126 protein-coding genes, 2 pseudogenes and 4 riboswitches (2 of these 132 only partly in view) are annotated in these 112842 nt (G+C 45.3%); of the genes and pseudogenes, 83 read left to right on the forward strand and 45 right to left on the reverse strand.

Annotated features, from left to right (window positions below; translation table 11 throughout):
- Positions 1–264 carry the 5' end (the start) of an HAD family hydrolase gene (locus ACSW3C_RS13465; RefSeq protein WP_486563176.1) on the reverse strand. Its footprint begins 384 nt before the window's first position, so only the first 264 of its 648 coding nucleotides appear in the window; it begins with the start codon at positions 262–264; its stop codon lies beyond the left edge, outside the window.
- A gap of 311 nt (positions 265–575) precedes the next feature.
- Between ACSW3C_RS13465 and ACSW3C_RS13470 the strand changes: the two are divergent.
- The 5 genes and pseudogenes from ACSW3C_RS13470 to ACSW3C_RS13490 all read left to right on the forward strand — a co-directional run bounded on the left by ACSW3C_RS13470 (position 576) and on the right by ACSW3C_RS13490 (position 3902).
- A pseudogene (locus tag ACSW3C_RS13470) lies at positions 576–798 on the forward strand (hypothetical protein).
- A gap of 171 nt (positions 799–969) precedes the next feature.
- Positions 970–1743, forward strand: coding sequence for a Cof-type HAD-IIB family hydrolase (locus ACSW3C_RS13475; protein ID WP_486563178.1), 774 nt, complete (start codon positions 970–972; stop codon positions 1741–1743).
- A 16-nt stretch (positions 1744–1759) separates the two neighbouring features.
- Positions 1760–2233, forward strand: a complete 474-nt coding sequence (locus tag ACSW3C_RS13480; protein WP_486563180.1) for a DinB family protein — start codon at positions 1760–1762, stop codon at positions 2231–2233.
- 80 nt (positions 2234–2313) lie between these two features.
- A complete protein-coding gene (locus ACSW3C_RS13485) occupies positions 2314–2619 on the forward strand; it encodes an ArsR/SmtB family transcription factor (protein WP_486563182.1) in 306 nt (101 codons plus the stop codon).
- Positions 2613–3902, forward strand: coding sequence for an arsenic transporter (locus ACSW3C_RS13490; protein WP_486563184.1), 1290 nt, complete (start codon positions 2613–2615; stop codon positions 3900–3902). The genes ACSW3C_RS13485 and ACSW3C_RS13490 overlap by 7 nt, the downstream gene beginning before the upstream one ends.
- A gap of 49 nt (positions 3903–3951) precedes the next feature.
- Here the strand turns inward: ACSW3C_RS13490 and ACSW3C_RS13495 are convergent, their stop codons facing one another.
- Positions 3952–4278 carry a winged helix-turn-helix transcriptional regulator gene (locus ACSW3C_RS13495; RefSeq protein ID WP_486563185.1) on the reverse strand — a complete coding sequence of 109 codons (327 nt, stop codon included), beginning with the start codon at positions 4276–4278 and terminating at the stop codon, positions 3952–3954.
- Between the two features lie 37 nt (positions 4279–4315).
- The gene (locus tag ACSW3C_RS13500) at positions 4316–4789 is read right to left on the reverse strand and encodes an NUDIX domain-containing protein (RefSeq protein ID WP_486563187.1); all 474 of its coding nucleotides are present in this window, start codon (positions 4787–4789) and stop codon (positions 4316–4318) included.
- A 170-nt stretch (positions 4790–4959) separates the two neighbouring features.
- Between ACSW3C_RS13500 and ACSW3C_RS13505 the strand changes: the two genes are divergently transcribed.
- Positions 4960–5313, forward strand: a complete 354-nt coding sequence (locus tag ACSW3C_RS13505) for a VOC family protein (RefSeq protein ID WP_486563189.1) — start codon at positions 4960–4962, stop codon at positions 5311–5313.
- A 224-nt stretch (positions 5314–5537) separates the two neighbouring features.
- Here the strand turns inward: ACSW3C_RS13505 and ACSW3C_RS13510 are convergent, their stop codons facing one another.
- The gene (locus tag ACSW3C_RS13510; RefSeq protein WP_486563191.1) at positions 5538–5756 is read right to left on the reverse strand and encodes a hypothetical protein; all 219 of its coding nucleotides are present in this window, start codon (positions 5754–5756) and stop codon (positions 5538–5540) included.
- Between the two features lie 80 nt (positions 5757–5836).
- Positions 5837–6025, reverse strand: coding sequence for a hypothetical protein (locus tag ACSW3C_RS13515; protein ID WP_486563193.1), 189 nt, complete (start codon positions 6023–6025; stop codon positions 5837–5839).
- Positions 6026–6219: 194 nt separating this feature from the next.
- Between ACSW3C_RS13515 and ACSW3C_RS13520 the strand changes: the two genes are divergently transcribed.
- The 13 genes from ACSW3C_RS13520 to ACSW3C_RS13580 all read left to right on the forward strand — a co-directional run bounded on the left by ACSW3C_RS13520 (position 6220) and on the right by ACSW3C_RS13580 (position 20144).
- Complete coding sequence (locus ACSW3C_RS13520; protein WP_486563195.1) at positions 6220–6984, forward strand: ABC transporter ATP-binding protein; 765 nt, start codon at positions 6220–6222, stop codon at positions 6982–6984.
- The gene (locus tag ACSW3C_RS13525) at positions 6968–9436 is read left to right on the forward strand and encodes an FtsX-like permease family protein (RefSeq protein WP_486563196.1); all 2469 of its coding nucleotides are present in this window, start codon (positions 6968–6970) and stop codon (positions 9434–9436) included. Before ACSW3C_RS13520 ends, ACSW3C_RS13525 begins: the two co-directional genes overlap by 17 nt.
- Positions 9437–9565: 129 nt before the next feature.
- Positions 9566–10126 carry a YdhK family protein gene (locus tag ACSW3C_RS13530; protein ID WP_486563198.1) on the forward strand — a complete coding sequence of 187 codons (561 nt, stop codon included), beginning with the start codon at positions 9566–9568 and terminating at the stop codon, positions 10124–10126.
- 447 nt (positions 10127–10573) lie between these two features.
- On the forward strand, positions 10574–11989 hold the full coding sequence (locus tag ACSW3C_RS13535) for a DHA2 family efflux MFS transporter permease subunit (RefSeq protein WP_486563199.1): 1416 nt from the start codon (positions 10574–10576) through the stop codon (positions 11987–11989).
- 76 nt (positions 11990–12065) lie between these two features.
- On the forward strand, positions 12066–12920 hold the full coding sequence (locus ACSW3C_RS13540; protein ID WP_486563201.1) for a pentapeptide repeat-containing protein: 855 nt from the start codon (positions 12066–12068) through the stop codon (positions 12918–12920).
- A 124-nt stretch (positions 12921–13044) separates the two neighbouring features.
- Positions 13045–13605, forward strand: coding sequence for a GNAT family N-acetyltransferase (locus ACSW3C_RS13545; protein ID WP_486563202.1), 561 nt, complete (start codon positions 13045–13047; stop codon positions 13603–13605).
- A complete protein-coding gene (locus ACSW3C_RS13550) occupies positions 13602–14072 on the forward strand; it encodes a DinB family protein (RefSeq protein WP_486563204.1) in 471 nt (156 codons plus the stop codon). Before ACSW3C_RS13545 ends, ACSW3C_RS13550 begins: the two co-directional genes overlap by 4 nt.
- A 43-nt stretch (positions 14073–14115) precedes the next feature.
- Complete coding sequence (locus tag ACSW3C_RS13555) at positions 14116–15030, forward strand: M23 family metallopeptidase (RefSeq protein ID WP_486563206.1); 915 nt, start codon at positions 14116–14118, stop codon at positions 15028–15030.
- 404 nt (positions 15031–15434) lie between these two features.
- Entirely contained in the window at positions 15435–16973 is a 1539-nt protein-coding gene (locus tag ACSW3C_RS13560) for a DEAD/DEAH box helicase (protein ID WP_486563207.1), read from the forward strand.
- 14 nt (positions 16974–16987) lie between these two features.
- Complete coding sequence (locus tag ACSW3C_RS13565; protein WP_486563385.1) at positions 16988–17770, forward strand: YqhG family protein; 783 nt, start codon at positions 16988–16990, stop codon at positions 17768–17770.
- Entirely contained in the window at positions 17760–18074 is a 315-nt protein-coding gene (locus tag ACSW3C_RS13570) for a hypothetical protein (RefSeq protein WP_486563209.1), read from the forward strand. The genes ACSW3C_RS13565 and ACSW3C_RS13570 overlap by 11 nt, the downstream gene beginning before the upstream one ends.
- 359 nt (positions 18075–18433) lie before the next feature.
- Positions 18434–19465, forward strand: coding sequence for an ABC transporter permease (locus ACSW3C_RS13575; RefSeq protein ID WP_486563210.1), 1032 nt, complete (start codon positions 18434–18436; stop codon positions 19463–19465).
- Position 19466: 1 nt separating this feature from the next.
- Positions 19467–20144: an ABC transporter ATP-binding protein gene (locus tag ACSW3C_RS13580; RefSeq protein ID WP_486563212.1), complete on the forward strand. Its 678-nt coding sequence runs from the start codon at positions 19467–19469 to the stop codon at positions 20142–20144.
- Positions 20145–20202: 58 nt separating this feature from the next.
- Here ACSW3C_RS13580 and ACSW3C_RS13585 read toward each other — a convergent pair whose 3' ends face one another.
- Positions 20203–21780: an MFS transporter gene (locus ACSW3C_RS13585; protein ID WP_486563214.1), complete on the reverse strand. Its 1578-nt coding sequence runs from the start codon at positions 21778–21780 to the stop codon at positions 20203–20205.
- Between the two features lie 493 nt (positions 21781–22273).
- On the opposite strand from ACSW3C_RS13585, the gene ACSW3C_RS13590 reads away from it, so the two are divergent.
- Positions 22274–23248 (forward strand): quinone oxidoreductase family protein, encoded by a 975-nt coding sequence (locus tag ACSW3C_RS13590; RefSeq protein ID WP_486563216.1) that lies wholly within the window; start codon positions 22274–22276, stop codon positions 23246–23248.
- 47 nt (positions 23249–23295) lie between these two features.
- Positions 23296–23907, forward strand: coding sequence for a Type 1 glutamine amidotransferase-like domain-containing protein (locus ACSW3C_RS13595; RefSeq protein ID WP_486563218.1), 612 nt, complete (start codon positions 23296–23298; stop codon positions 23905–23907).
- Positions 23908–23970: 63 nt separating this feature from the next.
- Here the strand turns inward: ACSW3C_RS13595 and dapA are convergent, their stop codons facing one another.
- The 4 genes from dapA to ACSW3C_RS13615 form a co-directional block, all read right to left on the reverse strand.
- Positions 23971–24864 (reverse strand): 4-hydroxy-tetrahydrodipicolinate synthase, encoded by an 894-nt coding sequence (gene dapA / locus ACSW3C_RS13600; RefSeq protein ID WP_486563220.1) that lies wholly within the window; start codon positions 24862–24864, stop codon positions 23971–23973.
- 255 nt (positions 24865–25119) lie between these two features.
- Positions 25120–25297: riboswitch (Lysine riboswitch) on the reverse strand.
- A gap of 123 nt (positions 25298–25420) precedes the next feature.
- On the reverse strand, positions 25421–25891 hold the full coding sequence (gene yiaA / locus ACSW3C_RS13605; protein ID WP_486563221.1) for an inner membrane protein YiaA: 471 nt from the start codon (positions 25889–25891) through the stop codon (positions 25421–25423).
- A 155-nt stretch (positions 25892–26046) separates the two neighbouring features.
- Positions 26047–26196 (reverse strand): hypothetical protein, encoded by a 150-nt coding sequence (locus ACSW3C_RS13610; RefSeq protein WP_486563222.1) that lies wholly within the window; start codon positions 26194–26196, stop codon positions 26047–26049.
- A gap of 30 nt (positions 26197–26226) precedes the next feature.
- Positions 26227–26580, reverse strand: coding sequence for a winged helix-turn-helix transcriptional regulator (locus ACSW3C_RS13615; protein ID WP_486563224.1), 354 nt, complete (start codon positions 26578–26580; stop codon positions 26227–26229).
- Between the two features lie 126 nt (positions 26581–26706).
- Between ACSW3C_RS13615 and ACSW3C_RS13620 the strand changes: the two genes are divergently transcribed.
- Together ACSW3C_RS13620 and ACSW3C_RS13625 are read left to right on the forward strand one after the other, a co-directional pair.
- Positions 26707–27324 carry a nitroreductase family protein gene (locus ACSW3C_RS13620; RefSeq protein WP_486563225.1) on the forward strand — a complete coding sequence of 206 codons (618 nt, stop codon included), beginning with the start codon at positions 26707–26709 and terminating at the stop codon, positions 27322–27324.
- A gap of 121 nt (positions 27325–27445) precedes the next feature.
- A complete protein-coding gene (locus tag ACSW3C_RS13625; protein WP_486563227.1) occupies positions 27446–27739 on the forward strand; it encodes a hypothetical protein in 294 nt (97 codons plus the stop codon).
- 57 nt (positions 27740–27796) lie between these two features.
- On the opposite strand, the gene opuFB is transcribed toward ACSW3C_RS13625, so the two are convergent.
- Both opuFB and ACSW3C_RS13635 read right to left on the reverse strand, forming a co-directional pair.
- The gene (gene opuFB, locus ACSW3C_RS13630) at positions 27797–29314 is read right to left on the reverse strand and encodes an osmoprotectant update ABC transporter permease/substrate-binding subunit OpuFB (RefSeq protein WP_486563229.1); all 1518 of its coding nucleotides are present in this window, start codon (positions 29312–29314) and stop codon (positions 27797–27799) included.
- Positions 29307–30257, reverse strand: coding sequence for an ABC transporter ATP-binding protein (locus tag ACSW3C_RS13635; RefSeq protein ID WP_486563231.1), 951 nt, complete (start codon positions 30255–30257; stop codon positions 29307–29309). The genes opuFB and ACSW3C_RS13635 overlap by 8 nt, the downstream gene beginning before the upstream one ends.
- A 292-nt stretch (positions 30258–30549) precedes the next feature.
- On the opposite strand from ACSW3C_RS13635, the gene ACSW3C_RS13640 reads away from it, so the two are divergent.
- Positions 30550–30672, forward strand: a complete 123-nt coding sequence (locus ACSW3C_RS13640) for a hypothetical protein (RefSeq protein ID WP_486563387.1) — start codon at positions 30550–30552, stop codon at positions 30670–30672.
- A gap of 213 nt (positions 30673–30885) precedes the next feature.
- On the opposite strand, the gene ACSW3C_RS13645 is transcribed toward ACSW3C_RS13640, so the two are convergent.
- Entirely contained in the window at positions 30886–31128 is a 243-nt protein-coding gene (locus ACSW3C_RS13645) for a hypothetical protein (RefSeq protein WP_486563233.1), read from the reverse strand.
- A 187-nt stretch (positions 31129–31315) separates the two neighbouring features.
- Here ACSW3C_RS13645 and ACSW3C_RS13650 point away from each other — a divergent pair, with 187 nt between their 5' ends.
- Positions 31316–31807, forward strand: coding sequence for an antibiotic biosynthesis monooxygenase family protein (locus ACSW3C_RS13650; protein WP_486563235.1), 492 nt, complete (start codon positions 31316–31318; stop codon positions 31805–31807).
- A gap of 47 nt (positions 31808–31854) precedes the next feature.
- On the opposite strand, the gene ACSW3C_RS13655 is transcribed toward ACSW3C_RS13650, so the two are convergent.
- Positions 31855–32667 (reverse strand): MBL fold metallo-hydrolase, encoded by an 813-nt coding sequence (locus ACSW3C_RS13655; RefSeq protein ID WP_486563389.1) that lies wholly within the window; start codon positions 32665–32667, stop codon positions 31855–31857.
- Positions 32668–32837: 170 nt separating this feature from the next.
- Here ACSW3C_RS13655 and ACSW3C_RS13660 point away from each other — a divergent pair, with 170 nt between their 5' ends.
- The 7 genes from ACSW3C_RS13660 (at position 32838) to ACSW3C_RS13690 (ending at position 36061) form a co-directional block, all read left to right on the forward strand.
- Entirely contained in the window at positions 32838–33212 is a 375-nt protein-coding gene (locus ACSW3C_RS13660; protein WP_486563237.1) for a YhfM domain-containing protein, read from the forward strand.
- An 85-nt stretch (positions 33213–33297) separates the two neighbouring features.
- Positions 33298–33522 (forward strand): hypothetical protein, encoded by a 225-nt coding sequence (locus ACSW3C_RS13665; protein WP_486563239.1) that lies wholly within the window; start codon positions 33298–33300, stop codon positions 33520–33522.
- 83 nt (positions 33523–33605) lie between these two features.
- A complete protein-coding gene (locus tag ACSW3C_RS13670; protein ID WP_486563241.1) occupies positions 33606–33800 on the forward strand; it encodes a hypothetical protein in 195 nt (64 codons plus the stop codon).
- A gap of 39 nt (positions 33801–33839) precedes the next feature.
- The gene (nadX, locus tag ACSW3C_RS13675) at positions 33840–34622 is read left to right on the forward strand and encodes an aspartate dehydrogenase (protein WP_486563242.1); all 783 of its coding nucleotides are present in this window, start codon (positions 33840–33842) and stop codon (positions 34620–34622) included.
- An 18-nt stretch (positions 34623–34640) separates the two neighbouring features.
- Positions 34641–35147, forward strand: a complete 507-nt coding sequence (locus tag ACSW3C_RS13680) for a hypothetical protein (protein WP_486563244.1) — start codon at positions 34641–34643, stop codon at positions 35145–35147.
- A complete protein-coding gene (locus ACSW3C_RS13685) occupies positions 35140–35664 on the forward strand; it encodes a nucleoside deaminase (RefSeq protein WP_486563245.1) in 525 nt (174 codons plus the stop codon). The genes ACSW3C_RS13680 and ACSW3C_RS13685 overlap by 8 nt, the downstream gene beginning before the upstream one ends.
- 25 nt (positions 35665–35689) lie before the next feature.
- Positions 35690–36061, forward strand: a complete 372-nt coding sequence (locus tag ACSW3C_RS13690; RefSeq protein WP_486563247.1) for a nuclear transport factor 2 family protein — start codon at positions 35690–35692, stop codon at positions 36059–36061.
- 63 nt (positions 36062–36124) lie between these two features.
- Here ACSW3C_RS13690 and ACSW3C_RS13695 read toward each other — a convergent pair whose 3' ends face one another.
- Entirely contained in the window at positions 36125–36952 is an 828-nt protein-coding gene (locus tag ACSW3C_RS13695) for an STAS domain-containing protein (RefSeq protein WP_486563249.1), read from the reverse strand.
- Positions 36953–37298: 346 nt separating this feature from the next.
- Here ACSW3C_RS13695 and ACSW3C_RS13700 point away from each other — a divergent pair, with 346 nt between their 5' ends.
- From ACSW3C_RS13700 to ACSW3C_RS13720, 5 genes are all read left to right on the forward strand, one after another.
- The gene (locus tag ACSW3C_RS13700; protein WP_486563251.1) at positions 37299–37754 is read left to right on the forward strand and encodes a DIP1984 family protein; all 456 of its coding nucleotides are present in this window, start codon (positions 37299–37301) and stop codon (positions 37752–37754) included.
- Between the two features lie 363 nt (positions 37755–38117).
- On the forward strand, positions 38118–38939 hold the full coding sequence (locus ACSW3C_RS13705) for a VOC family protein (RefSeq protein ID WP_486563253.1): 822 nt from the start codon (positions 38118–38120) through the stop codon (positions 38937–38939).
- Positions 38857–39714 carry a helix-turn-helix domain-containing protein gene (locus ACSW3C_RS13710; protein WP_486563254.1) on the forward strand — a complete coding sequence of 286 codons (858 nt, stop codon included), beginning with the start codon at positions 38857–38859 and terminating at the stop codon, positions 39712–39714. The genes ACSW3C_RS13705 and ACSW3C_RS13710 overlap by 83 nt, the downstream gene beginning before the upstream one ends.
- Positions 39715–39718: 4 nt before the next feature.
- A complete protein-coding gene (locus tag ACSW3C_RS13715; RefSeq protein ID WP_486563255.1) occupies positions 39719–40564 on the forward strand; it encodes a class I SAM-dependent methyltransferase in 846 nt (281 codons plus the stop codon).
- Between the two features lie 71 nt (positions 40565–40635).
- Positions 40636–41265: a hypothetical protein gene (locus ACSW3C_RS13720; protein WP_486563257.1), complete on the forward strand. Its 630-nt coding sequence runs from the start codon at positions 40636–40638 to the stop codon at positions 41263–41265.
- Positions 41266–41649: 384 nt separating this feature from the next.
- Here the strand turns inward: ACSW3C_RS13720 and ACSW3C_RS13725 are convergent, their stop codons facing one another.
- On the reverse strand, positions 41650–42015 hold the full coding sequence (locus tag ACSW3C_RS13725) for a hypothetical protein (RefSeq protein ID WP_486563258.1): 366 nt from the start codon (positions 42013–42015) through the stop codon (positions 41650–41652).
- Positions 42016–42212: 197 nt separating this feature from the next.
- On the opposite strand from ACSW3C_RS13725, the gene ACSW3C_RS13730 reads away from it, so the two are divergent.
- The 5 genes from ACSW3C_RS13730 (at position 42213) to ACSW3C_RS13750 (ending at position 46614) form a co-directional block, all read left to right on the forward strand.
- On the forward strand, positions 42213–42857 hold the full coding sequence (locus tag ACSW3C_RS13730; protein WP_486563260.1) for a class I SAM-dependent DNA methyltransferase: 645 nt from the start codon (positions 42213–42215) through the stop codon (positions 42855–42857).
- Between the two features lie 2 nt (positions 42858–42859).
- Positions 42860–43333 carry an S-ribosylhomocysteine lyase gene (locus tag ACSW3C_RS13735; protein WP_486563262.1) on the forward strand — a complete coding sequence of 158 codons (474 nt, stop codon included), beginning with the start codon at positions 42860–42862 and terminating at the stop codon, positions 43331–43333.
- A gap of 12 nt (positions 43334–43345) precedes the next feature.
- Complete coding sequence (locus ACSW3C_RS13740; protein ID WP_486563264.1) at positions 43346–44275, forward strand: PLP-dependent cysteine synthase family protein; 930 nt, start codon at positions 43346–43348, stop codon at positions 44273–44275.
- The gene (locus tag ACSW3C_RS13745) at positions 44272–45414 is read left to right on the forward strand and encodes a bifunctional cystathionine gamma-lyase/homocysteine desulfhydrase (protein WP_486563266.1); all 1143 of its coding nucleotides are present in this window, start codon (positions 44272–44274) and stop codon (positions 45412–45414) included. The genes ACSW3C_RS13740 and ACSW3C_RS13745 overlap by 4 nt, the downstream gene beginning before the upstream one ends.
- 183 nt (positions 45415–45597) lie before the next feature.
- A complete protein-coding gene (locus ACSW3C_RS13750) occupies positions 45598–46614 on the forward strand; it encodes an LLM class flavin-dependent oxidoreductase (RefSeq protein WP_486563268.1) in 1017 nt (338 codons plus the stop codon).
- 76 nt (positions 46615–46690) lie between these two features.
- Here the strand turns inward: ACSW3C_RS13750 and ACSW3C_RS13755 are convergent, their stop codons facing one another.
- A complete protein-coding gene (locus ACSW3C_RS13755) occupies positions 46691–46909 on the reverse strand; it encodes a hypothetical protein (RefSeq protein WP_486563270.1) in 219 nt (72 codons plus the stop codon).
- 168 nt (positions 46910–47077) lie between these two features.
- Between ACSW3C_RS13755 and ACSW3C_RS13760 the strand changes: the two genes are divergently transcribed.
- From ACSW3C_RS13760 to ACSW3C_RS13770, 3 genes are read left to right on the forward strand one after another with little or no spacing between them, the layout of a single operon-like run.
- Entirely contained in the window at positions 47078–47827 is a 750-nt protein-coding gene (locus ACSW3C_RS13760) for a methionine ABC transporter ATP-binding protein (protein ID WP_486563271.1), read from the forward strand.
- Positions 47820–48482 (forward strand): methionine ABC transporter permease, encoded by a 663-nt coding sequence (locus ACSW3C_RS13765; RefSeq protein ID WP_486563273.1) that lies wholly within the window; start codon positions 47820–47822, stop codon positions 48480–48482. Before ACSW3C_RS13760 ends, ACSW3C_RS13765 begins: the two co-directional genes overlap by 8 nt.
- Positions 48483–48496: 14 nt before the next feature.
- Positions 48497–49333 carry a MetQ/NlpA family ABC transporter substrate-binding protein gene (locus ACSW3C_RS13770; protein WP_486563275.1) on the forward strand — a complete coding sequence of 279 codons (837 nt, stop codon included), beginning with the start codon at positions 48497–48499 and terminating at the stop codon, positions 49331–49333.
- A gap of 149 nt (positions 49334–49482) precedes the next feature.
- Here ACSW3C_RS13770 and ACSW3C_RS13775 read toward each other — a convergent pair whose 3' ends face one another.
- Positions 49483–49935: a hypothetical protein gene (locus ACSW3C_RS13775; protein ID WP_486563276.1), complete on the reverse strand. Its 453-nt coding sequence runs from the start codon at positions 49933–49935 to the stop codon at positions 49483–49485.
- Positions 49936–50423: 488 nt separating this feature from the next.
- On the opposite strand from ACSW3C_RS13775, the gene ACSW3C_RS13780 reads away from it, so the two are divergent.
- Entirely contained in the window at positions 50424–50933 is a 510-nt protein-coding gene (locus ACSW3C_RS13780) for a YcxB family protein (RefSeq protein ID WP_486563278.1), read from the forward strand.
- Here ACSW3C_RS13780 and ACSW3C_RS13785 read toward each other — a convergent pair.
- Both ACSW3C_RS13785 and ACSW3C_RS13790 read right to left on the reverse strand, forming a co-directional pair.
- Positions 50927–51265, reverse strand: a complete 339-nt coding sequence (locus tag ACSW3C_RS13785) for a hypothetical protein (RefSeq protein ID WP_486563279.1) — start codon at positions 51263–51265, stop codon at positions 50927–50929. The two genes, ACSW3C_RS13780 and ACSW3C_RS13785, sit on opposite strands and share 7 nt — an antisense overlap.
- Positions 51228–51401: a hypothetical protein gene (locus tag ACSW3C_RS13790; RefSeq protein WP_486563281.1), complete on the reverse strand. Its 174-nt coding sequence runs from the start codon at positions 51399–51401 to the stop codon at positions 51228–51230. Before ACSW3C_RS13790 ends, ACSW3C_RS13785 begins: the two co-directional genes overlap by 38 nt.
- A 168-nt stretch (positions 51402–51569) precedes the next feature.
- Between ACSW3C_RS13790 and ACSW3C_RS13795 the strand changes: the two genes are divergently transcribed.
- From ACSW3C_RS13795 to yfkAB, 6 genes are all read left to right on the forward strand, one after another.
- On the forward strand, positions 51570–52496 hold the full coding sequence (locus ACSW3C_RS13795; RefSeq protein ID WP_486563283.1) for a stalk domain-containing protein: 927 nt from the start codon (positions 51570–51572) through the stop codon (positions 52494–52496).
- Between the two features lie 173 nt (positions 52497–52669).
- Positions 52670–52936, forward strand: coding sequence for a hypothetical protein (locus ACSW3C_RS13800; RefSeq protein WP_486563285.1), 267 nt, complete (start codon positions 52670–52672; stop codon positions 52934–52936).
- 33 nt (positions 52937–52969) lie between these two features.
- Entirely contained in the window at positions 52970–53704 is a 735-nt protein-coding gene (gene yidC, locus ACSW3C_RS13805; RefSeq protein WP_486563286.1) for a membrane protein insertase YidC, read from the forward strand.
- A 121-nt stretch (positions 53705–53825) separates the two neighbouring features.
- Positions 53826–54362: an RNA polymerase sigma factor gene (locus ACSW3C_RS13810; RefSeq protein WP_486563288.1), complete on the forward strand. Its 537-nt coding sequence runs from the start codon at positions 53826–53828 to the stop codon at positions 54360–54362.
- Entirely contained in the window at positions 54346–55386 is a 1041-nt protein-coding gene (locus ACSW3C_RS13815; RefSeq protein WP_486563290.1) for a DUF4179 domain-containing protein, read from the forward strand. Before ACSW3C_RS13810 ends, ACSW3C_RS13815 begins: the two co-directional genes overlap by 17 nt.
- 115 nt (positions 55387–55501) lie before the next feature.
- Complete coding sequence (gene yfkAB, locus ACSW3C_RS13820) at positions 55502–56617, forward strand: radical SAM/CxCxxxxC motif protein YfkAB (protein WP_486563391.1); 1116 nt, start codon at positions 55502–55504, stop codon at positions 56615–56617.
- A gap of 314 nt (positions 56618–56931) precedes the next feature.
- On the opposite strand, the gene ACSW3C_RS13825 is transcribed toward yfkAB, so the two are convergent.
- The 3 genes from ACSW3C_RS13825 to ACSW3C_RS13835 form a co-directional block, all read right to left on the reverse strand.
- Entirely contained in the window at positions 56932–57831 is a 900-nt protein-coding gene (locus ACSW3C_RS13825; RefSeq protein ID WP_486563291.1) for a hypothetical protein, read from the reverse strand.
- A 120-nt stretch (positions 57832–57951) separates the two neighbouring features.
- Positions 57952–58506 carry an ATP-binding protein gene (locus tag ACSW3C_RS13830; RefSeq protein WP_486563393.1) on the reverse strand — a complete coding sequence of 185 codons (555 nt, stop codon included), beginning with the start codon at positions 58504–58506 and terminating at the stop codon, positions 57952–57954.
- 30 nt (positions 58507–58536) lie between these two features.
- Positions 58537–58905, reverse strand: a complete 369-nt coding sequence (locus ACSW3C_RS13835) for a DUF2500 domain-containing protein (RefSeq protein ID WP_486563293.1) — start codon at positions 58903–58905, stop codon at positions 58537–58539.
- Between the two features lie 151 nt (positions 58906–59056).
- Between ACSW3C_RS13835 and ACSW3C_RS13840 the strand changes: the two genes are divergently transcribed.
- Positions 59057–60649 (forward strand): M2 family metallopeptidase, encoded by a 1593-nt coding sequence (locus ACSW3C_RS13840; RefSeq protein WP_486563294.1) that lies wholly within the window; start codon positions 59057–59059, stop codon positions 60647–60649.
- 75 nt (positions 60650–60724) lie between these two features.
- Positions 60725–61189, forward strand: a complete 465-nt coding sequence (locus ACSW3C_RS13845; RefSeq protein WP_486563296.1) for a hypothetical protein — start codon at positions 60725–60727, stop codon at positions 61187–61189.
- A gap of 435 nt (positions 61190–61624) precedes the next feature.
- Here ACSW3C_RS13845 and ACSW3C_RS13850 read toward each other — a convergent pair whose 3' ends face one another.
- The gene (locus ACSW3C_RS13850; protein ID WP_486563298.1) at positions 61625–62797 is read right to left on the reverse strand and encodes a DUF418 domain-containing protein; all 1173 of its coding nucleotides are present in this window, start codon (positions 62795–62797) and stop codon (positions 61625–61627) included.
- A gap of 100 nt (positions 62798–62897) precedes the next feature.
- Here ACSW3C_RS13850 and ACSW3C_RS13855 point away from each other — a divergent pair, with 100 nt between their 5' ends.
- The 13 genes from ACSW3C_RS13855 to ACSW3C_RS13915 all read left to right on the forward strand — a co-directional run bounded on the left by ACSW3C_RS13855 (position 62898) and on the right by ACSW3C_RS13915 (position 74129).
- Entirely contained in the window at positions 62898–63635 is a 738-nt protein-coding gene (locus ACSW3C_RS13855; RefSeq protein ID WP_486563300.1) for a response regulator transcription factor, read from the forward strand.
- The gene (locus tag ACSW3C_RS13860) at positions 63626–65044 is read left to right on the forward strand and encodes a HAMP domain-containing sensor histidine kinase (RefSeq protein WP_486563301.1); all 1419 of its coding nucleotides are present in this window, start codon (positions 63626–63628) and stop codon (positions 65042–65044) included. The genes ACSW3C_RS13855 and ACSW3C_RS13860 overlap by 10 nt, the downstream gene beginning before the upstream one ends.
- A gap of 141 nt (positions 65045–65185) precedes the next feature.
- Positions 65186–65509, forward strand: coding sequence for a PadR family transcriptional regulator (locus ACSW3C_RS13865; protein ID WP_486563303.1), 324 nt, complete (start codon positions 65186–65188; stop codon positions 65507–65509).
- Positions 65464–66369, forward strand: coding sequence for a permease prefix domain 1-containing protein (locus ACSW3C_RS13870; RefSeq protein WP_486563304.1), 906 nt, complete (start codon positions 65464–65466; stop codon positions 66367–66369). Before ACSW3C_RS13865 ends, ACSW3C_RS13870 begins: the two co-directional genes overlap by 46 nt.
- A gap of 16 nt (positions 66370–66385) precedes the next feature.
- Positions 66386–67402 (forward strand): YncE family protein, encoded by a 1017-nt coding sequence (locus ACSW3C_RS13875; protein WP_486563306.1) that lies wholly within the window; start codon positions 66386–66388, stop codon positions 67400–67402.
- Between the two features lie 194 nt (positions 67403–67596).
- Positions 67597–68991 (forward strand): MATE family efflux transporter, encoded by a 1395-nt coding sequence (locus ACSW3C_RS13880; RefSeq protein WP_486563308.1) that lies wholly within the window; start codon positions 67597–67599, stop codon positions 68989–68991.
- Positions 68992–69176: 185 nt separating this feature from the next.
- On the forward strand, positions 69177–69716 hold the full coding sequence (locus ACSW3C_RS13885) for a GNAT family N-acetyltransferase (protein ID WP_486563310.1): 540 nt from the start codon (positions 69177–69179) through the stop codon (positions 69714–69716).
- A 37-nt stretch (positions 69717–69753) separates the two neighbouring features.
- A complete protein-coding gene (locus tag ACSW3C_RS13890; protein WP_486563311.1) occupies positions 69754–70179 on the forward strand; it encodes a hypothetical protein in 426 nt (141 codons plus the stop codon).
- Between the two features lie 20 nt (positions 70180–70199).
- Positions 70200–70742: a DUF1572 family protein gene (locus ACSW3C_RS13895; RefSeq protein WP_486563312.1), complete on the forward strand. Its 543-nt coding sequence runs from the start codon at positions 70200–70202 to the stop codon at positions 70740–70742.
- A gap of 16 nt (positions 70743–70758) precedes the next feature.
- On the forward strand, positions 70759–71439 hold the full coding sequence (locus ACSW3C_RS13900; protein ID WP_486563314.1) for a DNA alkylation repair protein: 681 nt from the start codon (positions 70759–70761) through the stop codon (positions 71437–71439).
- Positions 71440–71451: 12 nt separating this feature from the next.
- The gene (locus ACSW3C_RS13905) at positions 71452–71892 is read left to right on the forward strand and encodes an SRPBCC family protein (protein ID WP_486563315.1); all 441 of its coding nucleotides are present in this window, start codon (positions 71452–71454) and stop codon (positions 71890–71892) included.
- Between the two features lie 19 nt (positions 71893–71911).
- Complete coding sequence (locus tag ACSW3C_RS13910; protein ID WP_486563317.1) at positions 71912–72715, forward strand: serine hydrolase; 804 nt, start codon at positions 71912–71914, stop codon at positions 72713–72715.
- 13 nt (positions 72716–72728) lie between these two features.
- Positions 72729–74129 carry a serine hydrolase domain-containing protein gene (locus ACSW3C_RS13915; protein WP_486563318.1) on the forward strand — a complete coding sequence of 467 codons (1401 nt, stop codon included), beginning with the start codon at positions 72729–72731 and terminating at the stop codon, positions 74127–74129.
- Positions 74130–74192: 63 nt separating this feature from the next.
- On the opposite strand, the gene guaD is transcribed toward ACSW3C_RS13915, so the two are convergent.
- The 4 genes from guaD to ACSW3C_RS13935 form a co-directional block, all read right to left on the reverse strand.
- Positions 74193–75560: a guanine deaminase gene (guaD, locus tag ACSW3C_RS13920; protein ID WP_486563320.1), complete on the reverse strand. Its 1368-nt coding sequence runs from the start codon at positions 75558–75560 to the stop codon at positions 74193–74195.
- 413 nt (positions 75561–75973) lie between these two features.
- Positions 75974–76132 (reverse strand): hypothetical protein, encoded by a 159-nt coding sequence (locus tag ACSW3C_RS13925; RefSeq protein WP_486563322.1) that lies wholly within the window; start codon positions 76130–76132, stop codon positions 75974–75976.
- Positions 76133–76236: 104 nt separating this feature from the next.
- Positions 76237–77478: a dicarboxylate/amino acid:cation symporter gene (locus ACSW3C_RS13930; protein WP_486563324.1), complete on the reverse strand. Its 1242-nt coding sequence runs from the start codon at positions 77476–77478 to the stop codon at positions 76237–76239.
- 156 nt (positions 77479–77634) lie between these two features.
- Positions 77635–77904, reverse strand: coding sequence for a hypothetical protein (locus ACSW3C_RS13935; protein ID WP_486563326.1), 270 nt, complete (start codon positions 77902–77904; stop codon positions 77635–77637).
- A gap of 228 nt (positions 77905–78132) precedes the next feature.
- On the opposite strand from ACSW3C_RS13935, the gene ACSW3C_RS13940 reads away from it, so the two are divergent.
- The 3 genes from ACSW3C_RS13940 to norA all read left to right on the forward strand — a co-directional run bounded on the left by ACSW3C_RS13940 (position 78133) and on the right by norA (position 80071).
- Positions 78133–78243, forward strand: a complete 111-nt coding sequence (locus ACSW3C_RS13940; protein WP_184212006.1) for a YjcZ family sporulation protein — start codon at positions 78133–78135, stop codon at positions 78241–78243.
- Positions 78244–78526: 283 nt separating this feature from the next.
- The gene (locus tag ACSW3C_RS13945) at positions 78527–78652 is read left to right on the forward strand and encodes a YjcZ family sporulation protein (protein WP_486563327.1); all 126 of its coding nucleotides are present in this window, start codon (positions 78527–78529) and stop codon (positions 78650–78652) included.
- Between the two features lie 258 nt (positions 78653–78910).
- Complete coding sequence (norA, locus tag ACSW3C_RS13950) at positions 78911–80071, forward strand: multidrug efflux MFS transporter NorA (RefSeq protein WP_486563329.1); 1161 nt, start codon at positions 78911–78913, stop codon at positions 80069–80071.
- Positions 80072–80098: 27 nt separating this feature from the next.
- On the opposite strand, the gene ACSW3C_RS13955 is transcribed toward norA, so the two are convergent.
- Together ACSW3C_RS13955 and ACSW3C_RS13960 are read right to left on the reverse strand one after the other, a co-directional pair.
- Positions 80099–81292 (reverse strand): MFS transporter, encoded by a 1194-nt coding sequence (locus tag ACSW3C_RS13955; protein ID WP_486563331.1) that lies wholly within the window; start codon positions 81290–81292, stop codon positions 80099–80101.
- 40 nt (positions 81293–81332) lie between these two features.
- Positions 81333–81432: riboswitch (purine riboswitch) on the reverse strand.
- 89 nt (positions 81433–81521) lie between these two features.
- Entirely contained in the window at positions 81522–82403 is an 882-nt protein-coding gene (locus ACSW3C_RS13960) for a LysR family transcriptional regulator (RefSeq protein WP_486563332.1), read from the reverse strand.
- A 303-nt stretch (positions 82404–82706) separates the two neighbouring features.
- Here ACSW3C_RS13960 and sda point away from each other — a divergent pair, with 303 nt between their 5' ends.
- Entirely contained in the window at positions 82707–82874 is a 168-nt protein-coding gene (gene sda / locus ACSW3C_RS13965) for a sporulation histidine kinase inhibitor Sda (protein WP_238083432.1), read from the forward strand.
- A 33-nt stretch (positions 82875–82907) separates the two neighbouring features.
- On the opposite strand, the gene ACSW3C_RS13970 is transcribed toward sda, so the two are convergent.
- A complete protein-coding gene (locus ACSW3C_RS13970) occupies positions 82908–84179 on the reverse strand; it encodes an Nramp family divalent metal transporter (protein WP_486563333.1) in 1272 nt (423 codons plus the stop codon).
- Positions 84180–84979: 800 nt separating this feature from the next.
- Here ACSW3C_RS13970 and ACSW3C_RS13975 point away from each other — a divergent pair.
- Positions 84980–87166, forward strand: coding sequence for an S-layer homology domain-containing protein (locus tag ACSW3C_RS13975; RefSeq protein ID WP_486563334.1), 2187 nt, complete (start codon positions 84980–84982; stop codon positions 87164–87166).
- 110 nt (positions 87167–87276) lie between these two features.
- On the opposite strand, the gene ACSW3C_RS13980 is transcribed toward ACSW3C_RS13975, so the two are convergent.
- On the reverse strand, positions 87277–89301 hold the full coding sequence (locus tag ACSW3C_RS13980; RefSeq protein ID WP_486563335.1) for a penicillin-binding transpeptidase domain-containing protein: 2025 nt from the start codon (positions 89299–89301) through the stop codon (positions 87277–87279).
- Between the two features lie 123 nt (positions 89302–89424).
- Between ACSW3C_RS13980 and ACSW3C_RS13985 the strand changes: the two genes are divergently transcribed.
- Together ACSW3C_RS13985 and ACSW3C_RS13990 are read left to right on the forward strand one after the other, a co-directional pair.
- On the forward strand, positions 89425–89958 hold the full coding sequence (locus ACSW3C_RS13985) for a hypothetical protein (RefSeq protein WP_486563337.1): 534 nt from the start codon (positions 89425–89427) through the stop codon (positions 89956–89958).
- Between the two features lie 66 nt (positions 89959–90024).
- On the forward strand, positions 90025–91581 hold the full coding sequence (locus tag ACSW3C_RS13990) for an ABC-F family ATP-binding cassette domain-containing protein (protein ID WP_486563338.1): 1557 nt from the start codon (positions 90025–90027) through the stop codon (positions 91579–91581).
- Positions 91582–91786: 205 nt separating this feature from the next.
- On the opposite strand, the gene ACSW3C_RS13995 is transcribed toward ACSW3C_RS13990, so the two are convergent.
- The gene (locus ACSW3C_RS13995) at positions 91787–92086 is read right to left on the reverse strand and encodes a hypothetical protein (protein WP_486563340.1); all 300 of its coding nucleotides are present in this window, start codon (positions 92084–92086) and stop codon (positions 91787–91789) included.
- Positions 92087–92201: 115 nt separating this feature from the next.
- The gene (locus tag ACSW3C_RS14000; protein ID WP_486563395.1) at positions 92202–92996 is read right to left on the reverse strand and encodes a squalene/phytoene synthase family protein; all 795 of its coding nucleotides are present in this window, start codon (positions 92994–92996) and stop codon (positions 92202–92204) included.
- A 761-nt stretch (positions 92997–93757) separates the two neighbouring features.
- Between ACSW3C_RS14000 and ACSW3C_RS14005 the strand changes: the two genes are divergently transcribed.
- Positions 93758–93901, forward strand: a complete 144-nt coding sequence (locus ACSW3C_RS14005; RefSeq protein ID WP_486563342.1) for a hypothetical protein — start codon at positions 93758–93760, stop codon at positions 93899–93901.
- Positions 93902–93947: 46 nt separating this feature from the next.
- Here the strand turns inward: ACSW3C_RS14005 and ACSW3C_RS14010 are convergent, their stop codons facing one another.
- The 9 genes from ACSW3C_RS14010 to ACSW3C_RS14050 form a co-directional block, all read right to left on the reverse strand.
- Complete coding sequence (locus tag ACSW3C_RS14010) at positions 93948–94121, reverse strand: hypothetical protein (RefSeq protein WP_486563343.1); 174 nt, start codon at positions 94119–94121, stop codon at positions 93948–93950.
- Between the two features lie 206 nt (positions 94122–94327).
- Positions 94328–94624 carry a KGG domain-containing protein gene (locus ACSW3C_RS14015; RefSeq protein WP_486563345.1) on the reverse strand — a complete coding sequence of 99 codons (297 nt, stop codon included), beginning with the start codon at positions 94622–94624 and terminating at the stop codon, positions 94328–94330.
- A 400-nt stretch (positions 94625–95024) separates the two neighbouring features.
- Positions 95025–95942 carry an oligopeptide ABC transporter permease gene (gene opp4C, locus ACSW3C_RS14020; RefSeq protein WP_486563346.1) on the reverse strand — a complete coding sequence of 306 codons (918 nt, stop codon included), beginning with the start codon at positions 95940–95942 and terminating at the stop codon, positions 95025–95027.
- Between the two features lie 11 nt (positions 95943–95953).
- A complete protein-coding gene (locus tag ACSW3C_RS14025) occupies positions 95954–96919 on the reverse strand; it encodes an ABC transporter permease (RefSeq protein WP_486563347.1) in 966 nt (321 codons plus the stop codon).
- Positions 96920–96986: 67 nt separating this feature from the next.
- Complete coding sequence (locus ACSW3C_RS14030) at positions 96987–98813, reverse strand: peptide-binding protein (protein WP_486563348.1); 1827 nt, start codon at positions 98811–98813, stop codon at positions 96987–96989.
- Between the two features lie 136 nt (positions 98814–98949).
- Positions 98950–99987 (reverse strand): ABC transporter ATP-binding protein, encoded by a 1038-nt coding sequence (locus tag ACSW3C_RS14035; RefSeq protein ID WP_486563350.1) that lies wholly within the window; start codon positions 99985–99987, stop codon positions 98950–98952.
- Positions 99984–100970 (reverse strand): ABC transporter ATP-binding protein, encoded by a 987-nt coding sequence (locus tag ACSW3C_RS14040; RefSeq protein ID WP_486563351.1) that lies wholly within the window; start codon positions 100968–100970, stop codon positions 99984–99986. Before ACSW3C_RS14040 ends, ACSW3C_RS14035 begins: the two co-directional genes overlap by 4 nt.
- A 330-nt stretch (positions 100971–101300) precedes the next feature.
- Entirely contained in the window at positions 101301–102050 is a 750-nt protein-coding gene (locus tag ACSW3C_RS14045) for a cyclase family protein (protein ID WP_486563353.1), read from the reverse strand.
- A 67-nt stretch (positions 102051–102117) separates the two neighbouring features.
- Positions 102118–103251: a methionine biosynthesis PLP-dependent protein gene (locus tag ACSW3C_RS14050; RefSeq protein WP_486563354.1), complete on the reverse strand. Its 1134-nt coding sequence runs from the start codon at positions 103249–103251 to the stop codon at positions 102118–102120.
- Positions 103252–103332: 81 nt separating this feature from the next.
- A riboswitch (SAM riboswitch) is annotated at positions 103333–103439 on the reverse strand.
- A gap of 158 nt (positions 103440–103597) precedes the next feature.
- Between ACSW3C_RS14050 and ACSW3C_RS14055 the strand changes: the two genes are divergently transcribed.
- The 4 genes from ACSW3C_RS14055 to ACSW3C_RS14070 all read left to right on the forward strand — a co-directional run bounded on the left by ACSW3C_RS14055 (position 103598) and on the right by ACSW3C_RS14070 (position 106563).
- Complete coding sequence (locus ACSW3C_RS14055) at positions 103598–103942, forward strand: DMT family transporter (RefSeq protein WP_486563355.1); 345 nt, start codon at positions 103598–103600, stop codon at positions 103940–103942.
- A complete protein-coding gene (locus tag ACSW3C_RS14060) occupies positions 103942–104256 on the forward strand; it encodes a DMT family transporter (RefSeq protein ID WP_486563356.1) in 315 nt (104 codons plus the stop codon). Before ACSW3C_RS14055 ends, ACSW3C_RS14060 begins: the two co-directional genes overlap by 1 nt.
- Before the next feature lie 89 nt (positions 104257–104345).
- Positions 104346–104461, forward strand: a riboswitch (TPP riboswitch).
- A 136-nt stretch (positions 104462–104597) separates the two neighbouring features.
- Positions 104598–106373 carry a phosphomethylpyrimidine synthase ThiC gene (thiC, locus tag ACSW3C_RS14065; protein WP_486563358.1) on the forward strand — a complete coding sequence of 592 codons (1776 nt, stop codon included), beginning with the start codon at positions 104598–104600 and terminating at the stop codon, positions 106371–106373.
- A gap of 19 nt (positions 106374–106392) precedes the next feature.
- On the forward strand, positions 106393–106563 hold the full coding sequence (locus tag ACSW3C_RS14070) for a hypothetical protein (RefSeq protein WP_486563360.1): 171 nt from the start codon (positions 106393–106395) through the stop codon (positions 106561–106563).
- Between the two features lie 71 nt (positions 106564–106634).
- Here the strand turns inward: ACSW3C_RS14070 and ACSW3C_RS14075 are convergent, their stop codons facing one another.
- A complete protein-coding gene (locus ACSW3C_RS14075) occupies positions 106635–107387 on the reverse strand; it encodes an ABC transporter permease (RefSeq protein ID WP_486563362.1) in 753 nt (250 codons plus the stop codon).
- Positions 107384–108007 (reverse strand): annotated as a pseudogene (locus ACSW3C_RS14080) (ABC transporter ATP-binding protein); the annotation flags it as partial. The pseudogene ACSW3C_RS14080 and the gene ACSW3C_RS14075, both read right to left, overlap by 4 nt.
- 307 nt (positions 108008–108314) lie before the next feature.
- Between ACSW3C_RS14080 and ACSW3C_RS14085 the strand changes: the two are divergent.
- From ACSW3C_RS14085 to ACSW3C_RS14100, 4 genes are all read left to right on the forward strand, one after another.
- Entirely contained in the window at positions 108315–109784 is a 1470-nt protein-coding gene (locus tag ACSW3C_RS14085; protein WP_486563364.1) for a nicotinate phosphoribosyltransferase, read from the forward strand.
- A gap of 12 nt (positions 109785–109796) precedes the next feature.
- A complete protein-coding gene (gene nadE, locus ACSW3C_RS14090; protein ID WP_486563366.1) occupies positions 109797–110621 on the forward strand; it encodes an ammonia-dependent NAD(+) synthetase in 825 nt (274 codons plus the stop codon).
- A 508-nt stretch (positions 110622–111129) separates the two neighbouring features.
- Positions 111130–112080, forward strand: coding sequence for an AAA family ATPase (locus tag ACSW3C_RS14095; protein WP_486563368.1), 951 nt, complete (start codon positions 111130–111132; stop codon positions 112078–112080).
- On the forward strand, positions 112077–112842 hold the 5' portion of the coding sequence (locus ACSW3C_RS14100) for a DUF58 domain-containing protein (RefSeq protein WP_486563370.1). The gene runs 443 nt beyond the window's last position; 766 of the gene's 1209 nt are visible here — the first part of the coding sequence; it begins with the start codon at positions 112077–112079; its stop codon lies beyond the right edge, outside the window. Before ACSW3C_RS14095 ends, ACSW3C_RS14100 begins: the two co-directional genes overlap by 4 nt.

A 112842-nucleotide genomic window follows, 5' to 3' on the forward strand; every position in this document is an offset into this window, starting at 1 on the left:
TCCACATTCAATATTCTCAATTAATCTCTTCAGGAAATAAGAGTCCGCCAACTCCTTCATCTCCTCAGAATGATTCGGCAACAAAGTCGCCCACACTTCAGGCAAAGGCACTCCCATAATATTGCGGTATGTATCAATTGGCGTCTCGCCTTCCCAAGCACCCAACGAGCGCAAATGCGCGAACGTATCATCGAGCGACAGTTCTAGAATCAAATCTGTTTGAAACAGAGTGCCGTCCATATCGAAAATCGCAGCTTGTTCCATGTTTCTCACTCCTTTTTCCTTAGAGCCAGTGTAGCATAAATAGTAAAGAAAGGATTTTGATTGGTCGGTGGCGAACAAACGGATTGAAAGGATAATCAAATTGGTGTGGGAATTTGAATATACTTTTTTAAAGTAAAGGGCGGCAATTTGAATTATCGTCTGTTAGCGAATACTAAGTAGAATTTTGCTTAGTGTAGGAGCACGTAGCGTTTTTCTTTCCGTACAAAAAGCGGAAAGAGCAGGGGAGATTTAGTAGGAAGCATTAATAGTCGAATGGAGAATAGGAGTGTGGAATGTAAGGAGTGGGCTTCTTGAATACTATTGATAAAAGAAATCGGTTAGGTGAAGAACCTTTCAATTACCGCGTGTCCAAAGATAATACGGTCTTTTTACGGCAGGCAGGTGAAAATCTTAAAAGGAAAAGAAGCAGAGAAGTTTCTAAAGAGAATTCATGCAGCTGAAGATACAACGGAAGAACAATTAATAATGGCAAAGATAACTGGGAATTTCAAAAGGGGTAATGAAAGAAGCTGAGAAGCTAGAATAACAATACTTAGTAACGAATTTTTTTCTAAAATGCTGTCCGAAGAAAATAGTCGTCGGACAGCACTTTTACATCTCCCATTGGAGAAGGATATTCTTCATATTCTAAAAAGAGATAAGTTATTTATGGTGAAAAATTGATTACTAAAAGGGGGATATAAATTGGCTTATAAAATCATCTTCTTTGATGTGGATGGCACATTGGTCGACTATCAAACGGGGAAAGTGTCTGCAGCTACTCAAAGGGCGATCCGCCAATTAAAGAAAAATAATTATATGGTGGTCGCTGCGACTGGACGGCCGTTATCCATGTGTCTTGACCTTGAGTCGCTTGGGATTGATGCATTCATTACAGCGAACGGAGCTTATGTGAAGTATAAAGATGAAGTGATATTCAAGTCAGTATTGAGTCAGGAAACCGTGACGAGTATCCACCAATTTGCGGAACGTAGCGGACATTCGCTTACTTATTTTACAGAGACATTGACGATGAATGGCATCCGAAATGAAGATACACTTACTGCTTTACGAGAGACATTGTCATTGGACGCATTTCCTGAGCAGGATGATCAGGCTATACATAAAGAAATCTATTTGATGTGCTTATATGGAAACCAGGATACGATACAGCTTTACGAAAAAGAATTTCCCGGTTTGCGTTTTCAACAATGGCATCCCCAGATCGCAAATGTGTTGCAGAACGAAGTTTCGAAGTCTATTGCAGCCCAGCATGTTTTGGAGTATTTTCATTTGCAGCCGTCCGAAGCCATTGCGTTTGGGGATGGTGAAAATGATATTGATTTATTCCATTTGGTTGGTTTAGGTGTAGCGATGGGCAATGGACATGACAATCTAAAGCGAATTGCAGATTTTGTTACAAAAAATTGTGCAGATGAAGGAATTGAATACGCGCTAAAGACATTGAAACTTATCTAGTAAATGGGGGAAGGACATGCTTGAGAAGCTATTTCGATATAATTGGCAAGTGCGTGAGGAATGGATACAGTGGTGTGAAGAAATTCCCTACGATGAACTAATTCAAAAGAGAATCGGCGGGATGGGGAGTTTTCTGCATACACTTTATCATGTTATTGATTGTGAGCAGCTCTGGATTAATCAAATGTGGAATCAACCAGTCATGCATACAGATCTCAAGGCTATCACTCAATTGGATGAAGTTAAATCGTACGATATGCTGACCCGGCAAAGGACGAAACTCTTTTTGCTTGAACTGAGGAGGGCTCGAGGAAATAACAGGATACTCGAAATTCAAAAAAGAAATGGAGACATTGTTTCGTTTTCCTTTGAGAAGGTGTTGTCACACATCGTCACGCATGAAGTCCATCATATTGGGCAACTGTCTATTTGGGCCCGTCAGATTGGACTTGCGCCGGTCAACTCGGATCTATTGATTCGCGACTTCTGACGTTGTACCTTCGAATGACTATTTACAACAGATGAGCTTGCCTGTATCCTATATAAGTGATTGCTTATATAGGGGGAATTATGGATATTCATGTAATTGAAAAGCAGCTAAAAGCCTTGGCGGATATCAATCGTTTAACCTTGCTGGCATGTATGAAAAACGGAGAAGTATGCGTATGTCAGTTTGTTGATGTTTTGCCAATTTCGCAACCTGCTGTAAGCCAGCATTTACGCAAGTTGAGAGAGGCGGGCATTATTACCGAGCGTAAATCTGGTAATTGGAAGTATGTCCGATTGGCAGAAGGGCTATCACCTATTGTAGAGGCTGTTATTGATGGGATCAATGCAATTCCCGTATGCCAAGACGGGGGTGATATGCGATGCTGATAATAGCCAGTCTTATTTTCATTGCAACATTAGTTTTTGTCATTTGGCAGCCGAAAGGATTAAATATCGGATGGTCTGCTTGTATAGGAGCTTTGCTTGCGTTACTTGTGGGTGTTGTGAATGCCGGGGATGTAGTGGAAGTGGTGCGAATCACTTGGAATGCAACCCTCAGCTTTATTGCCATCATTATCATTTCACTTATTTTGGATGAAATCGGTCTGTTTGAATGGGCGGCGCTTCATATGGCGCGAATCGCAAGAGGACACGGCGTTCGGATGTTCGTCTATGTGAGCCTGCTTGGAGCAGTGGTTTCGGCTTTATTTGCAAATGATGGAGCAGCTCTCATTTTAACTCCGATTGTTCTGGCGATGGTGCGGAATTTAAACTTCGAAGAAAAAATGATTTTCCCATTTATAATGGCGAGTGGTTTTATTGCCGATACGACAAGCCTGCCATTCATCGTGAGCAATCTCGTGAATATTGTATCTGTTGATTTTTTTGGTATTGGCTTTGTTGAATATGCAATACATATGGTCATTCCAAATCTATTCTCATTGCTGGCAACGATTATCGTGCTTCTTCTTTATTTTAGAAAATCCATTCCGCGTACGTATCAGCTAGACAAATTGAAAGAGCCGGAACAGGCGATTAAAGACTTGCGCTTATTCCGTCTTTCATGGGGTGTGCTCGCCGTCTTGGTAATTGGCTATTTTTCTAGCGAATGGACTGGGATTCCGGTGTCGTTCATTGTGGGGAGCATTGCACTGCTGTTTTTAGTTCTGGCGCGCAAGAGTGCCGCCGTGAATACGGCTAAAATCATAAAAGGGGCACCTTGGAATATCGTTTTCTTCTCCGTCGGGATGTATGTTGTGGTGTACGGGCTGGGGAATGCAGGGCTGACAAACGCTCTCGCCGCTGTGATAGAAGCCGCGGCGAATCAAGGACTGTTTGTCGGTACTGTAGCGATGGGGTTCCTTGCTGCATTCTTGTCTTCTGTCATGAATAATTTGCCGACGGTCATGGTGAATGCCCTTGCTATTGCGGAAACGGATACTACTGGGATATTAAGGGAAGCTCTGATTTATGCGAATGTGATTGGTTCTGATCTAGGGCCGAAAATAACGCCAATCGGTTCGCTGGCTACACTTGTCTGGCTGCATGTTCTGAGCCGAAAAGGGATTAAAATATCATGGGGAACTTATTTCAAGACAGGGATTGTTTTGACGCTTCCTATCCTATTCATTACGCTAGTTGGGCTGTATTTGACATTATTAATCAAATAAAGAATCCATGAAAAAGCTGTCCGGCCAAAAGTCGCCGGACAGCCTATTATCATTTTAATTTTCCTTTTCGAATGGCGTGTGCCGTACCCCATTCATGCATGGTATTCAGTACGGTCTGCAGGCTTTTTCCGTATTCTGAGATTGAATACTCCACACGGGGCGGCACTTCAGGATAGACGATGCGGTCGACGATGTCTTCCTCTTCTAATTCCCGCAGCTGCTTTGTCAGCATCTTTTGCGTGATGCCTGGCATGAGACGTTTCAATTCACTGAACCGCAATGTACCTTCGTTGAAAAGGTTTAATAAGATGATCGGCTTCCATTTCCCGACTAAGATTCCGAGTGCTTCTTCGACCTTACATTGTTCTGCTTCCATATTAATCGACTCCATTATTTATTTTACTTACACCAAATTATGTTCGTCTAATCCGGACGCTTCCTTCTTTGTTGTTCTCTTCGTCCCATTCCACCTGTATTTCAAATGTTCCTTCCTCGAAAAACAAGGGAAATCTTCTTTTGACGGACTGCTGCATCGGGAGGTGGATGGCTTCCTCTTTGTGTATCCACATCGGTTTCCCTTCACGTGTCTCTTCTGATAGGGTTCCCGTAAAGGAGTCCGTCCAATAATTGAAAATCATATATCTGTCTTTTTTGACTGGGTTAACGTATTCATATAAACCTTTGTAAATCAAGTGGCTGACATCCAAACCCGTTTCTTCCTTCACTTCACGAATTGCCGCATCTGTAAAGGATTCAGGGAAATCGACCTTCCCCCCAGGCGGAATAAATCCGTTGAAATGATCATGCTGTCGGTCCAGCAAGAGAACGTAATCACCTTTCTGCACCATGCAAAGTGTCCAGAATTTTATATTGATTGGTTCATTCATTATTTGATCACCCCAATTACTCTCCTGTTACTTTCTATTTTAGCGCAAGGAAGACCTGATGAACATGGTGTTGCTTTTTTCAATACCATCTTTCTGCTATTTATTGTATAATTTATTTGCAATATTCAGCCCTTAGGTGGGTATTCAATGTAGGGGAAGAGGGAAAAGTTATGGGAAAAGTTGTAGGGTTTGAGTTGAACAGCCAACATCCGGAGAAGGCTATCGAGTTTTACGGTGAAGTGTTTGGTTGGAGCATAGCACCGCCGAATTGGGAGTATTGGCCGGTGACAGCTTCGGATAATACAGGCGGTATCGATGGGGGCATTTGCAAGGGGCCGAGTGATTATCCACATGGCGTCCGCATCCAAGTCGAAGTGGACTCGATTGATAAAACAATCGGGAAGGCGACAGACATGGGCGCGCTCGTTTTGCGGGAGAAGATGGAGTTTGACGATTTCTACTTGGCATATCTTGTGGATCCGACTGGTCTTGGAATTGGTCTGATTGAAAATAAAAAGAAATGAATGCTAGTTGGCCAGACGCATGGTTCGAGGGGAGAACTGTGCGACTGGCTTTTATTATGGGGATAGCTCAAGTGCCGGGGGGTTCCATGTTGTTGGACCAAATGCTTTTACCCTTGAGTATTTGAACAGGTGCAAAGAAAATCAGCTTCAGCCACGGTGAAAGGAAGATTACAAACCATTTTCGTACATGAAAAGAGGTTAGCATAACTGGGCAGAGGGCAAAGTCATTCGAAGTTATCCACTTGGTCAATCTTTTTTTTGATTTGCTTCTTCACAATGAGGTAAATCCCGTTTATTAATAATACAATCAGCGAACCCGTCCATATGCCTAACGCATAATAGAGATCTAATCCAAACAAATAGCCAACGAGTGGGGCAATGATTGCCATGGCAAGTACAGAAATAACACCTCTTGTGTTCCTGCTGTAATTTTTGAACGCCATGCACTCTCCTCCTTTATGTGTAAACTCTAAAACATCACTAATTAAGAAGCAACCATAATTATCCAAATATTACTTCTGAATCAAGTCCGCTTCAAGTAAAAGGCAACATAATCTGACATGACGCTTGCAATCCAAATCTTTTCATATGCGGCTGCTTCCTTCTCCAAGTTCTGCGTATTCGTTCCATTTCGAGAGAACACAAAAGAATCCATTTCCTCAAAGCTGCAATCTATGGCATGCGCCGTTACCCATTCTTCAATCAGTCGCAACCCCGTCTGATTAGCTTCATAGTAGATTAGGAGAGAGAGGATGAAGAGATTGAAAGAATCTACAAAAGCAGATCCGATCAGACAAATGACAAAAATGTAAGTTGCCGCAGGTCTTTTGTTCGCTACTTCGATGGATGGCCCTGTGCTTCCACCGTATGCTTGGAGTATCAGATAAAGAAAGCGGGAGGATTCACATGGATGTCTTGTCAGTAGAAAAGCTGTCTAAAACCTATGAAGTTGCAGGAGGCTCTGTACAAGCGCTGAAAAGCATTTCATTCACATTAAAGAAAGGCGAGCTGATAGCCGTCATGGGCACGAGTGGTTCAGGAAAGAGCACGCTGCTTAATATACTTGGTGCATTGGACGAACCGACCTCGGGGAATATCGTCATCAACGGCCAATCGGCGAAACAAATGTTTCGGGAGCCGAATGCGACAGATTTCCGCCGAGACCATATTGGTTTTATCTTTCAATCCTTTCATTTGCTTAAAGATTTGACGGTGGAAGAGAATATTGGGCTGCCCCTTTTGATAAAAAATGAGACGAAGGAGCAAATTCGGCAAAAGACTAGCGCTATGGTAGAGCTGATGGGGCTTCGGGAGTGGCGGCACCACCGTCCGGTTCAGCTTTCGGGAGGCCAGCAGCAACGTGTGGCAATTGGCCGGGCTTTAATTACAGAACCCCCGATCGTACTTGCAGATGAGTTAACGGGCAATTTGGATACCAATACATCGAATGATATTTTGCGGGTGCTGACAGAGTTGAAGGTAAAGCTGAACCAAAGCATGCTCGTCGTGACACATGATCCGAATGTTGCAACGTATGCGGATCGTGTACTGTTTTTCCATGATGGTGAAATGGTTGATACGTATACGTGCAAAGGCAATGGAGATATGGAAGAAATCATGCGCATCTTCCAGGTGATTTTGGAGGGACGTACACATGAAGTCGTTAAATGAACTCGCTTTCCGATTTTTCCGTGCCAATCCGTTTATTGTCTTCACCTCGCTTGTCAGCATTGCCATCGCTGTATCCTTAATTGTCACCTTGTCCGTCTTTTCGTCCAATGCGAAGCAATCGGTGCAGGATGAAATGAAGGCATTGTTTGGGGAACAGGATTTAGCGATCGTCTATGACAGCGAAGGTCCGGACTATGATGAACAGGCATTATTCGACCTTGCGGCTGCGCATCCGGGCACGGAAGAAATTTCAAAAGTGTTTGTGACAAGAGCATTTGTCGAGCCTTTAGGTGGAAGTGTATATACCGTAGGAATGGGAAACGATGATCTTGCGAGAAGCCGGTACAATACAACAGTTGATTTGGACGAAACATCCGTCGCCATGTCGGAGCAGTTGGCCCACTCTTTGGAGCTGGCTGTCGGGGATGACGTGGAAATCGAAAACGGCCGGTTCAAGCTGGTCGAAATAATTGGCAATATTGAAGGGGCGGGCATTGTTCCGGATATGCTTATCTTTTCACTAGAGACAGCCCAATCGTTTCCGAGCAACGACTATGAGCTGACGACAACTGCCCTGATGATCAAGGCTGTTCCCGGGACGGATGTCGTGTCGATGGCAATAGATTTGCAAAAGTTTGATGACAGACTGCGGATTGATGTCATGGAGCAAGAAGACTTCGTTAAACAGAATATGGAATCCTTGACGGTGTTCATTGGTGTCATGGCGGTTTTAATATTGCTGGTGACGTCGATGATGGTCATATCCAATTTCGACTTGCTGCTATATAAAAACCGGAATCAGTTTGCCATCATGCGTGCAATGGGAGCACGGACAAAACAAATTGCCAAAATCGTTTTCATTCAAAGTACGTTAATAAATGTCACGGGTACAGTACTAGGGCTGCTGTTGGCGGCTGGCGGCAATCAATTGATCCAACCAACCTTCGGGCGATTATTTTCCATAGAGACGGAGGCAGCGACATTTAGCTGGACCGTTGCGACTATAGTGGCAGTCTTGTGTGCAATTGTCATTCAAGTTTTTCTAGCCATACCAGCCTATAAGGCATCGAAAGCATTGCCGATTCAATTGTTCGAGGAGAATGAAAAAATCGATTTTGTCAACTCCTCGCGCCGGCGGAATTGGGGCTTACTGTTAGCGACGGTGTCCTTACTTGCAATCCTAATCGGCTATGGCAGTCCGGACGATGGAGGAGGAGGCAAAGCGCTAGCATTCTTAGGGGGCGGGCTGTCATGTATCATTGCGTTATTTTTGCTAATGCCGCTGTTCATGGCCCATGTACTGCGAGCGATGCTGCCAGCTGTACAGAGAGTGTTCGGGAAAGAGGCGGCGGTTGCAGTTCAAATGATGTTGCCGCAAATACGAAAAAACACACTTGTCATCCTATCGATCAGCCTCGTCATGACGATTACAGTGTTCGGGTCGGTTTTATTGAACACCATTCAACAGAATGGACTAACGTATATCCACAAGCAATTTCCGACTTCAATTGTTTTGAAGAGCAGGTTATGGGATTCCGAGATCCCAACATTGGAACTGCAGAAGGAAGTGGAGGAACAGTTTCCGGGGAATACAGTATATACAGTCAGTAATGCGGCTCCAGGTGAAATTCAACTGGCAGGAAAACAGCAGGAGTTCAGCTACGTCATGACAGATTTGTCCACACCAGGTCTGTTGGAGGGACATGTAAAAGACCCGACAAAGGAAATGGTCGTCTCTGAAGAATTTGCTAAGAAGCATGAGCTTCAGGTAGGTGACACCTATCAGATCGGTGTTTTTTCCAACTCATCGTTGCAAGTAGAGTGGATAGACCAGATGGTCATTGGCGCCATTTCTCCCTCCATGTTTGATGTAGATGCCATGATGGATTGGAAAGCGACCCCTTTTCTGAATGAATACACGACGTTTCATGCCCTCTATTTGGATGCGGCCAATGAGGAGGAAACGATGAAGGCATTAGAACCGTTGAAACAGCGATACCCGGAACTTCAATTGTTTGGCCATCAAAAATCCGTAGATGAGGCAAATGCCATGTTCCTGCAGCGCTGGTCGATTTTCCTGATGGTGCTCGTTGCGCTTGTATTATCCGTCATGACGGGCGTGTGCAATACACTGATCAATGCGGTTTATGCGAAACGGAAGGAGTTTGCAGTTCTAAGGACAATAGGTGTGCGTCCGAGAGGCATTGGAAAAGTTATTTTGACACAGGTCTCTTTATATGTCATCATCGGGCTTTGCTTTGGCGCGGTCTGCGGGTTTTTATTATCGTGGATCATCCTGCTTATCGATTCCGGCAAACTGCACGTCAACGCATCACTGTTATGGGCGGTCGCAGCGGCCATGCTTACCATCAGCGTAGCGCTGTTTGTGCCCATCGGCCATAAGCTTGGGGCAAGAAAAATTAGTGTGGAAGTGCTGCAAGATAATAAATGATAATGAAAGCTGCCAACAAGGGGAAACTCTTCGCGGCAGCTTTTTTATTCGTAAGTTTACGTTATAAAAGAGGAAGGAGCGGGAAACGATGAGGGTAGGAAAAAATCATATGGAAAGGAGAAATAGTTTATGAAAAAACTAATTTTTGCTATGTCCGCTGCCGTGTTGGTGCTGGGCGGCTGTGGCAATAAAGAAAAAACCAATAACGAAGACACTACCAAAGTCGAGACAAACCAGGAATCTTCCCATCACGAGATGGAGCATACAGGTTCAGGCGATGTGCCGGACACACTCGAAGTTGCTGCAAACCCTACATATCCTGTCGGCAGCGAAGCCATCGTTCAAGCTGCCCATATGGAAGGAATGAAAGGTGCCGTTGCCAAAATCTCCGGTGCTTATGAAACGACTGCCTATGAGGTGACATACACGCCAGTCGGAGGTGGCGCAGAAGTCCCGCACCATAAATGGGTCATCCAAGAGGAAATCAAAGACGCGGGGAAAGAACCCTTGGCCGACGGAACCAAAATAACAATTGAAGCGGATCATATGAAAGGCATGAAAGGAGCAGAAGGCGTCGTCGATGCTTCCGAAAAGACAACGGTCTACATGATCGATTACACGCCGACGACCGGAGGAGAACCTGTGAAAAATCATAAATGGGTGACGGAAGAAGAGCTCACGGCAAAGTGAGACACTTTGTTGGGGTGACTGGCTAAGTGGCTGCGTCAAGTTAACTGGCTGGCGAGTGGAATTAGACAGCACATAAAAGGGTTGGAAATCAGTCGATTTCCAACCCTTTTCATTAACACCAAATTAGTATGAATCAGTCTCTCTTCTTTTTTCTTCCGCCTCATGTCTTTCATCCTTCATCTGGAGAACCTCCTCTTATAATTTTCCCCTTTAGGGGATGTATTCTCTTTCTCTTGTTAATGGGAAGATTAGCCTTTCATTTAGCCACCCGAAAAGATGCGTCTGAATAGGATGAATGTGTCGAAATTGTGAACGCCGTTCTTGTGTAATGTAAAAAAACACTTACACGGAGGAAGCCGTTTTTGTTATAGTTCAAAACGAACCGGCTAGCATCATGGAGGTATGCTCTGGGATTTGGACAATAAGTCGTTGTGAAACCAGGACGCAATGACGACAGAGTTAAAGGAGAAGTGGGTTGTGAATAAACAATATAAAACAGGTCCTATTATGGCTGCCCTGCTGATAGCGGGATTCGTCGGGCTCTTCAGCGAAACAGCGTTAAATATCGCCTTAAATGAATTAAAAGGAATTTTCAATGTCGATGCCACAACCATTCAATGGCTTGCGACAGGTTACTTTCTAACACTTGGCATCTTAGTGCCCGTGTCAGGAATCTTAATGCAGAAGTTCACCACGCGCCAAATGTTTTTGGCCTCAATATTATTATCTATTATCGGAACGATGGTGGGGGCTCTCGCTCCGGCATTTGGAGTTTTGCTTGCAGCACGAATCATACAGGCTGTCGGGCTTGCGATCATGCTGCCGCTTACGCAAAATGTTATTTTCACCATCTATCCACCGGATAAACGGGGCGGTGCCATGGGGATGATGGGCTTGGTTATTTTAGCGGGTCCTGCCTTTGGACCGACATTGGCCGGAATGATTTTAGATGCAATCTCATGGCATTGGATTTTTTGGCTGACATTACCGTTTTTATTTCTCTCCCTTGTCTTGGGAATCGTCTTCATTCCCAATGTTAATGAGTTGCGAAAGGTATCTATTGATTTGCTGTCAGTGATCTTATCAACACTCGGTTTTGGCGGCGTTGTCTATGGTGTCAGTACCGGCGGCAGCTTAGGATGGACCCATATAATAGTTCTCGGCTCTATTGGAATCGGGTTGATTTCTCTCATTCTATTTTCGCTCCGGCAATTGAAGATGCAGGAACCTATGTTGAATTTGCAAGCGTTCAAGCATCCTCTATTCACATTAGGCCTCGTCATGAATGTCATTACATTTTTCAATATGCTGTCATTGCTTGTCGTTTTGCCGATGTACATGCAGATGGCTTTGCTGATTTCAGCGTTCGTATCAGGTCTGGTTCTACTTCCGGGGAGTTTGCTCAATTGTGTTCTCGCGCCAATTGTCGGGCGATTATTTGATAAATATGGTCCGAGAGCTCTCATCACACCGGGAACGATACTCGTTGTTATCGCCTATATTCTTTACATGTCGCTTGGCTCGAATACTGCACTATGGCCTGTCATCTTAGCCCATATCATCATGATGGTGGGAATCGGCATGGTGATTCCCTCTGTGCAGACAAATACACTCAATGCCTTGCCGCGCAAATTGTACCCTGACGGTATTGCGATTTCGCAAACTTCACAACAGGTTGCGGGTGCGCTCGGAATCGGTATTATGATTTCCTTGTTCACTGCGCGGCAGAACCAGCTGCTTGAAACGGTGCAGGATGTTTCGTCCGCCGCTGCCTCTGCAGCTTCAGTTGTGTTTATAGTTGGTTTGCTGTTTGCAGTCATGAATGTAATTCTGTCCTTATTCATGAAGCGTCCTGCATCTTGAGAACAAAATAACTAATACAATCTCATTGGCTTTATAGTGTAATATAGAGATTACCTTACTGAAGGAAGTGTAAGTTATGTCTCAGCACGAAATTTTATCGGAACATCGTTCGAGAGAGTTGCGGAGCGACTGCGCCAATTGCTTCGCTTTATGTTGTGTGGCCCTGCCTTTCGCAGCATCCGCTGATTTCGCTTTTCATAAAGACGGGGGGACGCCATGCCCGAACCTTCAACCTGATTTCCGATGCAGCATTCATACGGAACTTCGTGAAAAAGGATGTAATGGCTGTGTAGCTTATGAGTGCTTTGGTGCTGGCCAAAAAGTATCTCAAACCATTTTTAAAGGGGAAGATTGGAAAACAGCGCCAGAAACTGCTTCATCAATGTATGCGGTTTTCCCAATCGTGCAGCAGCTCCATGAAATGCTCTATTATTTGGCAGATGCGCTATCGCGGGATGTCCTGCGTGATCTTCATGCAGATCTGCAGGCCGTTTATCAAGAAACGGAACAGCTTACCGAACTGCCCGCCGACCAAATCATACGGTTGGACGTGCCGATCCATCGAGCCAAAGTGAACGAGCTTCTTTTGATGGCAAGTGAGCGAATCCGATCGAATGCAGCTGCATTGAGAGATCCAAAGCGGCAACCAAAGAAAAAGCCAGGTGCAGGTGCTGACTTGATCGGTGCTAGTTTTAAGAATACTGATCTGCGTGGAATGAACTTTCGAGGTGCCCTTCTTCTCGGCGCTGACTTGCGACAAGCCGATTTGCGCGAGGCCGATATGATCGGTGCTGACCTTCGAGCCGCGAATCTATGCGGAGCCGACCTTCGCGGCAGTCTCTTCCTGACGCAAGCGCAATTAAACGCCGCTACGGGCGATGCGAACACTCAAATTCCTAATCACTTAACCTATCCGGTTCACTGGATGTAAAGACAAAACCAATCTCAATCAAGAGGTTGGTTTTTTGTTTCGCGATATTTTGAAACATATAATCGATCGGACCGTAGATATCTTTGTAGGATTATTTTGAAATCAAATAAAGGGGGCAGCTGTAATGGAATCTCCGTCCATGGCAACAGATCGTCTGGATCTTGTTCAAATTGAAATGAAACATGCTGAAGCGCTATTTAACAATTTTTCGAATCCCAAAGTTGTGGCTTACTATGGGATGGAGCCGATGACCGATCTTTCGCAAGCCGAGAGATTAGTTAGCCAGTTTGAGGATATGCAACGGGGGAAGAGAGGACTTCGATGGGGAATCATAACCCGAAAAGAGAACCGCTTCGTCGGTACTATCGGGTTAAATCAATTATCGAAAGGAATGAGACGGGCAGAAATCGGATTTGAGATCGATCCTGATTTTTGGCGCACAGGCATCACATCTGAGGCGCTGCAAGCCGTTTTACGTTATGCCTTTGAAGAACTGAACTTGCATCGGATGGGGGCAGTGACTTTCCTGGACAATGTCGCTTCGATCGGTCTTCTGAAAAAACATGGATTTCAAGAAGAAGGGATCCTGCGCGGTTATCTATTCCAAAACGGACAATCCCATGATGCCCGTGTGTTTTCACTTTTGGATTCAGAGCACCGTTCATCCAAGGAGAGTGCCGTTTGAAAACCTTCTTTCATTACAATTGGCAAGTGAGACAGGAATGGTATCGGTGGTGTGAGGAAGTGGAAGAAGAGGAGCTTCTTCGACAAAGAACAGGGGGCGTCGAAAGCATCTTGCAGACTTTATTCCATATTATTGATGTGGAATGGAGTTGGATACGTAGAATGCAAGGGAAGCCCGATCCTGTGGAAAACTTCGAGGACTTTTCTAGTTTGCACTTAATTCGCGAACTGGATGCGCAGTATCACGCGGAAGTCGCGGCATTCGTCGAAGCCTGGGAAGATCAAATGGAGAAAAACGTCTTGGTAGAAACATTGCCGGATGGACGGGTGAGCCAGGATACTTGGGGTGAGATCATGAGACATCTCATCGCACACGAAATCCATCATATCGGGCAGCTGTCAGTATGGTCCCGAGAAGTGGGGAAGAAGCCGATTTCTGCGAATCTTATCGGGAGAGGGCTTTTTTAATTGCCCGTTAGAGGTACGGAAAACCTTATAAATGGGGAAAGGAATGGATGGGATGTTGTTTACGGCTTTGCCGATCTTCATGATGATCATCTTGCCTGGAGCATTCATTTTTGTTTTATGGAGGGCGGCTTTCAAAAGCAAGCTGGAGTGGGCGATGGATGCGGGTTCAACAATCTTGTTGATTGCCTGGCTCTTTCAGTCTGCTAACTGGAGCTGGATTGGAGTTTGGGTTCGCTATGTATGGATTGTCCTACTGGCAGTCGCCTTGATTATGTCGTGGAGAAAAATACTGCGGCTTCCTATGAAGGTCGGGTACACAGGTTCACAGAAATTTTCGCTCGCAGTCCATGGATTTCTAATACTTGTATTTGGTTATTACAATGTCATGACCATTACGAGCTATGCAACAAAAGAAGAGGGGATCGACTTGGCGTTTCCTATGCAAGAGGGTGCCTATTATGTAGGGCACGGAGGGAACCATGTCATGATGAATTACCATCATGAGTACCCGCCTCAAAAGTATGCGCTGGATATTTTGGGGCTAAATGGTCTGGGGACACGTGCGAATGGCTTTTTACCTGAAGAGCTTGATAAATATGCAATCTATGGAGATAGCTTGGTAAGCCCATGCGATGGGACTGTGGTGAAGTCCGAAAATGAACTGGTGGATATGACACCACCCGAGATGAACTCGGATCATCCAGAAGGAAATCATGTGTTATTAATCTGCGATCAACACCCGGCTACAGTGCTCCTGGCCCATATGCAGCAAGGCAGTGTCGCAGTAGCAGAAGGGGATATTGTGAAGACGGGACAATATCTCGGAAAGGTCGGCAATTCCGGCAATACGTCGGAACCGCATTTGCATATTCACGCGGAGATGGCCGGAGAAGGGGTGCCCATTCGATTTGACGGGCGTTTTTTAGTAAGGAATCATGTAATCAAACCGGGGAAATGACGCCACCTTAGGGAAACTTCTGATGACAAGGAGTTTCCTTTATTGGCGTTCATCCCGGGTTAATGGCGTTCGTCTGGATTTAATGGCTTTCATCCAGAGTTAATGGCGTTCGTCCCGAGATATTGGCGTTCAGTCCGGGTTAATGGCGTTCACCTCGAGTTATTGGCGTTCATCCGGAGTTAATGGCGTTCAACTGGAGTTAATGGCGTTCATCCGGAAGTATTGGCGCTCAGCTCGATAATCTGGCGTTCGCCCAAATGTACCGTTACTCATCCATATCTACCAACGTTCACCCCAATTAATCCTCACACTTATTCGCCTTCTCTTCAAATCCATGACCCACCACTATACATAGTAATTTCTTAATTGGATAGCCTAACGGAAAGAAAAAGTTGGGTGAGGGGATGTATATGCGAATCGAGAAATCGTCTGATTGGATGGAAGGCTTGCAGAAACGGTTGGAAGGCGAGCAGGAGTGGGACAATTGGACGTTGTATCAAATGAGCTACGACGTGGAGAAGCGGAAGTTGATTCCGACTTTTTATGGTCTTCAGTCCCCGAAATTTTTGCCCGCTCTTAAGCCGTATCCTCATCAGTTGGAGGCGGCGGAGACGGTCATTGAACGGATGAACGGCAAGGCGATTTTGGCGGATGAGGTCGGTCTTGGTAAAACGATTGAGGCAGGGCTTATTTTGAAGGAGTACCTCATCCGTGGGCTTGTGAAAAAAGCGCTGATTCTGACGCCGGCTTCTTTGTCGACTCAATGGATTGAAGAGTTAAATCAAAAATTTCACATCCCCGCTGTTCCTTTCAATAAGAAGTACGACTTGAATTTATGCAATATCGTCGTGGCGAGCCTCGACATGGCGAAACGAAGTCCCCACAAGGAAAACATCTACAATCAGAATTATGATTTGGTCATCGTGGATGAAGCTCATAAATTAAAGAATCATAAAACGAAGAACTATGAGTTTGTCCAAAGCCTGAAAAAGAAATTTTGCCTGTTGCTGACGGCGACTCCCATACAAAACGATGTCTTTGAATTATTCCATCTCATCTCACTTCTTAAACCCGGTCACCTCGGAAATTTTGAGACGTTCCAGCAAGTGTTTTCCGCGAGCAAGCACAACGTGGAAGAAGATGAGTTTTTAAAGGAATTGATTAACCAAGTGATGGTGAGGAATTCCAGGCAGCATATTGGCCTTGACTGGACAAGCCGTCGGGTGCAGATTATCCCGATTGAATTCAGCGAGAAGGAAAAAGAAGTGTATGATCTCATCGCAAATTCAGCGGAGCATTTAAAGGCGTTTTCAGATGCATTCACAGTGATGACATTGAAAAGGGAGTTTTGCAGCAGCAAAGAGGCCGCTTGGCTGACGCTTGAGAAGCTCGTTGAAAAATGCAACGGTGCGGAAGAGCGGGCGTATATCAATGAATTGCTGATGAAGTTGCAGGCGCTCGAGATCAATACGAAAGCCGAGAAGGCGTATGAAATTATTAAGCAGGCGAATGACAAAGTCATTATCTTCACCGAATATCGGGCAAGCCAAACGTATTTGCAGGCGTACCTGTTCTCTAAAGGAATTACGAGCGTTCCGTTTAACGGCAAATTCAATAAAAGCAAACGGGAATGGATGAAGCAACTATTTAAAGAGAAAGCGCAAGTGTTGATTGCTACAGAGTCGGGCAGCGAAGGGATCAACCTGCAATTTTGCCATCATGTCATTAATTATGATCTGCCTTGGAACCCGATGAAGGTGGAGCAGCGGATCGGGCGTGTCCACCGGCTTGGGCAAGAGCATGATGTCCATATTTATAATTTGGCCATTAAACATACAATTGAGGATTATATGTTGGAATTGCTGAATACGAAAATAGGGGTTTTCGAAAAAGTGGTGGGTGAGCTGGACGATATCCTTTCAGAATATAGATTGTCAATCTAAGGGAGGTGATTAGTCTGTATCCAAAGCAGATCCAACAATATTTGAGGACGTTTTTCATGGAGACGAATTGCCCCATTGTACAGGAAAGCGAGCATCACCTATCAGTCCAACTAACAATCGAGATGGATAAACGGATCATGAACCGGCCCTTTTACTGGAGCTATGTGGAAAGTACGGGTGGCGAACCGAATCCAGCGCAGCTGACATTGATTACCGACAAAAACCGTATGGGTTTGAACATACCGGGGGAAGTCGTGCATTATGGTTCCCCCCGATTAAATCAGCTCTTTCAAGTGGCGAAGGAGAGAGGGGCTTTTGTCCAATTATTTGAGACCGTGGACAATCAAACCGGAGTACAAACAGTGCTGACCCCATGGCTCGGCGTAAACTATAAAATAACGTATAGCAGCGACCGGACGAAAGAAATGCTGTATTCGCTTGGGATGAATTTAATGACAGGCGCCATTATGGACGGATTCCACGAAACGGTCAGCGAGTTGAAGCTGGAAGCGGCCATTCCTCCAAACACTTTCTATTTGCCTTATATTATTAAACCGATGCGCGCAATCGAGCGGCTAGAAACATTGATCGATGAGTTAATTGCGCAGGACGACCACACATGGGCCGACGAAGCGATGGCAAGACAGAAAAGAGATTTGCAAGTGCTGGAGTACTTTTATAAAGACACAGAGGAACGTCCTGAAAGCTATGAAATGGAAAAGAAGGCGATTAAAGAGCAATATGAAACGAAGATTAAGGTGGAAATCATTAATGGGGGCTTGTTTTATGTCCGTTGATAGGATGATCCGCCGCCTACCCATCGTCATGCTCATACTATTCTTTTCATTGTTCTTCCAAGAGAATACCATTCAAGCTAAGCTAACTGAAAGGCCGCCATACGAACGAATCTTTCAGGAGATTGGATACAAACAATTGGATGTGGCACTCAGTGAAGCGGAAAAGCATTTTGAACATAAAATCACCTTGCCTCTTCGGGTGCCTCCTGTTGCATTTACACATCAGTTCGCTAGATTTTCTAACTTGAACGATTCCTTTGAACTTAAAATGATCAGTGATCAATATTCCGAGAACCATTATTAAATTGTCATCCGGCCACTTGCAGAAAAGCTCATTTTCAAAGACGAGAGCATTACAGGTACGTATCAACTGCTTGATCAAAGCGAGGCGCACTACATTAAACTGGAAGGCTTCGATTTATTGGTCTTTGAAAAGGATGTTTGGCAGTACAAGCTAATGGTAGATAAGCGGATATCAGATATTGTGACCCCTCAAGTTCTTGTAGAGATTGCCAATTCAATTGGGTATCCATTTGAGCAATAGTGAGCAACGGCCTGCGCCTGCAGGCTTTTTTAAATACTTGATTTTGTAATCAACTGTTCATCTTCCGTTTATATTGTCGCCGTAATATAAAGGCATGAACAATAACGGAGGCGATTTCAGTGAAGATAGCATGGAAAGAAATGCGGAAGAACAAAACAAAGTTTTTGATTCTCGGCTCGATTATATTTCTCGTCAGCTTTTTGACGTTTATTATTTCAGGATTGGCGAACGGTTTGTCGCAAGATAATGCGGCGTTAATCAAGGATTTACCGGAAGGCCAGTTTTATTTGAATGAAAACGCAAAGCAAACCTACAATCTGTCCAAAATAGATACGGGCTTGCAAGAGAAAATAGTGAAAGAACATCCAAAAGCAACTGCCTTTTCAGTGCAAATGGGATTTGTTAACGACTCGGAGGACAAGCAGCATAGTGTCGCGTTTGTCACCTCAACGGAATCCGATGTATTTGAAAATGTAAAAGAAGGCGAAATTCTCTTGGACAGCTCTCTCAAAGAAGATGGCATCCAAGTTGGCGATGTGTTGACCAACAACCAGTTCAGCGGTGAGTTCGTCGTCAAAGGCTTTGTCGACAAGAAGAAATACAGCCACGCGCCGGTTGCCTACATTAACATAACGAACTATCAAGAGATGTACCGTGTTATGGAAATGCAAACGATTTTCATTCCCGGAAAAGATGCACCGGCTTACAATGGCCTTGAGTCATTCAGCAATAAAACATTCTTGAATGCCATTCCAAGCTATAGTGCCGAACAAATGTCATTGAACATGATCATTTGGTTTTTAGTTGTCATTAGCGGCATGTTGTTCGCGATTTTCTTCTATATGATGAACGTGCAGAAAATCGGATTGTATGGCATTTTGAAAGCGATCGGGATGAAGACGATTGCGCTGTTTAAAATGATCTGGTTCCAAATGATTGCGATTACGCTTGTCGCATTGGCACTCAGCATTGGTTTAAGCCAATTGTTTAATTTCGTAGCACCAGAAGGAATGCCGTTCCATTTGACACTCGACACTGTCTTGATGCTATCGGCAGTTTTCCTTGTTGTCGGTTTTGTCGGTGCGACCATTTCCGGATTCCAAATTAAGAAAATCGAACCGCTTCAAGCGATTCAGCAAGGAGAGATGTAAGATGGCGACGTTTCTAATAGAAGATGTTACGAAGACCTTCACGAATGGCGAAGTGGAAGAGCAGATTTTGAAAGGCGTCGATCTTACCTTGAAGGAAGGGGAGATGACGGCGCTCATCGGACCATCCGGCTCAGGAAAGTCAACAATCCTGACCATTGCGGCCGGCCTGCAGCGGGCAACTGATGGAGAAATCCTTTTCGAAGGGAAAGATATGACGAAGATGTCGCAAGAGGAAATCCGCCAAGTGCGGGCGTCGGAATTCGGTTTTGTCTTTCAATCATCCCATCTCGTTCCGTTTTTGACAGTGGAAGAGCAGCTGTTGTTAATGCTAGATGTAGCAGAATCAAAGCTCAACAAGAAAGAGCAGGAAAAAGAAGTCGACAATATCTTAAAGCTCGTTGAAATGGATCACCGGAAAGACGCTTATCCGGCTTCTCTATCTGGTGGGGAGCGGCAACGAATAGCGATTGCACGGGCGATTATCCATCGTCCGAAAATCCTGTTCGCCGATGAGCCGACAGCAAGCCTTGATACGAAACGTTCCAAGGATGTCATGGAGTTGCTGCGTCAGCTGACCAAAACTCTGAAGCTGACCACGCTGATGGTCACACACGACGAAGAGATGCTACCGTATGTTGATCGAATCATCACCATGCGGGATGGCTATATTGTGGAATAAAAGATCATAAGAAAAGGGAACAGCGCGATAATGCTGTTCCCTTTTTTTATGAATTGCGTTACTCGGCAGGATGCTCTTTAGCGTCTCTGGCGAACTTTTTGCTGAAAACTAAAGCAATAATAATCATGAAGAGAGCGGCGCCTGCGGACGTTAAGTAGATTGGCTCGTATGCTGAATGGACTGCGCTTTGGAATGCTTCATTCAAAGCATCTCGTACGTCCGCCACCGGTATCTTTTCAATGTTCTCCTGGATATTGGCATACCCGCCGCCACTGACAGACTCCAATGCTCCGCTTGGCATGGCAGACGGATCAATTCCGTGTGCTTTTAATTTTTCAGGAATAAGCGTGCCCAATTGACTGAAGCCCTGCTGGATGAAAGCCGCAAAAATGGTAGGCGAGATCGTCAAACCGATTTGCCGGGCGACTGACAGCGTGCCGATTGCAGAGCCTTTTTGGGTGCCGGCTGCGTTCGAGGTCAGCACTGTCAAAGGAGCGCCAAGAACAAAACCGAATCCGATTCCTGCGATTACGGAAAAGAGAATAAACGTCAGTTTTGAATCTACAAAAAGACCGAGTCCCCCGAAACCAATCACCGAAATGATGCCCGAGAGGATAAGTGTCTTTACAGGACCTTGTTTATCAACAAAGAACCCGCCGCCTGCAGCCCCAATACCTGATGCTAAAGCAAGTGGTGTCATCCAATACCCTGACTTGGAAGCTGGAATGCCGAGAATCTGCTCCGCATACGAAGGGATGAAGATGACTGCTCCAATGAACAGCCCGGACAGTGCCCCCATTACCATCGTCATGGAATACGTTGGTTTACGCAATAAATGATACGGTAAAATCGGATCGACATGCTTCGCTTCATTCCGCTTTTCCACAAAGATCAGCAAGGCAAAAAGGACAACACCAAGCAGCAATAAACCGAGTGTACTCCAGCCGAGAAGACTGTTTAGCAAGCCTCCTTCACCCAAATTGTTGACTGCAAACATGACACTTAAGATGGAGAAAGATAATAGAGAGATGCCAAGAAAATCGATTTTTGACAGTACAGACGTTTTTGTTTCTTGTAAGGAAAGCCAGCCGAAGATGACTAACAGAATACCAATGGGAACATTGATTAGGAAGAGCCAATGCCAATTACCCGTCAAATCGATCAGAAAGCTGCCGATATTCGGACCAACAACAGAAGCAATCCCGTTCATCGCACCAAGCAATCCTAGCTTGCTGCCTTGTTTCTCTTTTGCAAATGTACTGAGGACATGGGAGCTGGCGATAATGAATATCCCGCCGCCACCGAGCGCCTGGAATAAACGAGCCGCCAAGAACAGAGTGAAATTGGGACTCAGTGCAACACCGAGTGAACCGATCGTGAAAATGGCGACCTCAATGAGGAACAATTTCTTCCGGCCATAGCGGTCTGCCAGCTTACCGACAATTGGTGTGGCGACAGCCAGGCCAAGCGTGTACAGTGTGATTCCCCAGGCACCCGACGTCGCTGATACATCGAACGAAGAGTTGATTGTTGTCAAAGCGGCACTAATAATCCCGTTATCCAGCGCCGCCATGAATACGCCGATCAATAGTATCGTGAAGCCTAATGTAGTCGTCTTGTTTTCCTTTATTGCCATCGATCACACCTCCATAAATAATGATTGATTATTATAATAATCGAAAATGAACAGAAGGCGAACTTTATGTTACAAGTGGGGCTGCATTAATTGTTTCTCTTCTATTAATGAATTATGCCCGAAAATATCCATCCTTGATTCTAAATTGCTAAGAATCCTTTATGCTTCGTCTATTAGACTTGTTTGGTTACTCACATAGCACAAAGCCCAATTGGTGAGGATTGCTCTCACATTTAGGGTTGCTAATTAAGGAGGATTATTGAACCGCATTCTTAGTATTGAGTCAATTTTTTATGCATCAAGCTGGATCATTTATCATTGTTCGGATTGGAATTGAAGACTTGTTGAAAGCAACACCGTTAAGGAGCCATTGCACTTTTCCTTTGATTTTGAATCGTATTTAATGAACTTGATTCGAAAAACTTATGCAAGTGCATAGGAATTTGAAAATTTATGAAAACTATTTTTCATGCTACATTGAGTATGGGAGGGGATGAATGTGAAAGCGATAATTCAAAAAGAATTCGGTGGACCCGATGTTCTTATGTTAGAGGAAATGGAACGTCCGAAAATTGGTGCAGGAGAATGTTTACTAAAAGTTGCATTTACAAGTGTGAATTATGCTGACATAAAAACTCGCAGAGGCAAAAAAGGAAAAGGACAATTTCCACTAATACTGGGATTGGACGCAGCTGGGGTCATTGAAGAGGCTCATCCTCATTCAGGTTTCTCAAAAGGGGATCGCGTCGTTGCGTTCCCTAAATATGGATCGTATGCAGAATACGTGATTGCGGATGAAAGGTTAGTCTTTAAAATTCCCGAAAGTCTTTCATTTGAACAGGCGGCTGCTTTGCCGACTATATCGTTTTTAGCATTTATCCTATTACATGAGATCGGGCAAATTAATAAAAAGGATACAATTGTTATACATAGTGCTGCTGGCGGTGTTGGCTCCATGCTTGTACAGCTAGCGAAATTATATGGAACGCAGACAATTATTTGTACGGTAGGCCATATGGAAAAAGCAAAGTATGTAAAGAGCTTAGGGGCGGATATTGTATGCACCTATGATTCGTTTGTTGAAGAAGCCTTGTATCATACGGATGGTCAAGGAGCAAATGTTATCTTTGACTCTGTAGCCGGTGAGGTAACAGGGAAGAGCCTAGAATGCTTAGCATTGTACGGTACACTTGTGCAATTTGGAAATAGCAGTGGTCTGCCAGGAACCTTTACTACAAATGATGTCCATAGTAGCTGCAGAAGTATTAAGGGTTTTAGTTTAGGTACTACGAGAAAGCATGACCCCGCTCGATTGGCATCTATTGCTGAAGAAGTAATTGAGTTAATTACTTTACATCAGGTTGCTCTTCCTATCGCTCAAATTTTTACATTACAAGATGCCTCAGAGGCTCATCGATTAATGGAAAGCCGTAAATATGAAGGAAAGATTCTTTTGAGAGTGGAGTGAAAGCATGTATTAAATATGACGAATGAAAGAGGGAGAGGAGAGTATGAATGAAAAGACAGATACTAGCCATTTCAGGCGGGGGATTTTCAGAAAACACCCCATTTATTGATGAGTACCTGTTGAAAATCTGCCGGAAACAAGGGCCAATTAAAATCGCATTTATTGGAACGGCAAGCAACGACGCACCGGGATATATCGACAAGTTTTATGAAGCCTTCCGAGAGGAGGAGCCAAGCCATTTAACAAGTAAAGACTTTCTGGCGCCCGCTATTCAAAAGGTCGTGAATGCGTTGGACATCGTGTATGTGGGTGGGGGCAACACCCAATCTATGCTTGAAATCTGGCGCCGGACCGGTTTTGATGAGGTTCTGAAAAATGCATATCAAAATGGAGTGATTCTAGCTGGGATAAGTGCCGGTGCGATGTGCTGGTTTGAGACGTGCTTTAGTGAAAGCAAGGAAGGATATGAGGAGTTTCAAGGGCTTGGGATGTTGAAGGGAAGTCTGTGTCCTCATTATAATGAAGAGTCTCGGCGTCTTGCATTCGATGCCTGGGCACCCAGTAGAAAAGGCAGCCCCATCTATGCATTAACAGACAACGAAAACTTGCACTTTCAAAATGAGATTCTGCTTGCGAAGATCACAACGCCATGCAACTAATCCATGATAAGAAATGCCAGGCTCCACTATCGTGTGAACCTGGCGTGTTACTTTGCTAGTTGATCAATTCCTTGAAAAAGCTAATTCCTCATAGAGCGTTAAAGATTGGTATAAGCTGCGCAGCTGATCGCTATTGAGCGGAATCATCGGCAAACGGACGCCGCCAACTGGTATGCCTTTTAGGTTGAGTGCCGCTTTGACAGCAGATGGATTTGGCGCTGCGAATAGGGCTCGCATGATAGGCAGCAGTCTGCGATGTTCCCGGGCAGCTTGTTCAAAATCACCCCGTTGAAAATACGCGATCATCGTTTGCATGTCGTTTCCGACTACGTGAGATGCGACTGAAACGACGCCTGCGCCGCCGATTGATAATACAGGAAGTGTCAGCCCGTCGTCGCCACTATATAATGCAAAGCTCTTTGGCGTGCGATCAATAATTTCGGCCATAGTGTCCAAATCACCGCTCGCCTCTTTGATTGCCACGATGTTGCGGATCTTCGAGAGGCGTATGACGGTTTCAACGGACATATTGACAACACTGCGTCCCGGAATATTGTATAACATGATCGGCAGAGTCGTGACCTCTGCAATGGCCTTAAAGTGCTGATAGAGCCCTTCTTGACAAGGTTTGTTATAGTACGGAGTCACGAGCATAATGCCGTCGACACCCGCATTTTCCGCGAGCAGGGTCAGTTCCATGGACTCTTTCGTATTATTGGTGCCAGTTCCTGCAATGACCGGCACCCTGCCATTTACAACGTTTACGGTAAACTTGAATAACTTGGCTTTTTCTTTGTTCGTCAAGGTCGGGGATTCTCCTGTTGTTCCCGAGACAACCAATGCTTCGGTGCCATTGGAAATCAAATAATTAATCAGGTTCTGTGTTGCCTGGAAATCAATTTCACCCTGTTCATCAAAAGGAGTCACCATAGCTGTTACAATTCGTCCGAAATTCATTGTTCTCCACATCCTATCATTTTTTTATAAAAAATAGAGGGAGAAGGGCAAGTGATCAATCACGCCTCGGAATAATTGGCCGGGATTTAGTCGAGCTGTTATGTGCAACTCTCAAAATGGCTGACCTCCGCCGAAGGCTTAACTTGGAGAAGCAGGAGCATGACCTCCGTGCATCTAAACGATCCAAGTGAATTGAACGCAAAAAAGCAACAACGAGGGCTCGTTGTTGCAGTTGAAATAATAAATTATTTCATTGCATAAGATAGCCCTCCATATAGTTTCCTATATGACAATTCTGTGCTTATTCAACGCAGAACCAGCTTCGAGATAATGAGTTTCTCTCCACTTCGGCAAATTCCCCTTTCCACAGTCTTCATCGGATCTCATTATCCTCTGACTGTGTACTGATGGTCTTTGCGCCTCTATCCTTACTTCAAAACTTGCGAAATAAGTGAATGTTAAATTACTACGACTTTACCCCTTTTCAGAAGCAAATGCAAGCAAAAACTTAAAAAGTTTTAAAAATTCGATTGGAAAGTACCTTTACAGAAAAATATTAATCTGCTTCTCTCGCCTTTTGTGTATCACGGACGTTTTTCTGCACCGTAATTGCCGCGAAAATACTTAACACAAACGCCATCGCATAAAACCCTTTTTCACTCAAGACGATACTGCCGGCATTATACAGGCCAATCGCCATTAGAGCGATCGCAACGATCAGCGCAAACCAGCTGATGCCATAATAAATATTTGTCACCGGGACGTCTTCCTCTTTATCTCTGACCGCTTTTTGCAAGGAAACGGAAGCATAAAGACCGAAAATGAGAACGGCAAAGTAGTAACCTTTTTCATTTAATTCCATGCCCGCATTAAACAAGCCGATTAAGTAGGATGACACTCCGATCAGCAACGCTGCAATGGATGCCCCTTTAAAAGCAACTGTCGGTTCTCCGTCTTTTCTTTCCACTTTTATTTTTGGTATCTGGGGTTTTTCTTTATCTATTATATATTCCTTTTCCTGGGTCATTGAATCATCTCCCTCCTCTTTCCTTCATCATAGCTAAAAGATTACGAGGCGACAATTGATATTTGAAATATTGTTTCTCTTCGCAAATTAATTACAAACAAAAGAACGCTAGCCAGTTGGGAAGCGTTCTGTAATGTTCAGCTATTTATAGAAAATTAAAAAGCCACAACGACAAGGGCGAGGAGAAAACTAATGACGGCAATTATGGCCCAATCGAGTTTCCGAGTTAGACCGAAGAGGATTGTGATAATGGAACAGATGATAAAGTTGACGACGAAAAGTATGCCGAACGTTATAAAAATCATAGGAACACCCCCTTAGACCTATCCCTATTTCTACTTCCTGTTCACAAACTCTTCCTTCTTCTCGACCCAGCCTAATATCGCTTTGAAGACATCCTTGAATTCATGACCAGGCGGGGTTAATTCGTATTCGACCTTTCTCGGTGCTTCCGCTATGATGCGCTTCACCAGCAATCCTTCTTCTTCCAGATCTTTGAGTCGTTCAGACAGCAGCCTATCTGAGATTCCGTCGATTGCATTCAGCAATTCATGATACCGTTTAGGTCCGTCGAACAAATTAAAGATAATGATGCCCGTCCATCTCTTCCCGATGAACTCTATGGCGTTTCGGTATTTCTGGCAAGTGGACTCTGTGCCGGTTTCTATCGTTTTAAGATCTTTTTCCATATTTCCAACCCCGTTTTTTACTTTTTCTTATCATATCACATTGCAAAACACTTGACGTCTTGAACTTACTAAAAGTATGCTAGTTTTGTGCTTACTAAAGATTAGTTCTAAACAGGAGGAATTGGAATGTCTGAACATCTATCCAAATTGATTCGGGAACGCCGATCGGTCCGAAAATATGATTCGAGTGCCAAGGTTGAAAAAGAAGAACTGCTTGAGATGCTGGAAGAAGCGACACTTGCGCCTTCCACAAGCAATTTGCAGCCTTGGGAATTCCTTGTCTTCCTAGATGCGGCAGAAAGAAAAGACTTGCGGGCGATCGCATATGATCAGGAACAAATCGAAACAGCTTCTGCTGTCATCGCGGTACTAGGCGACAAAGAGTTTTACAAAAACGTAGGCCCGGTCTATGACAGTATGTCGGAAGCAGGCTATATTGATGATGCAAGCAAGGAAGTGCTTGTCAGCAATACAAACAAGACATATCCGTACGCGCCGGAAGAAGCACGTAAAAACATGGCGACATTTGATGCGGGACTTGCTGCGATGCAGTTCATGCTCATTGCAAAAAATCGCGGGTATGCGACTGGGCCGATGGGCGGCTTCGACAAAGCGAAGTTCTCTGAACGCTTCCAAGTAGATGAGCGGTATTTCCCGATCGTCCTCATTACAATAGGTAAGGAAAATGCCCCAGCGTATCAAACTACCCGGCTACCGATTGAAAATAAGGTGAAATTTATCTAATTGCTAATGCAAAATAATGTATTCAAAGGCCGGGTTCATATGGACCCGCCTTTTTTGTTGTGTAATGAATCTTATATCCGGTTTAAACGTATGAGGGGTAGTAGAGAAGAAGGAGTGATTGGTGTTCTTTAATAAACTCAAAAACCCGTATAGCGGGCAACCAGCTGAAATAACGGGGGAGCTGGAGGAATTGTATGCTGTCATTCTTTATTTCACCCCGACGGCCGTCTATGTGTATGAAGATAAAACAGATTCACATGTCATCCACGATGGCGGCCATATTGAATTATGGGACGACTATGACACGGTTTGGTCCGGAACGTATATCGTGACATACGTGCATAAGCTCCAAGAAGCGCTCGATCGATACAAGGTGGATGAGCTGGGGCTTCTCGTCGTGCCGCTTGAGTCCTAGCCCTCTCTGGAGAAAGAAATGGCCGAGATCGGGAATCATTGATCTCGGCCATCTTGTTTATTTCAATAAACCCGCATTCTTTAAAAATTCACGTGCCACGTCTACCGGGCTTTCTCCTTCCGCGTTCACTCGATAGTTCATGTCGCGCATTTCATCGTCGGTCACTTTGCCGGCGAGTTGGTTGAGCACATCTTCGAGTTCCGGATACTGTTCCAAGGTCTCCTCCCGCAAGAGAGGCGCTCCTTGATATGGCGGGAACAGCTCTTTGTCGTCTTCCAGGACAGTCAGTTTATATTGCTGTAGCTCGCTGTCTGTTGAATAGGCGTCCATCAGGTTAATATCACCGGTTTTTATTGCCTGGTAGCGGAGTTTCGGCTCCATCGTTTGGACCGATGGGAAGTCGAGTCCATATAGGTTTTTAATGCCTTTGTAGCCGTCTTCGCGATCTTTGAACTCAAGGGTGAATCCGGCTTTGACAGCACTTTCGACAGCAGCGAGGTCCGAGATGGTTTTTACGCCATATTGTTGTTCAAAGGCTTCGGAAACTGCAAGTGTGTAAGTATTGTTGTATGCCATTGGAGGCAGTAGGGCGAGGTCAAATTGCTCCGCCAAGCCCTCCCTTGCCTGCTCATAGACTTCGTTTCGGTCGTTGCTGACAGCCTCTTCTTTCAGAAACTCGGATAAAGCGGTCCCTGTGAATTCAGGGTACATATCGATGCTCCCAGATTGCAGAGCTTGGAAAACAAATGATGTCTTGCCGAGACCCGGCTTCAGTTCAACGGACAAATCTGTTTCTTCTTCAATTAAGAGCTTATACATATTAATAAGAATTTCTGGCTCTGCTCCTAGCTTGGCTCCGATTACAAGCTGTTTGTCTTCACGCAGCGAGAGGAACGGTAGAACGATGACGAGAAGCGCAATAACCAAGCATGCGGTTAAAGCGATTGTGGCTCGCTTAAAGGATAATCCTTCAAATTTCCGCAACAAGAAATCAAATCCAAGTGCAAGCAGAGCAGCCGGAATGGCGCCAAGCACGATGAGATAAGGATCGTTACGATCGATTCCCAGCAGGATCAGATCCCCAAGTCCACCGGCCCCGATGAGTGCTGCGAGTGTCGCGGTCCCGATGATAAGTACCATGGAGGTGCGGATACCTGCCATAATAACGGGCATGGCAAGTGGGAGCTCGACTTTCGCCAGCCGTTTCCACCGATTCATCCCCATCGCAGTCGCCGCTTCTTTCAAGGATGGATCCACTTCATTAATGCCTGTATACGTATTCCGTAAAATCGGGAGCAGTGCATAGGCGACAAGTGCGATAATCGCAGGCACTTTGCCGATTCCGAACAACGGAATGAGCAGTCCGAGAAGGGCAAGCGAAGGGATGGTCTGCAATACGGCACTCGCTCCTATGATTGTTTCAGCTACCCGTTTCCGGTTCGTTAAATAAATGCCGATCGGAATGGAAATGAGTACTGCGAGAAAGAGGGAAATCAGCGAGATTTGGATATGCGTCAACAGCGCACTGGCCAATTCAGCCTTCCTGTCTTGAAAGACATTCAAAAAATTATTCATTCGCTAGACGTCCCTCCCTTGCATCATCGGCCAAATAAGCAATTACAGTTTCCCTTGATATCATACCAACCACTTCGCCTTCTTGTTGAACCGCTACCTGTTCTGAATCAACGAGGGAATGCAAGAGTTCCGCCCAGCCGTCGTCGATTGAGATGGTTGGGAAGTGATCGGATCCTTCTGCAATGGGCCGTAAATGGTCTGCTATCTTAAAAGGTTCCGGTATGCCGCTTGTAATAAATTCATGAACGAAAGCTGTCGCAGGCTGGGATGTCACTTCTTGAGGGGTGCCAATCTGTTCTATCTTTCCATCCTTCATGATACAAAGCCGGTCTGCCAGCTTTAAAGCTTCCTGGATATCATGAGTGACAAAGACGATCGTCTTTTGGATCGTCTTCTGCAGATGCATCAAATCATCCTGCAATTTCGCGCGGCTAATTGGATCAAGGGCGCTGAACGGTTCGTCCATCAGGATAATGTCGGGATCAGCCGCCAATGCGCGGACCACGCCAATTCGCTGCTGTTGCCCGCCGGATAGTTCACTCGGCTTCCTATGCCGGTATCTATCTGCATCCAGACCTACCATGTCGAGCAATTCGGTAACACGGGCATGAATACGCTCCTTTTTCCATTTCTTCAGCTCAGGGACAATCGCAATATTCTCCTCAATCGTCATATGGGGGAACAAGGCAATCTGCTGCAGGACGTACCCAATACGCCAGCGCAGTTCGTGAATCGGGTACTCGCTGACTTTCTTGCCGTCGATCCAGATCGTACCCTCCGTGAGGGGGATGAGGCGATTAATCATTTTTAACGTCGTCGTCTTCCCGCAGCCGCTCGGACCAATCAACACAAGAAACTCGCCACGTTTGATTTCCAAATTGATAGAATCTACAACAACAGCTTGCTCATTATACGACTTCGACACATTGTCAAAACGAATCATCGGTTCACTCCTTTCCTTTTTCCTATCATGCCACAAGTTACTAGCATAAGGAAATGATATCCAATTTAGTTAGGGGATTTAACAGAGTTGTAGAGTTAATATGTATGAGCACAGTAGGAAAGTCATGAGTTTTTCTGCTGAAGTGCGGACATCCCCTGTGAAAGCGGGATAATGGATAACCCTAACTAAGTGACTGATACCCTTTCAAAGTGACAGGTAAACTCTCTGAATAATAGAGATATAGTCGGAGGTGATCGATAATCGTGGGAAAGTGAACGATAACTCTTCCGAAATGATCGATAAACTTTATGAAGTGGCCGATAACGCTTCTGAACTGGCCGATAACGTTTCTGAACTGGCCGATAACGTTTCTGAACTGACCGATAAAATTTGGCGCAGGAGACACCGGATTTGACGCGATGGACCGCTTATTTGACGCGGGGACGAAACGAACGCCAATAACTCCGGCTGAACGCCAATAAATCGAAACGAACGCCAATAACTCCGGCTGAACGCCAATAAATCGAAACGAACGCCAATAACTCCGGCTGAACGCCAATAAATCAAAATGAACGCCAATAACTCCGGCTGAACGCCAATAAATCGAAACGAACGCCAATAACTCCGGCTAAACGCCAATAAATCGAAACGAACGCCAATAACTCCGGCTGAACGCCAATAACTCGAAACGAACGCCAATAACTCCGGCTGAACGCCAATAACTCGAAACGAACGCCAATAACTCCGGCTGAACGCCAATAAATTGAAACAAACGCCAATAACTCCGGCTGAACGCCAGTAAATCGAAACGAACGTCAATAACTGCGGCTGAACGCCAGTAAATCGAAACAAACGCCAATATATCCAGCATAACCTCTGCACACCTGAGCATAACCATAGAATCGGGGTTGATCAATAACCATGGCAAGTGACCGATAACGCACCGGAATGGACCGATAAAATCCGAGTGGGCATAATAGATAACGATCGCCCGGCGAAGTGCTACAATTAAGGCAAAGGCAACATATGCAGAAGATGATAGAGAGGAGTTTGCCAGAATGAAAGTGTATAAGTGGCTCGTCGGTGAGCAGGAAGCACAGGATTTGAAAGAACAATTTGTGGACAGTGCGATCATTCATTTGAAAAATGAGGAAGAGCATTTGCTGTTGCTGGAGGCAGAGACTGCGCCGGTAGAATGGACAGAGTCTTACGAGGTTCTGGATCGGACTGGTGAACTGGGGCCGGGCCGTTTTGCGGTGCTGAATAATATCCCGGTTAGCGAGGATGGAAGAGAGCTGTTTGAGCAGCGTTTTCGGAATCGGGCCGGCCTGATTGAACAGGAGCCGGGATTTGTCGCCATTCGTGTTCTCCGCCCGCTGGATTCAGATACGTATGTCATTCTGACCATGTGGGAAAACGAGGAATCGTTTACTGGCTGGCAGCAATCGCAGGCTTACACGAAAGCTCATGCCAAACGGGGTACGAGCGAGGGCATCGACAAACGGCCGAATATTTTCCCGCGCCCTTCATTTGTGACAACTTATCAGTGAAAGGCAGCACCACGTCAAAACATCCAGAAGCGGGCACTCCATAAAAATTACGGAGTGCCCGCTTCTTTAATAATCGAATTAATCATATGAATGGAATCCCATTCGCCGGACGAAAAGCGGCTGATGGGATATTTTTTTGGAAACAGCCTTGCTTGAATCTCTTTCGCAGGGCAACCTTTCGTATAGAGCTCAAGGGTTTGCGCCCGCAGTTCATAGAGATACTCCAGCTTGCTTTGGAACGCTTTGCGTCCCTCTTTGACATAGCCTGCGTGGCAGCAGAACAGTTCATCGAATTCCAAGGCTAATACTACTTCAATGGATGAGATAATGTCCGGAATGCTCTCTTCGCGCATGATCAGTTTGGTCTTAGGATGAACGAATAAATCACCCGAGAAGAGTTGACCGGTATCGTTATTCAGGAATGCCAAATGGTCATTTGAGTGGCCGGGTGTCGGAATCGCACGCCAAGAGCAATTCCGTGATGTAAAGGATTCTCCCATCGGCTGTGCTGAAAAAGGACGTCTCTTCCCCCAGAACCATTTCCGATAGAGCGGATACTTTGCTTTTTCAGCACATTCATCAATGGACATCTCATGGATATAGATAGGCAGCCCGTACTCATTTTGCAGGAATCTCGCGCCTCCTGTATGATCTTCGTGTGCATGAGTGATGAAAATCTGCTCAACATCCGCAGCTGCAAAGAAAGGCTTGAACTCCTCCAGTAAAGATTGGGCTCCCGTATCAATTAAAACTCCATCCGTTTCAAAGCAGTGCACATTAAGCTGCACCCCTTGCCAGGAAAGGATGCCATTTATGTACCGTACGCCGCTTGATTCTCCCAGAATGCATCTCTTCTTCATAAACAATAGTTGCACCCCCGATTTATTCCTTCTTGTAAGTAGCTTACCATAAAATGAATGACTATTCAGTGGGTTTAGATAATAAATATATGATTAGCAAAATAGCTGTGACGAAAATAATTGAGAACCGTCTGATTCAATAAGTAAACAACATGAATAGGAGTGGTGAAATGAGATGGTATGTTGCTGGCATGGTCTCACTGTTACTGCCCGTCCTTGGCTGTTGTTCCGCGACGAAAGAAAAAGCCCCGTCCCTTGTCTTGCAGGAAAGTGAGAGCATGTACAGTGAATCTTCCTTGCAATCAATCTCAGAAGCAGAAGTCAGACAGCAACTGAAGCATGCGGTAGAACGGGCAGAAAGGCTTCCTGGAATTGCGGACATGATGAATCCGAATTACCAATTTGACCTGGATGGCGACATGTACTTTCTTTGGATCTCAGAAGAGTCGGGAGCGGTCATGAACACCTTAGATACGCATACCGTTTATACCTTGAAGCTGGAAGATGCAAAAGAGGTGTATCACTTGCTGAAATCGGGGAATTAATCCAGCAGAATAGGAGTAGTTTTGAAACTCCTGAAGTTCAGTGACGTATAGATAGATAAGGACACTGGAAGAAAAGGGGAATGTCATGTTTACGTTTATTATCACATTTATCTTACTCAACCCAATTTATCTCTTTCTCATACTTCAGCTGAAATATCCGGAAGACACAACATTATGGGGCGAACGCTGGATGTATAACGAAGATCCCGAGTTATCCGACGAGGGGATAAAGTATATAAAAATTAGATCCATCATTGGCATCATAATCTTGACGCTGTTTTATCTCATCTGGTTTTTAAAGGAGTTATAGAAGCTGGATACAGGAAGGGTTCTAGATGTGGTACGATAAATGAAACGGCCAAATGGGACATTTTAGCAATCAGGGGGTGTTGAATGATGGGGGTAGAGTATTGGATTTGGGTCTTTCTTACACTGCTTGTCGTTATGGCAGTTAATTTCACCATTTATAAAGTACTCAATAGGAATGTGGAAAATTCAACTGTATTCAAAATCTCTGCGGCCTTCACTTTCGTCTTGTTCGTCGGCTTTGTCTGCTATAGGATGTGGAGTACTTATCCGTGGCAGTAGGCCAAGGCAGGGATCATCCATCATGATAGGAGGGACGGCATGAAGATCGGCATTATCGGAACAGGCAATATTGCGACGTATTTACTTGAGATATTCAACGAAGAAAAGCAAGTGGAAGGAAAGGTCGTTTCGCTGTTTGGCAGAAATAGCGAAGCTGGAGATCGACTGGAAGAACAATATGGTGTTGCTTTCTATACGGACTTCCAGGCGTTTCTTCAATCATCGATTGACATAGTTGTGGAAGCGGCAACAGTGGAGGCTGCTGTTCAGTATATGAAACAGATTGTAGAAAATAAAAAGGACCTGATCGTCAGCAGTATTGGTGCCTTAAAAGACGACGCATTCTTACGAGAAATACGAGTTCTTGCAGAAAGGAATGGAGTAACAATCTATCTCCCTTCCGGAGCCATTGGAGGACTGGATCTTTTACAATCGGCAAATGCCATAGGCGGGCTGCACGATGTCCGGATTACTACGAAAAAATCACCTCGTTCGTTAGGGATGGAATCCATCAAAGAAGCCGCAGTAATATTCGATGGTTCTGCGAGAGAGGCAATCGATAGGTTTCCGAAAAATGTGAATGTCGCCTTATTGTTATCTTTGGCCGGACTGGGTTCAGAGAAAACGAAGGTGCGTGTCATCGCCGATCCTGGCATTGATCGAAACACGCACTGTATCGAAGCTGCCGGAGACTTTGGAGAGATGCGCATGGAAATTGAAAATAGACCGATGCCGTCAAATCCGAAAACAAGTTATCTCGCCGCTTTGAGCATCATTTCGACACTTAAGAACAAAGGGAATGCGGTTAGGATCGGAAGCTAAACAGAGGATGTGATGCACATGAAAAAGATCTACCTGGCTCTCAGTTGTGTGCTTGTTCTGGCAGCCGGCTTGTTTTGGCTCATAAATCAATTAACCCCGCGCCCAGGCAGTGTGTCAGGGAATGGAAATGTTGCCCTCTTGGTTATGATGCCGTTGCCGCTTCTTTTTATCTTAGCTTTCGTTCTCTGGTACCTTATCTTTAAAAAGATACAGCCAAGCCTTTCAATTGCAGCAGGAATGTTGCTAGTGCTGGTAGCCGGGATAGCGGCCGGAATCTATTTTCAGCAGCTGTGGCTTGAGGAGTATCGCCATTATTTATTTCAAGTGAACAAGGAAATGCATGGACGGGAAGACTGGGATTACATCCGTTCCATCACTAGTTCGCTTGCTTCTCCACATGTCAACAGCCAGTACTTCAATGGCTTCACGTATTTATTGTTTTTTGCTGCCACCATCTTTGCTGGATTGCTCACCTATGTGGTTCGGGGCGTAACTGATTCTAGGAGGGGAAAGTACATTGAGTAGTAAACAAGATCGGAAATACTTGGAGCTGGCACTGGAGCAGGCTGAACTGGCATTACAAAAAAATACATATCCGGTCGGCGCTGTTCTCGTGGACGAGCAGTTCAACTTGATTGCCATTGGAAGAAATCGTGTCCATTCCGCCCAAGATACTACCGCGCACGCGGAAATTGATGCAATTCGAAATGCCGGTGAAGCTATTTTTGACGCCAAAATTCGGCAGAAGACATTTACGCTATACAGCACATTGGAGCCTTGCCCGATGTGCACTGGAGGAATTCTATTCTCCAAAATCAAGCGGGTTGTATGGCTGTTGAATGACGAAATGGGCTTTGGAGGATTGCGCAAAATGAAAGAAGCGGGCATTTTTCAGGAGAAGATGGACCGCATGGAATTGATTGAAGAGCCTGAGGCGGACTTGAAAGACAAGCAGCGAAAGCTCATGCACGCGTGGGAGGATAATCCAAACCATGTGGCCCATTTAAGAGAAGCTGCTAAAAGTAAAGCAGAAACAGTTTAAGATTGATCATGAGAGGAGTCATCTGATGGAGCTGAATAAAGACAAGGCAGTGGCGTTTCTTCAACATATCGTTGCTGGACAGATTGACAAAGCATTTGAAACTTATGTGAGCCCTGATTTAATTCACCATAATCCGTATTTCCCCGGAGATGCGGAAGCATTGCGGACCGCGATGAAACAGAATGGGGACAGGAGCCCGGAAAAAATCATCACGGTGAAGCAGACCATGGAGGAAGACGGAAGAGTGATGGTCTATTCGCATATACAACAAAATGCTGGCGATATCGGGGCGGCAGTTGTGCATCTGTTCCGCTTTCACGAAGGAAAGATTGTGGAGATGTGGGATGTGGGACAACCGCTGAACGCCGGCTCGCCCAATGAGAATGGAATGTTTTAGCACTAATCATTTTGACAATAAATAAAAAAGTCCTCGGCAAAATTAAATTGCCAAGGACTTTTTTTATTGCAAGACAGAGGACTGCAAGGCACGCTGCAATGTTGAACAAATGGAGATGTTATCGAATGACAGGCCGAGCTGCGTTGCGGTTTGCGCAATTTCCGGACGAATGCCGCAAAGGGTTGTCTGAATGCCAAGCAGCCGCAGGGATTCGTGTAACTGGAATAGTTGCTGAGCAACCATTGTATCAACAACGAGAACGCCTGATAGGTCGATGAATAGGCGATCCAGCCCTTTGCCAGCACTTTGTTCCAATGCTTCATCCAGAATATATTTAGCACGGACCGTATCAATATCGCCGATGAGTGGCAGTAGGCCGGTCGTAGGTGTCAGTGAGATGACGGGCACGCTGAGCTCATTGATCAGTTCCCGGTGGCTGTGAAGACGCTCCATAGAGTATCTGTCGTACTCTTCCAAGAACCAGATGGTCACACGATCCATCGTATCGATAATGACGTGGCTCCACTTATTCAATTCTTCATCTGTACCATTCTGTTCGGTAACGAAACGTTGAACGAGCTCCAAGTAATGATTTCGGACACGATAAAACTCCTTCATAATGGAGTTGATCGGCGTCACTTGATGGCTTTCATCTTTGGCGACTGCCAAAATCCACTCTTCCAAGTTTTTCAGGAATTCTTCTTCATCCTCTTTTAATACTCGGAAGAACTTCAGATGAAACAACTTATTTTGCTCTTTCAAAATACGTATTTCTTCTTGATTTGTAGAGGCATAGACGCCAGTTGTTTTATCTGCCTCTTCATACCATCTCTCTGTCAACTCTGTTGCTCTACTGATTAAAAATTCGTATAGTTCCTCACATCTCGTCACTGCTTTGCCTCCCCTGGTTGGATTACGTATTCGAGCTCTAAACCTTTCTATTACTTTAATATAAATGGATGGCTATTGCTAATAATTTACGGTTCGGGATGTTATGGAGAAAAAAGAAGCCCATGATTAAGCAGGTAAGTGGGCTTGGTCATAGGCTTCTGGTTATGATCGGGTTTGCTGCAGCCCTAAGGACATCCGCTTTCGTTTCTAGCAGTATTGGAAGGGGATAATCAATGTACTGTAGATTTCTTCAAAAAAATAAAGGATTTAGAAGGCAGATGAAGAAATTAATTAGTAGAGCAGAAGAGTAGATACTAGATCATGAAGACAAAAGAGGTGAAGTTTCGTGAAACTTGCGGAAGCATTAATAACACGGGCAGACTATCAAAGAAGAATTGAGCAATTGAAAATGCGGATCGAAAATAACGTGAAAGTGCAAGAAGGAGAACAGCCCGCAGAGGATCCGAATATGTTATTGACGGAGTTGGATGACATTATGAAAGAGCTTACGTCTCTCATTCAACGGATCAATCGGACGAATTGCTCTATACATTTCGATGATGACCGGACCCTTGCGGATGCTCTTGCAGAGCGCGATCAGCTGTGGGAAAAACGGTTAATACTTGGGAAAATTGCCGAGCAGGCTTCGGTTCGGGCAGACCGCTACAGTCGTGCAGAAATCAAAATGATCAGCGCTGTAGATGTGGCGGCTATGCAAAAGAAGATAGACCGGCTTTCCAAGGAATTCCGTGAATTGGATACGAAAATCCAAGGATTGAACTGGTCAGTGGATTTATTATAAAAGACAGTCGGTAGCTGCCAAATCGCAAAGGTGAGTGCAAACCCGCCAACTGGGCAAGTTGGAATGACGGTAGGCAGATGGGGCTATGCCACTCGGTTCGAGTCCGATACGAACAATTGACGCCCAGTACCGTAACATGCGTACAAGTAGATTGTCATTGTAACGACCATGCGCTAATTTGCGACGGCAGTGAGGGTGGGAACGGGGACTTCATTACAAGCATGCATCTACAGAAGTGTAGGTGCTTTTTGTGTTGGGGAAAATAAAATAAAAAATGAGTAATTTGAAAAAATACTTTGACCTTCAACCAAGTGTAACCTTTACAATGAACAATAAGTAAGGTGACAAAAGGGAGGAAACGAAATGGCATTTCGGTGGGATGGCGGTTTTATTATGGTGGCATGGGACAAATTTGACGAAGGGGTAGAGTGGTACACGACACATCTCGGATGGACGTGTTTGGATAAAATTATTACGCCGGTCGGGAAAAAGGCGTTCTTAAAAATGCCCCGATTGGGAGTCGTAACGTTAAAATCATTCGAGTCGGAACTCGATCATTTTCAGTTGAGGGAGAAGTTTGAGGGCGAAACTCGCCTCTGCTTTGAAATGATTGATTTGGAAGATACGCTCGCTTATTTTAAGAAGGAAGAAATTCACTATACCGAAATGGCCCCATTGCCGACGGGACATCGGCGTTTTGACATCCAAGCATTCGACGATGCAAGACTGACTGTTGTCCATAATTCAAAGCAGGACGGTCAATTTGACAATGTTCGCGTGACCGGTTTTAGTGATATCGTGTGTATGAGTATTGGTGTTTCTAATATTGGGCAGTCCATTGATTGGTATGAGAAGCATTTGGGATTCATCTTAGAAGATCACAAGGATCAGTATACTTTTATGAAGATCGAGGACGCGTATGATTGGAATGAATTAAAGCAAGTAATATACGATGCGATTTTATTCGAACAAATTGATAGGGTCCATGCCCAAAAAGGTTATCCATCAGTACGCAATTATTTCGATGTGCGTCCGGATGTTTTTTATGAGACGTATGAAAAGCTTTCAGAGGAAGGGATCCAGCTAACCGAAATTGCAGGTAATGCAAATACGGGGTGGGCCGGCTTCCACTTCCACGACCCGGATGGCAATCAAATCAATGTCTGGTCTTATCCATTACGGTGATGATGACATGACAATGACCATCAACGAATTTTCTGCTAAGACAGGATTGCCCGCCAGCACATTGAGATTCTACGATCAAAAGGATCTCCTGAAGCCAGCCCACCGATCCGATAGCGGGTATCGGCTCTATGACGAAAAGCAGCTTTCCTCTGCCATGATGATCCATTCGTTGCGTCACGCAGATGTTGCCATTGAGGAAATTAAACAATTCCTCGTTTCTACAGAAGAACAGAAACATCATTTCATTACGAAATGGCAAAAGGAGGTGGAATCTAAGCTCTCCTCCATCCAAGTTGCGAAACAATACCTTGGCGGGATTCGACCTGCTGAAAACCATGTCCATTTAGTAAAATGGAACGAGCCCCGGATGTTCATCTGGTTTACACATACAGTGGAGCGGAAAATTCATCCTTTTCACGCCGTGATGGAATCGGATTTGGAGGAGATAAAGAAATGGGGGGTGCGCATCGCCCCTGGCCTTTACATAAAAACATTGGATTCGGTCGGCGATATGATGACGGGAGAGGTTGGTTTCCTTTTGGAGGCGAACTGCAAAACTCCGCAGTCGATGGGAGACGATGTGTATGTGGAACACTTCCCTCCTCAACTCTTCGCCACTATGGAAGGTGATGTAACGGACCCGTTTCTCTGTTTCTCTTTTATTCAAATGTTGCAGAAATTCGGGTTCCAAACGAAAGGTCAAAAATTGGAGCGGTTCGCTTCTTTAACGGATACAACGTTTACGTATTTGATTCCGTTAGTCGAAGGGAGATGATTGGATGCAAGAGACGGTAAAGAACATTGTGGAATGTATGGCGGTACTTCCTGGAGGAGAACATGTGCAACGCATCCAAACGGAACATCGACTGAAGCTGATCGATTTCTGGGGAATCAGCAACGGCAGCAAGGTGCTAGAAATTGGATGCGGCCAAGGGGATACGACCGCTGCATTAGCGTACACGGTTGGAAAACAGGGGAGTGTCGTTGGACTCGATATTGCGTCCCCCTCGTATGGAAGTCCGGTGACTCTTGGAGAAGCGGCTGACCGATTAATGCAATCTGAGCTCGGGAGCCAAATGGAAATTCGTTTTGAATGCGATGTATTATCGGAGCACGTTGATTTTCCGCCTGGGTCGTTTGATTTTATCGTATTCTCCCATTGCTCATGGTATTTGAATTCGTTTGAAACACTGGAGGCCCTATTTGCTAAAATGAAGAAATGGGGAGGTAAACTTTGTTTTGCAGAATGGGATACGCGTATCCAAACGATTGAGCAATATCCTCATTTTTTGGCTGTATTGATCCAATCACATTATGAGTGTTGCAAAACGAATAGTTTAGCCAATGTCCGGACGCTGTTCACTCCGATGGACGTAGAGCGGATTGCAAAAAATACAGGCTGGTCCATTCAACGAGAGGGCACCATCTTGTCCCCTGAACTGCAAGATGGGGAATGGGAGATTGAGATGACTTTATCTGAATATAAAGAACTGCAGAATCTCACAGAAGTGCCGGATAAAGTGAAGAGCTTAATCCATTCAGAAATTCAATTGTTAGAAGAAGCCAGGAAACATCAAACCATCAAACCGCTTTCCACATATGTGTTCCTGGCAGAACAAGAATAGTAAGCCATCCATAATTATTCCATTTGCCAGTCTAGCATGCTAAACTGGTCATACGACAAGGGGGATATGGTATGACTACAACGCAAACGATGTCAATTCATCGGGCATTATCCGAACTGAAAACATTAAATGACCGAATTCCAAAAGCAATCCATGAAGCGGATTTCATTGCAACAGACCGAAAATCAGCACAGAAAATAAATGGCCTTACGATTGAAGACTATGAAAAGACAATCCAAGCTGGTTTTGACAAGGCAGTATCCCTGCTCGAACGCCGCAACCGATTAAAGGATGCGATTGTCCAGTCTAACGCAGTAACAGAAGTCGTGGTCGCTGGGGAAAAAATGACGGTTGCGAAAGCGATTGAGCGCAAATCTTCGATTGCCTATGAAGAGAAATTGCTTTCGACTATGATTGCAAAGCGCCGAATGGCCATCAATAAACTATCCACGGAAAACGAGTCACTCCCAAGCCGATTGGAAGACTATTTGATTGCCATTTTAGGCAATAAAGAACACGCGAAAAAAGAAGAGGTCGAACTGCATACAAAGTCATTCATGGAACGTAATGAATACGTCCTGATCGACCCGTTGCATTTGGATAAGAGGATTGAAGAGTGGGAAGAGCGGGTCTCGAGCTTTAAAGCCGAAGTCGATGCCGTCTTATCTGAGTCTAACGCCATCACGACTATTACCATATAATGCTCAATAATGCATGAGTAATCGAAAACGATATCCACAAGACCCTTCTTTTACCGGCTTTTCTTTGGGTTAAATAGAAAACCGGCCTCAACTAATCAAATGACTTTTACTGAGCAGAAAAAAAGCTCAAAACTCAGCGTTCAAAGCTGTAAAACTTAGGTCTTAAAGTTCTTAATCGATTAAAGTTGAACGCTTAACAATCAAGGCTCTTTCAAACCTTGGAGAACCAGTTACGGGATTCTTGTGTTGGCCCATCGTTCTCTGCCAAGCTGATTATTTCGTGCATTATCTGTATCCAGCCCATCCCCGGAGCATGCTCTGGTGGATGGGTTTTTTGTTGGTTTATTGAGTGAGTGCTCGGGGATTTGGTAACCGCTCGATTAACTATGCTAACCGCTCGTATATCCAGGTAACCTCTCGTATCTTTCTTCGAACCACTCGTATCCGCCGACAACCGCTCGTATAATTCGTGGACCGCTCGTATATGCGCCGGCAACCGTTTCGGGAATTTTGTAACCGCTCGATTAAATAGGGGAACCGCTCGTATATCCAGATAACCTCTCGTATATCCCTTCGAACCACTCGTATCCGCTGACAAGCGCTCGTATAATTTGTGGACCGCTCGTATATGCGAGTTAACCTCTCGTATGTTGCTGTGAACCGCTCGTATCGCCTGTCCCGGATCTCGAATAGCTGCCCCGGCTTGAGAGTAACTCTTGTTTTATCAATCAGAAGTCGTGTCAGTGTCAAAAGTACTCGAGTTCTCTCACAAGCACGCCTCAAACTGATGCATTTTGAAATCACTGCGTCAGCCACACATAGCAATCAAACCTCTCAATCTCAGGTTCCTACACCAATATAGGCGAAAAACCTACTTGCTATTTCAAAATACATTTGGTAGTCTTAAAATTAATTCCGAGTAAGTTGATAAGAAAAGGGTGTTTTTAATGGGGATTGAGTTTAATGAGTTGTTCGATCAATGGGCGGAGTCGTATGACAGCACGGTGGCTGGTTTTGATTTGGAGTATAAAGATGTTTTTGCGAAGTATGAGGAGATTTTGGAGAACGTGGCACAGCGGAGTGAGGGCTTTGTTGTGGAATTTGGGGTGGGGACAGGGAATTTGACGGAGAAGCTATTGACTCAAGGCTTGGAAGTGTATGGGGTGGAGCCTTCCAAAGGGATGAGAGAACAAGTTCTTCAGAAACTCCCGGATCTGGATGTAGTCGATGGTCACTTTTTAGAGTTTCCGGAGCCTGCCGTTCAGGTCGGCACGATGGTCAGCACGTATGCTTTTCATCATTTGACGGACGAAGAGAAAGCGACGGCGCTGGTCAATTTCCATCGCCTTTTAGGACCGAATGGGCGAATCATTTTTGCCGATACCGTTTTTGTGACGGAGCTGGCGAAGGAGCAGAAGATTGAAGAATCGGAGCAAAAAGGGTATTTCCGTCTGGCGAGAGATTTACGGACAGAATATTATTCCACCATTACGCGCTTGATGGAGATGTTTCATGCAGCAGGGTTTGACGTAAAGTTTGAGCAGCAAAATGATTTCGTTTGGCTAATGGACGCTACAAAAAAGGAGAGATGAACATGTCAGCTACGGAAAAGAAGATGAACGTGGAAAGTTTCAATCTGGATCACACGAAGGTGAAAGCGCCGTATGTGCGGTTGGCTGGGGTGAAGGAAGGAATCAATGGAGACGTAATTCGTAAGTACGACATTCGCTTTACACAACCGAACAAGGAGCATTTGGAAATGCCGGCGATTCATTCCCTTGAGCATATGATGGCGGAGTTCAGCAGGAATCACTCCGATCGGATCGTTGATATCAGTCCGATGGGATGCCAGACAGGTTATTATATGGCGCTCATTAATCATGATGATTATGATGAGGTGCTTACGATACTGGAGAAGACGTTGCGAGATGTGTTAGAAGCAGACGAAGTGCCAGCTTGCAATGAAGTTCAATGCGGTTGGGCGGCTAGCCATAGTCTGGAAGGCGCGAAGGAAGCGGCAAAAGGCATGCTTGAAAAACGGAGCGAGTGGACGCAAGTATTTGAATAAAAGAGGGACAGCATGAATTACGTAAATAACATAAAAGACTTGATTGGAAATACGCCATTGTTCGAGTTGAGATCCTTCCCCCTACCGCATGGTGTCAGGTTATTTGCCAAGCTGGAATACTTTAATCCGGGCGGCAGTGTGAAGGACCGGCTCGGCTACTATTTGATCGAGCGTGCGTTGCTGGAGGGGAAGCTGACAAAGGGCGGAACGATTATTGAACCGACTGCCGGCAATACGGGAATCGGGCTCGCCCTTGCGGCAATCCACCATGGGATCCAAACTATTTTTGTCACGCCGGAAAAGTTCAGTGTGGAAAAACAGTCCTTGATGAGAGCGCTTGGCGCAAAAGTTGTTAATACACCAACAGAACTCGGAATGGCAGGCGCCATTCAAGAGACAAAACGGCTTCTTGGAGAGTTGCCGGGTGCCTACAATCCAGGACAATTTCAGAACGCGGCCAACCCGGATACGTATTATCATACGCTAGGACCTGAGCTATGGGAGGCTCTGGAAGGGGACATCGGTGTTTTTGTCGCTGGCGCCGGTTCGGGCGGCACGTTTACCGGAACAGCCCGCTATTTGAAGGAGAAGAACCCGTGTATCCGTTGTGCTGTCGTGGAGCCTGAGGGCTCGATACTAAATGGCGGGGAACCGGGAAGTCATCGAACGGAAGGAATTGGAATGGAATTTATCCCTTCCTTCATCGAACAAAGCTTGTTTGACGGGATCCATACGATTTCAGATGAAGAGGCATTTCATTTCTTGCGGGAAGCGGCACGAAGAGAAGGGCTGTTGATTGGCAGTTCCTCCGGGGCTGCACTGGCAGCGGCATTGAAAGAAGCGGAGCAGGCGCCGCCATGGACGAATATCATTACCATCTTTCCTGACAGCAGTGAACGATATATGAGCAGCGGAATCTATGATGAGGTGAAGGAGCAATGAAGAAGAAAACTAAATTGATTCACGGAGGCATCAGCCGGGATCCGTATACAGGTGCAGTCTCGATACCGGTTTATCACGCAAGTACGTACCAGCAGGACGGGGTCGGGAATTTCAAATATGAGTATGCCAGAACCGGCAATCCGACGCGGGAAGCGCTGGAAACATTAATTGCGGATTTGGAAGGCGGTGCGAGAGGGTTCGCCTTCGGTTCGGGAATGGCAGCGATTGCTGCAGTCGTTCAGTTGTTTTCTGCGGGCGATCATCTCCTGTTGACGGATGATGTCTATGGCGGAACATACCGCATCATGACGAAAGTGTTTCAACGTTTCGGAATTGACGTGACGTTTGTGGATACGACCGATCTGGAAACTGTTACGAAATCCATTCGGCCGGAAACCAAGGCCATTTTTGTAGAAACACCGACGAATCCTCTTTTGAAAGTGACAGACGTCAAGGCGATAGGAGAGATAGCCAAAGAGCATGGCTTGCGGTTTATTGTGGATAACACCTTCAGCACTCCGTATTGGCAAAATCCGATTGCCCTTGGTGCGGATCTTGTGTTGCACAGTGCAACGAAATACTTGGGCGGCCATAGTGATGTCGTTGCAGGATTGGTCGTGGCGGCCAATGATGCATTAGGGGATGAATTGCATTTTATTCAAAACTCGACCGGAGGAATTTTGGGCCCGCAGGATAGCTGGCTGTTGATCCGCGGCATCAAAACGCTCGGTGTCCGGATGGAGGAAGTGGAAGCGAATACGAAAGCGATCGTCTCCATGCTGCAGAAGGAGAAGTCGGTCGGGAAGATCTATTATCCGGGGCTTGAGGACCATCCTGGCCATGCGATCCATCAATCGCAGGCGGGCGGATTTGGAGGGATGGTCTCCTTCACAGTCGAAAATGGAGAGAAAGCCAAGGCCATTGTTAAATCGGCTCGCTACTTTACGCTGGCAGAGAGTCTCGGCGCGGTAGAAAGCTTAATTTCTATCCCATCCTTGATGACGCATGCCTCCATCCCGAGGGAGAGACGACTCGCACTCGGCATTGAAGACGGGCTCATCCGTATTTCGGTTGGCCTGGAGGATGCGGAGGATTTGGTGGAGGATTTGAAGGCAGCCATACGTGGAGTGGAAAAATGATAAGGAAACGGGCTCGCAACTTTACTAGGTTGCGGGCTTTTCCATGGATGTGTATTTAAGGGACAAGGTGGAGAATCCTAAGAATGGAAGTCTCGTTTTTAAAGGGCTATGATGGAGACAAACTGAATACTGTTCCTCTTTTGTGAAGAGAGACTACATAAAAATAGTTGGGAGTGTGTTCACATGATCCAGTCAAACGCAAAAAAGTTCAATGGCATCCCATTTTCCATTCTCGATCTGGCGATGATTAATGAAGGAAGTGACGCTGCCCAGTCGTTTAGAAATACGGTCGACCTTGCGCAACATGCAGATCGCTGGGGATTTAATCGATACTGGCTGGCGGAGCATCATAATATGCAAGGCGTCGCAAGTTCAGCGACGTCCATCATTATCGGACATGTGGCAGGGGCAACGAAGACCATACGTGTCGGTTCTGGGGGCGTCATGCTACCGAACCATGCGCCACTCGTCATTGCGGAACAATTTGGAACGCTTGAAGCCATGTATCCTGGACGCATCGATCTCGGGCTGGGCCGGGCGCCAGGCAGTGACCAGGCGACGGCGTACGCTCTTCGCAGGACACTGCATAGCAGCGGAGAGGATTTTCCCGAACAACTTGCTGAGCTACGGGGCTATTTCGAGTACAACCCGACGGCGCGCGTACGTGCAGTACCGGGTGAGGGCCAAGACATTCCGATTTGGCTACTAGGCTCGAGCGGATTCAGCGCACAGCTGGCGGCTGAATTAGGTCTGCCGTTCTCTTTTGCGAGCCATTTTGCACCTGCTTATCTCATGCAGGCGCTGCAGCTTTATCATCAACGGTTCAAGCCGTCGAAGGATCTTTCAGAACCGTACGTCATGCTTGGCGTCAATGTCATTGCTGCGGATACAGATGAAAAAGCGCACTATCTGGCGACATCTTATATGCAACAGTTTTTGAATATCCGCCGAGGTGTCACAGGCAAATTCAAGCCGCCTCACGAAAATCCGGATGCTGTCTTCGACGAATATGAAAAGGCAGCCATTGAAGAGTTATTGGAGTGGCCATCGACTATCGTCGGCAGTGCTGACACAGTCAGACGGAAACTTGAGACATTTCTGCAGGCGACCAAAACGAATGAGCTCATTATCAGTTCGGGAATCTATCACCATGCGGATCGCTTGAGATCGTATGAGATCCTTGCCGAAATGATGTCGTAAGGAATATCAAAAGCATGCCAGATTACTTTTCAGTTCAGGCATGCTTTTGTTTCGTGCTAATAAATTCAGTTGAACATTATCGTTTTCGTTTCTTTGGATCCAGTGCATCTGCCTTCTTGGCTACAATCTTCTCAAATTCCACGTACACAAAATACTTGTTGTCCTCCATAGCCTCAACACTGACGACTTTACCTTTCCTTCCTTTGATGCGGATCTCCTCATCAACAGCAGGCAAGTTCCGTAATGCTTGATTGAGTACGTATGTTTTATTTTCATAGAAATGAACTGCAAACATGGTCTTGTCCCCTTTTCGTATAGAATTCATTTCATTCTATGACGGCTGGGGAAATATAGAACGGTGTGCACGGCCATTTCTGCAAGATGTGCTAATGACACCTTCGACAGTTTAAGCTATAATAGGAACGTTCCAATCACCCTTTAGACGATGAAAGGGGATTTTTTTATGATTTCTTTACATAATGTAAGTAAAAATTTTGCTGGGTTTCAAGCTGTGCGAGGAGCTGATCTAACGATTTCGCAAGGCGAGATTCATGGGATCATTGGTGCGAGCGGGGCTGGGAAATCGACCTTGCTTCGGTTAATGAATTTGTTGGAGATCCCTGATACCGGTGAGGTAGTTGTGAATGGACAGCCGCTTACCAGTTTGAAGGGAAAGAAACTCCGTCAGGCACGCATGTCCATCGGAATGATTTTTCAGCAGTTCCATTTAGTTTTAAACAAGACGGTCTTTGAGAATGTCGACGTTTCATTGAAGCTAGGTGGCATGCCAAAAGCCCAGCGGCAAGAACGCGTGATGGAGTGCTTGCAATTTGTTGGACTCGACCAGTTGAAGGATAAGTATCCTGCTCAGCTGAGCGGCGGTCAGAAACAGCGAGTCGCTATTGCTCGAGCTTTGGCAAATAAACCGCAAGTCTTGTTATGCGATGAGCCGACGTCTTCACTCGATCCGGACACGACCAATGGAATTCTTGGCATATTAGAAGGTATTAATAAAAACTTCGGCGTCACCATTGTGCTGGTCAGCCACGAAATGGATGTCATTAAAAGTATTTGCCAACGGGTCACTGTTATGGCGGATGGGGGCATTTTTGATACGGTTTCCATCGAGCCGAAAGGGATCAGCACGGTTCCAAGCAATCCGCGAAACTTCATCGAACAGCTGATAAAAGGCGGTGAAGCAGACGATGCCTGAGATTCTTCTTCAATATCAGGATGAGATTTGGCGTTCCATCGGAGAAACAATGGTGATGGTGGGTGTGTCGATTGCCGCTGCTGTACTCGTTGGGCTTCCGGTAGGCACGCTGCTGTACCTATGCAGGAAAGGGCAAATTTACGAGAATCCCGTTGTCTTTTCCGCTCTGAATTTGGTTGTAAATATTATTCGTTCATTCCCGTTTTTATTATTAGTCGTCTTTTTAATACCCTTCACAAGATTGGTTATTGGAACGGCAATTGGAACCGCGGCTGCCACTGTGCCATTATCGATCATCGCTATTGCGCATTACTCCAGATTAGTCGAACAGTCTTTATTGGATGTGCCGAGAGGAGTTGTGGAAGCGGCCATTTCGATGGGCGCCTCGGGGAAGGATATCATTTTTAAATTTTTGTACGTGGAAGCAAGATCCGGTTTAGTTCTAGGATTGACAACGTCCATCATCAGTTTCATTTCGTATTCGACAATCATGGGTGTCGTAGGAGGCGGCGGAATAGGTGACTTCGCCATCCGGTACGGCTATCAGCAATTCAAGACGGACTTAATGATGTATATGATTCTCATCATGATCATTCTGGTTCAGCTCATTCAATTTACAGGCACGACAATTGCTCGGAAAATCGATAAAAGATAACAGGAGGCAACAACATGAAAAAACTACTTATGCTGATGGCGGTACTCCTAGTCATCGTAGCGGGTTGCAGTAAAGATAAAGGCACAGACAACGGGAAAGAGAAAGCTGTAGATGGACAGGAAACGGACAAGCCCGTGACATTGAAAGTCGCTTCCTTGATTCCGCCAATGACGGAAATCTTGGATTTGGTAAAACCTGAACTGGCGAAAGAGGGCATTGAGCTTGAAGTAGTTGTATTAAGTGACAATGTTCAGCCGAACAGTGCGCTCGTTGCAAAAGAAGTGGACGCAAACTTCTTCCAACACGTGCCGTACATGGAAGAGTTCAACCGAAATAATGACGCCAGCCTGGTGCCGATCCAGCCGATCTATTTTGCAAATTATGGCGTTTACTCAAAGGATTTTGCTTCAATTGATGAACTGCCGGAGGGAGCAGTCATCGCCATAGCGAATGATGTGTCCAACATTGACCGTTCGCTATCTCTATTGTCGCAGCATAACGTCATTTCATTGAAAGAAAAAACAGGCAGCTATTATACACAAGCGGACATTGTAGAAAATCCAAAGAACTTTAAGTTTGAAGAAGTGGATTTGCTCATGCTCGCACGGATGTATGACGATGCAGACGCTGTCATCATGACACCGGCATACGCAGCACCACTCGGCTTAACGCCAAAAAGCGATGCATTGCTAACAGAAGGCGTGGAAAATGACTTTGCTATTACCCTTGTGGCACGCGAAGACAACAAAGACTGGGAGCCGATTCAAAAGCTCGCCAAGGCCATGACAAGCGACGAAGTGCGCGAGTTCTTGGAAGAGAATTACGACGAAACAGCGATTCCAGCATTTTAATGACGTTAATTAAACCTTGAGAGGACGATTGTCTTCTCAAGGTTTTTGTGTGGAGCGAATGATGTTGTTGAATTGCTTGTAATGTGTTTGAAGAGTGCCCGTTAGGCGTGTAGGGCTTTGGGAATTAATTAAGAAAGATAAAGTATGTTTTAACCATTTAGCAGACGCTGAATTGAATTATCTATTGTAGGGATGATGGTTGTGTACTGTAGAAAAACTAATATAGCCATAACAACGTATAGCGAGGCTATGGTGATAACGGCTTTCTTCATCTTTAGGTTGTTAAAATTAATTAGCGCTATCAATGTTGTTGCTGTAAATAAGACACCAACATACCAAAGTGTTTTAAGGTAAGTAATATTGGATTCTAAAGAAGCTATTTTCAACTCACTAAGCACACTGTCATCTATTGCAACTCGTTTACTGTCAGTACCTTTTGCAATCACTACCTCGCCATTTTGTTTCTCAAGGGAATAACCGCCAGGGTATATTGCGAAAAAGTGAGTAAGTAAAAAGATGGATACCACGGCCACCAACGTACATACGACTATCCAGCGTCCTTTCCTGTTCGCGTGCTGGGTATTCATTATTGTTTCTACCATAACCATTCCTTTCATCGTTCATTTTGAAAATATACATATATAACCATTATATTGCAGGCAATTGGAAAGTTCAAAGGGTTATTAAAATATTTAGTTTTTTTTCATTCCGAAATAATAGAGTGAACATACCTATCATGCGTTCAGCCTGCTATCGAAGGAGTGCTGCTCGTAAAAGTTGCCCCGAGTGCTCGAATATCAGGAAGAGTGCTCATAAAAGCTTCTGGAGTACTTTATTACCAGGAAGAGTGCTCGAAAAAACTGCGGAGTCCTCGAATATCAGGAAGAGTACTCATAATAGCCACTAGAGTGATCGATTAACATGGAAAAATGCTCATATAAGTTTCTAAATTTCTCGACCTGCAAATCAAAGTAAGTAACTACCCACCATGTAAATTAGTTGCATTTGAAAAGGACCAATTGACATGGGGTTGACTAGTACGGTAGCCTAAATGACAGTACATAGAGAGTTTTGGAGCAGGGGGATGGATATGGAGATTCAATATGAGTTGACGGAAGAGGATGTGGTGGCGTTTAACGTGTACCATGTGAAGAACTCGAATTTGGGACGCAAATCGTTGCGCTGGCAGCGGGTGGTTTCACCGTTGTTGTTCTTGTTGTTCGCTTTCTTTTTGTCGATGACGACGGAACTAGAGACAGGGCCACTTTTTGTTGTGTTCGGGTTGACGGCCATTCTGTGGGCCATTTATTATCCGAAGTATTTCTATTGGCATGTCACGCGGCAAGTGCGGAAGGCGCTGAAGGAAGGGAAGAATGATGGGCTTGTCGGCTCCCATATGCTGAAAATCAATAAGCAAGGGCTGACCGACATCTCTTCTAATGGGGAGTCTAAAATGACCCGAGAAGCAGTGAAACAGTTCAAAGAGGATATCGGCCATTTCTATTTATATAATAGTGCAGTCAGTGCGGTTATTATCCCAAAGCGGGATGTAGATGCGGAAGTCTTCCGGAGTTTTGTAAATAAATGGCTTGGTCACTGATCAGGCTTCATCTGCCGGATGCCTGCTTTCATGAAGACAATGGCACTTGTGATATTCAATAACAAAGCCATGGCGAGAAATGCCCATTTTACAGCGGTAGGCAGCTCGACGGACAAAGAGAGTACGAGCAGCAAGCAGCCAATCGCGAGCATAAGTATGTAGATAGACGCTTTTTTAAACAAGAGAAGCACACCTTTCAAACAATCTGTTTTCATTGTAGCATGAAAGATGGAAAACATGCCGGTCACTTTGGCCGGCATGTTTTTTATCGATGCGTTGAATTGATTTGTTTGCTCAATCCCGCTTCTTCCTTGTTTTGCGATTCGTTTCATTGAAATCGGTACCAAATTCCGCAGTACGGTTTTCGTTGCGATCATTGGTGTTGCTGTTCGTATTTTGTGCTTCTTTGTATACGTCGAAGCTGTTATGGGTGCGCTCGTTCATCGTCTTCTTATTGTTTTTACTCACAGTCCGTCACCTCCTCACTCTACTATGGATAGCAGTGAGAGATCTATACGTTCGAGGCACCAGATTTTCGGGTATAAAAAAAATGAACTCGTAATCTCAAAAACTTGTAACCTTTTTTCAATCGATTCGACTACTTCTGTGAAGGTATACATAAAGGAGATGAAATTCATGAAAATGAAAAAAGCAGTACCATTCGCCATGTCGGCCCTATTGATCAGCGGGGCTGCCATACCAACTGCAGTATTTGCAGAAGAAGGGACGCAAACAGAAAACGTGCAAGTACAACCGGATTTCGTGAAATTCACAGGCACGATTGAAAAAGTAGAGAAGCGTGAGAACTCGACACATTATTTTGTGAAAGAGGGCGAGCAGGAAGGCTACCTCGTTGTTACGAAGGACACGCTGGTATACGATAATACAGGCAAGAAAGCGGAACTGAAAAAAGGCGATAAAGTGACGGGTTATACAGCTGCTGATAAGCCGATGATTATGATTTATCCTCCGCAATACAGCCCAGAAGTGGTTATCGTGGAAACGGAAGAAATGGGCTCCGTGGCAGTTGGGAAATTTGATGACGATCTATTGAATAAATCTCTCTCGCTCAAACTGAATGTGAGCGACAAGACAGAGCTTTCGAGCGTATCAGGAGAGAAAGTGACAGCCGACGATCTTCAAGGAAAAGATCTTGTGGTCTTCTATACGATAACGACTCGCAGCATCCCAGCTCAAACAACTCCTGAAAAAATTGTGGTCTTGGATAAAGCAGAATCAGACGATGCAGAAACGCCTGGGGAGGATACAGTCACAAACCCGGCGGTTGATAAAATCGTGGAGGCCGATCACTATGATGTCAATGGCGTGAAAATGGTGCCACTTCGACTGATTGCCGAAGAACTCGGGTATAAAGTGACATCGACTGGCAAAGGCGCCATCGTGTCGAAAGGTGCTCTTTCATTTACCATCACTCGTGGGGAAAAGGCGTATGGTTATAATAAATCCCTTCGTTATTTCGAAGCAGCTCCTGACCTTCTCGAGCCTTCGAAAACGTATGTGCCAGCTTCATTAATTGATGAATTAATGGAAGCAGGATCGTAAAAAACTTCTATAAGTCAACCAACTATAGATGAATAACGTCCATTATCATATAAGAGCCAGTCTTCCTTCAGTATGGGGAGACTGGCTCTTTGTCATGTTAAATGCCAGGGGAATGAAACTATTTGGCTATAGAACCGTAGAATAGGCAGGTTAAATGAAATTAGGTGAATTCCATGAATAAATTTCTACTTGAACTGCTTTCTACCGAGTGGATCCTGCCGCTAGTCGTCGCTTGGATCCTCGTATTGAGCTGGCAAGTGATCGAACATAAATCCTTCACCTTTATGGCGCATCTTCACGTCGGGATCGATTTGCCGACGGAGGCAGCCGTTGCTGTTCTTGACAGTATGCCTCCGATATCCGATCATATCCAGTTGCGCAAGACGGTTTGCCGGTTAGAGCGTCCAGAAGACACGGAAGAGCATCATCTCTCTATGTAGAATTCAAATTCTATTATAGAGAGGACTTATACATTGAAAAAATTCATAAACGTTTTTATTATCATCTTCAGTATCCTGCTTCTAGGCGGCTGTTCGGCCGCTGGTGAGCAGAGTGGTTTCTTTTACGACATCTTCGTGCATCCCATGACATGGAGTATCCATGAACTCGGTTCCCTTTTAGGGGGCAGCTATGGGATGGCGATCGTAGTAATAACAGTTCTGATTCGTTTGTTACTCATGCCACTCATGATGAAGTCATACAGAAATCAACGGACGATGAAGAGCCGGATGAAACGAGTGCAGCCCGAGCTGGACGCCTTAAAAGCGAAGGCGAAAACCGCGAAAACACCGGAAGAACAAAAAAAGATCCAAATGGAAATGATGGAGATTTATAAACAGCATAAACTTTTCAACATCGGCTGCTTGCCAACATTGCTACAAATGCCCATTTTAATGGGCTTGTATTTCGCCATCCGGACTTCGCCGGATACGGCAAATGAAATGTTCCTTTGGTTTAATCTAGGTACGTCAGATCTGATCGTTACTATACTGGCAGGGGTGGTTTACTTTCTTCAAGCCCGTGCTACAACTGCTGATTTGTCAGGACCGCAAAAACAGCAGATGCAGATGATGGCCTATCTTTCTCCCTTACTGATTGTGTTCTTTTCATTTTCTGCGCCAGCAGTTTTCCCGTTATATTGGGCGGTCGGAGGTTTGTATTTAATTGTGCAGACATGGCTGGCACGGAAGTTGTACAGAGAGGAATAAATGTTAGAAAGCGCTTGGCGATTCAAAAAGCCTGGCGTTTTCTTTTTGGGGTGAATGCAACCATTTGGGCTGGTCGTTTATCTAATGTATTGAAACCGAAAGAAAGGGGGGCCATGCAACTATGGAGCCGATTGCCAAATGGGTCAAGAAAGCGAAGAAAGGGGATGGCGACGCATTTATCCTCTTAGTGAAGCAGTATGAAGACATACTATTCCGTGCGGCCACTCGAATGCTTCGAGATGAGCAAGATGTGGCGGACGTGTTGCAGGACACGATCATGACAGCGTATGAGAAGCTTCACACGCTGAAGAAGAATGAGTATTTCAATACATGGATTTATAAAATACTCCTGAATCAATGCAATCGCCTGCTGGCGAAACGAAATAAGGTGGTTTCAATTGAGGGACACACCTTGCAAGGGCAAGAAGATGGGAACTTCCGGGCTATTGAACTGGATGAGGCGCTGGATAGTCTTGCGGCTGATACAAAAACTGTCTTCATCTTATACTATATCGTCGGAATGAACAGCCGGGAAATCAGTGAGTTTTTGAATGAACCGGAAGGCACAATTAAATCAAGGCTTTCCAGAGGGAGAAACGAGTTGCGGACAACTTACTTTCAAAACGAAGGGGTGCTGGTGAATGAAAAAGGATCATGAAAAAGAATTGGAACAGGTAATGAATGAAAAGGTAGAAATGCCTGCTCATGTGAGGGCATCACTGGATCAAACGTATAAGTTGATTCAGCAGAGATCCAAAAAGAAAAGAAAGCGGATGGTCTGGACAAGGTCGGCGGTGGCAGCCTGTGCTTTGTTGATGACTGGAGTACTTTTGTCGAATGAACAGGTACGTGCGAATATTGATGGGTTTTTCAATTTTGGCGATCGTGGGGTGGAACAAGTAGTCTCTCAAGGTCTTGCACAAAGTGGAGAAAGTGTGGCGACCGATCAAGGGATTACAGTCAAACTAGAAAAAAGCTTCTCAGATCCATCGAAAATCGGATTAAGTTTTTCATTGGAATTTGAAGACGCTTCCTTGTTAAAAGATGACGTTTCCCTCGTGACGATGGATTATCGAGTGAAAAATGGCGACGGTGAGTACCTGGTTGAGTTTATTCCCGATACGAAACCGTTAAAAGGAAAGGTGTTTTACACATCTGGCTTGGATGATCGGAATACAAAGCTAAACAAAAAAGAGGGGACGGTCCAGTATCATGTCGTAATTGACTCTAATCAAGCGGCATTCCCAGACTTGCAAGATGCGGTTGTCGAAGTAGAAAGCATTAATATTTTTTCGGAGTTTTCGGAGAGTGGTTTGCTTCAAAAAATTGACGGAAAGTGGGACTTGCCAATACCTAACCATGGCACTGATATAAGAACACTTGAATACGTACAGGTAGATGGAAAATCGAAACTACATGTTCTGTCTGCCCAAGCGAATTTATCTTCCTTGAATGTGAAATTTTCAATCGATCAGGAATTTGAGGATGAGACTCCATTTACGTGGTCAATGAAGCTTGTGGATGAAAAGGGAAATGGATATTATCCTGGTGGCTTCTCGATGGAAACGAAGGATGGCCAAACTATCATTTCTACTAACTTCCCGGTAACTGCAAATGATAGTTATGATCAGGTGACCTTGGTAGTGGAAGGGATTGCAGAAGTGGCGCTTAAGAAAAAGTAACTCGGGATGCTTCCGTTAATAGGTATCTTTCAAACGGTCACTAGCCAAAAGCTTCAGTCAATTGACAGCCGGTGTATAATGAATCAGAAACTATATTGAAAGAGATGAAGAGTTGATGATGACACCGAAGACAGATCCATGGGAAGCTTATATGGATATGGATCAATACGGGAAACTGACCTTATCAAGTATCGAGTTTACAACGACGTATTTATGCAATATGCGTTGCGAACATTGTGCGGTTGGGGAGATGCTTGCACTCAAGGATCCCGATGCATTGCCGATCGAGTTGTTAATTTCGCGTTTGGATGAAATTCCACATCTGCGTACGATCAGTATTACAGGCGGAGAGCCGATGTTTTCAAAGAAATCGGTCGATCAATATGTGCGTCCTTTACTCAAATATGCCCATGAGCGCGGCGTCAAGACGCAAATGAACTCCAACTTGACGATGCCGCTTGATCGGTATATGGAGATTGTTCCCTATTTGGACGTCTTGCATATTTCGCATAACTGGGGAACAGTTGACGAGTTTATTGAAGGTGGATTTGCCAATATGGAACGGAAGCCGCCGATTGAAAAGCGGGCGGAACAATTCCAGCGAATGATTGACAATAGCCGTGCCTTAGCGGAAGCGGGTGTTTTCGTCTCGGCCGAAACCATGTTGAATAAAAGAACGGCTCCTTATTTAGAAAAAATTCACCGCCAAGTGGTGGAAGAGATGAAATGCAGCCGCCACGAAATCCACCCGATGTACCCGGTTGATTTTGCGTCACAGCTTGAAGTGTTGCCGCTAGATGAAATTCGGACTGCCATCCACCGGCTGCTCGATGTTCGAGACGAATCGATCTGGATGCTGTTCGGAACGCTGCCGTTCTATCCATGCAGTGGCGTGCAGGAAGATCTGGAGTTGCTGGAGCGGCTATATGCCGCCAAAAATGTTTCAGTCCGAAACGATCCAGACGGCCGTTCTCGCTTAAACGTCAATATTTTCACGGGGAATGTAATTGTCACGGACTTTGGTGATGTAAAGCCGCTTGGAAACGTCCAAAACGATGCTCTACCCGGCCTCCTGGACAAATGGCTGGACAGCACGCTCGCCCGAACGGTCAGTTGCCACTGCCCTGCAGTTCGTTGCCTCGGACCGAACTTGCTTGTGAAACATGCGTATTATCCGGAAGAAGATTTCACTAAAAAAGAAGCGCGTCTCGCTGTAGAGGCGACAAGATAAGAAACCGCTTGGCTCATGGGAGGCCAAGCGGTTTTTTTGATGGTTTGAGGCTGCTGAGGGAGAGTCGGTGGTAAAGGGTTGAGAGACGGTGGTAAAGGCTGCGTAGTCGGTGGTAAACGGTTGAGAGACGGTGGTAAACGGTTGAGAGACGGTGGTAAACGGTTGAGAGACGGTGGTAAAGGTTGCAGAGTCGGTGGTAAACGCTGTAGAGTCGGTGGTAACGTGTAGAGACTTTGAAAATTTAATTGGTCTGCAACTACTATGCCACCAACTAACATTTGAAATAAAAAAGTACAGGGGATTCCCCTGCACCTTTACATCTTCCGATACACTTGTGGTGTAAATTGATCCCATGACTGCTCTAATTCAGACCATTCGACAATTTTCCATGGATTGAAAAAGATTTGCCCGCTTTTATTAAAGAATAAATCATCCTCTATGCAATAAGCAGCATGCTGAATAATATTATCGTCGTTCACCCAGGCGACCACATCTCCACTTTGGAAGCTGTCATCGGTCCTCTTAAAAGAAGCCATCTTGAGTTTTTCAGCGAAGGTTTGATCATGCACCCACTCGTGGATGATCCATTCTTCTACTTCAGGTTTAGTGCTAATTGCGAATAAAGTGGCTGCTAGACAATTTGCGCCTGACTCTGAAGCAAATGTATTAGCGTAAGGTGCCAAGTGAACAGGCAGGGAGCTAGGTATTGACTTTGCTTCCCACGCATCGTATTGCTGGGCGATCATGCAAAGTAATTGCTCTTTCGCTTCATACGGAAGAGATTCCCAGAGCGCTCGCTGCATAATTCCGTATTGCACACCATCCCATTCGACCACGTATTCTTGTGGGAAATCGCCCAAACTTGAAAATAACGCAAGCGGGCCGGCCAACCCTCTCCCTAATTCTACTTGTCGCTTAAACAGAAATTCCCTTTTACTCGCGTCCAGTGCTATGATCCACTGTGGAGGGGCTACAACCACAAACGCAGCATCCTTCGAAATGGTCCAATACGTGTAGCTGTTCACCATTTGGATTCTGGAGTATGTGGAATGGTTGAAGAATTCAATCCTCGGAAAGACGAGAGTGCCCATAAGATCGTCTTCAAGAGCAGGGATGTCCTCTTCGCGAATAAAGAACAGGTCCTTTTCTGGAACGTATGTATCCATCCACGTATGCAGCTGTTCGGGAGTTGGACGTATTGCGATATCTATCATTCTGGAATTCCCCCTAAAATTTCCTAGTCCAATTAATTTAGTCTATTAATAGCATGAAAGTTCTAATTCCGTCAATGGGTTCCCGATTTGTCACGGACTATTCTTGATCATCCATAGTTTTTATCTCACAAGCCCCAGTATTTCTCGGATGACAACTTCCACATCCTTTTCATCCTGAATGATAAACAAACGTTCCGCTTCATCCTCCCTTGGCGCCGTAATATCTTCAAGTCGGGAATCCGCCTGTTGCCGGGCAAGTACCTCATCGAATGTCGAAGCACTTCGGAAAATCTCTGTACCGCGTGTTGTCCTCTTCACCCGTTCCTCCAAGACGGCATCCGCAATATCAAAGTTTACGATAATTGTGTGGAAACCTTTATTTCGAAAATAGGACAACAGCTCCTCACGGCCTTTGCGGCTTCGATTGGAATTGCAAATGATCATATGCAAATTCGTCTCGTGAACGGCATAATCGACAATGGTATGCGTGAGCGTATATTTCAATGTATTTGGTCCTGATGACGGCATCAGTTTGCCGTAATGCTTGTTAATAAAAGCAGCATGGTTGTCCTGGTCGATGACGAGAGAATTAGACAAGTTTTGCTCTAATTCTCTTGCGAAAGTTGTCTTGCCGCTATGGGTTTTACCTACTGTTAAGATGGCATATCGTTTCATCGTGTCGTTCCCCTTCATTCCCGAATCGCCTCAATCCAGTTTCCGTTCAAACCCCAAATAACGGGTTCCTTGAAACGTTAAAATTCCAAAATCGCCTTCTGCCAGCATTCCGGTTTCAGCTCCACTTAATTGAAGCTCCATCCGGTCTCCGCTTTCCACTTGGAAGGTAACGTAATAGGAAGTGTGAGCTGACGAATCCCCGCTTCCTCCCCGTGTTTCAGTCCTCTTCGCTACTATTTGGGCTGGAACTGACAGCTTCGGGGAGTTATTATTGGATGCCCATGTGCCAATGCCTTTTATTATTGTAAATATGAACATTCCAATTACGATAATAAAGACAGCTCCTATGAAAAACGGGCCGATAGAAAACATAGCATTGTCAAATGAATTAAATCCCACCGTATCACCTCTGAACAAGTTATACTTATCATACGATAAACTTGCTGAATAGTTTCGACTTTCTCTATGGCTTGATTTATCGGAAAGAGAAAGGACTTTGCGCAAGTTATCTCGAATATACTAGACAATGTCCAAAAAAGGGGAAATGAAGATGACAGTGGAGCAGTTCTTACAAGAACAGAACGACGCAATTAAGGCATTACATATCGCCAGCACATCGAGTTCATGGATGGCAGCAACGACTGGCGAGGATGAGTGGAATCAAAAAACGGCGGAGGCTTCGACAGCGTTTAATCTCTACTTTGCTGACCCGGAACGCTTTGAACAAGTAAAAACGTATTTAAAACAGGATGGTTTGACAGACGTACAGCGCCGTCAATTGGAAGGCCTGTATAACGGAATGGCGGAAAATCAAATCGCTGAAAATGATTTAAAAGAGATGGTTGAACGCTCGACAGAATTGGTTGGACTCTTCAATACGTTCCGTGCGACGATTGGCGAGAAAGAAGTTTCTGAGAATGATGTTCGCCAAATACTTCTAAAAAGCAATGATCTTGCGGAACGAGAAGAGGCTTGGCATGCGAGCAAACAGATTGCGAAAGAAGTGGAAGAAAAGCTCTTGACGCTCGTCAAAAAGCGGAACGAGGTCGCTCGTTCACTTGGGTATGATAACTATCACCAAATGAGCTTTAAACTGCAGGAGCTAGACCGTGATGAAGTCTTTTCGATTTTCGATAAATTGAAAGACTTGTCGGATGAGCCATTCCGTGAAATGAAATTGGAGATGGATACGGAGCTTGCGGAACGTTTTGGCATTACCTTGGAGGAGCTGCGCCCTTGGCATTATGCAGATCCATTCTTCCAAGAAGCGCCGCCGATGAAAGAGCTCGACTTAGATCCGTACTATGAGGGGAAAGATCTGGAGCAGCTGACGATAGCAACTTTCGAAAGCATGGGCATGGAAATCAAAGACATGCTGGAGAAGAGCGATATGTATCCGCGTGACAAGAAAAACCAACATGCTTTCTGTACGGATATCGATCGGGAAGGGGATGTGCGGGTGCTTTGCAACAACGTGCCGTCTGACTACTGGTCTTGCACGACGTTGCATGAATTTGGCCACGCGGTGTACTTCAAATACGTGGACGAGAGCCTGCCATTCCTTTTGAGAACATGTGCCCATACGTTAACGACAGAAGCAATCGCGATGCTATACGGCCGTTTCGCAAAAAATCCGGAATGGTTGAAGAAATTCTTGGAAATCGAAGAAACCGAAGTGGATCGTTTGACGCCGATCATCGAAGAATCCTTGCGTCGCCAAATGCTTATTGCAGGCCGCTGGATTATGACGTTTTCTTACTTCGAGCGGGAGCTTTATGAGAATCCAGATCAAGACTTGAATAAATTATGGTGGAAGCTTGTGAAAGACATCCAGTTCGTAAATCCGCCTGAGAATGTAGACTACCCGCACTGGGCAGCGAAAATCCATTTCACGCTTGTTCCGGTTTATTATCAGAACTACTTGCTTGGAGAGCTGACAACATCCCAATTGGAAGCGCATATCTACAAAAATGTTTCGACTGACATGTTTACAAAAGAAGTTGGAAGCTATCTGATTGAAGATTATTTCAAGCCAGGCGCACTTTACGCGTGGAATGAAAAAATTGAAAAAGCGACGGGTGAAAAATTAAACCCGCAATATTTTATCGACCAATTCGTATCAGTCAAGCAAGCGAACGCCTGATTTCAAGACATGGGGAAAATAGAGCAAATGCCGGGTTCATAGGAGCCCGGCATTTTGTTTACGAGAGGGGAATGCATGGTGGAAGTCATCAGAAGGAAAGGCAAGCCGAATAAATGGGTGCTAGTTTTCGCAGTGATTCTCATGTTGCTAGTCCTCGGTCTTGCCTATTTCTTCGAGATTTATCCAGGAATCGCGGTTTCGGGAGACACACCAGGACAGCTGACGATTACGAAACAACAGCTCTTTGGAAAGGAAAGTAAAACAATTGAAGTGGAGTATGGTAATCAAGTCAAAGCAGGTTTAATGAAATTATATGCGAAAGACTTGAAGAACTCGTGGTGTCTAATGGTATTGTTTTCTACTGCCCTTTTAATTAATGTTTATAAATTGATCTTACATAATCACTCCAATCAAAGCGATGAGGAGACAGTAATGCTTTACGTCATGGTAGGTGCCAATTTACTTGTATGTATTTTGTATGTATATCGATACTTTGAGCAAATAGGAATGATTAAGGACTTGCTACAGCAAATTACCTGACAAGAAAATGCGGGTGACCTGAAGAAAGAATTGATTAAAGGGCTATAACCCCGTTACTTGGCAGCAGAGTTATCCACGATATTTGAAAGGAGCGTTCATCTGAATCAACTTATAGTGTCCTGGGGGCTCTTATTGCTACTCTGCCTTTCCCAATGGACAGTAGGATTATGGATTGAAATTGTTACTCATACGGCTAAAGGTGCTTTCTTGGTAATATTCTTCATTTCATTTGTATTGTATCCGCTCTACGCCATCATATCTTGGCGTCTCCTCAAGAAAAATAGCTGGATTCCTCACTATCACAAACAGTTGTATAGGATTCTTGCAGCAATAGGTTTTATAACGAATCCAGCTTTGCTTCCTTTGCTTTCACATATTTTTTAACATCATTGGAAAACGGCAAGGGAGATACGTTTGCCCTTGCCATTTTTTCTGTTAACGCTGGGAGCTTCTGTTTGCTCCAGCCCTTCCTTTATACAATATCCGCCACACATACTCGAGTGGACCCGTTCGAAAGCGCCGGAGCCAAAGTGTACTAATGGCAATTTGTAACCCGAACAATAGGAATGCCATTGCTGTCGTTTGCCATAAGTCCATCGTTCCAAAAAGACCCAGTCCATAGCTGTAGAAGATCAATCCGCAAAGGACGGATTGCAAGATGTACATGCTGAATGCCATTTTTCCGGGATAACTAAACAGTTGGAGCCATTTTGGATGGCGGTTATACAATAGCGAAAAGCAAGCGACGTACGACAGCATCAGCAACGGTGCGCCGATAAAGACGCTGAAAATATCCAGCAGACTATTAGACGACTCCCATAGTATCCGGGGTACTGTCAATGCCAAGCCTGCAACGCCGCCAATCCAGCCAAGTCTAACCATGAATCGTTTCTTGGAGGGAATATCTTCAAGCAATTTCCGTTTCCCAAAATAAGCGCCCAAGAGAAAGGTGCCTAAAACTTGCGGGAGAAATAGAACCATATTGAAGAAGCTTGCTACATAATCTCCAATTCGTTTCTTTGTGATTTCTACAAAGGTGCCCTCCCCGTAAATTCTTTGATCTTCCTGCTGGTACTGTTGAATTTGCGCAGGGTCTACCACATACATGTCATCCATGGGTTCAGCGTCGGACAGACTGCCGAATAGCATGAATGCGGACATTATAAAAGGGATAAAAAGTGTAAAGACCATTGACAGGGTCAGCAAAGTTCTTGGGCGCCGACGAACAAACAAAACAAATAACAAGCCGACCAATGCGTAGGTTGTCAAAATATCTCCATACCAGAGAAATACTCCGTGCAGGATACCGAAAAGAAGCAAGGCGAGCATTCGTTTCACAAACATCCAGGTAAACTTTTTGCCTGCTGCTTCTGCGTTGCGATATAAAAGGATCGCGCCATACCCAAACAGAAATGAAAACAGCAGCATAAATTTCCCTTCTACAAACAGTGCGGAGAGGCTTTCAATGGCTTTGTTCAGCCATCCTTCGACTGGAAGACCGCCGAGACTGATTGCAAACAGCGATTCATTGAAAAAATTAATGTTCACGACCAAAATGCCAAGCAATGCAAACCCTCGTAAAGCATCTAATACGTTAATCCGTTTCATTCTCAAATCCTCCTATACATTCGTTGCTTCTACCATACGGATAGAGAATAAAAGATTGATAACGACTGCTATTATACTTTCGTTATAATTGAGATATAGAATGAAGAGACAAGTTCAGCAAATTACAAGAACTGAGGAAAAGGAAAGATGTGTGATGGCGAAAGCGACTGTATTGATTGTAGATGATGAATCTGAAATTGTTTCCTTTATCCAGGACGCATTAGAAGATGAAGGCTATGCAATCTTGACGGCATCGAATGGAGAAGAGGCGATCCGACAGGTGGAGAAAAAGCCGGATCTGGTGTTGCTTGATGTGATGATGGAAGGGTTGGACGGGTTCGAAGTATGTGAGCGGATCCGATCGGTCATCCGGGGGCCGATCCTGTTTCTCAGTGCCTGCCAGGATGAGATGGATCGCGTAAAGGGGCTTGTCGTTGGGGGCGACGATTATATCGTCAAACCGTTCAGTTTGTCTGAATTAAAAGCGAGAGTCCATGCACATCTCCGGCGAGAACATCGGAAAATGGACGATAGAGACCGGTCGGCGCTGCAATTCGATGGGATGACGATTGATTACAAAGGACGTTCGGTCAGTTTGAATGGCATAGAGATTGAGTTGACAAGCAAACAGTTTTCCATCGTCTGGTTTCTCGCCATGCATCGGGGACAGGTCTTTTCGAGATCTGGTATTTATGAACGGGTATGGGGCCTTGAGGCAGATGGGGATGATGCTACCGTAACAGAACATATTAAAAAAATCCGTGCGAAGTTTCAGGAGATCGAGCCAACACGGTCGTTTGTCCAAACAGTTTGGGGAGTGGGATACAAATGGCTGTGAAAACCGTGCCGATCCGAACAAGGCTCCATCGGATGATTGCGGTCATTTTACTGTTGAGTTTTGTATGCACCATCATGACCTGGGGCGGCCTGTTGTTGATCAGCGAGAAGAACATGAACTATGCCAATCATTATGAGAATATGATACCGGCCATTAAAGAACGTGTGAAGCAGAGTAAGGGGGACTGGCTGGACGGTTCCGGCAAAGAAATGCTGGATAGCCTTTTGCCAAAGGAAGGCATCTTGTATAAGGTAGTGGATCACGCAGGCGTCTATCAATATAGCAATATCGGGGATCATGCCGACGTATCTGAACGCGATATCCTGCAAAATATAAATACTGTCGAGCATGGGCCTGGAAAGTACTTTGTGAACTACATTCCATTATTTGATGAACGGGATGCCATGCAAGGCGTATTACTATTGTATTATACCTTACAAGTGACGCCCGTTCACGAATCCCAAACTGCGTTAGTGAGAATCTGGTCCTTCTCGTTCGCAGCAGCTCCGTTCGGCTATATCCTGCTTTTCACGCTTCTGTTTGTCAGCAGGCTTAGCAGGCAATTGAAAATACCGCTTTCACAATTGATGGAAGCGACAGCCCGGATCCGCAATAAAGACTTGCAATTTCATTTCAACCAAGAAGGAAAGATAACGGAAATACGAGAATTGACGAATGCCTTCGAACAGATGAGGGATGAATTAGCGGAGTCGTTGCAGCGTGAATGGAACACACAAAAGGAGCGGAAAAATGCCATTGCCGCACTGGCGCACGATATCCGGACCCCTTTGACAATCATTCAAGGCCATGTGGAAGGATTAGAAGAAGCGCATCGGAAAGGGATCGACCGTTTCGAACGCTATCTTCCTGTTATCAAATCAAATATTTCAAGTGCCGTAAAACTGGTCCATGATCTGAACCAAACTGCAATCCTAGACAGCGATTCGTTTTCTTTAAATAAAATCTCATTTGACGCAGAAGAATTTTTCGCTGAAAAAATGGGGGAATATGAGCTGTTATGCTCAAGGCAAGGAGTGCAGTTCAACTCAACCATTCAAGACAACCGAACGGAGAGCAGAACCATTCATGCTGATCCGTACAGACTGACGCAAGTTTTCGATAATCTGCTGTCCAATAGTCTGCGGTTTGCTAAGAACGGTGTTATTTCCTTTTCAGTTCAATTGGAAGATGAGCGATTCGAAATGACATGGATGGACAACGGACCGGGATTTTCGGATGGGCAGGAATCTAAAATCTTTGACTCCTTTTATCAAGGGAATCGCCGTAAAGGGCATGCTGGGTTGGGTCTTTATATCGCCAAGTCGATTATCGATAAGCATGGCGGGCTGATCAAGGCCGGGAATGCTGTCGAGGGCGGAGCGGTTATTTCTATTAGTATACCTAGGTGAATGGCAAGTCTTTAAACGTACTACAAGTTTGTAATAAAAGTTTTTTCCGATGGTTCTTGCTTCTATATTACCATATTTATATATATTGCATTGCAACACTATGTACATCGTGTTACGATGTAAGAAAGGAGTTGATACGGTTTGGATCAAGAGATGATGAAGGGAAGCATTGATCTCATACTATTATCGCTGATCGCACAGCGCGATTTGTATGGTTATGAAATCGTTAAAATCTTAAAGAAGTTAAGTGAGAATACGTATGAAATGGGGGAAGGTACGCTTTATGCTGCCTTGAAGCGGCTGGAGAGGAAAAGTTGGATCGTTTCCTATTGGCAAGAGGGTGACGGAGGTAGAAGGAAGTACTATCGTTTGACAGAAGATGGCGGGAAAGCGTTAGAGGAAAAAAGGGAAAATTGGCAGTGGGTGAACGGCCTAGTCCTGAAGAGTTCGGATGGATTGGCATGATTCCAGTATTTAATCGCTTTGTCGCTGATATTGTCCGGCAAACCGATTGCAATGTTGAGGAACGTGAAGAACTGTATGAGGAATTGATGTCACACTTGGAATGTGCGTATAGCGAGGAGCGGGAAAACGGGGCAAGTGAAGAGGAGGCAATCCAAATCGCTATGAAGAATTTTGGTTCTGAACAGGAAGTTGGTAAACAGATTCAACAGGCAATCTATCCGTATCGGCGACTGATGATGATTATACTTTCCGTTGCTTCTTTACTCGATGCTTATGGCGTTTATGCAGCACAACTGTTCATGGAAGGAGATGCTCATATTCCATGGCTTCTCAGTGGGGTAATGATCAGCACAGCATTGCTTCTTGTGACGTTGCGTCCTATTTCTAGTATGAATCGTCGTTTTTGGATGAATGGTTTGTTACTTCTTCATCTGATTGTTTTTCTTTATGGGCTGTTATTAGTTCCAGGTGTAAATCCTCCGTATTCGTTGATTTTTGGTGTTATGGCTGTTCTCATTCTATTGTTGTCAGCTGTGCTCATCTATAGAACGACGATTTATGATTTCCCATCTCCCCGGCCAAACCGGAAAGATGCGAAACGGTTGCATTACATTAATATCACAACCGGGTTTCTTGTTGTTTTTGTTTCTCTCTTCTTCGTATGGGCATTTTTGTTGTTTGCCACTTCTTCGCCTGTCATGTTCATCTTTTTAATTCCGACAGTCGTTTGGATTATTTCCTATAGTGCACAGATGGGGCTGCTTGCTAAAGGGAAGAGGTCTGCGGCGTATACGGTCACAACCTTGCAAACCGTTATCATTATTGCATTGGCATGCTTCTGGGTGTTCATAGTTGTGTAAGAATGGAGGGATGAAGTTGAAACGAACGATGCTAAGCATTCTTGCAGGAATTACTGCCGTCACAATAATTTTTGTTGTGCTAGGCTTCAAATATGATAAATCGGATGTTGAAAAACAGCAAGGCAAGTCAGGTGTCTATGACGTGGCCGCGGATGGGACAATTGCATATGTGTCTTTCGCGGATGGGATTGCTGGGATCTTCATCAGCTCAGATGACAGTTTGCCGGTTGTGGAGCTGCCAGTCGATCAAACCATTCTAGATCTCAGTTATTCTAAAGACGGTAGCAATCTTTCATATGTCGTCGCCGCTAAAGATCTGCAGGAGGAAAGTGGAAGTACAGTACATGTACTTAACACGAATACATGGGATGAGAAAAAAATGTTTTCAACAAAGGGGCTCATTACGGATCTGGCATTTGATCCGGCCGACCCAAACCGCCTCTTTTATTTGCAGGCGGATAGTTTTACGAATTATTCACCTATAGCGAGTAAGGCTCCGCATGATTATGATTTACATAGCTATCATGTATCTGACGAAACAACGGAGAAGTATACTGAAATGAAAGCATATTCGATGGATTCGCTCCAAGTGGCGGAAGACGGCGAATCAGTGTTTCTTCGGATGGATGATCAGCAAGAAGCCGAGACCGCGGATGATGTATTTGACTCCAAGCAACGGATTTTTAATATACCGCTTGTGAAACCTGAAAGTATGCAAATCATAAGCAATCCGCAGAGCGACCAAGATATTTATGACTTTCTTCTTTTGCCTGAGAAAAATGAGATTATTTATCAAGCAGTTGCAGGCACAGGGAAAAACGGAATTTTTGAGTATGAGCTGTTCGTCTATCATACGGAAAATGGCAGCATCGAACAGCTGACATCATTAAAGGAACATGCGACCTTACCAAAACGCGGACCAGACGGGAAAATTTATTTCTTGGTTGACCGTAATTTTGGGCATGGCGAGCCAGACTATTATCTGTATCAAATGAACGAAGACGGTACGGATATAACAGAGGTACCGTGGTAATGAAGTAGCGGCAGAGTTAGTCAATGCCGTATTATCTTGCTGATAAAATAATGTAATCGTGCAATAAAAACGAGCTGTATGCAGCAATGAAAATAACATACTTTTTTAACACGAAATAGATGTTCATCTGCCGCTTTCTATGGTAAGCTATTCCTGTTTTGCGAATTTGATTAGCAAAGAAGGCGATGAAATAGATGGCAGCTACTGCAGTCAAAGGCCCGGGGACGAAACTGAGTTTGTTTCACCTAACGTGGCCTATTTTTCTTGAATTATTTTTGTTTATGTTGATGGGATTGGCTGACACGTTCATGCTCAGCGCATTGTCTGATGATGCGGTGTCCGGCGTAGGGGCGGCAAATCAATACGTTCAGATTGCCATCCTTGTTCTGGAAGTAGTCGGAAATGGGGCAGCGATTGTCGTCGCACAATATCTTGGTTCGCGGCGATTTGTGGAGGCATCTAAGATATCAGCGCTTGCCGTGTCTCTAAACTTGTTAGTCGGCATTGGAATCAGTGGAGTATTCCTTCTGTTTACAAGCCATATGATGCAGGCGATGAACTTGCAGGGAGACGTGCTGGCACATGCAAAAGCGTATTTGACAATTGTCGGCGGAGCGATTTTCCTTCAGGCGATCATTAACTCGCTGGCGGCAGTCATCCGGGTGCATGGATTTACAAAACAGACGATGTTTGTTTCACTCGGAATGAACGTCATCCACGTGATTGGGAACTATGCACTCATTTTCGGTAAATTTGGCATGCCGGCACTTGGTGTCCAAGGTGCGGCCATTTCGTCTGTCGGTAGCCGGCTTATCGCATTGTTCGTCTTTGTGTGGCTGCTATATCAAGTGTTGGAGTACCGGATTGAATTCCGTTACTACATCCAGTGGTCGAAAGAATATGTCCGGAAAATCCTAAGTATCGGTTTGCCATCGGCGTTCGAGCAGATTTTGTATCAGGCATGCCAGATCGTTTTCCTCTATTATGTTACGTATTTAGGGACGGAGGCGCTCGCAGCCCGGCAGTATGCAACTAACATCTCGATGTTCAGTTATTTATTCGCCCTCGCCATCGGGCTTGGCACCTCGATCATCGTTGGCCGACTTGTCGGCAGCGGTGATAAAGAGGAAGCGTACCGTCAATTATGGGCGTCGTTTCGGCGAGCAATCCTCTTTACCATTGCCGTTGTGGCGGTTGTCATGGTGTTTCGCTACCCGCTCATGCGACTGTTTACCGATAATGAATCGATCATCCAGCTAGGAGCTACCGTCTTGCTGCTGTCCTGTCTGCTGGAAACGGGCCGGACATTCAACATTGTGATCATCAATTCCTTGCGGGCTTCCGGCGATGCGAAATTCCCTGTCCTAATGGGGGCCATTTCGATGGTGATGATCAGTTTGCCGCTCGGGTATTTCTTTGTCTTTGTGCTCGACATGGGACTCGTCGGCATTTGGCTGGCCATTGCAACGGATGAATGGATTCGCGCCATTGCTATGGCACTGAGGTGGAAAAGCCGCGCATGGGAACGATATGCACTCGTCGATCCAATTCCTGTTGTTGAGGAGCAGCCTCAACCGGAAGTAGGTTAATAAATGAGGAAAGGCCGGGCGATGATGCCTGGCTTTTTGTTTTGTCTAATGAAGTAAAGAGAAAACTTATATTTTTCGCTCCTTTCTATAAAAGTGAAGGAGTTGGTTGCCTCCTTATCGAATTGATTCAGAGGAAGCAAAAGTTGTTGATTCATACATAACCAAGTACGGAAAGGGGCAGAGCCGTGTTTCAATCAAAGAGGGTCAGACTGCGAAAAATGGAAAGCGAAGATATTCCAACATATCATGCGTGGCGAAATGATATGGAGGTGATGATTTCGACAAACCCTATGCTGGATTTTTCTTCTTTTCAAGAGACGGAGGCGTTTGTCAATGAGGTCATCCTCGGTTCTCCAGATGCCAAAAGCTATATGATTGTGGATCAGCTTAGCGGGCAGGCGATCGGCATCACGTCGTTGATTCATATCGACATGAAAAATAGGAATGGGGAATGCATCATTGATATCGGGGAGAAGGAATTCCACGGAAAAGGATATGGCAGGGAAGCGTTGACCTTATTATTGGATTACGCTTTCCGAGAATTGAATTTGCACCGAGTATCATTGCGCGTGTTTTCATTTAATGACAAAGCGATTTCCCTTTACGAAAAAATCGGGTTTCAGCATGAAGGAGCCAGCCGGGAGGCGTTGTTCCGGAATGGGCAATGGCATGGTGTGATCGCAATGGGGATATTGCAAAGTGAGTATTTAAATAAGCTGACATGAAGTTTTTTATAAGTGAGGCTGGAGGGATGGGGATTCCATGAGATTTGAAGATTTCATAAAAGACTCAGGATACTATCTTACATTTGAACAAGCGCTGCGGGCTCCGGAAAGCGGTGTTAACCTTCGGATTGTTGTTAATCGGAGCCGAGAGAAGGTTGATTTGCTATTGCATCCTCACCCGGATGGCGATGTCACGACGTATTATATTGATTTTCCTTATTATGTGACTTATATGGTGACGGTGGAGGATTATACTCGTTGGAATGACTATAATACGTTCCGCGGTGATGATTTCCGTATTTACGATCAGTCTACTTTACTTGATTATTTTCATGAGGAACATAATGTTGCAAAGGAGTTATATAACAAACCGCTCGTCCATTACATGCTCGGTTGCCATGATATCATCGTTGATATTTTGTCCTATGAGGAGCCGGTCATCACTAAGGTGGATGCAGAATGAAATTGAAGGAGGAAAACAACATGTCAATCGGTACAGAATATTTACGGGTAATCCAAGAACGTTTTGCGACATTAAAAGACCAGGCGGAAAAGACATTTCAACAGCTAGACAAAGAGGATTTCTATTGGACAATCAATGATACTTCTAACAGTATCGCCATTCTCATGCAGCATATAGCGGGAAATATGATTTCACGGTGGACTGATTTCTTGACGACAGATGGGGAGAAGGCGAGCCGTAATCGGGAGGCCGAATTCGTCGAAGCCCGCCTATCCCGGGAAGAGTTGCTGAACGTTTGGGAAGATGGATGGGGAGTGTTTTTCAAGACACTTGCCGAATTGAGAGAAGAAGATTTGCTGGCGAAGGTCCGAATTCGGGGGCAGATTCATTCCGCTATCGATGCGATCGAGCGGCAAATGGCCCATTACGCTGCCCATGTAGGACAGATTATGTTCATTGGCAAGCAAATCAAAGGGGATGAATGGAACAGCCTCAGTATTCCGAAAGGCGAATCAGCCGCCTATTTAAAGAAAATGCTTGAGGCACATCAATCGACGAATTGATGGAGGAGGGGAAAAGATGAAGAAGCCATGGGACCATAAAGGGGTCATTGAAAAATTTGAAGCGCAACGGAATGAAGAGCTGGCACGACCGATGGAAGCGTATATGAAGAATCACTTCCCGTTCTTGGGAATAAAAAGCCCGTTACGGAAAGAGCTGATGCGGGAGCAGTTCGCGGAATACGATTTGCCTGAGCCAGATGCGTTGTTTGTTGAAGCGTGGAAGTTATATAACATGCCGGAACGGGAGTATCAGTATGCTGCTATCGGCTTGATCGAAAAAATGAGGAAGCATTTGACGGTTGAAGATTATTCGACTTTGCGGGAGTTCATTGAAACGAAATCGTGGTGGGATAGTGTCGATGCGATTGCGCCGGCATTTGTCGGCCATATCGTGAAGAAGGATCGAGCGCTCGGAGAACGGATGATGTTGAAGTGGTTGGATGCAGATAATATGTGGGTCAACCGTTCCGCCATTTTGCATCAATTGAAATTCAAAGAGGACACGGATACGGATTTATTGTTCAAAATCATTCTCCAGCATGCCGATTCGGGTGAGTTTTTCATTCAGAAAGCGATTGGCTGGGTGCTGCGGGAGTATGCGAAAACAGATCCTGTTACGGTGAGGACATTTGTTAATGAAAACGAGCTGAAACCACTAAGCCGTCGGGAAGCGTTGAAGCATATCGGTAACGAGTAAAGGAGAATTGAAATGGATACGAGAATCGTCACGAAGATGAAGATGCATAAACGTCCTGAAGATGTATTTGAAGCACTTGTGAACCCCGGCCAAATGTCTCACTTTTGGTTTTCTTCGGGAAGTCATCGAATGGCACCCGGAGAGACGATCATTTGGCGATATGAGGAGTACAATGCGGAAGGCAAAGTGCATGTCAAGGAAGTGGAGGAACCGCGAAAGATCCGGTTTGTTTGGGGTGAGGAAGGCCAGGAGACAACAGTAACAATTAGCATAGAAGATCTGGGGGATCAAACAACTTTAGTGACAGTGGAAGAGGCGGGGCTTTCTGAGGAAGATCCCCATCTCATTGCTAAAATGCTCGGCCAAAAAGAAGGCTGGGTGTATATGCTCACCTGCTTGAAGGGATATGTAGAAAACGGGATATCGTCTTTGCGGGCTTCATTAGTCCATTGATTGAGTGAGGGGGAAGGCCATGGAAGGGTTGCAGAAAGCGATTGAAAGCTGCATCGGGGAGGCTGAAGGAAACTGGGCTGTGGCGGCCGAAGAGATAACAAATGGCTCAACATTCATCTTGCAAGGTGACCGGCCATTCTATGCAGCGAGCCTGATTAAAGTTCCGATTATGGCGGCGGTGTTTAAGCTGGCAGAGAAAGGCGAGCTCCGGCTACGTGATCGACTGCCCTTGGAAGCGGAAGATCAAGTCGGCGGCTGCGGCGTTTTGCAGCATATGTCACCTGGCATCAAACTGCCTGTTTATGATCTGGTCACTTTGATGATGATTCAAAGTGATAATACGGCGACGAATATGTTGATTGACTTGGTGGGAATGGAGCGGATCCAAGCGGTCATGGGAGAATTCGGCATGACGCAGAGTGAGATCCACCACAAGTTGATGATTGTACCTGTTGACCGCAAAGCCACCAATTGCGTAACCGCGCTGGATATGACAGCCGTCCTCCGCCTGATGGCAAAAGGGGAATGCGTCTCGCTGCATGCGAGCCAGCAAATGATACGCATCATGAAGCAACAGCAGCTGTCCAATGGTTTTACGTCTTTATTGCCAGCTCCTCAGCAAACCGTGGTCGGTTCCATAAGCGATTGGGAAGCAGCGAGCAAGACGGGTAATGTCGAGGGGATAACACATGAAACGGCGATTTTGTACGCAGGAAAGCGAGCCGTGGCGATCACGATCCTTTCAGAAGAAACCGATGAGCGGCGGGCGCAGAAAACGATAGCGCAAATCGGCAAGAGCATTTATTCATGCATGACAACATAATGGGGGAATGGATATGAAAGAGACAGTTACCGAAACATCAATGGAACAGCATGCCGCGGAGTGGGTTGATAAGGGGTTGGTTCCTGGGGCGATGCTGGGCATCAAACGGGACGGTGAATCTGTTTTTGAAAAAGGGTTCGGGTTCCGGAATGTGGAGGCACAATTGCCTGTTACAGCTGACACGGTGTTCGGCATCGCATCAATGACGAAATCGTTCACATGTGCCGGTATTATGAAACTTCAGGAAGAAGGGAAGCTATCCGTCCGTGATTTGATTGTCACGTATTTACCGGAACTGAAAGGCTCGAGTGAGCAGGCGGATCAAATCACAATCCACCATCTCATGACGCATACAGCGGGCTATCCACCGCTCGCGACGCATGTGTATGCCCGAAAAAACAGCATTGAGGCGGACCCGTCCGCGAAGGATTACGGACTGGACTTGTTAAATAATCCAGGGCCGCATATCGAAACGTACGATGAAATGCTTGCGTTCATGGCGAATGATGATTTCAAATGGCTTGGCGCGCCTGGCGAGTACTATAGCTATTCCAATGATTCCTACGGTTTGCTCGGCGTCATTATTGCACGTGCGAGCGGCCAGACGTATGAATCCTTTATTGAAGAAAATGTGTTGATTCCGGCAGGCATGACCCGCAGTTTCTTTAATATGAAGCGTTTGGACGAACTGAATGATGTGACAACGCTGTATATGAAAGCGAAGGACGGATCCCATGTATATGAAGCGCCGCTTTGGTGGGACGCGCCTTCGATGCGTGCGGTCGGTTATTTGAAATCAACAGCGCATGATATTCTCCGGTATCTCGAGATGTATATGAACGAAGGGGTAGTTGATGGCGTTCGTATTTTATCCAAGGAAAGCATTGAGCAGATGATGACGCCCCACGTGGAATATGAACCGGGCAAATGCTACGGGTATGGCCTGCGCGTCATTCCGGACTACTTCGGATCTAAGCTCATCAGCCATGGAGGCGGATTGAAAGGGGTCTCCTCTTACATGGTAGCCATTCCAGATAAGAAGCTGTCCGGCGTCATTTTGACGAATGTGGCGGATGTGGAAGCCGGCGACCTGTTGATGGATGCCTTGAATAAAGTGGAAGGGCGTTCCTATGATGCGTCCCCTTTCACGTATGACACCGTGCAAGTGACGGAGCAAGAACTTCGGAAATTTGAAGGGGTTTATATTTCCGGCGAAGGAATGAATGTGGAAATTGCTTTGCGGGATGGCCAATTTGGCGTGGAGTCCAATGGGTTCTTCTGTCCGCTTCGGTGCATTGGGAAGAATGTATTTATGGGATTGGAGGATCAATCGGATATTCTGCAATTCATCGAAAATGATAGCGGGGAAATCGAGCGGATCGTTTACGGTGGAAGACATATTATGAGGCAGTAATTTAAGATTGCAGCATATGAAAAAGCGAGGAAAATGGAGCTTTCCTCGCTTTTGCTATGTCACTTACTTTCGGCTGTGAACCTTCTCGCCTTGAACCCATACTTCGCGGATGTTTTCCGGTCTTGCCAAGTAAATAATCTTTTGGAAGATATCCAAATCGCTTTCCTCGGGATCGTAAAGCGGCAGCCGGGCCGATTCTTTTTTCGTATCAACTAGCTGAACATCCCACGCGTAACCTTTTTCCAAACGGCCAACCGGTAGGCTGAGGCTTTCTCCTCCTCCTGCAGTGGCCAAATAAAATGCCTCGTTCAACGTAATACGGGAATTCGGTACTCCACGTTTTACCGCTGGCAGCCCCGTGTCTACTCCATCTTCCAGCATTCTGGACGACATAACAGCCTGGCGTGCATTGTCATACAAGCTAGGAGAGAAACCGCCAGAAATATCAGAGCCCAAGCCGATTTCTACGCCCATATCCATGAAACGGGCAAGTGGCAGGACACTGTTAGCAAAATAGGCGTTGGAGACCGGGCAATGTGCGATGGCACTGCCGTTTTTGGCAAACAAGCGGGCATCCTCATCTGTTAAGAAATTGGAGTGCGCCATGACCGATTTCTCTCTAAGCAAGCCGAAGCCATGCAATGCTTTGGCGTCATTCATGCCAAACCGCTCTTGCACATACCCGTGCGCCCAGTCACTCTCGCTGCAATGAGATTGAATATGCGTATCATATTTCTCGGCCAATTTGCCAAGCCCTTGCAACGCCTCGTCTGTGCAGCTCGGAATAAACCGGGGAGTTACAACTGGATAGACCCCTTGCTTCGCTTGTTTCGCGAGTTCCTTCACGGCAACAATGAATTCCTCTGTTTCCTGGAGTGCGATCGCTGTATCGTGATCCCGATAAAAATCGGGCGTCTGATCTACGTTATCTGCCACGACCTTGCCAACCAGGCCGCGCTGTCCTTTCTGCACGCAAATTTCCGCCAGCGCGAGACTCGCTTCTTTATGGACCGTCGCAAAATAGAGAGCAGTTGTCGTCCCATTTGCCAGCAGCGTATCGACCACATCCGCATACACCTTTCTTGCAAAATCCACATCCGCAAACTTTGCCTCGGACGGGAAGGTATATGTCTGAAGCCAATCACTCAACGGAATATCAAGCGCCGTTCCCGCCTGGATCCATTGAGGCGCATGCACATGCAAGTCCACAAATCCTGGCAGTAAATAGGTCCCTTCCTCAAGACGCTGGAATACATCCGTCTGCTCATATGTTTCAAGCAGCTCCGCATACTCCGCATCACTCGGCTGAACGATTTTGGCAATCAACCCGTTCTCCTCAATGCAAAATAAGCAATCTTTCCAAACCGCCACTTCCTTCGGCGACTTGCTCGTAAAGGCCGTGCCATGGAACACTCGTATGTAGGAACCCAATCGTACCACTCCTTCTATGTAGTAGGTCGAACTATGCAATTGTAGTATGGGAAATTAATAATACATTAACACACTAAAAGTTTTTGCTGGCGAATGCAATAGTTTTCTGTAACCCGCGTGTTGAAAGCTTGTGATTGAATAAGGAGTCGATTGAGTTTAGTCGTTAAGTTCTAGGCCAGGGGAAGTCAGGCGAGTATATGTAAGTTCATGAAGAGTACTCAATAAGTTGGTGGGTGCTCGTGAAAGTCCGGGTCGGTGGTAAACGTCTGAGGGTCGGTGGTAAATGTCTGAGAAACGGTGGTAAATGTCTGAGAGTTGGTGGAAAACGTCTAAGAGACGGTGGAAAACGTCTGAGGGTCGGTGGTAAAAATCCGGGTCGGTGGTAAACGTTCGAGATTCGGTGGTAAACCCGTTTATGGAAAGTACGCGAAGAAGCTGGCGAGTGCTAGTATGTTCATGGCAACCGCTCGAATAACGCCGGCAACCACTCGTATCCTCTTCTGAACCGCTCGAATAACTCCGGTAACCACTCGTATCCTCTTCTGAACCGCTCGAATAACTCCGGTAACCACTCGTATCCTCTCCGAACCGCTCGAATAACTCCGGCAACTGGTCTTCTGTCAAGTTCGCGGACATGCCGAAATATAAGATGCAACCACAAAAAAATCGCCGGTCATCATAATGGATGTCCAAGCGATTTTCTTTGTCGTCCTCTTTCATGCTGATCAATCACACGGGTCCCGACTAAATCGCCGGTAATATTCAAAGCGGTTGCACCCATGCCAATTAAGGCATCAATGGACGTCAGCAAAGCGACAGCTTCCATCGGCAGACCAAGCTGCACAAACACTGTAGCGATCATGACGATGCCGGCACCAGGGACACCAGCCGTTCCAATCGAAGCGAGAGTTCCAATCAAAACAACCATCAGCATATCAGTAAGACTAAGCGGATGCCCGGTCACATTGGCTGCGAAGACAGTGGAGACGGCAATCCGAATCGCCGCTCCGTCCATATTGACCGTAGCGCCAAGTGGCAAACTGAAACTATAAAGACTTTTGGATACCCCCATATGATTCGCTGCATTTAACGTCAGGGGAAGTGTACCAGCACTGCTTTGCGTCACAAATGCAGTGAGCATTGGAGTTCTGGCATATTTGAAAAAGTGCAGCGGATTCACGCCGAACAAGAGCATAAACAGGATATACAGCACAGTATGAGCGAGAAGAGCAATGTAAAAAACGCCAATCAAGCCACTGAGCGATACAAGCGTTTTGATCCCTTGGCTTCCTACTGTGTTCGCCATAATGGCAAATACGCCAATCGGCACATACTGGAGAATCGCTTTTAATATGATCATCGATGCTTCATTTAACGCATTGAATACTTTCAGCAGCATCTCGCCGTGTTCGCTTAATTTCGGTGTGGAACGCATAGCTGAAATGGCAATACCAAAAGCGAGTGCAGTAAAAATGATCCCAAGCAGGTTCATTTCCGAAAAAGCCGTCACTATATTGGAAGGGACAATATTGAGCAGAACCTTTACGATGCCCGGATTTTCAGGCACATCAAACGTTTCATTTCCGGTCAGCTCCATACCTGTACCAGGATGGAACAGGCTGGCTACTGCCAGACCGACTCCAATAGCTACTGCTGAACTGAATGTATAGTATACAAAGACTTTGGTTCCCATTCGCCCCAGATTACTGATGTTTGTTTGATTGACCCCGACAATGAGCGTGAAGAGAATTAAGGGGATGATCAAAAATGTCAATAAACGAAGAAGAAGATCACCGAACGGAGCAAGAACAGAGGCGTTGTCTCCTAAAAGAAATCCAGCGATTATCCCAAGTATGAGAGCGATTGTGATTTTTAGAATCAATGAAGCGTGAAGGTAGCCTGTTATTATTTTCTTCAAGGAAAACCCTCCTTATGTATTGAGTGGACGCCGCATTGAATCAATCGGAATAAAGGATTCCTTATTTTATGGGATTGCCTAAAAGGAATGATTTCAAACGTTTCCTGTCTATATAGAATAAGCGCCAGGAGCTTTTGCGGCTCTGGCGCTGCGTAATTAGAAAAAGAAGAAGGGAAGAAGCGCTAGTGTAACAATTGAACCAATAGCAATTCCCCATCCGAAGGCCCACCCTCCGCCGTATCCAAATCCGAAGCCAAATCCGATGCCTCTTGAGTTTCGCTGATTGCCAAGTGGCTGCAAATAAACTTTATTGTTGCGAACCCCTTGAATGACGCCTCTATGTGTTTGTCCATCTCGCGTCCCGATAACGACCGCTCTGCCCACATAGCGGTTGCACATGGCATGATGATGCTCAAAAGTAGACATTTCTATTCACCCCATTTCCGTCACATATATATCAGTATATGAGTCCGTTGTAGCAATAGAGGGGCGGACAAACTAGATGGCGTTTTATAAATCGGCGTTGCTGCCAGTTCAACCATTAGGCCGCCGCAACACAATAGAAAACATGCAAAAAATATAGGGAATTGTCAGTTGCCAAATCGAATCAGCCACATACACTATCACTATCCCCTGCAAAGGAGGTGTTGTAGAATGTCTGGAGGCGGAGGAGGCGGCTACGGTAGCGGTTTCGCTTTGATCGTAGTCTTGTTTATCCTGTTGATTATTGTTGGTGCTGCTTTCTTGGGCGGTGGGTACTATTAATTCCTCGTGCATCTAGGACGAGGCAGTACACTCTGTCATCATCTCGTAAAGACATACGTGTCGGATGGCCAGCTTGTGGATGAAAGTTTCAGTAAGAAGTCCACCCGTTTAGTTGGAGCAGGAGGCTTTTATTGACAAGCATAGGCACAGACACGTGTGTCTTTTTTAAACTTGATTTTGATTATGGTAACGTAGAAAAATGAACGAGTTTGGGTTTGTGTCACGATAGACGATTGCCATTACACATACAATATGTACATCAACCGTTTGGAGGTGTTTCAATATGTCCGGAGCTGAGGGAGGAACAGGAGGATACGGTGGAGGTTACGCTTTAATCGTTGTCCTATTCATTTTATTGATCATTGTAGGCGCTGCTTTTTGGTGGGGCGGCGGCTATGGCGGCTGTTAAGTGTAGGTAAATGGAAGATAAAATCAGGCCACAGCATAATCGGCGACCTGCCTGCAGATCAGTCAATCGGCTTCTATGGATGTACTAAAACCAGGGAGACCGTGAGACGATTTGCAACAGGCACCGACGGCAGCTGTGTGCCTTTTTATGTTATGAGGAAGGATAAGGGACGGTTCATCCCGGAATTGATATAATGAACTAGCAGTTACATAACAAAGTGACATGACAACAAACTTAGAAAATACAAAGAGGTCATCTATGAAAAAAACGACAGTTACGTTACTAATCCTGTTGATTAATCTATTTATCGCTTTCCTTGGAATTGGCCTCGTCATTCCTGTATTACCGACATTGATGAATGAGTTACATATTTCGGGTAAGGTCGTCGGTTATATGGTGGCAGTTTTTGCCTTAGCTCAATTAGTAGTGTCTCCGCTAGCAGGACGCTGGGCCGATACATTCGGAAGGAAGCGGATGATTGTCATCGGTTTGTTTATCTTCAGCTTATCAGAGCTGTTATTTGGAATGGGACAATCCTTGCTGGTGCTCTTTATTTCCCGAATGCTTGGCGGTGTTAGTGCTGCATTCATCATGCCTGCCGTTACTGCCTTTATTGCGGATATTACGACAACGGAAATGCGTGCAAAAGCGCTTGGCTATATGTCAGCTGCCATCTCAACGGGATTCATAATTGGTCCGGGAATTGGCGGATTTCTTGCGGATTTCGGCACAAGGGTTCCTTTCTTCTTTGCGGCCGGTCTTGCCTGTTTTGCTGGCATATTCTCTATGGTATTATTACGTGAACCTGAAAGGCAGGTACAAGATGTTGTCGAGGGTCCACAACAGTCAGGACTCCGAAAAATTTTCATTCCGATGTATTTCATTGCCTTCATGGTCATATTAATTTCGTCTTTCGGATTGGCTTCCTTTGAATCGATTTTCAGCCTGTTTGTAGATCACAAGTTTCAATTTACACCAAAGGACATTGCCATTATTATTACCGGGGGAGGTCTGGTTGGGGCAATTGCGCAGGTGGCCTTATTCGATCGATTGACCAAGTATATGGGTGAGATTCGAGTCATCTTTGTGAGCCTGCTCTTCTCGGCGGTGCTCGTATATTTTATGACGATCGTCCATTCGTATTACAGTATTCTATTCGTCACAATGATTGTCTTTGTCGGCTTTGATTTAATTCGGCCAGCCGTCACCTCGTATTTATCTAAAATTGCAGGAAATGATCAAGGATTTGTCGGGGGAATGAACTCCATGTTCACGAGTATCGGCAATATCTTTGGCCCGATTATGGGCGGTGCGCTTTTTGATATCAATCTGGACTATCCGTTTTACGCAGGAGCCATCTTCTTGTTACTCGGCCTCGTGCTAGTGCTTTTTTGGAAACAGCCAAAAGAGAGCTTATAATATAAAAGGTGAAGGGGCTGGCTCCCTTCACCTTTCTTCATATCTGACTTGGTTTGGCTTATGGTGCGTTTTCTTTGCAGGCACAGCCATGGATAAAGAAATGACAGCGCAAAGAAATGCAATGACCACGATGCCTGATCCCGCTGTCGCTGTACTGACAACGGATTCTGTGTGGCCAAGAACCATACCGCCGATTGCAGAGCCGAGCGCGATGCCGATTTGCAAAGCGGAGTTGTTAAAACTTTGATGGATATCCGAGGAAACCGGATCGGTTTGGATGATGTAATCCTGTTGCGGGGGTGCCAAGGCCCAGCTAAGAGCACCCCAAATCATCATGACGACAATAAATACTGGGAGCGAAAAAGTTGAATAAGGGAGCACGAACAAGCTGATGGCGAAGGTTCCCAAGATGAATAAAATACTCTTCTTCGAACCGAGCCGGGACCCAAGTGCGCCCCCGAATGCTCCTCCGCTCACCGCCGCCAAGCCGAAAAGGAAATAGCAAATGCTGATCCAATATTGATTCAGCTGAAGCGTCGTTTCAAGAAATGGAGTGAAATACGCATAAACAGTGTAGTGGCCAGCCAGCATGAACATCGTTGCAAGATGGGCAAAAACGATTTTTTTATTTGCAAGAGCCCTGATTTGCTCGGATAACGGCTGCACATCCCCAGTCGGGATCTTTTCAAGATAGGTGGAGATCAGCATGATCGAGCCGACAGACAGAATTGCAATGCCTAAAAAGACGGTTCTCCATCCAAACGCATTGGTAATGAGAATGCCTAATGGCACCCCCAACACGAGTGATGAGCTGATTCCCATATAAATATAGCCTAACGACTTTGCCCGTACTTCCGGTTTAGCGATCCGGGCTGTAATGGTCAAGGAAAGAACGATGACGAGTGCCGCACTCATTGCTGTAATAATTCGTGCCACCATCATCATTGTGAAGGTCGGACTGAAAAATGTCATGACATTCCCGGCGAAGAAGACGGAAAGTGTAATGAGATACAATTTCTTGCGTTCAACTTTGGACGTCAAGGAAAGCAAGACGGGTCCTGCTATGGCATAAACGAGCGCGAAAACGGTGATCAATTGGCCGGCTGTGCCGATGGAAACCCCTAAATCCTCTGCGATTACCGGTAAAATACCCCCGACCACCAATTCGACTAACCCAACTGTTATTGTGGATACCGCTAATAGTAATACTCTAAAGTCCATGAACATCCCTCCTAAATGGTCTGAAAAATATAAAAAATCCTGACCACAAATGTTCCATTGTAGTCAGGATTTAAAGGTTCCTGGTAGAGACTCTCAAACCATATTATTGAGATTATACGTTATGTTTGCTATCAAGTTTTCCGTTTTCCAATCTATCATGGATTTGAAAGGAAATCAAGTCCTCAATAATTGGCGGCAGTTGGTATAGTGTTGCACCAATAAAAACCGGCTAACAATATTCTTTTCGAATCATATCGACAAAATGTTGTGCGGCTTTAGACAAGTAATGGTTCTTTAACCACACAAGGCCGACAGGTGCCAATAGATTGTCCGGTTTTGTTAATTGATAAGCACGAATCGATTTTTCGGGGTGGCGTTTCAAGACCGTTTCGGGAACGATGGAAGCCCCAAGGCCCGACGATACCATATCCAATAAGCTAGATATATCGGAGCATTCACCGATGATATTCGGTTTCAATTCTAAGCGTGAAAACCCCTCTAATATGATGTAATGAAGCCCCATGCCCTCCTTGCTTGGCAAAAGTAGCGGGAACTCCTTGATGTCCTGAAGGGACACTTCTGTTTCAAAGGGCTCGCATTGATCGGAAGTAATGAAATAGAAAGGTTCCTCGAGCAGATGAATAACGGAAAGATCTCCAATTTCAAGCGGCAGCCGAATGATGGCGAGTTCCACGACCCGATCTCTGACTAGCTTGCAAAGATGAGTGGACTCGTTTTGTTTAATTTTCATGTAAACCTTTGGGTATTGGATGTGGAAACGCTGAAGCAGCCCGGGCAATTCAGCCAAAGATAACGTATTAATGCCTAATGATAAGGTTCCATTAGCTCCATTGCCAACCGATTTCACTTCCATTTCTGCCTCTTCCATCAACCGCGTCACTTGTAGCGCGTAAGTATAGAGGGCTTTTCCCGCTTCCGTCACTTCAAAGCGCTTCCCTTTGCGAATGATCAGCTGGGAATCAAGCTCCTCTTCCATACTTTTTAACTGTTGACTAAGTGGCGGCTGTGAAATATGAAGTCGATCTGCTGCAGCCGAAATTTTACCTTCTTCCACGATCGCGATAAAATAACGTAGCTGTCTAATATCCAATCGGCAGGCACTCCTCTTCTGTATATGATAAAAGTATGTAAAATATAGTTTTTTTATATTTTTCATATAATTAATTTCATGATAACATATTTAGTAAGCTAGAAAAAGTGATGGAGACATGGAATTCGTATGTTGGGAAACTGGAAAACATGCCGAAGAAATAACGATATTGGGATCAAGTGCTCATGCAAATGATCAATGATGAAAAGGCACGATAGAAGAGGACGACGAGTAACAGGTTCCCTAATAACATAAAGTAAATCACAAAGGTAGCCATCCAAGAAGGGTGTATAGAGAGAAACCATGGAAAAGTTATCAGTGAATAGTCTAATGCAGGCATACATCTTAGCAAAGAAAATCGGTCTTGATCCGCATTTCATTAACTTGCTGGAATCGGAGCTAAGGCGCCGATCCATCAATCTCAAGAAAATCATGGTATTTAAAAAAAGTGATCCATCCTTAAGTTCATAACTGGGATGGATCACTTTTTAGTTTCTGCTAATGTTAAAAAACTGTTTCATAAAGCAGGAAAAGATTTAGGAAGATGACAACAACAGCGACAGCCCAAGCTGCGATAGTAGTGATCTTATGATTTACCAAACCGCCCATTACTCGTCTGTTGGAAGTGAACATAACAAGCGGAATAAGGGCAAATGCGATACCGAACGATAAAATCACCTGGCTTATAACAAGGGCATGTGTCGCATTGACGCCAGACATGATGATGGCAAGCGGAGGAATCATCGTGATGGCTCTCCGAAGATATAAATTGATCCGCATGTTGATAAACCCTTGCATAACGACATCTCCGGACATCGTACCAACTGATGAACTAGACAGCCCTGCAATGAGAAGACCAAGTGCGAAGGACAAAGCGGCAACTGGCCCGATCGTGTCGCCCAGTTGGGTGAAAGCGACGTCCAAGTCCTCCACGACTCCGCCTTTTTTAAAGAAAAGGGCGGCCGCAATGATGAGCATGCTCATATTGATGGCTCCTGCAATGACCATGGCGATGATGATATCAATGAACTCAAACCGGAATATCCGCTTTTTCTCCTCTTCGTTCCGCCCGACAATCCGTCTTTGCGTCAATGACGAGTGGAGATAAATCGCATGCGGCATAACGGTTGCGCCGAGAATACCCGCTGCTAATAAAATGCTGTCAACACCATCAAAACGAGGCGTCACAATACCTTGTACAACTTCTCCGATATCCGGTCTGGCTAAAAATGTTTGAAACGCAAAGGCGAGCACGACAATGAACAACATACCAGCAATAACTGCCTCCAACGTGCGATACCCACGGCGCTGCAATTCTAAAATAACAAACGAGCCAACCGCAGTAATTAGCGCTGCTGGCAACATGGGAATACCAAATAAAAGATAAAGCCCTAAAGCGGCTCCTATAAATTCTGCCAAGTCTGTCGCAATGATTACAAGCTCTGCCTGAATCCACAGAAAAACAGAAACGCCCTTTGGGAACCGTTCCCTCGCCACCTCCGGCAAATTCATCCCCGTTGCAATCCCCAGTTTGGCGGACAAGGATTGAATTAAAACAGCAAGCAAATTCGAAACGGCAATGACCCATAATAGCAAATACCCGTATGTAGACCCAGCCGTAATATTCGTAGCGAAATTACCGGGATCAATATACGCAACGGCCGCAATGAAAGCAGGCCCAAGAAACGGAAGATACTTACGGATCCCTTTTAACTCGCCTCTAAGCGCAGCCTCCGCTGAAATAGTGGTTTTCTCACGTCCATCCGCATCTCGCATGAATGCATCCCTCCCGGCTTAAGTATTTCTTTACTATGTAACACTATTTGAATAATGTAAACCTATTTTAATGTATGCACAATGGTTAGGATGCGCATTTCGTGAGAGATTAAATCCTTTTCATTCAGGTGCATTCCGTTGCAAGTTCGAGTGTCAATTGTTTCATGCTGGCGGCCAGATAGTTGTGTATGGATTCTTCTCGTATTTGTTAGGAGTAGTAAGTATGTGTAGTTGGAATCACGCAGTTGCATGTGAATTTTGAAGTGCTCGTATATGAAGCGCAAGTGCTCGAATAAGAAAAAGACAGCTCATATATTTGTGTGAGTGCTCGATTAATTAAAAGACAGCTCGTATGTGCCGTGTGAGTGCTCGATTAATCGAAAGACAGCTCGTATATGCTCTCCAAGTACTCGATTAACATTCCTAAGACCTTTCGAATCCTCCAAAAACGAGATGACATTGTCTATTTTAAGAATTGTTTATTAAAATGACTATATTTCGTTTCTTTTATGATAGCTTATGGTACTATTCAATTAGATGTTGTTTCCTTTAGAAACAGTATTTGGAATTGGGGTGGCGGATGAATTCTGACATGAATGAAAGTGATTGTTGGCATGAGCATGAGTTTGTGCCATTTCATCCATTGAAAGCTGTTGCTTTGAATGGATGAGAAATTAGGGAATGCCCGCTTCGGAATGAAGGGAAGGGGGAGTATAGCAAATCAGGCATATTGGGGGAGCGCGGGACATAGACATAAATTGGAGTGTTAAAATGACATCCAAATACAGGGGGATCTAATTGTGAAATTTAAAAAAATTGGAATGGCACTATCATCTTCGGCATTGGCATTTAGTCTTTTAACTTCTGCAGTGGCGGCACAGGAAAATCCGACTGGACAAGCAGCAGAAGCGGTCGCACAAACGGTTACTAAACAAGATTTGATTACAAAATTTAAAGCGTTGTTTCCTGAGCTGGATTATGTAGCTAACGGCGAATCTCATATGAACAGTGGCAGCAGTTACAGAGGAGATGAGCAGAAAAGGTTTCACTTGTCTCTCAGTGGCGTTAAAGGCGGTAAAGAATATTACGCCAGTGTAAGTTTTATAGGAGAGGAATTGAAATTGGAAAGTTTTTCTTTTGGTTCCCCTAACGCAGCAGAAGCGTTATTTCCTCCAAAGATCTCAAATGACGAAGCAGAGGAAATTGCGAAGTCTTTTGTGAAAAAGATGTTAGATGAAAACGATTTTCAGCTGGAAGAATCACCGTACTATTATTATAATACAAAGCTGACCGAACCGGTCCGTTATACATTTACCTTCAAAAAGCTGAAGGGAGGGATACCGGTTGCCGATCAGAATGCCCAAGTAACGGTCCTGGGTAATGGAGATGTAGTCGAATTTTATTATATGTCCAGCCAGCCCAAGGATTTGACGTTTGATAAGACGGAGGGGAGCTTGGACAAGGAAAAAGTGCTGAAACAGGTCAAAGAGAATTTGGCTGTCGACCTGCAGTATGAAGTCAATTGGGATTACCGGACTGGTGAAAGAACAGTCGGCCTCGTTTATACGCCACGAATTTCTAATGTTCATGCCCTGACTGGCAAATGGGAGACGATAAAAGGCTTTGGAGATGCGCCGCCTGCAAAATCAAAGGTCGAAAGGATTGTAACCGAACCGTTAAAGCCCCGGGAGTCAGATATGACACCTGAAGAGGCGAAGAAATTAGCAGAGCAGCTGCTGAAAGGGTCAGAATCGAAAGGGAAGCTGACGATCGAGGGAATTGATGAACGGACAAATTATAATGGCGCAGAAGTCATCAGTGTCCATTATATGTATGAGACGCGCAACGGTGGGTTTGGCTCCAGCTTGGAATTTGACAAAAAGACCGGAGATTTATTGAACTACTATGAGATGCGCGACTACAGCTGGACAATGGAGGAAGAAGAAAAAGATTGGAGTCATGCGATTTCTGAGCAAGAAGCGAAAGAAGCGGCTATCGGATATTTGAAGGAATTAATGCCGTCGAAACTACATTTGTATGCCAAGCCTACAATGGATGGCCAATTTGAAGAGCGCAACGGCATTTATCAATTTTCATTCCCGCGGGTAGAAAAGGGAATTACTGTGCTGGGCGATCAGCTATTTGTCGCAATTAATGCGGATGGGACGTTAAGCTCCATTTACAGCGATTATAGCGAATTCAGTGAATGGCCGGATCCTGCCAAAGCGGTAGCTGAAGATGAGGCGTTGGCTAAGTACAAGGAAAATCTTTCGGTTGAATTGAACTATATGAGAAAAGGTGAATCCAAGCATTACGATCTCGTCTATACTCCAAAGTTCAATGACAATCTATTTGGAACAATTGACGCGCTGACAGGTGAGTGGACGCAACGCTATGGCATGCGAAGCGATGTAACTGTTTCTCATCCGTGGGCTGAAAAGGAATTAAACTATTTAATCAGCGCCAATATCCTAGAAGTGAAAGATGGAAAAGCTTTTAATGGGGATGCTGCTGTCTCCAGGGGAGAGGCTCTGCGGGTGATCATGAGCTCGCTGACGTATTTTTATGATACACGGTTCGGCAGGCAGGAAGAAGTCAAGCAGACGTTTGAAAACATTGATCCGAAACACCCGCTTTACCCAGCGATCGAACACGCTGTGTCCATTGGCCTGATTAATGCAGACCAAGCCACATTTGATGTAGATGCGCCAATGACGCGAGAGGAATTGGCGGTCTGGTATGTCAAGGTGCTCGGTTTGGAGAAAGCAGCAGAGCACACTGATTTGTATAAAGTAGACTTCGAGGATAAGGACCAGATCTCGAAAGAGTTTGCAGGCTATGTCGCTATCGCCAATGCGAAAGGACTTGTGAAAGCGGAAGACAATAAGCTTAATCCGAAACAAGAAGTATCTTATGCAGATTTAGCTGTTTCCACAATCCGTTTGGCTCATCAAATGGCCGATCGAAAGGGCAGATTCTTTTATTAATCCAAACAGATAAACAGTAGCCAAACAGGCAGAGTCGGATGAGAAAGATCCGCTCTGCCTGTTTTAATTGCAAAAAGAAGTGGAACGGCCGACTCGGAAGGTCGTCCGTCCTACTGTAATTTAGCGTGATATGCTTTAAACACTTCAGCTGCCATGGCAGCAACATAACCGCTGCCGTCATTGTCTTCGACATGTTCAATCATCATGGTAAGGAGAAGTGTCGGATTCTCTGAATTATAGGTAACGAAAAAGCCGTTTTCCTGTCCTCTTCCTTCGCCGGTCGCTTTCAACTCGGCAGTGCCGGTCTTGCCTGCAAGCGGGATGTCTGGTAAATTGGCGGCTTGTGCGAATCCGTCCACAACGACGCTCCGCAAATTCGATCGCATTATCGATGCATGTTCTGCGCTAAGAACATCTTTCTTCCAGATTTGTCCCTTTTCCTCTTCGGCATAAAGCGTTGGCTTATAAATCACGCCATCTGTCAGAAAGGCCTCATACATAGAGGCAAGATGCAAGATGTTCGTCAGCATTTGTCCTTGTCCGAACGAACTGTCGGCAAGCTGGCCTTCCGAGCTAATTTTACCGTCATTTGAAATTTGGGATGCTGAAAGGTTCAGGGCAAACGGCATGGTCTCGCCAAAACCAAACTCATGCACACCGTCAATGAATGACTGGCGTCCCATCTTCAATGCTTGCTGGGCAAAGTAAATATTGTCCGAATAGATGAGCGCCTTTTTCAAATCCATTGGGTTCGGTGCTTCGGGATGAAGACGTGACACTTTATAATTGCCCCACGAAGCGTCTTTTTGCCAAGTGCGGCCATTAATGGCAATGCCTTCAGCAGGGTTCAGTGTGCCAGCTTCCATTCCGACAGCTGCCGTAATCGGTTTCATCGTCGATCCAGGTGCATAGGCAGCGGCAAAACGATTAAATAATGGCTGCAACGGATCTTCCGACAATTGCTTGTATCGTTCTCCGCTCATGCCGAGCATAAAATGGGCGGGATCGAAACTTGGCGAACTGACTAGAGCAAGCGTTTCGCCTGTTTTCGGATTTACTGCTGCACTCGTGCCAGGTTCGCCTTTCATCGAATCGTAAATCAGCTTTTGTAATTCTGCGTCAATTGTTACGTGAATAGTCTCGCCATCAGTGGCCGGCTTCTCTGCAATTACAACCGGCTCCGCCCCGACATCAGGCTTTTTAATGTAGATCCGGATTCCATCTTGCCCTCGCAGGCGGTCTTCCAGCAAACGTTCGAGGCCTTGGCGTCCGATCAGGTCGGACTCTTTGTAGCCTTGCTCCTTTTTCTCCTCCAACTGTTCGGCCGTAATTTTACCGATATAGCCGGAAAGGTGGGCAAGAGCTTCACCATAAGGGTACTCACGCATCGGCGTCTTCTGGTAAGTGACACCAGGAATAGCAATGAGTGAATCAAGCAGATTGGCATCCGTTCTCGCCATTTTTGCAATCGGCACGAAATAATCGGGCTTTACCCAACTTTGGTTTAATTGCTTATCAATAAATTCTGGTGAAACCCCGACCGATTTGGCGAACTCTGCTTTTCTGGAATGATCAAATTTTCCGGGGACAATGCCAACTTCAAAACCTTTGCCATTGATGGCGATAGGCTGATCATTGCGGTCTAAAATTTCCCCACGTTTTGATTCAATTGTTGCAATTCCTACTGTATCCTTTATATCAAGCTCGGGAAAAATGAAGGACGGATCCCATTTGGCAAACCAATTTTCTTCTTCGTCTTGTGTTTCATGAATGAAAACTAGCTTCTTCTCAAAGGAGACAGGGCCAGCTAGTGTGTCCATCTTCACTTGAATGTTGAAAGCTGCGGGTTCTTTTGGGTCCCATTCTTTTTCTTGATCCGGTTTTGTATAGGAGACTTCCAGATCATCAATCGATAAATCCTTTATCAATTTCTCTTGGCGATCGATAAAATTGGCGGTGTCAAATTCCTGTTTTGTCTCATTCGTCAAAAACTGATTGTACATCTGCGTAAAATCATGTTTATTCCAAAGATCTACATAAGCTTCAAGCCGTTCTACAGGCGTCGGTTTTTTTTCACATCCTGCCAGTATGAAGATAAAACAAAACCCAATCAGGATGAGTAGTCGATGTCTCATGCATTTCCTCCATTCTTTTCATTTCTTTGAGTGTGCATCTAGCTTCTTTTGCATCAGAATAGTACCCTTATTATAAACTTAGAAAAGATTTCCTTCAATTGGATTTGGAAAGGAGTTCCCAATATGTACGATCCGACAATATTTGAGAATATTAAAGTGGCGCTAGAAAACCGTGTTTATGATTTAGATACACTGGAAAGAAAAATTTTGATAACGAACCGGACCGATCAAATGGATTTCGCTATTTTGTCCCGCCGGTTTGGTATCGAATTTATTCTGCTCGACAATGTAGATTTGCGGGCGGAGATTGTTCTGGGCACTTCACTGCGAGATCTGGCTGGTGAAATTCTGGAGATGAAAGGAGAAGAGCCCGGCTGTTCTCTGACGCTCCGTTTTGTAAGTACCGTCCAGTCTGATGCGGTTCCGTACCGAGAAATCGGACAAGTGCTGCATACGATTTGGGAGCAGGAAATCGATGTCACCCAGACAGTCAGTTCTGTCCTAGGAGAGGATTCGGCCGAGTTTACGTATATAATTGAAGCTGCATTCCATACACGGATTAATGAAGAGCATATGCAGGAAATCGGGAACTTCCTTGTCCATGTGCTGCGCACAATGGAAGCGCTCGGGCGCATCATCGAAGCGATTCAGGAATAACCCCTATCCCTGTGTCGCAAATCCCTATATAATAAGAGAAATCTAAAATAGAAAAGGTGCACGTAGATGAGTTTATTAACAGTAAAAAATATGAGTCACGGATTTGGAGACCGCGCTATATTTGACGATGTCTCGTTCCGTTTGTTGCAAGGCGAACATATCGGTTTAATCGGTGCGAACGGGGAAGGCAAATCCACGTTTATGAATATTATTACACGGAAGCTGGAACCCGACGCTGGAACAGTGAGCTGGGCGAAGCGGGTCCGTGTCGGTTATTTGGATCAGCATGCTGCGCTCAAACAGGGAATGAGTATTCGTGATGTGTTGCGCACTGCATTTCAATATTTATACGACGTAGAAGCGGAAATGAATCTTCTGTTTGCAAAAATGGGCGAGGTCGGGCCGGATGAACTGGAAAAACTGCTTGAAGAGACAGGCCAAATGCAGGATGAACTGACGAATAAAGATTTCTACATTATTGATTCGAAAGTTGATGAAGTGGCGAACGGACTCGGCTTAGATGAGTTTGGCCTAGAACGGGATGTCCATGATCTGAGCGGCGGGCAGCGGACGAAGGTGCTTCTTGGCAAGCTGCTTCTTGAGAAGCCGGATATTCTCCTTCTCGATGAGCCTACCAACTATTTGGACGTGGAGCATATTGAATGGCTTCGAGGCTATTTGCAGAACTATGATAATGCCTTCATTCTCATCTCCCATGACATTCCTTTCTTGAACAGCGTGGTCCATCTCATTTATCACATGGAGAATCAACAAATTACCCGCTATCCGGGGGATTATGATGAGTTTTTACGTGTCTATGATATGAAAAAGCAGCAGCTGGAAGCCGCTTATAAAAAGCAACAAAAAGAAATCGCCAATTTGAAAGATTTCGTTGCGCGCAATAAAGCGAATGCTGCAACAAGCCGGATGGCGATGTCACGCCAGAAAAAGCTAGATAAAATGGATGTTATCGAATTGGATGCTGAAAAGCCGAAGCCGCAATTTGATTTTAAGCTGGCCCGGACGCCTGGACGATTCTTATTCCAGACGAATGATCTTGTCATCGGCTACAACGAACCGTTATCAAGCGCCCTGAATCTAACAATGGAGCGCGGTCAGAAGATTGCCCTTTCTGGCGCCAACGGGATCGGGAAAACGACACTTTTGAAGAGCATCCTCGGAGAAATACCAGCACTGTCTGGCTCAGTGGAGCTGGGAGAGCATCTTCATATCGGGTATTTTGAACAGGAAATCAAAGCGGAGAATAACCGGACTTGTTTAGAAGAGGTATGGGAGGAGTTTCCTCACTTCACGCAGTATGAGGTGCGTGCTGCGCTTGCAAGATGCGGATTGACGACAAAGCATATTGAGAGCAAGGTGAAGGTGTTAAGCGGGGGAGAACGTGCAAAGGTAAGGCTATGTAAGTTGATTAACCGAGAAACCAATTTGCTTGTCCTCGATGAGCCGACCAACCATCTCGATCAAGACGCAAAAGATGAGTTAAAGCGCGCCTTACAGGAATACAAAGGAAGCGTCCTACTCATATCTCATGAACCTCATTTCTATGAGGATGTTGTGACCGATGTATGGAATGGGGAAACGTGGACAACAAAGGTATTCTGATTGCAATGTGCAAAATCGATAAATTTTATAAATATATACTCGGGGGATCGGCAATCATTTGTGCATACTTGAAAAGAACCATCAAATGTTGCCGGTCATCCGCTGGAATTCCAAATGATTGCCATATGATAGATATCGCACCTTTTAATGAACGCTAGGAAACAGTATGTTCCGAAGCGTTCTTTTTTTGGGGGGGCCTCTCCGGTTACCACCTTCTCGGATTGGATGAACGCTTCATTTGATCCATTTCTCTAGTTAATGCATCCAATTGTTGCTGCATCTTATCCAAATCATTGCCGCGGTTAGAGCCATTCCCTGACGAATTCCCGTTCCCTGAAGACGTAGCATTGCTGTTTACTAAATTCTCAAGCGCCATTGCAGCCGAAATAGTTACGATTCCATCACCAATCGTAGTAAGAAGGCTTCCAATAAAAGCTACTTTGGCTATAAGAACCTCATCGAATGGTGATTTGTTCGATTGAGAAAACGATCCGTTATTATTCACGATTCCACCCCCCGCTTCACTTCATCTCCTTTATTTTATGCGTGCATGGCGGACGATGTTTGGGGGAATGAAAAAAAGGAATGCAAGCTCCATTCGGATTGCCTGCATTCCTGTATTATGCCTCATATTCTTTTAAAATTTCATCGACTGTCGACACGACTTCATCCCGCTTCATCTTGTCTTCGCCGTTCTTCAACGCATGCAAGGTTCGTTTCGCCAGGGCAAGAGGTATATTGCAGAAGAGCAAAATATTTTTCGTGGAGATGGATTCAATATATTCATCTGCCATCCGCAAATTGGCCTCCGCGTAAGCAAACATGTCTGACCTTGTCCATCCGGCAGGGAAGAACCGAACACCGCGTTCTGAATCTTCTTCTTGGTTACGCAGGATATTCACTGCCTGCAGGCCGCGTCCATATCCAATGGCAAGCTCCCGATCGGTTTCTGTGCCATCGTACTGCTTCCAAATATCTGACAACATGACACCGACGAGTCCAGCCACATAATATGTATAATCATCCAAGTCCTCTTTCGTTTGGACAAAGAATGCTTTTCCGACCCATTTGGCCATTCCTGCTGCCATAATGCTAGTCGACTCTTTTACTTTATCGACGTAATCTGCAGGGCAGACTGTGAGCCAATCGTCCAAACGTATCGTCACTTCCGGTAGCAGCTCTGCATAAGGGGAGAGAAGTTGAAGGTAGGCTTCTTTGTCAAATCCATCCGCCAGCATTGCCCCGGTTGCTTCCAGCAATTGCTGTTTCACGTCAGCATCCAGCTGTTCGTGGTCTTCAATTTCATCAATGGCGCGCATGCAGAGGTAGGCTGATCCTACTGCCATCCGCAATGTAGGGGTCAGAAGTTTAATCGGTATATAAAAGGTTCTGCTCGTTTGTTTCAATACGCGCATCGCTTCTTTTTGCAATTTCGTATCGGTAATCAAGTAAACTCCCTCCTTTAACTAAACACGTTCAAAAAATCACATTTGCATACTATCCATCATACACTATTTAAGTGGACACATGCCAATCCAGAAACTGCATTAGGAACAATCCCAACTTGATTTATTCGAAGGAATAAAGAATAGATCGAATAAATTATTTTAAAAAAATATATAAAAAGTATTGACATTAGGCAACTGGAAATGCTATCCTCAAGAAGTTAGAACAACCAAAACAAGAAAGGGAGGTACGATTATCATGACTAATGTTATTTTTTCCAACACCATTTCCATATTGTATTCGTGCCGTTCCGCTTGGTAATCATTTAATTTTTGACACTCGGAATGGCAGGATATGCCGTTCTTTTACTATGAGCACACGCTTATGAAAAAGGCGTGTGCTTTTTTGTGTCTAAAAATGAGGGTGTCCCCACGCAAAAGCGTGTGACATAAATAAATTAAAGGAGTGCATCAACATGGGAAAGGTATGTAATATTAAGTTTGCGATCAAGGAATATGTAGAAGACGGTTAGTGAAAACCGCAAGTCAACGAATGCAATGAATAAAAAAAGGAGGAAAATGAAATGATTAAGTTATGGATGTCAAAAGAGAACAACAAACAAAAAAATACAAATGAGAAAACGGAGTGGGATTCTTCACCCGACGATTTTGGGATACCATTGCCCAGAAAATAATTGAAGTTCCTTCTCCGCCTAAGGAGAATATAAATTATGCAACAACATATTGATAGAGAAGTTATATATCGACATATGAAGGATTTACAGCTGCGAACGCGTAATTATCGTGCAACTGAAATCCGCCAGAAAAGTGAAAAGAAATGGAAGTTGTCCGCAATTTGGGCTTTCTTCCTGTAAGACAACAAAAACCGCCTGGATCATTCCGGCGGTTTTTGTTGCGCTATTATTTGTTTTTGTTATTGCGGTTATTTTTGTTGTTGCGGTTGGTACGCTCAGTCTCAGTGTTGGTGTTATCAAAATCAGTACCGAACTCAACACGGTCGCGGTTTTGATTTTGGTCTTGATTTTGATTTTGCTTTTTGTTGTTGCGGTTGTTTTCACGGTTGTTATTTGGCATTGGTTTTCACCTCCAACATTAATATGGTCCGGTCAGCAAGTTTTATCCTCATGGAAAATAAGGCAGCTAATGATCGTTCTGCCTACAAAGTTTTACTATTAATTGGTTTGTTTTGAGTGAGATAAAGAGGGCATAGCAAGAGGAATGGTTATTGACCGAAAAAAAGAAGCTCCATGTACTGGAGCTTCCCATCAGTTTTCTATGGCTTAACCGTTTTTTCGTTGCTTGGCGCGCGCTTCTCCGCCTTTTTCTCCGGCTTCTTCCAAGCTCATTTTGCCATCGCTTGTGTTGCCGTCATGCTGCTGGGCACGAGCTTCTCCGCCTTTTTTACCGATTTCTTGGTAAAATTCCTTATCGTGATTGCGGGCTGTTGCTTCTCCGCCTTTTTTGCCGATTTCCTCGTAAAAGTCTCTACCATGTTTCTCGGAAGTTGCTTCTCCACCTTTACGTCCTGCTTCTTCCACCGTCATTTTGTTGTCTTTGTTGTTGTCGTTGTTAGCCATTTGTAAAGTCCTCCTTTGAAAATAGTAGTATCGTGTTGCTATTGTTGTAGTTCCCTGGAGTACTTTATATTAAACGTTGTAAGAGGTAAAATATGATTTAAGAATCAATGCTTGCTAGCTTCGAGTACTGTTATGGCAAGGTTCTTAAGGTATGAAATTTCCTGAAAAAAATTGTGTTTTTTTGGTGGGTAATAATATTATCTTCTTACAATCATATTTGCAGTATCATTCATTCCAATGAAAACAAGGTATTTATCTGCTTTGATGAATTTACTATTCATGGCCCATTAAAATAAACATAAGAAAAGAGGCGCATTCTGTCAAAACGAAACAGAATAGGCCTCTTCATTGTTTTGAGAAACGTATCGAGTTGATTCGTGATATTTTCCGGTTATTCTTCTTATCTCCTGTCGCTTTTCGGATCGAATGCATCGCGCAATCCATCCCCAATGAAATTGATTGCCAGTACCGTGATTAGAATGCTGAGTCCCGGCGGAATCCATGCTTCGGGGTGATACCTTAGAACCCGGATGTTTTGAGCTTCTGAAATCATGTTGCCCCAAGTCGGTGTCGGTTGCGGTATGCCCATCCCGATGAAGCTTAAGCCAGATTCAAACAAAATCATGGAAGCCATCATTAATGTAGCATTGACAATGATAGGACCTACAGCATTCGGTATGAAATGACGGAAAATGATTCGTGAATCACTGGCACCAATTGCTCTCGCTCCTAACACAAATTCCTGTTCACGCAGCGAGAGGAAAGTCCCCCGAACAATCCGGGCCAGGGAAGGCCAGGCGGTCACTGCAATAATGACAATGAAGAGCCCAATCGTCACTTTTTCGAGCAGCGCCATGATGGTCATCGCTAAGACGATGAAGGGAAGAGCCAGGATTAAATCGGTAATGCGCATGATGATGTTGTCGATAATTCCGCCATAGTAGCCGCTAACCGCTCCCATAATGAGCCCAATTAATACGGTAAAGAGCATCGCACTAAAGCCGATGGTCAACGAGATGCGGGAACCGTAGAGCAATCGGGCAAAATTATCGCGCCCAGAGCTGTCCGTTCCTAGGATATGGTCACTGCTCGGTTTTTGCTCAACCATTAATAAGTTTGCTTCCTCCGGGTCATACTCTGTCAGCAAAGGTGCGAAGATAGACGCACAAACGATGAGTGTCAGAACCACAAGTCCGGCAATGGCGAGTTTGTTGCGCATGAAGCGACGCATCGATAATTGAAAGGGACTTCTATGTTTCCGGTCCATGTCCAGCGTTAGTTCCTCTGCTGGACGTTCATTATTAGATATGGATTGCATTAGTATTCACCTCAATCATAGCGGATCCTCGGATCGACAATGCTGTAGAATATATCTGCTAATAGATTTCCGACGAGTATGGCGACTCCTAGCAAAAGGGCAATTGCCATGATGACGGGATAATCACGATTCACGACTGAGCCGATGAATAGTGTTCCGAGACCGGGAAAGTTAAAAACCTGTTCTGTAATGATGGCGCCGCCCAAGAGAGCTCCGAATTCAAATCCCATTAACGTGATGATTGGAATCATGGCATTCCGAAGCGTATGCTTATACAAAACGTTCCGGTCGCTCATTCCTTTCGCTTTTGCGGTCCGTATATAATCGCTGCCGAGCACGTCCATTACTTCGGAGCGCATATAACGCATATAGGTTGCAGTTCCAGCCAGTCCCAAAGTCAGGCCAGGGAGGACCATATGATGAATCCGGTCTTTAAATTCCGCGAAACCGGACAAGTCGTTGCTGGTAACGGTTCCTTGTGCGGGAAACCATCCAAGATTAATTGACAGCAAATAGATGGCGACCAGACCGAAAAAGAAATTGGGTACTGCTAACCCGAAGAAACCGAAAGTCGTCGCCCCGTAGTCAAGAAGCGAATAGGGATGACGGGCGGAATAGATACCGATTGGAATGGCTACGATCAAGGTGATGCCAAGAGAGAACAATCCTAGGTAAACGGTGTTTTTGACTCGCTCTTTGATCAGGCTTTCAACTGAACGGCCGTTATAGGTAATTGATTTCCCAAAGTTACCTTTGGCCACGGAAGAGACCCACGTCAAATATTGTTCCGGAATCGATTTATCAAGGCCAAGTGCTGCACGTTGCTGTTCGAATACGATCGGATCTACATTCGGATCCAGAATCTTGCCTGTGAACGGATCGCCGGGAGCAGCTTTCGCCAGTCCGAATACGATGATGGAAAGTGCTAGCAGCATGGGGATGAATACTAAAATTCTACGTATGATATACTGATACATTTTTTATCCTCCCATGAAGAGGGAGAGTATGCCGCATCCAGCCGGCATACTCCCACAGTGTCTTCAATTACTTAGCGTCCTCTACCCACCATTCGTGAGCATCCTGGTACATCGTATGCGGCATTGGCTTAATTCCTTGGATGCGGTCATTGTATGCCCAGATACTGTTTTGTGCATATAAAAGTAATGCCGGCAAATCCTCGGAGAAAAGTTGTTGCCATTCTTTATAAACTTCTGCGCGGAAATCCTTATCGAATGCATCAGGAGCTTTCAACCCTTTTTGCAGGAGCTCTTCTGATTTTGGATTGTTCCAGCGGGAGAAGTTATAGCCTACTTTAGTTCCCCATAGGCCGGATGGATCCGGATCAGTGCTTCCAAGGCTCCAGCCGATCAAGTAAAGGTCAAAGTCTGTATTGTCGTTTGTCAAATCAGGTACATACGCAGACATTTCCTTTGGCTGGCGCATGTTCACTTGAATACCGACTTTTTCAAGATCGTTCTTCAACAGTGGAGCTGATCTTTCACGCAATTCATTGCCTGTCGGATAGTCAAGGTTAAGAATCCACTTATTGCCTTCCGGATCTTCACGGAATCCATCGCCATCCTTATCGACATATCCTTCTTCATCTAGCATCTGCATCGCCTTTTCAGGATCGTATGTGTAGTTGACAGCTGCTTTATCGTCATACACCCAGAATTGAGTCGCGATTGGAGAATTGATTGGCTGGCCACGGCCATGCAGCAATCCTTGCCCGTGCCCTTCACCGACAAGTCCTTGACGGTTTACAGAATAAGCAATCGCTTGGCGTACTTTCTGATTGGACAATTTTTTGTTTGGAATCCAATTGTCAGGATTGATGGCTCCAGATTCCACGTCTTCTGTCGTCCGGTGGTTATGTTTGAAGCCCATTAACTGATAACCGAAATCAGGCTGTTCAATAATTTTAACATTGCCATACTCGCTGACCATTTCATAATCAGCTGGGGCAATACCGCCTGGGCTTGCGATGAAATCAATTTCACCTTTTTCAAGCAGGCCGGTCATGACCGACTGGGCGATCACTTTCCAAACGATTTTGTCTAAGTGTGGCGCGCCTTGCCAGTAGTCGCCATGTTTCTCAAGAACATATTGTTCCCGCTCAACCATATCCGTAAATTTGAAAGGACCTGTTCCGATTACTTTTCCTGGCTGCAAGGATGCTTCCGCTTCTGGGATTTCCGCTACAGGGATGTCCTTGAAGATATGCTCAGGGATGATAGAGAAGCTGGCCGTATAGAGTGGTGTGACGTTCGGCTCTTTAAATTTGAAAGTTACTTGGTAGTCGCTGTCTGCCACGACACCGATGAACTCATCCGTTTCGCCGGAGACATACTCGTCATATCCTAGCAATGGCGTTACATAGTTCGTACGGACACCGCCCGCATTGACGTAGTCCGGATCAGAGATTGCTTTGTACGTATAGACGACGTCATGCGCAGTAAATTCTTCACCATCGTGCCACTTAACGCCTTCTTCCAAAGTAAACGTAATCTCAGTCTGGTCATCATTTACTTTCCATTCTTTCGCAAGACTTGGAATGAACTCCAAATTCTCATCTTGTGAAACTAAGCCTTCATGTGTGAAATTAAGGACATTTGCTTCATAGGCTTCTTGATAGAATATTGGGTTGAACATTCCAGTAGGTGCCGAGTACATTGCACCAGTGATCGTTCCGCCTTCCTTCGGACCGGAAGAAGCTCCAGCCTCTTCATCTTTATTTGTCTCTTCTGCTGTCGGTTTTTCTGCTTCTGCAGGCTTCTCTTCGCCGTCTTCCTTATTGCAGGCTGCCAGCACCATGCCGAAAACCAATAGCAAAAGAAGAAGGAATACGTACTGTTTACTTCGTTTTACCAATTGAAATCCCCCTTTATATTTTGTTTGATGAAAAACTGAGGTTCGTATGAAAGCCGGACATCTCCACTCGCTGCATCACCCCCTACAAGGAAATCCATTTTGTTATGCGGATAGACGAAGGCTTCCTAGAGTATATTTAGTTGCTGTCATATAAATGACAAGCGACAAAATGGTCTTCCTCAATCTCTATCAGCTCAGGCCGGTCAATTGCGCATCGATCGTGAGCCTGGGGACATCTTGTCCGGAACGTACACCCCGATGGTGGATTGGCGGGGCTTGGAAGATCCCCGGATAATTTAATTTTTTGCCGTTTCGTTTTGCCTGCCTCTTCATCCAAATCAATAATTGGAATCGATGACAGCAACGCTTTTGTATAGGGATGCAGCGGATTTTCGTATAACCGGTTCTTTGGCGCAATTTCGGCAAGACGGCCCAAATACATGACTGCTACCCGTTCGCTAATATGTTTAACGACGCTTAAATCATGTGCGATGAATAGATATGTCAAGCCAAACTCGTCTTGAAGATCTTTCATTAGATTGAGCACTTGGGCTTGAATGGACACATCGAGAGCGGATACGGGTTCATCACAAATGACGAATTTAGGCTTTAAGACCAAAGCCCGAGCGATGCTGATTCGTTGTCGCTGGCCGCCTGAAAACTCATGCGGATATTTTTGCCGATCACTTGGCCGTAAGCCGACTTTCTCAATGATTTCCAATATTCTTGCTTTGCGTTCTTTTTTGTTCAAGAGTCCTTGTACGATGAGGGGCTCCTCGATCAGCTGTTCGACACTCATTTTGGAATTCAGCGAGGCAAAAGGGTCTTGAAATACAATTTGCATATCCTGCCGATATGGACGAACCTGCCGTTGCTTTAAATGGGTGATGTCCGCGTCCTGAAACATGATCTTGCCCTCGGTTGGATCCAGCAGCCGAATCAGCAGCCGGCCCAACGTTGACTTACCGGAGCCTGATTCGCCGACAATCCCTAATGTTTCGCCTTTATAAATAGTAAAAGAAACATCATCAACCGCTTTTAATTGGCCGATTGTACGCTTCAAAACTCCCCCTTTTATAGGAAAATATTTTTTGACGTTCTTCACATCAATCAATACTTCTTTCTTTTCTTCAGATGCTTGAAAGTGACTGGACTCGGTTGTTTTCAGAGTCATGACGTCTCACCTCCATCGTATAGAAAACAACGGACGTAATGATCTTTCTCCAATTCGGTCAATGCGGGGTTCGATTCTTTGCAGCGATCCATGGCAAAAGGGCAGCGGGTAGAAAAACGGCATCCTTTTGGAAAGTTGTAGGCTGGTGGAACAGTGCCCTTAATAGTGCCAAGCCGTTCAACGTCTTGATCAATGCTCGGCAAGCTGCTGAGCAACCCTTGTGTATATGGGTGTTTAGTCAGTTTCAAAAGTTGTTTTGTCGGGGCTTGTTCAACAATTTGGCCTCCATACATCACCATGACGCGATCCGTGTATTCATAGACGACACCAAGATCATGTGTGATGAGCAAAAGTGCCATATTGTACCTCTTTTGCATTTCGAGAAGCAGGTCGAGGATTTGGGCTTGAATTGTTACATCCAGGGCAGTTGTCGGTTCATCGGCAATCAGCAGCTCCGGTTCGCAAGATATGGCCATCGCGATCATGACACGCTGGCGCATGCCGCCCGATAATTGGTGGGGAAATTCATGGATGATTTGTTCGGGTCTTGGGATACCGACGATACGCAATAATTCAATTGCTTTTTCATGTGCTTGCTTTTTCGAGAGTTTCTTATGCTTGCGAAGCGTTTCCGTCATTTGGCTCCCAATCGTGAAAACGGGATTCAGTGCGGTCATTGGTTCTTGGAAGATCATGCCGATATGATTGCCGCGGACGGATGTCATCTGTTTCGATTTCATCGTGGCCAGATTGCGTTCATTCAACCGGATCGCACCGTCGACGATCTGGCCCGGCTTGTTAATCAACTGCATGATGGAGAGGGCTGTAATGCTCTTTCCACTGCCAGACTCCCCGACGATTGCGACTGTTTCACCGGGATAGACGGAAAAAGAAATATCATCCACCGCTTTTGCAACAACATCCTTTTCCAAATAAAAATATGTCTTCAGATTACTGACATCCAGTACAGGTTGATTGCTCATAGGGTCACTCCATTTCAATGTGATGACACTTCCTTATACGGCCAGAGCCGCCCGTATAGGAGATTGTCCTGACAATTATCTATGATACTAATGACTAAAGAAGAGAGTGTCAATATAAAATTAAGAAAAATCAGTTTATTAGACAGGATGGCACCGGATTCGACAAGTTATGATAAAAGTAGAAGGGTTTATTGAGGAGATATTCTACAAAATATTCAATTTTTCTTTTGTCTAAGACTGATACGAAAGGAGAGAGATTGATAGAAAGGAACAAAAAAAGCAAAGGGAAGCTGTTCCCTTTGCCGGAATTTCTAACTATTATTCACTTGGTTAAGGCAGTATTGCAAAAGACCGAACCGGGAAGCCGGATGCCTTTTCTGGTTTCGGAACAATATTGAAGATGACAGCTCCTTTGGCAGGGCACTTGTCCAAGTTCGTCATCAATTCAATCTGGTACGTATCTTGATCGAGTACATAATACTCGCCTTCTAATTTTCCTTTCGCACGGAAATCTACGGCGGAGTCAGTATCATACGTTTCATGGCCGACTGCTTTCACACGACGCTGCTCGAAGAGGAATTGTAGGGCGTCAAGTCCCCAACCTGGGATCCGGTTGTTGCCCTCGCTGTCCTTGTTATTGAAGGCTTCTGCATCCGGCCATCGTTTACTCCAATCTGTGCGAAGCGCCACAAACGTTCCTTCTTCGATCGGTCCATGAATCTCCTCAAAATCAAGGATATGTTGAACACCCAGTGTAAAGTCGTTATCTTCCGCTGCTTCTTTTGATTTATCGATGACGACAAGTGGCAGAACTAACTCTTTTAACTGCAGTTCTTCTAGATAGCGGGTATCGCGGACAAAGTGAATAGGTGCATCGATATGCGTCCCATATTGCCCTGGAAACGTGAATTGTTGAGCTAGAAAACCATCATCATGGTTAAAAAGCGTCTCAAATTTGGCGTCGTCGAACATGAAAAAGTGTGGAGAATCCGGGCCGAACGTATGGGTAAGATCAATCCACTCTTTCGATTTCAGGAGCTGTAGAGCCTCATGTATTTCCGTACTTGTTTTTATCGTCATTTCCATCCCTCTTTCTTCGCGTGATTTCTATTATTAATAAGTATTTTCATGTAACTCCGGCAGATCTTTACGACAAGGAGGACACTTGCTCGGTCGTTCTGCTGGCGGCTTTCAACGCTTGCTGAACATCTTCAATTAAATCTTCTGCATCCTCCAGGCCAACTGAAAACCGCAGAAGTCGGTCGTCAATCCCACGGCGAAGGCGCTCCTCGAGCGGGATATCCATATGAGTTTGTGTCGTCGGATATGTAATGAAACTTTCGACTCCGCCAAGACTTTCAGCAAACGTAATCAGCTTTAGATTTTCTAGGAAGGGGCCGATCCATTCGCTCTTTTGAAGACGGAAGGAAACCATACCGCCTTGCCCTGCGTACAAGACGCTATCAATCAGCTGCTCTTTTTCTAAATAGGCGACAATCTCCTTAGCATTCGAATCATGTGCGCGCATCCGTACGTGAAGCGTCTTTAACCCACGGACAACAAGCCAAGAATCAAACGGGGACAATGTCGCACCGATGGCATTATGATTTTTTTCGAGCTGTTCGCATAATGATTCTCCCTTGGCAACAACGAGGCCTGCAAGTACATCATTATGTCCGCCGATATATTTCGTTGCACTGTGGATGACGATGTCTGCTCCATCTTCAATTGGCCTTTGATAATAAGGTGTTAGGAATGTATTGTCGACGATGAGATAGAGTCCATGTCTCTTTGCTAAATCTGCAAAAGAGGCAACATCAATTTGTTGCATGAGCGGATTTGTTGGTGTCTCAAGAAAAAGCGCTTTGGTCTTGTCGGTAATTAATTGTTCAACTTCTTCCACGGTTTCAAAGGAAGAGTAAAGTGTCCGGATGCCATAAAGATCTTCATATTGGTCGAACAGTCGGTAGGTGCCGCCATACAGATCTTCCGGTGCAATTAATTCATCGCCTGAACGGAACAAGGAGAGGACGAGTTGAATTGCTGCCATGCCAGAACTGCAAGCATAGCCTTGATCTCCACCTTCCAATTCTGCAATGCCTTCCTCCAAAATGGTGCGTGTCGGATTTTTTGTACGGGTATAGTCATAACCTGTTGATTGACCGAGCCCGTCATGCTTATAAGCGGTGGACAGATAGATAGGTGGGTTGACGGCACCCGTTCTCGGATCACTTTGATTTCCCAGCTGGACAAATTTCGTATCTAAACATCGTTTTTTCATCGTTGCATCTCCCTTGTCAGAAAAAATAAAAAAGGACCCTACAAGAAGAGGGCCCTCAACAATCGAATGTTGAAATCAATCTTCTCATCTTCATGACGCGAACGCCACTTGGAATTAGCACCATACCAAAATCGGGCTGGTTGCTGAGACTTCTTCGGGCCAAATCCCTCCGTCTCTCTTGATAAGAATAAAAATATGGAATTGTTTAAAAATAGTTTATCTAACGATAGCATGAAAGAGTCGCATTTGCAAGCTGGTATTTTTGCTATACTATTGATTGATTAGCAGGCTCTACATAGCAGTTCATTGACTGGTGAATGGGCCGGGAGGACAGGAGGTAATTCCAGTGGCATGGTTATATGTTGTTTTCGCAGCAATTGTTGAGATATTCTGGGTGGTCGGCCTCCGGTATTCAGATTCACTGCTGGAATGGACGGGCACAGTTGTTGCCATTCTGTTCAGTTTCTATTTCATAATAAAAGCTTGCGAGAAATTGCCGAGCGGAACGGTATATGCCGTGTTTACAGGCTCCGGAGCGGCAGCGATTGTCTTACTAGATTTTGTACTATTTCATGCCGATTTCTCTTTCATGAAAGTACTATTCATTGTAATGATTATGATAGGTGTCATCGGCATCAAGATGACGACAACGGATGAGAAACCGCAAGAATCAGAAGGGGGAGAGGGGTAATGGCATGGCTCTACTTAGTCATTGCAAGCTTCGGTGAAATTTTTGGCGTTTATTGCATTAATTTATACCTCCATAAGAAAACGTTCCCTCGCCTTATCCTGTTGGCTGCGGTATTTTCAGCCGGCTTTTTCTTCCTTTCCCTTGCGATGCGTGAGATTCCGATGGGGACCGCATATGCAGTCTGGACAGGGCTTGGAGCAGCTGGCGCTGTGACGGTCGGAATCTTGTTTTTCAATGAACCCGCAGGCTGGAAGCGGATGCTGTTCTTGATATTGATTATAGGAGGCGCGGTCGGATTAAAGCTTTTTGGATAAAGTTTTTTATTTGAGTAAACTACTAACGTCGGATTAGGTTGACATTTCCTGATACTCGGTTAGACTATGAGTGTACGACCAATTTAATAGATGCAAACTAGGGGTGTCCGGCATAACCGGACTGAGAGGGAGATATGGATTGCTCTCCTAACTCTTTGGACCTGATCTGGCTCATACCAGCGTGGGGAAGTTTCTATAACGATAAGTGGCATGCATATGCGTATGTTTTGGAGACCAGGTCTGTTTTATGACAGATCTGGTCTTTTTGCGTCTAAGCAGCACTCCCTTTTGGATAGAGTCATTGGTTCACCCGCAAATAATGATGAGGGGACGATGACAAGATGAGTAACATGAAAGAAGAAACACCGATTCACATCCATTCCTGCTTTCCTTCTAGCAAAAAGGTGTATGTGGAAGGCGGTAGAAAGGACATTCAAGTTCCAATGCGGGAGATTGAATTATCTCCCACCATTACAGAAGAGGGTGAATTTCCGAATGAGCCATTCCGTGTATATGATACGAGCGGAAAGTATACGGAGACTGGCTATGAGGTGGATATTCGCAAAGGACTTCCGGAAATTCGGAAACAATGGATTTTGGAGCGCGGTGACGTGGAGGAGTATGAAGGGCGGGAAGTGAAGCCAGAAGATAATGGCTACCAGGCTGGCAAGGAAAAAAGTGACGAGATGTTTCCTTTATTGAAGCGCAAGCCGCTTCGCGCAAAGCCCGGGAAAATTGTGACGCAGATGCATTACGCACGGCAAGGAATCATCACACCTGAAATGGAATTCATCGCAATCCGGGAGGGCATGGATCCGGAGTTTGTCCGAAGTGAAGTGGCGCGCGGCAGAGCGGTCATCCCGTCAAATATCAATCATTCGGAAGCGGAACCGATGATTATCGGACGCAATTTCCATGTGAAGATCAATGCCAACATCGGCAACTCGGCCGTCTCCTCGTCCATCGGGGAGGAAGTGGAAAAGATGACGTGGGCGACGCGCTGGGGGGCGGATACGATTATGGATCTGTCGACGGGCAAGAATATCCACACGACACGTGAATGGATCATTCGCAATTCCCCTGTGCCGGTCGGAACTGTTCCGATCTATCAGGCGTTGGAAAAAGTGAATGGGAAAGTGGAAGATTTATCATGGGATGTGTTCCGCGATACACTCATTGAACAGGCGGAACAAGGGGTTGATTATTTTACCATCCATGCGGGGGTCCTCTTGCGCTATATCCCACTGACTGTAAACCGTGTGACGGGGATTGTTTCCCGTGGTGGATCCATCATGGCCCAGTGGTGCCTGCTGCATCATCAGGAAAGCTTCCTGTATACACATTTTGAAGAGATTTGTGAAATCATGAAGGCGTACGATGTGTCATTTTCTCTTGGGGATGGCTTGCGTCCGGGATCCATCGCAGATGCTAACGACGAAGCGCAATTTGCGGAACTTACGACATTGGGTGAATTGACGAAGATAGCGTGGAAACATGATGTGCAAGTCATCATTGAAGGGCCGGGACATGTCCCGATGCATTTAATTAAAGAAAACGTCGACAAGCAAATGGAAATCTGCCAGGAGGCCCCTTTCTATACATTAGGACCATTGACGACCGACATTGCTCCTGCGTATGACCATATTACGTCGGCGATTGGAGCTGCCATGATCGGTTGGTTCGGAACAGCGATGCTATGCTACGTAACACCGAAGGAGCATCTTGGATTGCCAAATAAAGACGACGTCCGCGAAGGGGTCATTGCATATAAAATTGCTGCCCATGCCGCTGACTTGGCAAAAGGCCATCCAAACGCCCAAAAGCGTGATGATGCGTTGTCCAAAGCTCGATTTGAGTTCCGCTGGCGTGATCAATTCAATTTAAGTCTCGATCCCGAGCGTGCTATGGAATACCATGATGAAACCTTGCCGGCGGAAGGTGCAAAGATTGCCCATTTCTGTTCCATGTGCGGACCGAAATTCTGCAGCATGCGTATTTCCCATGATATTCGAAAATTTGCAGATGAAAATACGTTGGAAGAAAAACTGGCCATCAAAAAAGGTCTTGAAGAAAAAGCGAAAGAATTCCAAGAGGCCGGGGGCACCATCTATAGCTAACACGATGGGAGGGAAGGAGATGACATCTGCGGAAGCTCTCCTGATGGAGATTACGAAAGGGAAAAGTCGGCTTTTTCAGCTGGAGCAGCAATTGCGTGAAATCCAGCTGCAATGCGAGCACGATTATCAAAAGGAACAAACCCATCGGATTTGCCGCAAGTGCAAGCGGATGGAAAGTCTTCATTATTAATAAAGTACAAAGCCCCTGTCAGAAGGTTTGCTGACAGGGGTTTTCTATGCCAGGTGGGAAGTCCGGCGAATTTATTTCCAAGAAATCTGTTGCATGCGTTCATTGAACAGCGTTGGGTAGGAAAGGAAACCGAGAAGGACACTCGTTACCGCTGCTGTTGATAATAGAAGGAAAAGGACAAGAAGCTGGAATTGCACGGCCTGGATTGGATCTGCCCCTGCAATGATTTGTCCGCTCATCATGCCCGGAAGCTGAACCAGTCCGATCGTTTTCTGGCTTTCAATTGTTGGAATCATACTAGCTTTGATTGACGTGATGAGCTGCCGGTGGATCGCCTGCTTTGGTGTCCCTCCAAGTGAAAGGATCAATTCGCCAATATCTCGGTTTGCTTCGACCTCGGAGGAGAAGCGGTTCAGAAAGAGGATGGATAGCACCATGGAGTTGCCTACGACCATGCCGCTTAACGAAATGATGTATTGGGCGGTTGCCGGGACAATCTGAAAACCGAGAAGGATGCCTTGCGTCAACAGTTCAATTGTAGAAAAAGTTAAAATTAGCTTCCACGTCACGCCGCGGATCCCAGTTCCTTTCTTGCGGGCGTTTTGCGTGGCAGCCGCGATCATCAGAGCGACCATTAGGAAAATGAACAGGAAACTTTCCGAATCAAAGACAAATTTTAAAACGAAACCAACAGCGAGAAGCTGGACGATGGAACGGACCGTCGCGATAATCGTATCCTTTTCAAGCCCTAATCCAAGAGACTTGGATAATAGAAGGGGAATGAGCACAAAGATGAGCGTTAGCGCCAATGTTGAATAACTCATACCTGTTCCCCCCTCACAAATTTGGCAATTCGTTCATTGGCAGGCGACTCTAATATGGACGGATCGCCTTTTTCCACAACTTGCCCGTCCATCATGACCCATAAGTAATCACTTACTCGAATGGCTTGTTCTAAATTATGGGTAATCCAGATGACGGAGATGCCTTTTGTTTTATTGAGCTCCTGAATCAATGCTTCGATTTCATGCACCGAAGTTCGGTCCAGTGCAGATGTAATCTCGTCCAGCAATAGAACGGCCGACTCGTTTGCCAAAGTTCTAGCGATTGACACCTTTTGCCGCTGGCCGCCAGATAAATTGAGGGCATCAGCCTCTAGAAATGAACGTTGAAGTCCTGTTTGTTCAAGGAGAGCGGCTGCATCCTCCTTGTTTAATTCCTTGCCTTTCAAACGATGCGGGAGTGCAAGATTATCATATACGGTGCCTTTAAGCATAGGTGAATTTTGCAACACCATTCCGACATGTCTCCGCAAGAGGGGAGGAGCAATGTCTTCGATCGGTTTGTCATCGACAAAAATGGAACCGGACGACGGGGATAGAAGGCCGTTGCAAAGCTTCAATAAAGTCGTTTTGCCGGCTCCCGACGGACCGACCAATGCGGTAATTTTCGCCTTTGGAAAGGAGCCGGTAATATGATGTAAAATAGCGGTTTCATCTACCGTGTAATGGACGTTTTGAAATTGCAGTGCTGGGGGTTGATGGGGCGCCATCCGTCTCCCTCCTTCGGTCAATCTTATTTACGATTGCTACTGTACCATAGAATAGTAGAAAAACCCATTTTAGACGATGCACCTTGCTGAACTCTTTCCTTGAATTCCGCATCTGCCACAATTTATGTTAATTCCGTTCGATTTTCGGGTAAATGGTGTATACTAAATCCAAATAGTGATTGTGGAAGAAGGGAATTGCATGAGTTCGCAATATGCAGATGACAGTTTAGCTTTACATACCGATCTTTATCAGATCAATATGACCGAGTCCTATTGGGCAGACGGCATACATGAAAGGAAAGCGGTGTTTGAGGTTTACTTCAGGCATTTGCCATTCGGCAATGGATACGCGATTTTCGCAGGACTGGAACGTATTCTTGACTACTTGAAGGATTTTCGCTTCAGCGAGAGCGATATCGCTTATTTGCGTGATGAAGTCGGGTACCGGGAGGATTTCCTCGACTATTTGAAGGATGTCCGATTTACGGGTGATGTTTACTCCATGGTCGAAGGGGAACTTGTATTTGCAAACGAACCGATCGTCCGGGTTGAAGCGACACTCGCGGAAGCGCAGCTCGTTGAAACAGCAATCTTGAATATCGTCAATTTCCAGACGTTGATTGCGACGAAAGCAAGCCGTATTAAGCAGGTCGTCAAAGACGAAGTAGTAATGGAATTCGGCAGCCGCCGTGCCCATGAGATGGATGCGGCTGTATGGGGAGCGCGTGCAGCGTTCATCGGCGGCGTTGAGGCGACAAGTAATGTAAGAGCGGGAAAACGCTTTGGCATTCCGGTCGCGGGAACACATGCCCACTCGCTTGTGCAAGCGTACAAGAGTGAATATGAAGCATTCCATTCGTATGCGAAGCGCCACAAAGATTGTATTTTCCTTGTGGATACGTATAATACGCTGAAAATCGGAGTGCCGACTGCTATTCAAGTCGCAAAGGAATTGGGAGATCAAATCAATTTCCTTGGCATCCGGCTCGATAGTGGAGATATTGCGTTTTTATCCAAAGAAGCACGGCGCATGTTGGATGAAGCAGGTTTCCCAAATGCTAAAGTCGTTGTCTCTAATGACTTAGATGAATATACGATCTTGAACTTGAAAGCGCAAGGCGCAAGAGTAGACGTATGGGGAATCGGCACGAAGCTCATTACAGCCTACGACCAGCCTGCTCTCGGTGCGGTTTACAAAATGGTTTCAATTGAAAATGAACAAGGCGAAATGGAAGATACCATTAAAATTTCGTCAAACGCCGAAAAAGTCACCACGCCTGGACTTAAGAAATTGTACCGGATTATCGACAAGGAGAACGGCAAAGCGCAAGGTGATTACATTACGATGTATGATGAAGATCCGGCATCGGAGGAACGGATTAAAATGTTCCACCCTGTGCATACCTTCATTTCAAAGTTTGTGACAAACTTTGAAGCGGTGAATCTTCATGCCAAAGTGATGGAAAAAGGGAACGTCATCTACACGAACCCTACCCTTCAAGAAATGCAGAATTACGCACACGACAATCTGTCGCTATTATGGGAGGAATACAAACGCTCCCTCAATCCGGAAGAATATCCAGTGGACTTGAGTCAGAAGTGTTGGGACAATAAAATGCGCAATATCCGCGAAGTGCGTGAGAAAGTGGATGCCTATTCATTACGGTGAGGAGGAACGGATATGTCACTTCAACAACAGATTATAGAAGCTTTAAAAGTGCAGCCGGCGATCGATCCTCATGTGGAAATACGCAGATCGATCGATTTCATGAAGGACTACATTGAAAAAAATACATTTTTGAATGGCTTTGTACTCGGAATTTCGGGAGGGCAGGATTCCACCCTTGTCGGGAAACTTGCCCAGATGGCTGTCGATGAATTAAATAAGGAGCACAGCACAGACCGTTTCAAATTCATCGCAGTCCGTCTGCCTTATGGAACACAATTTGATGAGGATGACTGTCAAGATGCCCTTAATTACATCCAGCCTTCCGTCATTTACACGGTAGATATTAAAAATGCTGTCGACGCGAGTGAGAAATCCCTCGCCAAAGCAGGCGTCATCATTTCTGACTATACAAAAGGGAATGAAAAGGCTCGGGAACGGATGAAGGTGCAATATTCAATCGCCGCCGCGCACAGCTGCGTCGTCCTAGGCACTGATCAAGCCGCTGAAGCGTTAACCGGATTCTACACCAAATTTGGAGATGGCGGAGCCGATTTGATGCCAATTTTCCGCTTGAACAAACGCCAAGGCCGCGAGATTCTGAAAGCATTGAATTGCCCAGAGCATCTATACAACAAAGTCCCAACAGCCGATTTGGAAGAAAATCGGCCGGCGCTCCCGGATGAGGTCGCATTAGGCGTCAGCTACGAAGAAATCGACGACTACCTCCAAGGAAAAGAAGTCTCCGAAAAGTCGCGAGAGCAAATTGAAAAACTATACTTGCGCTCGGCCCATAAAAGGCATATGCCCATTACCGTGTTCGAAGACTTCTGGAAATGAAAAGAGAAGCACCCCCAAAAGTATTAAATGGGGTGCTTTTTTATGTGAAACGTGATAATTGGGTAGTATGTAATTAATAACCACTTTCCATTGTTTCTACTGCGGGATCTATCTGTTCATTTCATGTAAAAATGTTAAGTCATTGCTTTACTAATCGGGTGGGATAACCGGAGTGCTCGAATTGGTCGCAGGAGTGCTCGAATATCTGAGAGAGTGCACGAATTCGTTGCGAGAGTACTCATACAAAGGAACAAGCAGAAAACATTCTCTTTGCTCAGCCATTCGCAGGAAGCGCAATTCGCACGGGATATTCACCTGTCGCCAAGTAATTCGCAATATCCTCTTGCTTGGTGAAAAGGTTGTAGGGAAATTGGATGTGATGTATTATTAAGTTACATTTTGTTAATTTTCGGACAGTGATATGGTTTATTGTGGAAGCAGGCTAACTAGCTTGCTTGTTAGTAAGATAACGATAGTTGTTTGTATCAGCTAAAATGGAGGATTTATTATGACTCATGCACAGACGATCGATAAGGTATTAGCGAATATTGATAAAGTGATGATCGGTAAACGGAACATCGCTGAGCTGAGCTTGACGGCACTGCTTGCAGGCGGCCATGTCTTGCTGGAGGATGTACCGGGTGTCGGCAAGACAATGATGGTCAAATCGTTGGCGAAATCGATAGGCGCTTCCTTTAAGCGGATCCAGTTTACACCGGATCTATTGCCCTCGGATGTGCTAGGCGTTTCGATATACAATCCGAGGGAGATGGAGTTTGAATTCAGACCGGGGCCAATTGTCGGAAATATTGTTTTGGCGGATGAAATCAATCGGACTTCTCCCAAAACCCAGTCCGCTTTGCTTGAAAGTATGGAGGAGTCTTCTGTCACAGTCGATGGGGAAACACTTCGTATTCCGCAGCCTTTCTTCGTAATGGCGACGCAGAACCCGATCGAGTATGAGGGGACCTATTCTCTTCCAGAGGCTCAGCTGGACCGATTCTTGTTTAAACTCAAAATGGGCTATCCAGAGCGGCTTGCCGAGGTGGAGATGCTGCAGCGTGCCGAGAAGTCAGTGCCGATTGAAAAATTGGAGCCGGTCATTACGCTGGAAGAGCTCAGGGAACTGCAACAGGGTGTGTCTGATGTGAATGTGGACGATACGATTAAGAAGTACATTGTCGATTGCGCTGCGGAGACACGTACAAATCCTTATGTCTATTTAGGCGTCAGTCCAAGGGGATCGTTAGCATTAATGAAAGCTTGCCAGGCGTTTGCCCTCATGCGGGGACGGGATTATGTTACACCGGATGATGTGAAATATTTAGCACCGTTCGCTTTCGGCCATCGTATTATTCTAAAACCTGAAGCGAAGTATGAAGGGATTACAACAGAGGAAATTATGGATCGTATTTTGACGAAAGTGAATGTGCCGATTGAAAGGATCCGGGTGAGATGAAGCAGCGTCTTCGTTTCCTTTCCGAATCTGGCCGGTTTGTTTTCGTCCTCCTTCTGCTTGCCGTGACCTATGTATTTGCCATGTTTCAAGGCGGGAAAGTGAGTTGGAGCATTTTTTATATTTTGTTGCCTTTCGTACTTTATTCCTGTCTGCTGTTTTTCTATCCGCTGCGTGATATGATGGCGGGTCGAAAGCTGACCGCCCGGACGCTAGAAAGAGGCGGGAAGCTGGAGGTTCGACTTGAAATCGAGCGTCACCTCCCATTTCCGCTGCTCTATACAGTTGCATCGGAAAAATGGGAGGATCCAGCGATTGCCAAACTGATGGGGGATAAAGGGAAGCGGCTATTCCTTTTTGGTTTCCGTAAAAAAGTAGAGTGGTCGTACGTAATAGAAGATATGCCCCGAGGAGAACATGTTTTAAGTGGAATTGAAATTGAAGTCTCTGATTTTTTTGGATGGATCCGTAAATCCAGAGTTATTGATATGAAAGACGCTGTATTGGTCTTCCCGAAAATGAAAGACATCCATTATGTGCCGATCAAAGCACAATATGATCGTGGATCGTTGGCGTCTCCTTTTTCGCTTGTCAAAGATACGACCATGGCTACAGGTGTTCGTGATTATCAATCAGGCGACCGTGTCACTTGGATTCATTGGAAATCGTTTGCGCGGACGCAAACATTGATGACAAAAGAATTTGAGGATCGCCAATCTGAAGAGTTGACGATTATCCTGGATGGCAGGAAATCTAAACTCTTTG

It is taken from the genome of Sporosarcina sp. AD_1 (genome assembly GCF_057373025.1).

Coding starts and splice junctions, on each gene's coding strand:
- ACSW3C_RS13750 (WP_486563268.1), top strand. CDS start 45,598: ATGATCCAGTCAAACGCAAAAAAGTTCAATGGCATCCCATTTTCCATT.
- ACSW3C_RS13900 (WP_486563314.1), top strand. CDS start 70,759: ATGAAGAAGCCATGGGACCATAAAGGGGTCATTGAAAAATTTGAAGCG.
- ACSW3C_RS13880 (WP_486563308.1), top strand. CDS start 67,597: ATGGCAGCTACTGCAGTCAAAGGCCCGGGGACGAAACTGAGTTTGTTT.
- ACSW3C_RS14095 (WP_486563368.1), top strand. CDS start 111,130: ATGACTCATGCACAGACGATCGATAAGGTATTAGCGAATATTGATAAA.
- ACSW3C_RS14050 (WP_486563354.1), bottom strand. CDS start 103,251: ATGAAAAAACGATGTTTAGATACGAAATTTGTCCAGCTGGGAAATCAA.
- ACSW3C_RS13530 (WP_486563198.1), top strand. CDS start 9,566: ATGAAAAAACTAATTTTTGCTATGTCCGCTGCCGTGTTGGTGCTGGGC.
- ACSW3C_RS13985 (WP_486563337.1), top strand. CDS start 89,425: ATGTACGATCCGACAATATTTGAGAATATTAAAGTGGCGCTAGAAAAC.
- ACSW3C_RS13510 (WP_486563191.1), bottom strand. CDS start 5,756: ATGGCGTTCAAAAATTACAGCAGGAACACAAGAGGTGTTATTTCTGTA.
- ACSW3C_RS14015 (WP_486563345.1), bottom strand. CDS start 94,624: ATGGCTAACAACGACAACAACAAAGACAACAAAATGACGGTGGAAGAA.
- ACSW3C_RS13745 (WP_486563266.1), top strand. CDS start 44,272: ATGAAGAAGAAAACTAAATTGATTCACGGAGGCATCAGCCGGGATCCG.
- ACSW3C_RS13740 (WP_486563264.1), top strand. CDS start 43,346: ATGAATTACGTAAATAACATAAAAGACTTGATTGGAAATACGCCATTG.
- norA (WP_486563329.1), top strand. CDS start 78,911: ATGAAAAAAACGACAGTTACGTTACTAATCCTGTTGATTAATCTATTT.
- nadE (WP_486563366.1), top strand. CDS start 109,797: ATGTCACTTCAACAACAGATTATAGAAGCTTTAAAAGTGCAGCCGGCG.
- ACSW3C_RS13710 (WP_486563254.1), top strand. CDS start 38,857: ATGCAAATACGGGGTGGGCCGGCTTCCACTTCCACGACCCGGATGGCA.
- ACSW3C_RS13955 (WP_486563331.1), bottom strand. CDS start 81,292: ATGGACTTTAGAGTATTACTATTAGCGGTATCCACAATAACAGTTGGG.
- ACSW3C_RS13660 (WP_486563237.1), top strand. CDS start 32,838: ATGAGATGGTATGTTGCTGGCATGGTCTCACTGTTACTGCCCGTCCTT.
- ACSW3C_RS13715 (WP_486563255.1), top strand. CDS start 39,719: ATGCAAGAGACGGTAAAGAACATTGTGGAATGTATGGCGGTACTTCCT.
- ACSW3C_RS14085 (WP_486563364.1), top strand. CDS start 108,315: ATGAGTTCGCAATATGCAGATGACAGTTTAGCTTTACATACCGATCTT.
- ACSW3C_RS13785 (WP_486563279.1), bottom strand. CDS start 51,265: ATGAAACGAATCGCAAAACAAGGAAGAAGCGGGATTGAGCAAACAAAT.
- ACSW3C_RS14070 (WP_486563360.1), top strand. CDS start 106,393: ATGACATCTGCGGAAGCTCTCCTGATGGAGATTACGAAAGGGAAAAGT.
- nadX (WP_486563242.1), top strand. CDS start 33,840: ATGAAGATCGGCATTATCGGAACAGGCAATATTGCGACGTATTTACTT.
- ACSW3C_RS13555 (WP_486563206.1), top strand. CDS start 14,116: ATGGATGGGATGTTGTTTACGGCTTTGCCGATCTTCATGATGATCATC.
- ACSW3C_RS14005 (WP_486563342.1), top strand. CDS start 93,758: ATGCAACAACATATTGATAGAGAAGTTATATATCGACATATGAAGGAT.
- ACSW3C_RS13815 (WP_486563290.1), top strand. CDS start 54,346: ATGAAAAAGGATCATGAAAAAGAATTGGAACAGGTAATGAATGAAAAG.
- ACSW3C_RS13890 (WP_486563311.1), top strand. CDS start 69,754: ATGAGATTTGAAGATTTCATAAAAGACTCAGGATACTATCTTACATTT.
- ACSW3C_RS13505 (WP_486563189.1), top strand. CDS start 4,960: ATGGGAAAAGTTGTAGGGTTTGAGTTGAACAGCCAACATCCGGAGAAG.
- ACSW3C_RS13705 (WP_486563253.1), top strand. CDS start 38,118: ATGGCATTTCGGTGGGATGGCGGTTTTATTATGGTGGCATGGGACAAA.
- ACSW3C_RS13540 (WP_486563201.1), top strand. CDS start 12,066: ATGTCTCAGCACGAAATTTTATCGGAACATCGTTCGAGAGAGTTGCGG.
- ACSW3C_RS13775 (WP_486563276.1), bottom strand. CDS start 49,935: ATGGTAGAAACAATAATGAATACCCAGCACGCGAACAGGAAAGGACGC.
- ACSW3C_RS13765 (WP_486563273.1), top strand. CDS start 47,820: ATGCCTGAGATTCTTCTTCAATATCAGGATGAGATTTGGCGTTCCATC.
- sda (WP_238083432.1), top strand. CDS start 82,707: ATGGAAAAGTTATCAGTGAATAGTCTAATGCAGGCATACATCTTAGCA.
- ACSW3C_RS13910 (WP_486563317.1), top strand. CDS start 71,912: ATGGAAGGGTTGCAGAAAGCGATTGAAAGCTGCATCGGGGAGGCTGAA.
- ACSW3C_RS13905 (WP_486563315.1), top strand. CDS start 71,452: ATGGATACGAGAATCGTCACGAAGATGAAGATGCATAAACGTCCTGAA.
- ACSW3C_RS13945 (WP_486563327.1), top strand. CDS start 78,527: ATGTCCGGAGCTGAGGGAGGAACAGGAGGATACGGTGGAGGTTACGCT.
- yfkAB (WP_486563391.1), top strand. CDS start 55,502: ATGATGACACCGAAGACAGATCCATGGGAAGCTTATATGGATATGGAT.
- thiC (WP_486563358.1), top strand. CDS start 104,598: ATGAGTAACATGAAAGAAGAAACACCGATTCACATCCATTCCTGCTTT.
- ACSW3C_RS13940 (WP_184212006.1), top strand. CDS start 78,133: ATGTCTGGAGGCGGAGGAGGCGGCTACGGTAGCGGTTTCGCTTTGATC.
- ACSW3C_RS13495 (WP_486563185.1), bottom strand. CDS start 4,278: ATGGAAGCAGAACAATGTAAGGTCGAAGAAGCACTCGGAATCTTAGTC.
- ACSW3C_RS13480 (WP_486563180.1), top strand. CDS start 1,760: ATGCTTGAGAAGCTATTTCGATATAATTGGCAAGTGCGTGAGGAATGG.
- ACSW3C_RS13755 (WP_486563270.1), bottom strand. CDS start 46,909: ATGTTTGCAGTTCATTTCTATGAAAATAAAACATACGTACTCAATCAA.
- ACSW3C_RS13845 (WP_486563296.1), top strand. CDS start 60,725: ATGGTGGAAGTCATCAGAAGGAAAGGCAAGCCGAATAAATGGGTGCTA.
- ACSW3C_RS14000 (WP_486563395.1), bottom strand. CDS start 92,996: ATGCGCGTATTGAAACAAACGAGCAGAACCTTTTATATACCGATTAAA.
- ACSW3C_RS14075 (WP_486563362.1), bottom strand. CDS start 107,387: ATGAGTTATTCAACATTGGCGCTAACGCTCATCTTTGTGCTCATTCCC.
- ACSW3C_RS13640 (WP_486563387.1), top strand. CDS start 30,550: ATGATCGATAAACTTTATGAAGTGGCCGATAACGCTTCTGAACTGGCC.
- ACSW3C_RS13895 (WP_486563312.1), top strand. CDS start 70,200: ATGTCAATCGGTACAGAATATTTACGGGTAATCCAAGAACGTTTTGCG.
- ACSW3C_RS13620 (WP_486563225.1), top strand. CDS start 26,707: ATGTCTGAACATCTATCCAAATTGATTCGGGAACGCCGATCGGTCCGA.
- dapA (WP_486563220.1), bottom strand. CDS start 24,864: ATGAATTTCGGACGAATTGTAACAGCTATGGTGACTCCTTTTGATGAA.
- ACSW3C_RS13860 (WP_486563301.1), top strand. CDS start 63,626: ATGGCTGTGAAAACCGTGCCGATCCGAACAAGGCTCCATCGGATGATT.
- ACSW3C_RS13810 (WP_486563288.1), top strand. CDS start 53,826: ATGGAGCCGATTGCCAAATGGGTCAAGAAAGCGAAGAAAGGGGATGGC.
- ACSW3C_RS13735 (WP_486563262.1), top strand. CDS start 42,860: ATGTCAGCTACGGAAAAGAAGATGAACGTGGAAAGTTTCAATCTGGAT.
- ACSW3C_RS13520 (WP_486563195.1), top strand. CDS start 6,220: ATGGATGTCTTGTCAGTAGAAAAGCTGTCTAAAACCTATGAAGTTGCA.
- ACSW3C_RS13560 (WP_486563207.1), top strand. CDS start 15,435: ATGTATATGCGAATCGAGAAATCGTCTGATTGGATGGAAGGCTTGCAG.
- ACSW3C_RS13855 (WP_486563300.1), top strand. CDS start 62,898: ATGAAGAGACAAGTTCAGCAAATTACAAGAACTGAGGAAAAGGAAAGA.
- ACSW3C_RS13840 (WP_486563294.1), top strand. CDS start 59,057: ATGACAGTGGAGCAGTTCTTACAAGAACAGAACGACGCAATTAAGGCA.
- ACSW3C_RS13650 (WP_486563235.1), top strand. CDS start 31,316: ATGAAAGTGTATAAGTGGCTCGTCGGTGAGCAGGAAGCACAGGATTTG.
- ACSW3C_RS14060 (WP_486563356.1), top strand. CDS start 103,942: ATGGCATGGCTCTACTTAGTCATTGCAAGCTTCGGTGAAATTTTTGGC.
- ACSW3C_RS14035 (WP_486563350.1), bottom strand. CDS start 99,987: ATGACTCTGAAAACAACCGAGTCCAGTCACTTTCAAGCATCTGAAGAA.
- ACSW3C_RS13590 (WP_486563216.1), top strand. CDS start 22,274: ATGAATGTGAAAGCGATAATTCAAAAAGAATTCGGTGGACCCGATGTT.
- ACSW3C_RS14025 (WP_486563347.1), bottom strand. CDS start 96,919: ATGTATCAGTATATCATACGTAGAATTTTAGTATTCATCCCCATGCTG.
- ACSW3C_RS13690 (WP_486563247.1), top strand. CDS start 35,690: ATGGAGCTGAATAAAGACAAGGCAGTGGCGTTTCTTCAACATATCGTT.
- ACSW3C_RS14045 (WP_486563353.1), bottom strand. CDS start 102,050: ATGACGATAAAAACAAGTACGGAAATACATGAGGCTCTACAGCTCCTG.
- ACSW3C_RS13485 (WP_486563182.1), top strand. CDS start 2,314: ATGGATATTCATGTAATTGAAAAGCAGCTAAAAGCCTTGGCGGATATC.
- ACSW3C_RS13595 (WP_486563218.1), top strand. CDS start 23,296: ATGAAAAGACAGATACTAGCCATTTCAGGCGGGGGATTTTCAGAAAAC.
- ACSW3C_RS13915 (WP_486563318.1), top strand. CDS start 72,729: ATGAAAGAGACAGTTACCGAAACATCAATGGAACAGCATGCCGCGGAG.
- ACSW3C_RS13795 (WP_486563283.1), top strand. CDS start 51,570: ATGAAAATGAAAAAAGCAGTACCATTCGCCATGTCGGCCCTATTGATC.
- ACSW3C_RS13490 (WP_486563184.1), top strand. CDS start 2,613: ATGCTGATAATAGCCAGTCTTATTTTCATTGCAACATTAGTTTTTGTC.
- ACSW3C_RS13585 (WP_486563214.1), bottom strand. CDS start 21,780: ATGGCAATAAAGGAAAACAAGACGACTACATTAGGCTTCACGATACTA.
- ACSW3C_RS13770 (WP_486563275.1), top strand. CDS start 48,497: ATGAAAAAACTACTTATGCTGATGGCGGTACTCCTAGTCATCGTAGCG.
- ACSW3C_RS14010 (WP_486563343.1), bottom strand. CDS start 94,121: ATGCCAAATAACAACCGTGAAAACAACCGCAACAACAAAAAGCAAAAT.
- ACSW3C_RS13720 (WP_486563257.1), top strand. CDS start 40,636: ATGACTACAACGCAAACGATGTCAATTCATCGGGCATTATCCGAACTG.
- ACSW3C_RS13580 (WP_486563212.1), top strand. CDS start 19,467: ATGGCGACGTTTCTAATAGAAGATGTTACGAAGACCTTCACGAATGGC.
- ACSW3C_RS13800 (WP_486563285.1), top strand. CDS start 52,670: ATGAATAAATTTCTACTTGAACTGCTTTCTACCGAGTGGATCCTGCCG.
- ACSW3C_RS13970 (WP_486563333.1), bottom strand. CDS start 84,179: ATGCGAGATGCGGATGGACGTGAGAAAACCACTATTTCAGCGGAGGCT.
- yiaA (WP_486563221.1), bottom strand. CDS start 25,891: ATGACCCAGGAAAAGGAATATATAATAGATAAAGAAAAACCCCAGATA.
- ACSW3C_RS13760 (WP_486563271.1), top strand. CDS start 47,078: ATGATTTCTTTACATAATGTAAGTAAAAATTTTGCTGGGTTTCAAGCT.
- ACSW3C_RS13500 (WP_486563187.1), bottom strand. CDS start 4,789: ATGAATGAACCAATCAATATAAAATTCTGGACACTTTGCATGGTGCAG.
- opuFB (WP_486563229.1), bottom strand. CDS start 29,314: ATGAATAATTTTTTGAATGTCTTTCAAGACAGGAAGGCTGAATTGGCC.
- ACSW3C_RS13830 (WP_486563393.1), bottom strand. CDS start 58,506: ATGAAACGATATGCCATCTTAACAGTAGGTAAAACCCATAGCGGCAAG.
- ACSW3C_RS13570 (WP_486563209.1), top strand. CDS start 17,760: ATGTCCGTTGATAGGATGATCCGCCGCCTACCCATCGTCATGCTCATA.
- ACSW3C_RS13665 (WP_486563239.1), top strand. CDS start 33,298: ATGTTTACGTTTATTATCACATTTATCTTACTCAACCCAATTTATCTC.
- ACSW3C_RS13610 (WP_486563222.1), bottom strand. CDS start 26,196: ATGATTTTTATAACGTTCGGCATACTTTTCGTCGTCAACTTTATCATC.
- ACSW3C_RS13730 (WP_486563260.1), top strand. CDS start 42,213: ATGGGGATTGAGTTTAATGAGTTGTTCGATCAATGGGCGGAGTCGTAT.
- ACSW3C_RS13670 (WP_486563241.1), top strand. CDS start 33,606: ATGATGGGGGTAGAGTATTGGATTTGGGTCTTTCTTACACTGCTTGTC.
- ACSW3C_RS13635 (WP_486563231.1), bottom strand. CDS start 30,257: ATGATTCGTTTTGACAATGTGTCGAAGTCGTATAATGAGCAAGCTGTT.
- ACSW3C_RS13655 (WP_486563389.1), bottom strand. CDS start 32,667: ATGAAGAAGAGATGCATTCTGGGAGAATCAAGCGGCGTACGGTACATA.
- ACSW3C_RS14040 (WP_486563351.1), bottom strand. CDS start 100,970: ATGAGCAATCAACCTGTACTGGATGTCAGTAATCTGAAGACATATTTT.
- opp4C (WP_486563346.1), bottom strand. CDS start 95,942: ATGCAATCCATATCTAATAATGAACGTCCAGCAGAGGAACTAACGCTG.
- ACSW3C_RS13825 (WP_486563291.1), bottom strand. CDS start 57,831: ATGATAGATATCGCAATACGTCCAACTCCCGAACAGCTGCATACGTGG.
- ACSW3C_RS13990 (WP_486563338.1), top strand. CDS start 90,025: ATGAGTTTATTAACAGTAAAAAATATGAGTCACGGATTTGGAGACCGC.
- ACSW3C_RS13545 (WP_486563202.1), top strand. CDS start 13,045: ATGGAATCTCCGTCCATGGCAACAGATCGTCTGGATCTTGTTCAAATT.
- ACSW3C_RS13645 (WP_486563233.1), bottom strand. CDS start 31,128: ATGCTGGATATATTGGCGTTTGTTTCGATTTACTGGCGTTCAGCCGCA.
- ACSW3C_RS13615 (WP_486563224.1), bottom strand. CDS start 26,580: ATGGAAAAAGATCTTAAAACGATAGAAACCGGCACAGAGTCCACTTGC.
- ACSW3C_RS13935 (WP_486563326.1), bottom strand. CDS start 77,904: ATGTCTACTTTTGAGCATCATCATGCCATGTGCAACCGCTATGTGGGC.
- ACSW3C_RS13850 (WP_486563298.1), bottom strand. CDS start 62,797: ATGAAACGGATTAACGTATTAGATGCTTTACGAGGGTTTGCATTGCTT.
- ACSW3C_RS13780 (WP_486563278.1), top strand. CDS start 50,424: ATGGAGATTCAATATGAGTTGACGGAAGAGGATGTGGTGGCGTTTAAC.
- ACSW3C_RS13980 (WP_486563335.1), bottom strand. CDS start 89,301: ATGAGACATCGACTACTCATCCTGATTGGGTTTTGTTTTATCTTCATA.
- ACSW3C_RS13525 (WP_486563196.1), top strand. CDS start 6,968: ATGAAGTCGTTAAATGAACTCGCTTTCCGATTTTTCCGTGCCAATCCG.
- ACSW3C_RS13535 (WP_486563199.1), top strand. CDS start 10,574: ATGACGACAGAGTTAAAGGAGAAGTGGGTTGTGAATAAACAATATAAA.
- ACSW3C_RS13680 (WP_486563244.1), top strand. CDS start 34,641: ATGAAAAAGATCTACCTGGCTCTCAGTTGTGTGCTTGTTCTGGCAGCC.